At 47.0% G+C, this 114,470-nt stretch carries 107 protein-coding genes, 1 other RNA gene and 3 pseudogenes (1 of these 111 running past the window's edge); 76 read left to right on the forward strand and 35 right to left on the reverse strand.

Translation table 11 applies throughout. The features are described from left to right. Nucleotides 1–199: 199 nt before the first annotated feature. From ACPEPR_RS06270 to hisC, 8 genes are all read left to right on the forward strand, one after another. Nucleotides 200–1,450 carry an esterase-like activity of phytase family protein gene (locus ACPEPR_RS06270; RefSeq protein ID WP_423562128.1) on the forward strand — a complete coding sequence of 417 codons (1,251 nt, stop codon included), beginning with the start codon at nt 200–202 and terminating at the stop codon, nt 1,448–1,450. Between the two features lie 145 nt (nt 1,451–1,595). After that, complete coding sequence (locus tag ACPEPR_RS06275) at nt 1,596–3,047, forward strand: RNA polymerase factor sigma-54 (RefSeq protein ID WP_160241019.1); 1,452 nt, start codon at nt 1,596–1,598, stop codon at nt 3,045–3,047. A 175-nt stretch (nt 3,048–3,222) separates the two neighbouring features. Beyond that, entirely contained in the window at nt 3,223–3,555 is a 333-nt protein-coding gene (hpf, locus tag ACPEPR_RS06280; protein ID WP_005179935.1) for a ribosome hibernation-promoting factor, HPF/YfiA family, read from the forward strand. A gap of 136 nt (nt 3,556–3,691) precedes the next feature. Then, nucleotides 3,692–3,943 (forward strand): BolA family iron metabolism protein IbaG, encoded by a 252-nt coding sequence (gene ibaG, locus ACPEPR_RS06285; RefSeq protein ID WP_005179933.1) that lies wholly within the window; start codon nt 3,692–3,694, stop codon nt 3,941–3,943. Between the two features lie 7 nt (nt 3,944–3,950). Further along, nucleotides 3,951–5,207, forward strand: a complete 1,257-nt coding sequence (gene murA, locus ACPEPR_RS06290) for a UDP-N-acetylglucosamine 1-carboxyvinyltransferase (RefSeq protein ID WP_005179929.1) — start codon at nt 3,951–3,953, stop codon at nt 5,205–5,207. Then, nucleotides 5,207–5,908 carry an ATP phosphoribosyltransferase gene (hisG, locus tag ACPEPR_RS06295; protein WP_005179926.1) on the forward strand — a complete coding sequence of 234 codons (702 nt, stop codon included), beginning with the start codon at nt 5,207–5,209 and terminating at the stop codon, nt 5,906–5,908. The genes murA and hisG overlap by 1 nt, the downstream gene beginning before the upstream one ends. 184 nt (nt 5,909–6,092) lie before the next feature. Continuing rightward, on the forward strand, nt 6,093–7,394 hold the full coding sequence (gene hisD / locus ACPEPR_RS06300; protein ID WP_423562132.1) for a histidinol dehydrogenase: 1,302 nt from the start codon (nt 6,093–6,095) through the stop codon (nt 7,392–7,394). A 99-nt stretch (nt 7,395–7,493) separates the two neighbouring features. After that, complete coding sequence (hisC, locus tag ACPEPR_RS06305; RefSeq protein WP_168398541.1) at nt 7,494–8,582, forward strand: histidinol-phosphate transaminase; 1,089 nt, start codon at nt 7,494–7,496, stop codon at nt 8,580–8,582. Between the two features lie 120 nt (nt 8,583–8,702). Here hisC and ACPEPR_RS06310 read toward each other — a convergent pair whose 3' ends face one another. Beyond that, entirely contained in the window at nt 8,703–10,040 is a 1,338-nt protein-coding gene (locus tag ACPEPR_RS06310) for an anthranilate synthase component I family protein (protein ID WP_423562134.1), read from the reverse strand. Nucleotides 10,041–10,289: 249 nt separating this feature from the next. Between ACPEPR_RS06310 and ACPEPR_RS06315 the strand changes: the two genes are divergently transcribed. The 6 genes from ACPEPR_RS06315 (at nt 10,290) to ACPEPR_RS06340 (ending at nt 18,383) form a co-directional block, all read left to right on the forward strand. Next, nucleotides 10,290–11,270: a DUF6160 family protein gene (locus ACPEPR_RS06315; protein ID WP_423562136.1), complete on the forward strand. Its 981-nt coding sequence runs from the start codon at nt 10,290–10,292 to the stop codon at nt 11,268–11,270. A 195-nt stretch (nt 11,271–11,465) separates the two neighbouring features. Further along, the gene (locus ACPEPR_RS06320) at nt 11,466–12,299 is read left to right on the forward strand and encodes a C39 family peptidase (protein ID WP_045795549.1); all 834 of its coding nucleotides are present in this window, start codon (nt 11,466–11,468) and stop codon (nt 12,297–12,299) included. A 49-nt stretch (nt 12,300–12,348) separates the two neighbouring features. Further along, nucleotides 12,349–13,518: a hypothetical protein gene (locus tag ACPEPR_RS06325; protein WP_423562138.1), complete on the forward strand. Its 1,170-nt coding sequence runs from the start codon at nt 12,349–12,351 to the stop codon at nt 13,516–13,518. A gap of 12 nt (nt 13,519–13,530) precedes the next feature. Beyond that, nucleotides 13,531–15,195, forward strand: coding sequence for an OmpP1/FadL family transporter (locus ACPEPR_RS06330; RefSeq protein ID WP_016659496.1), 1,665 nt, complete (start codon nt 13,531–13,533; stop codon nt 15,193–15,195). Further along, complete coding sequence (filE, locus tag ACPEPR_RS06335) at nt 15,189–16,436, forward strand: putative pilus assembly protein FilE (RefSeq protein ID WP_423562141.1); 1,248 nt, start codon at nt 15,189–15,191, stop codon at nt 16,434–16,436. Before ACPEPR_RS06330 ends, filE begins: the two co-directional genes overlap by 7 nt. Before the next feature lie 18 nt (nt 16,437–16,454). Continuing rightward, nucleotides 16,455–18,383: a flagellar protein FilF gene (locus ACPEPR_RS06340; protein WP_423562143.1), complete on the forward strand. Its 1,929-nt coding sequence runs from the start codon at nt 16,455–16,457 to the stop codon at nt 18,381–18,383. A 70-nt stretch (nt 18,384–18,453) separates the two neighbouring features. Here ACPEPR_RS06340 and ACPEPR_RS06345 read toward each other — a convergent pair whose 3' ends face one another. Further along, nucleotides 18,454–19,002, reverse strand: a complete 549-nt coding sequence (locus ACPEPR_RS06345) for an NUDIX hydrolase (RefSeq protein ID WP_104470910.1) — start codon at nt 19,000–19,002, stop codon at nt 18,454–18,456. Between the two features lie 122 nt (nt 19,003–19,124). Between ACPEPR_RS06345 and ACPEPR_RS06350 the strand changes: the two genes are divergently transcribed. The 9 genes from ACPEPR_RS06350 (at nt 19,125) to ACPEPR_RS06390 (ending at nt 27,365) form a co-directional block, all read left to right on the forward strand. Further along, nucleotides 19,125–19,733, forward strand: coding sequence for a CoA pyrophosphatase (locus tag ACPEPR_RS06350; protein WP_005179902.1), 609 nt, complete (start codon nt 19,125–19,127; stop codon nt 19,731–19,733). Nucleotides 19,734–19,745: 12 nt separating this feature from the next. Then, entirely contained in the window at nt 19,746–20,273 is a 528-nt protein-coding gene (locus ACPEPR_RS06355; RefSeq protein WP_171526503.1) for a gamma carbonic anhydrase family protein, read from the forward strand. 125 nt (nt 20,274–20,398) lie between these two features. Continuing rightward, nucleotides 20,399–21,064, forward strand: coding sequence for a tRNA (adenosine(37)-N6)-threonylcarbamoyltransferase complex dimerization subunit type 1 TsaB (tsaB, locus tag ACPEPR_RS06360; RefSeq protein ID WP_127798812.1), 666 nt, complete (start codon nt 20,399–20,401; stop codon nt 21,062–21,064). A 12-nt stretch (nt 21,065–21,076) separates the two neighbouring features. Further along, nucleotides 21,077–21,901: an undecaprenyl-diphosphate phosphatase gene (locus ACPEPR_RS06365; protein WP_016659491.1), complete on the forward strand. Its 825-nt coding sequence runs from the start codon at nt 21,077–21,079 to the stop codon at nt 21,899–21,901. Next, nucleotides 21,895–22,722 (forward strand): class I SAM-dependent methyltransferase, encoded by an 828-nt coding sequence (locus tag ACPEPR_RS06370; protein ID WP_423562146.1) that lies wholly within the window; start codon nt 21,895–21,897, stop codon nt 22,720–22,722. The genes ACPEPR_RS06365 and ACPEPR_RS06370 overlap by 7 nt, the downstream gene beginning before the upstream one ends. A gap of 113 nt (nt 22,723–22,835) precedes the next feature. Next, a complete protein-coding gene (locus ACPEPR_RS06375; RefSeq protein WP_423562148.1) occupies nt 22,836–24,242 on the forward strand; it encodes a C13 family peptidase in 1,407 nt (468 codons plus the stop codon). 14 nt (nt 24,243–24,256) lie between these two features. Then, a complete protein-coding gene (fghA, locus tag ACPEPR_RS06380) occupies nt 24,257–25,093 on the forward strand; it encodes an S-formylglutathione hydrolase (RefSeq protein ID WP_286415242.1) in 837 nt (278 codons plus the stop codon). 119 nt (nt 25,094–25,212) lie between these two features. Continuing rightward, on the forward strand, nt 25,213–26,316 hold the full coding sequence (locus tag ACPEPR_RS06385) for a YjgN family protein (protein WP_168396036.1): 1,104 nt from the start codon (nt 25,213–25,215) through the stop codon (nt 26,314–26,316). 11 nt (nt 26,317–26,327) lie between these two features. Continuing rightward, entirely contained in the window at nt 26,328–27,365 is a 1,038-nt protein-coding gene (locus ACPEPR_RS06390) for a M48 family metallopeptidase (protein ID WP_104503993.1), read from the forward strand. Between the two features lie 16 nt (nt 27,366–27,381). Here the strand turns inward: ACPEPR_RS06390 and ACPEPR_RS06395 are convergent, their stop codons facing one another. Next, entirely contained in the window at nt 27,382–27,666 is a 285-nt protein-coding gene (locus tag ACPEPR_RS06395; protein ID WP_104472524.1) for a DUF2218 domain-containing protein, read from the reverse strand. A 178-nt stretch (nt 27,667–27,844) separates the two neighbouring features. Between ACPEPR_RS06395 and rpe the strand changes: the two genes are divergently transcribed. The 8 genes from rpe to ACPEPR_RS06435 all read left to right on the forward strand — a co-directional run bounded on the left by rpe (nt 27,845) and on the right by ACPEPR_RS06435 (nt 35,480). Beyond that, the gene (gene rpe, locus ACPEPR_RS06400; protein ID WP_075175405.1) at nt 27,845–28,531 is read left to right on the forward strand and encodes a ribulose-phosphate 3-epimerase; all 687 of its coding nucleotides are present in this window, start codon (nt 27,845–27,847) and stop codon (nt 28,529–28,531) included. Nucleotides 28,532–28,938: 407 nt separating this feature from the next. Next, complete coding sequence (locus tag ACPEPR_RS06405; RefSeq protein WP_180006998.1) at nt 28,939–29,406, forward strand: hypothetical protein; 468 nt, start codon at nt 28,939–28,941, stop codon at nt 29,404–29,406. 41 nt (nt 29,407–29,447) lie between these two features. Continuing rightward, nucleotides 29,448–31,262 carry a copper resistance system multicopper oxidase gene (locus tag ACPEPR_RS06410; protein ID WP_168405806.1) on the forward strand — a complete coding sequence of 605 codons (1,815 nt, stop codon included), beginning with the start codon at nt 29,448–29,450 and terminating at the stop codon, nt 31,260–31,262. Between the two features lie 229 nt (nt 31,263–31,491). Next, the gene (locus ACPEPR_RS06415; RefSeq protein WP_286420608.1) at nt 31,492–32,193 is read left to right on the forward strand and encodes a copper resistance protein B; all 702 of its coding nucleotides are present in this window, start codon (nt 31,492–31,494) and stop codon (nt 32,191–32,193) included. Between the two features lie 311 nt (nt 32,194–32,504). Further along, nucleotides 32,505–32,822, forward strand: coding sequence for a quaternary ammonium compound efflux SMR transporter SugE (sugE, locus tag ACPEPR_RS06420; protein WP_104472520.1), 318 nt, complete (start codon nt 32,505–32,507; stop codon nt 32,820–32,822). 32 nt (nt 32,823–32,854) lie between these two features. Continuing rightward, on the forward strand, nt 32,855–33,340 hold the full coding sequence (locus ACPEPR_RS06425) for a methylated-DNA--[protein]-cysteine S-methyltransferase (RefSeq protein WP_005179878.1): 486 nt from the start codon (nt 32,855–32,857) through the stop codon (nt 33,338–33,340). Nucleotides 33,341–33,575: 235 nt separating this feature from the next. After that, nucleotides 33,576–34,232, forward strand: a complete 657-nt coding sequence (locus tag ACPEPR_RS06430) for a nuclease-related domain-containing protein (protein WP_104510262.1) — start codon at nt 33,576–33,578, stop codon at nt 34,230–34,232. 153 nt (nt 34,233–34,385) lie between these two features. Then, nucleotides 34,386–35,480, forward strand: a complete 1,095-nt coding sequence (locus tag ACPEPR_RS06435; protein ID WP_168400278.1) for a catalase family protein — start codon at nt 34,386–34,388, stop codon at nt 35,478–35,480. Between the two features lie 62 nt (nt 35,481–35,542). Here the strand turns inward: ACPEPR_RS06435 and ACPEPR_RS06440 are convergent, their stop codons facing one another. Beyond that, nucleotides 35,543–36,310 (reverse strand): hydroxymethylpyrimidine/phosphomethylpyrimidine kinase, encoded by a 768-nt coding sequence (locus ACPEPR_RS06440; RefSeq protein WP_016659477.1) that lies wholly within the window; start codon nt 36,308–36,310, stop codon nt 35,543–35,545. Between the two features lie 92 nt (nt 36,311–36,402). Here ACPEPR_RS06440 and ACPEPR_RS06445 point away from each other — a divergent pair, with 92 nt between their 5' ends. Continuing rightward, a complete protein-coding gene (locus ACPEPR_RS06445; protein ID WP_045795528.1) occupies nt 36,403–37,083 on the forward strand; it encodes an HAD-IA family hydrolase in 681 nt (226 codons plus the stop codon). Nucleotides 37,084–37,181: 98 nt separating this feature from the next. Here the strand turns inward: ACPEPR_RS06445 and ACPEPR_RS06450 are convergent, their stop codons facing one another. Beyond that, nucleotides 37,182–37,649 (reverse strand): Lrp/AsnC ligand binding domain-containing protein, encoded by a 468-nt coding sequence (locus ACPEPR_RS06450; protein ID WP_005179867.1) that lies wholly within the window; start codon nt 37,647–37,649, stop codon nt 37,182–37,184. Between the two features lie 139 nt (nt 37,650–37,788). On the opposite strand from ACPEPR_RS06450, the gene ACPEPR_RS06455 reads away from it, so the two are divergent. The 4 genes from ACPEPR_RS06455 to ACPEPR_RS06470 all read left to right on the forward strand — a co-directional run bounded on the left by ACPEPR_RS06455 (nt 37,789) and on the right by ACPEPR_RS06470 (nt 42,176). After that, the gene (locus ACPEPR_RS06455; protein WP_180007005.1) at nt 37,789–39,042 is read left to right on the forward strand and encodes a D-amino acid dehydrogenase; all 1,254 of its coding nucleotides are present in this window, start codon (nt 37,789–37,791) and stop codon (nt 39,040–39,042) included. A 22-nt stretch (nt 39,043–39,064) separates the two neighbouring features. Beyond that, nucleotides 39,065–40,177 (forward strand): alanine racemase, encoded by a 1,113-nt coding sequence (gene alr / locus ACPEPR_RS06460; protein ID WP_423562156.1) that lies wholly within the window; start codon nt 39,065–39,067, stop codon nt 40,175–40,177. 24 nt (nt 40,178–40,201) lie between these two features. Beyond that, nucleotides 40,202–40,564: a RidA family protein gene (locus ACPEPR_RS06465; RefSeq protein WP_005179861.1), complete on the forward strand. Its 363-nt coding sequence runs from the start codon at nt 40,202–40,204 to the stop codon at nt 40,562–40,564. Between the two features lie 148 nt (nt 40,565–40,712). Beyond that, the gene (locus tag ACPEPR_RS06470; protein WP_016659472.1) at nt 40,713–42,176 is read left to right on the forward strand and encodes an amino acid permease; all 1,464 of its coding nucleotides are present in this window, start codon (nt 40,713–40,715) and stop codon (nt 42,174–42,176) included. Between the two features lie 55 nt (nt 42,177–42,231). On the opposite strand, the gene ACPEPR_RS06475 is transcribed toward ACPEPR_RS06470, so the two are convergent. After that, complete coding sequence (locus tag ACPEPR_RS06475; RefSeq protein WP_005179856.1) at nt 42,232–42,684, reverse strand: CopD family protein; 453 nt, start codon at nt 42,682–42,684, stop codon at nt 42,232–42,234. Nucleotides 42,685–42,703: 19 nt separating this feature from the next. Further along, nucleotides 42,704–43,933, reverse strand: a complete 1,230-nt coding sequence (locus ACPEPR_RS06480) for a beta-ketoacyl synthase N-terminal-like domain-containing protein (protein WP_005179853.1) — start codon at nt 43,931–43,933, stop codon at nt 42,704–42,706. A gap of 276 nt (nt 43,934–44,209) precedes the next feature. Between ACPEPR_RS06480 and ACPEPR_RS06485 the strand changes: the two genes are divergently transcribed. The 7 genes from ACPEPR_RS06485 (at nt 44,210) to rimI (ending at nt 52,061) form a co-directional block, all read left to right on the forward strand. Then, entirely contained in the window at nt 44,210–45,658 is a 1,449-nt protein-coding gene (locus ACPEPR_RS06485; RefSeq protein ID WP_180182212.1) for an EcsC family protein, read from the forward strand. Nucleotides 45,659–45,821: 163 nt separating this feature from the next. Continuing rightward, a complete protein-coding gene (gene rpsL / locus ACPEPR_RS06490; RefSeq protein WP_002050319.1) occupies nt 45,822–46,196 on the forward strand; it encodes a 30S ribosomal protein S12 in 375 nt (124 codons plus the stop codon). A 179-nt stretch (nt 46,197–46,375) separates the two neighbouring features. Then, entirely contained in the window at nt 46,376–46,846 is a 471-nt protein-coding gene (rpsG, locus tag ACPEPR_RS06495; protein WP_005179845.1) for a 30S ribosomal protein S7, read from the forward strand. Nucleotides 46,847–46,978: 132 nt separating this feature from the next. Further along, a complete protein-coding gene (fusA, locus tag ACPEPR_RS06500; protein ID WP_160241039.1) occupies nt 46,979–49,114 on the forward strand; it encodes an elongation factor G in 2,136 nt (711 codons plus the stop codon). Nucleotides 49,115–49,208: 94 nt separating this feature from the next. After that, a complete protein-coding gene (gene tuf, locus ACPEPR_RS06505; RefSeq protein ID WP_423562163.1) occupies nt 49,209–50,399 on the forward strand; it encodes an elongation factor Tu in 1,191 nt (396 codons plus the stop codon). 212 nt (nt 50,400–50,611) lie between these two features. Next, complete coding sequence (locus ACPEPR_RS06510) at nt 50,612–51,493, forward strand: metal-dependent hydrolase (protein WP_045796116.1); 882 nt, start codon at nt 50,612–50,614, stop codon at nt 51,491–51,493. 103 nt (nt 51,494–51,596) lie between these two features. Continuing rightward, nucleotides 51,597–52,061 carry a ribosomal protein S18-alanine N-acetyltransferase gene (gene rimI, locus ACPEPR_RS06515; protein WP_168397488.1) on the forward strand — a complete coding sequence of 155 codons (465 nt, stop codon included), beginning with the start codon at nt 51,597–51,599 and terminating at the stop codon, nt 52,059–52,061. A 19-nt stretch (nt 52,062–52,080) separates the two neighbouring features. Here the strand turns inward: rimI and ACPEPR_RS06520 are convergent, their stop codons facing one another. The 3 genes from ACPEPR_RS06520 to trxB form a co-directional block, all read right to left on the reverse strand. Continuing rightward, nucleotides 52,081–52,896: an arginyltransferase gene (locus ACPEPR_RS06520; RefSeq protein WP_075168082.1), complete on the reverse strand. Its 816-nt coding sequence runs from the start codon at nt 52,894–52,896 to the stop codon at nt 52,081–52,083. Nucleotides 52,897–52,912: 16 nt separating this feature from the next. Continuing rightward, complete coding sequence (gene aat / locus ACPEPR_RS06525; protein WP_005179830.1) at nt 52,913–53,644, reverse strand: leucyl/phenylalanyl-tRNA--protein transferase; 732 nt, start codon at nt 53,642–53,644, stop codon at nt 52,913–52,915. Nucleotides 53,645–53,724: 80 nt separating this feature from the next. After that, the gene (gene trxB / locus ACPEPR_RS06530) at nt 53,725–54,681 is read right to left on the reverse strand and encodes a thioredoxin-disulfide reductase (protein ID WP_016659465.1); all 957 of its coding nucleotides are present in this window, start codon (nt 54,679–54,681) and stop codon (nt 53,725–53,727) included. 247 nt (nt 54,682–54,928) lie between these two features. Between trxB and ACPEPR_RS06535 the strand changes: the two genes are divergently transcribed. After that, nucleotides 54,929–57,988, forward strand: a complete 3,060-nt coding sequence (locus tag ACPEPR_RS06535) for a DNA translocase FtsK (protein WP_423562167.1) — start codon at nt 54,929–54,931, stop codon at nt 57,986–57,988. 63 nt (nt 57,989–58,051) lie between these two features. On the opposite strand, the gene ACPEPR_RS06540 is transcribed toward ACPEPR_RS06535, so the two are convergent. The 6 genes from ACPEPR_RS06540 to ACPEPR_RS06565 form a co-directional block, all read right to left on the reverse strand. Next, nucleotides 58,052–58,339 (reverse strand): PA4642 family protein, encoded by a 288-nt coding sequence (locus ACPEPR_RS06540; protein WP_016659463.1) that lies wholly within the window; start codon nt 58,337–58,339, stop codon nt 58,052–58,054. Nucleotides 58,340–58,541: 202 nt separating this feature from the next. Next, entirely contained in the window at nt 58,542–58,814 is a 273-nt protein-coding gene (gene minE, locus ACPEPR_RS06545) for a cell division topological specificity factor MinE (RefSeq protein ID WP_005179812.1), read from the reverse strand. Between the two features lie 2 nt (nt 58,815–58,816). Then, entirely contained in the window at nt 58,817–59,629 is an 813-nt protein-coding gene (gene minD / locus ACPEPR_RS06550) for a septum site-determining protein MinD (protein ID WP_005179808.1), read from the reverse strand. Nucleotides 59,630–59,697: 68 nt separating this feature from the next. Continuing rightward, nucleotides 59,698–60,420, reverse strand: coding sequence for a septum site-determining protein MinC (gene minC / locus ACPEPR_RS06555; RefSeq protein ID WP_005179806.1), 723 nt, complete (start codon nt 60,418–60,420; stop codon nt 59,698–59,700). Between the two features lie 121 nt (nt 60,421–60,541). After that, nucleotides 60,542–61,597, reverse strand: a complete 1,056-nt coding sequence (locus tag ACPEPR_RS06560) for a preprotein translocase subunit SecA (protein ID WP_168381989.1) — start codon at nt 61,595–61,597, stop codon at nt 60,542–60,544. Nucleotides 61,598–61,615: 18 nt separating this feature from the next. Next, nucleotides 61,616–62,536, reverse strand: a complete 921-nt coding sequence (locus tag ACPEPR_RS06565) for an acyltransferase (protein ID WP_005179793.1) — start codon at nt 62,534–62,536, stop codon at nt 61,616–61,618. 242 nt (nt 62,537–62,778) lie between these two features. On the opposite strand from ACPEPR_RS06565, the gene ACPEPR_RS06570 reads away from it, so the two are divergent. The 10 genes from ACPEPR_RS06570 (at nt 62,779) to ACPEPR_RS06615 (ending at nt 72,746) form a co-directional block, all read left to right on the forward strand. Beyond that, nucleotides 62,779–63,429, forward strand: coding sequence for an OmpA family protein (locus ACPEPR_RS06570; protein ID WP_423562171.1), 651 nt, complete (start codon nt 62,779–62,781; stop codon nt 63,427–63,429). Nucleotides 63,430–63,556: 127 nt separating this feature from the next. After that, complete coding sequence (locus ACPEPR_RS06575; protein WP_423562173.1) at nt 63,557–65,596, forward strand: UvrD-helicase domain-containing protein; 2,040 nt, start codon at nt 63,557–63,559, stop codon at nt 65,594–65,596. A 30-nt stretch (nt 65,597–65,626) separates the two neighbouring features. Then, a complete protein-coding gene (dut, locus tag ACPEPR_RS06580; RefSeq protein WP_045796105.1) occupies nt 65,627–66,079 on the forward strand; it encodes a dUTP diphosphatase in 453 nt (150 codons plus the stop codon). Nucleotides 66,080–66,262: 183 nt separating this feature from the next. Further along, the gene (locus ACPEPR_RS06585) at nt 66,263–67,687 is read left to right on the forward strand and encodes a phosphomannomutase/phosphoglucomutase (protein ID WP_423562176.1); all 1,425 of its coding nucleotides are present in this window, start codon (nt 66,263–66,265) and stop codon (nt 67,685–67,687) included. A 10-nt stretch (nt 67,688–67,697) separates the two neighbouring features. Continuing rightward, a complete protein-coding gene (gene argB / locus ACPEPR_RS06590) occupies nt 67,698–68,600 on the forward strand; it encodes an acetylglutamate kinase (RefSeq protein WP_016659457.1) in 903 nt (300 codons plus the stop codon). A gap of 114 nt (nt 68,601–68,714) precedes the next feature. After that, nucleotides 68,715–69,527: a GNAT family N-acetyltransferase gene (locus ACPEPR_RS06595; protein ID WP_045796103.1), complete on the forward strand. Its 813-nt coding sequence runs from the start codon at nt 68,715–68,717 to the stop codon at nt 69,525–69,527. A gap of 86 nt (nt 69,528–69,613) precedes the next feature. Beyond that, nucleotides 69,614–70,462 (forward strand): class II glutamine amidotransferase, encoded by an 849-nt coding sequence (locus ACPEPR_RS06600; protein WP_075168090.1) that lies wholly within the window; start codon nt 69,614–69,616, stop codon nt 70,460–70,462. Nucleotides 70,463–70,718: 256 nt separating this feature from the next. Then, nucleotides 70,719–71,174, forward strand: a complete 456-nt coding sequence (locus tag ACPEPR_RS06605) for a bacteriohemerythrin (protein ID WP_005179777.1) — start codon at nt 70,719–70,721, stop codon at nt 71,172–71,174. 166 nt (nt 71,175–71,340) lie between these two features. Continuing rightward, nucleotides 71,341–72,423, forward strand: coding sequence for a hypothetical protein (locus tag ACPEPR_RS06610; protein ID WP_423562179.1), 1,083 nt, complete (start codon nt 71,341–71,343; stop codon nt 72,421–72,423). Beyond that, nucleotides 72,423–72,746: an RnfH family protein gene (locus tag ACPEPR_RS06615; RefSeq protein ID WP_005179774.1), complete on the forward strand. Its 324-nt coding sequence runs from the start codon at nt 72,423–72,425 to the stop codon at nt 72,744–72,746. The genes ACPEPR_RS06610 and ACPEPR_RS06615 overlap by 1 nt, the downstream gene beginning before the upstream one ends. Nucleotides 72,747–72,788: 42 nt before the next feature. Here ACPEPR_RS06615 and ACPEPR_RS06620 read toward each other — a convergent pair whose 3' ends face one another. Further along, the gene (locus ACPEPR_RS06620; RefSeq protein ID WP_005179773.1) at nt 72,789–73,187 is read right to left on the reverse strand and encodes an outer membrane protein assembly factor BamE; all 399 of its coding nucleotides are present in this window, start codon (nt 73,185–73,187) and stop codon (nt 72,789–72,791) included. Between the two features lie 112 nt (nt 73,188–73,299). Here ACPEPR_RS06620 and fur point away from each other — a divergent pair, with 112 nt between their 5' ends. Beyond that, nucleotides 73,300–73,737, forward strand: coding sequence for a ferric iron uptake transcriptional regulator (gene fur, locus ACPEPR_RS06625; RefSeq protein ID WP_005179771.1), 438 nt, complete (start codon nt 73,300–73,302; stop codon nt 73,735–73,737). 72 nt (nt 73,738–73,809) lie between these two features. Here fur and ACPEPR_RS06630 read toward each other — a convergent pair whose 3' ends face one another. Together ACPEPR_RS06630 and ACPEPR_RS06635 are read right to left on the reverse strand one after the other, a co-directional pair. Further along, nucleotides 73,810–74,928: a PilT/PilU family type 4a pilus ATPase gene (locus tag ACPEPR_RS06630; RefSeq protein ID WP_005179770.1), complete on the reverse strand. Its 1,119-nt coding sequence runs from the start codon at nt 74,926–74,928 to the stop codon at nt 73,810–73,812. A 27-nt stretch (nt 74,929–74,955) separates the two neighbouring features. Further along, nucleotides 74,956–75,993 carry a type IV pilus twitching motility protein PilT gene (locus tag ACPEPR_RS06635; RefSeq protein WP_005179768.1) on the reverse strand — a complete coding sequence of 346 codons (1,038 nt, stop codon included), beginning with the start codon at nt 75,991–75,993 and terminating at the stop codon, nt 74,956–74,958. Between the two features lie 123 nt (nt 75,994–76,116). Here ACPEPR_RS06635 and ACPEPR_RS06640 point away from each other — a divergent pair, with 123 nt between their 5' ends. Beyond that, nucleotides 76,117–76,803 (forward strand): YggS family pyridoxal phosphate-dependent enzyme, encoded by a 687-nt coding sequence (locus ACPEPR_RS06640; protein ID WP_168397492.1) that lies wholly within the window; start codon nt 76,117–76,119, stop codon nt 76,801–76,803. A gap of 45 nt (nt 76,804–76,848) precedes the next feature. Here ACPEPR_RS06640 and ACPEPR_RS06645 read toward each other — a convergent pair whose 3' ends face one another. The 3 genes from ACPEPR_RS06645 to ACPEPR_RS06655 are packed head-to-tail and all read right to left on the reverse strand — an operon-like array spanning nt 76,849 to nt 82,815. Then, nucleotides 76,849–77,946 carry an acyltransferase family protein gene (locus ACPEPR_RS06645; protein ID WP_423562183.1) on the reverse strand — a complete coding sequence of 366 codons (1,098 nt, stop codon included), beginning with the start codon at nt 77,944–77,946 and terminating at the stop codon, nt 76,849–76,851. A 3-nt stretch (nt 77,947–77,949) separates the two neighbouring features. Next, complete coding sequence (locus ACPEPR_RS06650; RefSeq protein ID WP_423562184.1) at nt 77,950–81,555, reverse strand: AAA family ATPase; 3,606 nt, start codon at nt 81,553–81,555, stop codon at nt 77,950–77,952. 9 nt (nt 81,556–81,564) lie between these two features. Beyond that, nucleotides 81,565–82,815, reverse strand: a complete 1,251-nt coding sequence (locus ACPEPR_RS06655) for an exonuclease SbcCD subunit D C-terminal domain-containing protein (RefSeq protein ID WP_180056369.1) — start codon at nt 82,813–82,815, stop codon at nt 81,565–81,567. 407 nt (nt 82,816–83,222) lie between these two features. Between ACPEPR_RS06655 and ACPEPR_RS06660 the strand changes: the two genes are divergently transcribed. Further along, nucleotides 83,223–83,672, forward strand: a complete 450-nt coding sequence (locus tag ACPEPR_RS06660) for an ABZJ_00895 family protein (RefSeq protein WP_168408715.1) — start codon at nt 83,223–83,225, stop codon at nt 83,670–83,672. Between the two features lie 62 nt (nt 83,673–83,734). On the opposite strand, the gene thiO is transcribed toward ACPEPR_RS06660, so the two are convergent. Next, on the reverse strand, nt 83,735–84,859 hold the full coding sequence (thiO, locus tag ACPEPR_RS06665) for a glycine oxidase ThiO (RefSeq protein WP_423562185.1): 1,125 nt from the start codon (nt 84,857–84,859) through the stop codon (nt 83,735–83,737). A gap of 16 nt (nt 84,860–84,875) precedes the next feature. Next, on the reverse strand, nt 84,876–85,889 hold the full coding sequence (hemB, locus tag ACPEPR_RS06670) for a porphobilinogen synthase (protein ID WP_005179750.1): 1,014 nt from the start codon (nt 85,887–85,889) through the stop codon (nt 84,876–84,878). A 108-nt stretch (nt 85,890–85,997) separates the two neighbouring features. Between hemB and ACPEPR_RS06675 the strand changes: the two genes are divergently transcribed. Beyond that, the gene (locus ACPEPR_RS06675; protein ID WP_034597877.1) at nt 85,998–86,495 is read left to right on the forward strand and encodes a thioesterase family protein; all 498 of its coding nucleotides are present in this window, start codon (nt 85,998–86,000) and stop codon (nt 86,493–86,495) included. Between the two features lie 120 nt (nt 86,496–86,615). On the opposite strand, the gene glpK is transcribed toward ACPEPR_RS06675, so the two are convergent. After that, on the reverse strand, nt 86,616–88,100 hold the full coding sequence (gene glpK / locus ACPEPR_RS06680; RefSeq protein WP_016659445.1) for a glycerol kinase GlpK: 1,485 nt from the start codon (nt 88,098–88,100) through the stop codon (nt 86,616–86,618). Nucleotides 88,101–88,232: 132 nt separating this feature from the next. On the opposite strand from glpK, the gene ssrA reads away from it, so the two are divergent. The 3 genes and pseudogenes from ssrA to ACPEPR_RS06695 all read left to right on the forward strand — a co-directional run. Continuing rightward, nucleotides 88,233–88,592: a transfer-messenger RNA gene (ssrA, locus tag ACPEPR_RS06685) on the forward strand. 138 nt (nt 88,593–88,730) lie between these two features. Further along, nucleotides 88,731–88,859, forward strand: a pseudogene (locus ACPEPR_RS06690) (type VI immunity family protein); the annotation flags it as partial. 80 nt (nt 88,860–88,939) lie between these two features. After that, nucleotides 88,940–89,044, forward strand: a pseudogene (locus tag ACPEPR_RS06695) (hypothetical protein); the annotation flags it as partial. 236 nt (nt 89,045–89,280) lie between these two features. Here the strand turns inward: ACPEPR_RS06695 and ACPEPR_RS06700 are convergent. Then, nucleotides 89,281–90,519 (reverse strand): annotated as a pseudogene (locus ACPEPR_RS06700) (IS256 family transposase). 189 nt (nt 90,520–90,708) lie between these two features. On the opposite strand from ACPEPR_RS06700, the gene ACPEPR_RS06705 reads away from it, so the two are divergent. Next, the gene (locus ACPEPR_RS06705) at nt 90,709–90,819 is read left to right on the forward strand and encodes a hypothetical protein (RefSeq protein ID WP_005179737.1); all 111 of its coding nucleotides are present in this window, start codon (nt 90,709–90,711) and stop codon (nt 90,817–90,819) included. Nucleotides 90,820–90,958: 139 nt separating this feature from the next. On the opposite strand, the gene tehB is transcribed toward ACPEPR_RS06705, so the two are convergent. After that, nucleotides 90,959–91,825 (reverse strand): SAM-dependent methyltransferase TehB, encoded by an 867-nt coding sequence (tehB, locus tag ACPEPR_RS06710; RefSeq protein ID WP_423562186.1) that lies wholly within the window; start codon nt 91,823–91,825, stop codon nt 90,959–90,961. Between the two features lie 576 nt (nt 91,826–92,401). On the opposite strand from tehB, the gene pgaB reads away from it, so the two are divergent. From pgaB to pgaD, 3 genes are read left to right on the forward strand one after another with little or no spacing between them, the layout of a single operon-like run. Continuing rightward, on the forward strand, nt 92,402–94,327 hold the full coding sequence (gene pgaB, locus ACPEPR_RS06715; protein WP_423562188.1) for a poly-beta-1,6-N-acetyl-D-glucosamine N-deacetylase PgaB: 1,926 nt from the start codon (nt 92,402–92,404) through the stop codon (nt 94,325–94,327). Between the two features lie 18 nt (nt 94,328–94,345). After that, nucleotides 94,346–95,605, forward strand: coding sequence for a poly-beta-1,6-N-acetyl-D-glucosamine synthase (gene pgaC / locus ACPEPR_RS06720; RefSeq protein ID WP_168384253.1), 1,260 nt, complete (start codon nt 94,346–94,348; stop codon nt 95,603–95,605). Nucleotides 95,606–95,637: 32 nt separating this feature from the next. Beyond that, nucleotides 95,638–96,075 (forward strand): poly-beta-1,6-N-acetyl-D-glucosamine biosynthesis protein PgaD, encoded by a 438-nt coding sequence (pgaD, locus tag ACPEPR_RS06725; protein ID WP_423562190.1) that lies wholly within the window; start codon nt 95,638–95,640, stop codon nt 96,073–96,075. 101 nt (nt 96,076–96,176) lie between these two features. Here the strand turns inward: pgaD and ACPEPR_RS06730 are convergent, their stop codons facing one another. After that, nucleotides 96,177–96,374 (reverse strand): hypothetical protein, encoded by a 198-nt coding sequence (locus tag ACPEPR_RS06730; protein WP_423562191.1) that lies wholly within the window; start codon nt 96,372–96,374, stop codon nt 96,177–96,179. Between the two features lie 375 nt (nt 96,375–96,749). On the opposite strand from ACPEPR_RS06730, the gene sbmA reads away from it, so the two are divergent. The 3 genes from sbmA to ACPEPR_RS06745 all read left to right on the forward strand — a co-directional run bounded on the left by sbmA (nt 96,750) and on the right by ACPEPR_RS06745 (nt 99,779). After that, a complete protein-coding gene (sbmA, locus tag ACPEPR_RS06735) occupies nt 96,750–97,946 on the forward strand; it encodes a peptide antibiotic transporter SbmA (protein WP_423562192.1) in 1,197 nt (398 codons plus the stop codon). A 230-nt stretch (nt 97,947–98,176) separates the two neighbouring features. After that, nucleotides 98,177–99,142: a hypothetical protein gene (locus ACPEPR_RS06740; RefSeq protein ID WP_423562193.1), complete on the forward strand. Its 966-nt coding sequence runs from the start codon at nt 98,177–98,179 to the stop codon at nt 99,140–99,142. Nucleotides 99,143–99,278: 136 nt separating this feature from the next. Continuing rightward, complete coding sequence (locus ACPEPR_RS06745; protein WP_423562194.1) at nt 99,279–99,779, forward strand: hypothetical protein; 501 nt, start codon at nt 99,279–99,281, stop codon at nt 99,777–99,779. Between the two features lie 156 nt (nt 99,780–99,935). Here ACPEPR_RS06745 and ACPEPR_RS06750 read toward each other — a convergent pair whose 3' ends face one another. After that, nucleotides 99,936–100,700 carry a hypothetical protein gene (locus ACPEPR_RS06750; protein ID WP_423562195.1) on the reverse strand — a complete coding sequence of 255 codons (765 nt, stop codon included), beginning with the start codon at nt 100,698–100,700 and terminating at the stop codon, nt 99,936–99,938. A 137-nt stretch (nt 100,701–100,837) separates the two neighbouring features. Between ACPEPR_RS06750 and ACPEPR_RS06755 the strand changes: the two genes are divergently transcribed. Further along, on the forward strand, nt 100,838–101,809 hold the full coding sequence (locus ACPEPR_RS06755; RefSeq protein WP_423562196.1) for a hypothetical protein: 972 nt from the start codon (nt 100,838–100,840) through the stop codon (nt 101,807–101,809). Nucleotides 101,810–101,857: 48 nt separating this feature from the next. Here ACPEPR_RS06755 and gatB read toward each other — a convergent pair whose 3' ends face one another. From gatB to gatC, 3 genes are read right to left on the reverse strand one after another with little or no spacing between them, the layout of a single operon-like run. Beyond that, the gene (gene gatB / locus ACPEPR_RS06760; RefSeq protein WP_423562197.1) at nt 101,858–103,333 is read right to left on the reverse strand and encodes an Asp-tRNA(Asn)/Glu-tRNA(Gln) amidotransferase subunit GatB; all 1,476 of its coding nucleotides are present in this window, start codon (nt 103,331–103,333) and stop codon (nt 101,858–101,860) included. Further along, nucleotides 103,333–104,811: an Asp-tRNA(Asn)/Glu-tRNA(Gln) amidotransferase subunit GatA gene (gene gatA / locus ACPEPR_RS06765; RefSeq protein ID WP_104470939.1), complete on the reverse strand. Its 1,479-nt coding sequence runs from the start codon at nt 104,809–104,811 to the stop codon at nt 103,333–103,335. The genes gatB and gatA overlap by 1 nt, the downstream gene beginning before the upstream one ends. A 49-nt stretch (nt 104,812–104,860) precedes the next feature. Continuing rightward, nucleotides 104,861–105,175: an Asp-tRNA(Asn)/Glu-tRNA(Gln) amidotransferase subunit GatC gene (gene gatC / locus ACPEPR_RS06770; protein WP_005179709.1), complete on the reverse strand. Its 315-nt coding sequence runs from the start codon at nt 105,173–105,175 to the stop codon at nt 104,861–104,863. 132 nt (nt 105,176–105,307) lie between these two features. Between gatC and ACPEPR_RS06775 the strand changes: the two genes are divergently transcribed. The 6 genes from ACPEPR_RS06775 to ACPEPR_RS06800 all read left to right on the forward strand — a co-directional run bounded on the left by ACPEPR_RS06775 (nt 105,308) and on the right by ACPEPR_RS06800 (nt 110,064). Then, nucleotides 105,308–106,354: a rod shape-determining protein gene (locus ACPEPR_RS06775; RefSeq protein ID WP_005179708.1), complete on the forward strand. Its 1,047-nt coding sequence runs from the start codon at nt 105,308–105,310 to the stop codon at nt 106,352–106,354. A gap of 16 nt (nt 106,355–106,370) precedes the next feature. Then, complete coding sequence (gene mreC / locus ACPEPR_RS06780; RefSeq protein WP_005179707.1) at nt 106,371–107,228, forward strand: rod shape-determining protein MreC; 858 nt, start codon at nt 106,371–106,373, stop codon at nt 107,226–107,228. Then, nucleotides 107,215–107,709: a rod shape-determining protein MreD gene (mreD, locus tag ACPEPR_RS06785; RefSeq protein WP_016659382.1), complete on the forward strand. Its 495-nt coding sequence runs from the start codon at nt 107,215–107,217 to the stop codon at nt 107,707–107,709. Before mreC ends, mreD begins: the two co-directional genes overlap by 14 nt. Then, the gene (locus ACPEPR_RS06790; RefSeq protein ID WP_104484656.1) at nt 107,694–108,263 is read left to right on the forward strand and encodes a Maf family nucleotide pyrophosphatase; all 570 of its coding nucleotides are present in this window, start codon (nt 107,694–107,696) and stop codon (nt 108,261–108,263) included. Before mreD ends, ACPEPR_RS06790 begins: the two co-directional genes overlap by 16 nt. Nucleotides 108,264–108,303: 40 nt before the next feature. After that, complete coding sequence (gene rng, locus ACPEPR_RS06795; RefSeq protein ID WP_075168139.1) at nt 108,304–109,758, forward strand: ribonuclease G; 1,455 nt, start codon at nt 108,304–108,306, stop codon at nt 109,756–109,758. A gap of 132 nt (nt 109,759–109,890) precedes the next feature. Beyond that, on the forward strand, nt 109,891–110,064 hold the full coding sequence (locus tag ACPEPR_RS06800; RefSeq protein ID WP_005179698.1) for a PA1571 family protein: 174 nt from the start codon (nt 109,891–109,893) through the stop codon (nt 110,062–110,064). A gap of 109 nt (nt 110,065–110,173) precedes the next feature. On the opposite strand, the gene ACPEPR_RS06805 is transcribed toward ACPEPR_RS06800, so the two are convergent. Together ACPEPR_RS06805 and ACPEPR_RS06810 are read right to left on the reverse strand one after the other, a co-directional pair. Next, nucleotides 110,174–111,565: a WS/DGAT/MGAT family O-acyltransferase gene (locus tag ACPEPR_RS06805; protein ID WP_005179696.1), complete on the reverse strand. Its 1,392-nt coding sequence runs from the start codon at nt 111,563–111,565 to the stop codon at nt 110,174–110,176. 163 nt (nt 111,566–111,728) lie between these two features. Next, the gene (locus ACPEPR_RS06810) at nt 111,729–112,463 is read right to left on the reverse strand and encodes a phosphoadenylyl-sulfate reductase (RefSeq protein ID WP_160241077.1); all 735 of its coding nucleotides are present in this window, start codon (nt 112,461–112,463) and stop codon (nt 111,729–111,731) included. A gap of 202 nt (nt 112,464–112,665) precedes the next feature. On the opposite strand from ACPEPR_RS06810, the gene thrH reads away from it, so the two are divergent. Beyond that, nucleotides 112,666–113,283, forward strand: coding sequence for a bifunctional phosphoserine phosphatase/homoserine phosphotransferase ThrH (gene thrH / locus ACPEPR_RS06815; RefSeq protein ID WP_075168141.1), 618 nt, complete (start codon nt 112,666–112,668; stop codon nt 113,281–113,283). 127 nt (nt 113,284–113,410) lie between these two features. On the opposite strand, the gene ACPEPR_RS06820 is transcribed toward thrH, so the two are convergent. After that, on the reverse strand, nt 113,411–114,470 hold the 3' portion of the coding sequence (locus ACPEPR_RS06820; protein ID WP_423562198.1) for an OmpP1/FadL family transporter. 104 nt of this gene lie beyond the right edge of the window; only the last 1,060 of its 1,164 coding nucleotides appear in the window; the start codon falls outside the window, past its right edge — the gene reads right to left on this strand; its stop codon occupies nt 113,411–113,413.

The following is a 114,470-nucleotide window of genomic DNA, read 5'->3' on the forward strand; positions in this document are numbered from 1 at the left end:
GAAAATTCTGTTGCCTTAGCTTGTATCTTTATTTGGCTACCATTATGAAATGTCAACAGATCCTAAGCATCATGATCAAATAAATAGAAAGACAAGTATTCGGTCGCAAAAAACCGGACTTTAAATTGTCACTGAATCATCCCAACACTGTCATTTTTTCTTGTTTGAATGGTTTCCCCAATTGCTATTTTTAAACTTTATGAAAAAAAGATCTATTGGCCTTTTTATGGCCGTTGTGTTGGGCTTGAACGGATGTAATGATTCTGATGAAAAGACGCAGGTGACGCCTACACCCTTGATCAATGAGCCAACTTTGGTGGCTTTTGCAAAACTGGATGTGGCCACCTATGCAGAAGGACCAGATTCCGGTGCGTATGTGACTGGTGCAAACGGAATTTTGCCGCCATTTCCAGGGCAGCCTGTGCAAGGTTTTTCGGCTGCCTTAAAAAATAATGATGGGACTTATCTGGTGATGTCTGACAATGGTTTTGGCACGCAAGATAACTCGGCTGACTATCTGCTGCGTTTGCATGTGATTCAACCGACCTTTAGAACAAAAATAGCAACTAACACTGAAGTGAAGCATTTAAGTTATGTGCAGCTGCGTGATCCGAATAAACTCATTCCCTTTTCTATTGTCCATCAAGATACTGCCGAACGTTTGTTAACCGGGGCGGATTTTGACCCGGAATCGATGCAGCGTGCACCGAATGGCGAGATCTGGATTGGGGATGAGTTTGGACCCTATTTACTGCATTTTTCTGCCGACGGTATATTGCTGAGTCCACCAATTCCATTACCGAATCCACTGAATCCGGCGCAAGAGCTGCGTTCACCTCAGAATCAGTTCAATAAAGAACAGCTGAATTTTGTTGAACCACTGGTACAGCGTAGCGGTGGTTTTGAAGGCATGGCGATCTCTCAAGATGGAAAATATCTGTATCCGCTGTTGGAAAAGCCATTACTGAACGATATTTCTAATCGTTTAATCGTGTCTGAATTTGATTTGGCAAAAAAAGCCTATACAGGCAAATATTATTATTTTCCATTGCATACTAGCGCCACCGCGATTGGTGATTTTCAGCTGTATAGCCCGACTGAAGGAATTATTATTGAACGGGATGATAGTGAAAACGATCTGCTGGGCTATAAAAAGCTGATTAAAGTCACGCTCAGCACCGCTGGTCAGAATATGCAGAGAGAAGATCTGGTCAATTTGATGGATATTGCCAATCCGGATTTACTTTATGGCACTGCGCGAGCGGGCGATATTGCGACCGGTGAGCATTTTGGTTTTCCGTTTCAGACCATTGAAGATATTGTCATTGAAGGTCCGGACCTGATTACTGTGCTGAATGATAATAACTTTCCTGGTTCAAGCGGGCGAAATGCCAATCTGGCCGATGATAATGAAATTATTCAGATTCGTTTGCCAAAAGCATTGTTCTAAATTTATCCGCAATTACAGAAGGTCACCTCGGGTGGCCTTTCTTTATGAAAATTTTTTTGTATATTTTTTAATAAAAGCATGCTATAAAAATTAAAACAGGCATGAAAATTGCTTATAAAACGCGGTATTAAAAAAGGTGGGTAGTATGAAGTTATCAGTGGGATTAAAAGTTGCCAACTCCCTGTCATTGACACCCCAGTTGCAACAGGCCATTCGTTTACTTCAATTATCAAGTTTAGAACTTGAGCAAGAAATTCAATTACAGCTCGATAGTAATCCATTATTAGAGAAAGTTGAAGAACAGGCCGATGTTGAGAGTCTGTCAGCGGCAGATACAGATCGTGATCAAAAAGATTTAACCAATGAATTAAATGCCGATCATCTGCCAGATGATTTACCGGTCGATACCGACTGGGATGATGTCTATACTCATCAGCCGACTAGTTTAGGTACGCCAGAATATGAAGAGCGTGAAGATAACCGTCAGGGTGTACTGGGTTTAAAAGAGCATATGCTGGAGCAGATTAACCTGCTGCATTTTTCTAAAATTGACCAGCTGATTGCTTACTGCATTATTGATTCTCTGGATGATAAGGGTTTTCTGGAAAGCGATATCAGCGAGATTACTGCTTCAGTCCAGCATCTGCTCGATTCGATGGAGTATGAAGACAGCATCGAAGACGATGAAGTGCTGGTGGTATTGAAACATATTCAACGGCTGGAGCCGGTGGGGGTTGGTTCGCGTCATCTGGCGGAATGTCTGTTGATTCAGCTGGAAAGTCTGCCGACAAATACCCCATGTCGTCAGGATGCTATGCAGCTAATGACGCATTATGAGTTATTAATCAGCAATGAAATTCCAAAACTACTCAAGCAGACCGGTTTAAACACCGATCAGCTGAAATGTGCGGTCGAGTTGCTGAAAACCTTGAAACCGCATCCGGGTATGGAGTTTGAAGATAAAGAGTCGGATTATCAGATTCCAGATGTGGTGGTGATGAAGAAAAATGACAGCTGGCAGGTACAGCTGAATCCGGATGTCATGCCAAAGCTCCGGGTTAACTCGTTTTATGCCAATATGATTCGTCGTGCCGATCAGAGTGATGACAATCAGTATTTGCGTAACCAGATGCTGGAAGCCAAAAACTTTATCAAGAGTATTGATGAGCGGCATAAAACCTTACTCAAAGTGGCAACCTGTATTGTTGAGCATCAGCGTACTTTTCTGGAAATTGGCGCAGAAGGCATGAAACCTTTGGTGCTACGCGATATTGCCGAAGAGGTCGAGCTGCATGAATCTACGGTATCCCGCGTGACCACCAACAAATATATGCTGACCCCGCGTGGCCTGTTTGAGTTGAAATATTTCTTTTCAAGTCATGTTGGCACTACATCGGGCGGTGAAGCATCGTCAACTGCGATTCGTGCCAAGATCAAAAAACTGATTGCTGAAGAGAACCTGCGTAAGCCTTTGTCTGATAACGCAATTGCCAATATTTTAAAAGAAGAGGGAATTGATGTGGCGCGACGTACGGTTGCAAAATATCGCGAATCTTTACATATTCCATCTTCTTCTGAAAGAAAAGTCTTGATCTAGTTTTGAAAATCTGCCTATTCTAGAGATTCATTATGACAACATAATGAATCTTTTTTTCTATGAGGATGAGTCAAAATGATTGCATGAAGGTATCACTGAGCAGCAGTTCTGGTCCTGTACGTGAATCATTTTGATGATGACTCGTCTAATCCTAACGAAGGTGAGGGATAGAATTATGCAAATAACAATTCGTGGCCATCATTTATCAATTACACCTGCAATTGAAGAAAATATAAAAGCAAAGTTCGCGCAAATGACCAAACATCTGGATCAGGTCAATAGTATGCAGGTGAAGCTCAGTAAAGATCATCAGATCGATAAGCATTCTAAAAAAGGCAGTGCCAACCATATCGCAGAAGCGATTATCCGTTTACCTGGAACGGAGCTGTTTGCCCAGGCCTGTGCTGATGATATGTATACATCGATTAAGAAAATGTCAGAAAAATTAAAACGCCAATTAGACAAGCATCGCAAAATGCAGCTGGTTTATCAGCCTGTCGCGATTTAGCTGAAACAATCGGCAAAAAGAGGTTTTTAAAAAACCTCTTTTTTTATATATATAATGTATGTGACTAATGAATTATTTTTTTCATTTATAGTAAAATGACCGGTTTTACACCGTTGGTCCTATAAGAGGTCTTGTGATGAATAATGAACAGCTCGCTGAAATTTTAAAAGCTGCTTTTCCAGAGGCAGATGTAGTCGTTAGTGGGCAGGGTGGTAAATTTGATCTTCGTATTGTCGATGATCAGTTTGAAGGCAAACGTCTTGTTGCACGCCAACAGGCAGTGTATGCGCCGATTAATGCCTTGATCGCCAGCGGTGAAGTTCATGCGGTAACAATTAAAGCAATGACCAAAGAAGAATGGCGTAAAGCAAGCTTATTCGGAGCTTAATAAATTAATGGATAAATTTTTAATTCAGGGCGGTATTAAGCTCGAAGGTGAAGTGCGCATTTCTGGTGCAAAGAATGCAGCATTGCCATTACTGGCTGCCATGATTCTGGCCGACTCACCTATTACCCTGACCAATGTGCCTAATCTGAAAGATGTAAACACACTGGTTAAACTCATTGCGGGCCTCGGTATCACCATGTCTTATGAAGGCGATACTGTGGTGGCCGATACCTCGACCCTGAACAACCAGTTTGCACCGTATGAGCTCGTTAAAACCATGCGTGCGTCTATTTTGGTGCTTGGACCGCTATTGGCGCGCTATGGCAGTGCACAAGTATCACTCCCGGGCGGCTGTGCGATTGGTTCGCGTCCGGTCGATCAGCATTTAAAAGCTTTAGAAGCTTTAGGTGCAGAAATCCAGGTCGAAAATGGCTATGTACATGCCAAAGTCGATGGCCGCTTAAAAGGCGGCGAAGTGGTTTTTGATATGGTAACCGTAGGCGGCACTGAAAATATCTTGATGGCTGCCGTGCTGGCGGATGGTGTCACCACCATCCGGAATGCTGCGCGTGAACCGGAAATCACCGATCTGGCACAAATGCTGATTAAGATGGGTGCAAAAATTGAAGGCCTGGATACCGATACTTTGGTGGTGACTGGTGTTGAAAGCTTGCACGGCTGTGAATATGCGGTAGTGGCAGACCGGATTGAAACCGGTTCTTATCTGGCGGCGGCAGCTATTACCGGTGGCAAGATTAAAACCACGCATACCGATCCGGCCCTGCTGGAATCGGTGCTAGACAAATTTGAAGAGATGGGCGCAGAAGTCACCCGTGGGGATGACTGGATTGAACTGGATATGATGGGTAAACGTCCGAAAGCGGTCAGCTTCCGTACTTTGCCACATCCAGATTTCCCGACCGATATGCAGGCCCAGTTGATGGCAGTGAATGCCGTTGGTCGTGGTTTTGCCACCATCTCTGAAACGATTTTTGAAAACCGTTTTATGCATGTTCCTGAATTGGCACGTATGGGCGCCAATATTCAGGTTGAAGGCAATGATGCTGTGGTAACCGGTGTAGAAAAATTATCTGCAGCACCTGTCATGGCTACAGATTTACGTGCTTCGTTCTCTTTAGTGTTAGCAGCTCTGGCGGCTGAAGGGGAAACACTGATTGACCGTATTTATCATATTGATCGCGGTTATGAAAATGTCGAAGCGAAGTTACAAGGTTTAGGTGCCCAAATTAAGCGAGTAAGTTAATGAGCGATATGAGAAACGATGATCCAAACTTTGACGTAATGGGCAATTTTGATCATGGTTTAACTTTAGCATTAAGTAAGGGACGTATTTTAAAAGAGACACTGCCGCTGCTGGAAACAGCGGGCATTAACTTGCTGGAAGATCCTGAAAAATCCCGTAAGTTAATTTTTCCAACCACCCATAAACAGGTGCGTATTCTGATTTTACGTGCTTCTGATGTGCCGACCTATGTGGAAAATGGCGCAGCAGATTTAGGTGTGGCAGGTAAAGATGTCTTGATGGAACATGGCGCACAAAATGTCTATGAACCATTAGATTTAAAAATTGCCAACTGTAAACTGATGACAGCGGGTAAAGTCGGTATGGTTCGTCCAAAAGGCCGCTTAAAAATTGCGACCAAATATGTGAACCTGACCCGTCAATACTATGCCAGCCTGGGTGAACAGGTTGATGTGATCAAGCTTTACGGTTCGATGGAACTGGCACCGCTGGTCGGTCTGGGTGATTATATTGTCGATGTGGTCGATACCGGAAATACGTTACGTGCCAATGGTTTAGAACCACTGGAAGAAATCTGTAAAGTATCTTCCCGTTTAATCGTCAACAAAGCCAGTTTTAAACGTAAACAGGCGTTGTTAAATCCGATTATTGCCCAGCTAGAACAGGCTGTGGCTGATCGTGAACAGGCCAAACAGGCGTAAGTTGTTCAAATAAAAGACCGCTCTTGAGAGCGGTTTTTTATAGCGGTCTATGAGAACAGTCCTGTTAATAATTTTCTTCAATTTGAGCAAAAGTAATTTTCCATAAAAGTCCGTGGCCCAATGCGCGATTGATACCCACAAAAGCCTTGAAAACAGGTAAACTAATCTTTTCCATATCAACCTTGTGGGTAAATTGATGCGACGTTTATCGACTCAAGATCAGAACTTCAAGCAGGTGTTTGCTGACTTGTTGGCTTTTGAAACAGTGAGTGATCCAGAACTGTTAAAAACCGTAGACCAAATCATTGCTGATGTCCGTCAGCATGGTGATGCTCATGTTCTTAAATTAACTCAGCAGTTCGATCGACATCCCGCGCATCAATTTTCAGATCTAGAACTGACCCAGGAACAGCTTAAAGCCGCTTTTGATGGATTGAATCGTGAGGTGCGTGATGCACTGGAGCTGGCTGCAGCACGTATCCGTGAATTCCACCAGGCGCAAAAGCAGGATGGCTGGACCTATGTCGATGCCTTGGGAAATACCTTGGGTCAGAAAGTCACGCCACTGGACCGCGTGGGCATTTACGTGCCGGGTGGTCTGGCATCTTATCCATCTTCAGTACTCATGAATGCTGTTCCTGCGCATGTGGCGGGTGTGCCTGAAATTATCATGGTGGTTCCGGCGCCGAATGGTGAGTTGAATCCACTGGTGCTGGCGGCGGCCTATTTAGCGGGCGTGACACGTCTGTTTACCATTGGTGGTGCACAAGCGGTCGCGGCGCTGGCCTATGGAACAGAAACCATTCCATCGGTCGACAAAATTACCGGTCCAGGTAACCGTTTTGTCGCAGCAGCAAAACGTGCGGTATTTGGTCAAGTCGGTATTGATATGATTGCCGGCCCATCGGAAATTCTGGTCTATGCCGAAGGTGAGAATAATGCAGAGTGGCTGGCGATGGATTTATTGTCACAAGCCGAGCACGATACCGTCGCACAAGCAGTATTCATTACACCAGATGAAGAATTATTGAATGCTGTTGGTGGCTGGATTGAAAAGCACTTAGAAGCATTGCCAAAAGCAGAGATCGCCCGTACCTCGATTGAAAACCGTGGTGCATTGGTATTGGTGAAGGACCGTCAGGAAGCGATTGAGCTGATCAATCAGGTGGCACCTGAACACCTGGAATTATGCATGGATGATCCGCAAGTGATGGCAGAAGATATTCGTCATGCCGGGGCAATCTTTATGGGACGTTATACCCCTGAAGCGATTGGGGATTACTGTGCTGGTCCAAACCACGTGCTGCCAACCTCAGGTACTGCGCGTTTCTCCTCACCGCTGGGTGTGTATGATTTCCAGAAACGTTCTAGCCTGATCATGTGTTCGCAAGAAGGGGTGAAAACTCTGGCCAAAACTGCGGATGTATTGGCGCAGCAAGAGAACCTGGATGCACATGCGAGATCAGCACGTTATCGTTATCAGTAATTAAAGAAATAGAAAACCTCTCCCTAGCCCTCACTTGCGCTTCATTTTAAAGCTGTGCTTTAAAACTTGCTCAGGAGAGGGAACTTTGAGAATTTAAAAATGAATATCACCACCGAACAAATGCGCTTCTGGAGTCCGGCAGTACGTGAATTAGAACCGTACGTACCGGGCGAACAACCGAAAATCCAGAATTTACTCAAATTGAATACCAATGAAAACCCGTATCCGCCATCGCCAAAAGTGGTGGAAGCGGTGCAGAAGGTACTGGCAAACTCGGCGGATGCGTTACGTTTGTATCCAGACCCGGATGCTTCCGAGTTAAAACAGGCCATTGCCAAACAGCAGCAGGTACCGGTTGAGCAGGTTTTTGTCGGCAATGGTTCTGATGAAGTGCTGGCACATATCTTTAAAGCCTTCTTTGTTCAGGATCTGCCGCTGTTGTATCCGGATATTACCTATAGTTTCTACCCGGTCTATAGCCAGTTTTTTGGGGTTAATACCCAGGTCATCCCTCTAAATGACAATTTTGAAATTGTGGTGGATGATTATAAGCAGCCAAATGGCGGCATTATTATTACCAATCCGAATGCACCAACCAGTATTGATATGGGCCTGGCTGCCATTGAGGAAGTGCTTCAAGCCAATCCAAACTCAGTTGTGGTGATTGATGAGGCCTATGTGGATTTCGGTGCTGAATCTGCGGTCAGCCTGGTGGAAAAATACGAGAATTTAGTGGTATGTCAAACCACATCTAAATCGCGTTCTTTGGCTGGTTTACGGGTCGGTTTTGCCATCGCCCAGCCGCATTTAATTGCTGCGCTGGAAGCGGTAAAAAACAGTTTTAACTCTTATCCAATAGATCGTTTCGCAATCGCCGCAGCGGTGGCGTCCTTTGAAGATCAGGAATACTTTGAAGCGCAGAACCAGAAAGTGATTGCGAGTCGCGAAACACTGGTGGCACAGCTGTCTGAGCTGGGTTTTAAGGTATTGCCATCGAGTGCCAACTTTATTTTTGCTTCACTGCCAAGTAAAGACGCGGGTGAATTGGCAGCTGAATTGCGTGAACGTGGCATCATTGTGCGTTATTTTAACAAGCCACGGATTAACCAATTCCTTCGGATCACCGTCGGTACTGATGAACAAAACCAGCGTTTAGTGGATACTTTGAAAAATGAGATTTTGGCTTAAGTAAATCCACCCTAACCCTTTTGATAAAGGAGGGAACTCTTCCCTCTAGAAAAGGTGAGAAACAATGGTTCTCAAGGGGAGGGATTCATAAAAAAGCGACTCAATTGAGTCGCTTTTTATTTATTCAGGTGTGTACCAGGTATTGAGTAAATCCAGCATCGCCGAAACCTTATCAAAACATTCCTGATATTCTGCATCACAATCAGAAGCAATGGTAATACCACCGCCGGCCCATAACGAAACTTCGTGTTGGTATTTTTGAATCGAGCGAATCAGAATATTCCAGGAACCAGTACCATCAAAATTAAAATAACCCATTGATCCGCAATAGGCCCCGCGTGGTGTGCCTTCCAGCTCTTCAATAATCTGCATGGCGCGAATTTTAGGGGCGCCAGTAATCGAGCCGCCCGGAAGTGCAGATAGCAATACATCCAGTGGATTGATCTCTGCTTTTAACGTCGCGGTGATTTCACTCACCATATGATGTACTTGTTTAAATGATTCAATATTGAATAACTTCGGTGTTTTTACTGAACCGGTTTCGGCATAGACACTCACATCATTACGCAGTAAATCGACGATCATCACATTTTCAGCTTGATCTTTTTCAGAATTTTTTAAGGTCTGTTTAGATTGTTCATCTAATCGTGGATCTGTATAGCGTGGCATGGTGCCTTTAATCGGTTTGGTGAGGAGTTGCCGATGAGGCAGAAAATCAATAAATAATTCAGGTGAACAGCTAAGTAATTCAAAGTCATTTATTTTTAAATAACCGGCATATGGAGCATGGGTTAGCGCCCAGAAATCTGCAGCGGTATCTAATAATAATCCTTCCGCAGAACCTTTAAATTCCTGGGTTAAATTAATCTGATAACAATCACCTGCAACAATATAATCCTGGACTTGATTAAAGGCCTGTTGATATTCAGTTTTATTCCAGCGTGCGGTACAGGCCTGAGTTAATTTAAATGAATTCTCCTGTTTTTGAGCCAACAAATTTTGAATATAAGTCAATAAAAATTCGGCTTGCTGCTCATCGCTGGTGAAATACCAGTGCCCATTTTCCAGAGTTAGAAAACTGTGAAATTGTCCTAGAAATAAACACGGTTGAGCTTTGCTTTGAGTATGAATGTGCTGTTGGGCGGCATAATCGTAGCTGATAAAACCGATCAGTCCACCTTTAAAATAACTGTCGCCAATACAACCAGTTGGCTGCAAAAAGTCATCTAAAGAAGGCGCTGCTGTTTCTTCAAGATAATGATTAAAACTGTGCTGCTTAAAATACTGCCATTTATTTTGTTGAATAAGGTAGTAATGTGTTGCCGATAAGCCAATAATCGGTTGGCCATTATTTTCTAAATAAACAAGATGTGAGAGTGAACCCAGCGCCTTTAAAATTTCTGCTGGGGTATAGGAGGATTCACAAAGTACTTGTTTGTAGAAAGATGAGGTGGCCATAAATTTGGAGAAAATCAACAATAAATATCTATTTTACCTGATTCTGCGCCAAGAAAATGCTTATGACCGTTTATCGGCAAGCAGAAAAATATGATCAATAGCAGTTGAACAAAATTTGACAGGGGGATAACTTTGTTAGTGCTATCCAGCCGCTCAAGGAAATACGTAGCAGGTTGCTAAAAACAAATAATCAGCCCGCTGCACAAGAGTGGTAACAATCAAAAAAATAATACTCTTGGGAGAGTAAATATGAAAACATTTACTAAACTAGCTTTAGTATCTTCAATGGCATTAAGTGCAAATGCATTTGCAATGCAGGCAATGGATGATTCAGCACTTAGCGCAACCACAGGTCAAGATGGTTTATCGATTGGTATCGGTATTTCAAAAATTGAAATTGAAAAGCTCTTTATCCATGATAATGATGGTTTAAATGGTACCATTGATAATGCTGGTGCGATTGTTATTCAAGGGAATGGTACTGGACTTACCGCTACAAAAGGTGTGGTGATTACAGCCCCACTTGATCTTACAAATCCTGAAGACCCAGTGGTTGATGAGTCACGAACTATCGAGGGTCACAATTTAGCAAATTTGAAAATTGACTCAGATGCTGGTACTGGTGGTGGTAATTCTGCATTCATTAATATTGCAGCTGATGTATCTGGCTTAGATATTTATATTGGTGAGATTGGTGTAACGGCTTCAGGCAAACAAGGTGAAGCAAGTACAAGCTCAGAACTTCGCCGTGGGGGTGAAGAAAAGAACTACAATGCGATTCTCTCAGGCTTATCGCTTAAAACTGGCACAATGTCAGCCAATATCCAGTTAGGTGCTGCGCCACAAGGGGCGATGATTCAACTGAATACTACGATGATTGGTGGCCTTGAAATTAATAATTTGGGTATTCTGGATAACTCAACGGCAAATACTGAGCGTGCAGCAGGTGAGATCTTTATTGAAAGTATTAAAATTGCCGATGCAAATGCTAATGACCTAAGTATTAATCAAGATATTAGTGTGTATGGTGCAAGTGACAGCAACCCGAATGACAAAGGTTATATCCAGATGATTAGCCATGGCGGTGCCAAAGACCATTATATTAAAGGTGTTCATTTAGGTAGCCGAGATGCTGCATCTATCGGTGATGTTGAAATTCAAGGAATGCAAACCTATTATGGCCCAACAATGTCGGATCAAGGTGCTGTAATTACCATTCGTGGTCACTAAGTTCTATCTTGAAAAAGCGCGTGTTTTCACGCGCTTTTTTTTACACAAAAACTGTAAAAGTTGGCAAAAAGATAAAAAAATACTGTTTTTTTTCTAAAAAAAAGGTATCTTGCTAAATACATGGAAGTAGAGTTCTTACTCTAAAAATAAAAAATGAACTGGCAGAGCTGCCTGGAACTTGAAAAGTAAAAAATTATGTTAGAGATCGCATTAGGCTCGGCATTGATGTATTACGCTGCCACACAAGCCTTCGACTTAAAGGAACAACATCCGGAAACCGTACGCTATACGGAAACACTGGATTCCCGCAATTCTTCTTTTACCCGTATGCATCGTGAGCCTGTACGTATTCAACCTGCTTTACAAGATCAATTCCGGGGCATTGTACGTCAGGCTTATGACTATAGCTGTGGATCGGCCGCTTTAACCACGCTGTTAAATGGTTATGTCGGAACCCGATTGACAGAGCAGCAGACCATGAGTGGTTTGCTACGTTATGGGGAATATGAGCGCATTATTGAACGGCGTAGTTTCTCTTTGCTGGATATGAAACGTTTTGTTGCTGCATTGGGCATGGAAAGTGGCGGCTATCGTGGGGAATTTTCAGATCTGGTCAAGCAGGGCCAGCCCGCAATTGTGCCGATTTCCTATGCCGGTTTTAAGCATTTTGTGGTGTATAAGGCCTATAAGGATGGCCGGGTCTATGTGGCCGACCCGGCACTGGGGAATATCAGTTTTGATGAGCAGCGTTTTAAAGAGGTGTGGGAAAACAATACCTTGTTCCTGATTAATGTGGCACCTGAATATCGTAAAGACTTCCTGGCTTTACAGGACAGTGATATGCGCCATGTTGAAGATGCCACTGTTAACCATCATGCCTTTGTCAATATTCAATATCCACAATTCTATATGGACAAAATTGCTGATAAAGCCTCGACCATTCGTTTAGAACGAAACATGAATCCTGAGTCAGAGAATTTCGGCGAACATCAGTACAACTTTTTAAGACTCTATTATAAAAGTAAGTAAATATTTACTTTAAAAACGAAAAAAAAATTAAAAATTGGAAGGGAAGAAGATGAAATCTAAATGGATGAATAAAACCGTATTGGCCATTAGTATCCAAATGGTCTGGGGAGCAGCTGCTTATGCTGCAGAAGAGCCACAGTTAGGACAATATGAAGCAGTAGAAGAGCAGCAGCTTGCGTCAGAAGCCACAGCTCCAGCAGAAAACTCAAGCCCTGAAGAAGTTAGCACTGAAGCAGTTGCTGAGGCCAATATTGAAACAGCAACAGCGACTGCACCGAGTGCTGAGCAGGCTGCATCAACTGCGTTACAGCAGCAGGAAGGGGATGCTACCAAAGAAGCCAATCTGGAAGAAGTCTTTACCTCCAATGAACGCCAATATTCCTTAATCAAAAAAGGCAATATCTCATCTTATTACGATATTGATTATACCTATTATCGTGATACGCAAATTGATATGGAAATGGCGCAAGGCCAAATCTATCAGTTGCGTGTTCAGGAAAATGCATCGCATGCATTGACCAACACCTTCACCGTTCAATATGGATTATTGGATAACCTGACCTTAACCGCCTCTTTACCTTTGGTGGCCAAGACCGATCAATTAAAAGATGCGAATACCGCGGGTCTGGGAGATATTTCTTTAGGCGCACGCTGGGAACCTTTCCCTTTAAAAGCCGGCCGTTTGCCACTAATTTTATTCGGAAATCTTTCGACCAAAACCGGTGATAGCCCGTATGAAATTAATAGCACTACCGAACTTGCGACCGGTAAGGGCTATTATTCTGCAGGGATTGGAGCCAGTACCCGTAAATATATCGACCCAGTGGTGTTATTCGCTTCGGTCTCCGCCAATTATGGTTTTAAGGAGTCGGGCTTAAACCAGGTTCGTGGCCCACGTATTATTGAGGAATTTGAGCCGGGCATTAGTGGTGGTTTCGCCTTTGGTTTTGCCTATTCCTTTAACTACGACGTTTCAATGACCATGTCGTATCAGCAGAGTTTTAATACTGGTGCTGAATTTATGTATGATGGAGGAGAGTCTTATTCTCCGGCCGATCAGACCAGTTCTACCCTGGCCATTTCTTTAGGGGTGCGCGTTTCTCCTGAAACGATTGTCAATGGTACTGTTGGTATTGGTTTGACAGAAGATGCACCGGATGTGTCTTTAGGTCTGTCTTTCCCACTCGATATTCTGGGCTTTGGTAAGAAACTTCGCTAAGAGGCTGGTCGTATGAAAATAATTCGACTTCGCCCGTTAGTGTCTGCGCTGATCTTATCGGGCTGTTCGAGTGCTGCTTTTGCACAATTGGGACAAAACCTGTCTGTCGATATCCGTTCCTTGACCATGGGCAACGCGGTCACGGCAGATCCACCGGGCATTAGTGCCATTCATTTTAACCCGGCAGCCTTAACTAAAATTGAAGGCTTGCAAACCGATGTACAAGGGGTGCTGGCGCACTTTGATGTACAGCGTGAGTTTTCTGCGCCAGCCGACTATAACGTATTTGGTTATTCCGATGATCCACTGGTCTGTCATGATGGACCGGAAATTCTGGCTGACTTTTGTACCGACTTTAAAGGTGAAGTATCGGGTGATGTGGAATATGCATCGCTGTATGTGCCGGTACTGAAAAAGTTTGTTGATCTGGGTGAAGGCATGCCACTGGCCGCACCAACAGCAGGGATTGCCTACAATCCGCCGGGGTCTAAAACCACCTTTGCTACTGCGATGTATGCGCCGTTAATTGCCGGTTTTGGTGCTGAAGATGGCAACCCAGGTAACTTCATGGGGCAGCAGGTGGCACTGGAACGGATTACCTATCTGTCACCGTCAATTGCCTATCAGGTCAATGATGAGCTATCGGTCGGGGCATCGGTGGGAATGTCCTACCAGGCCATTGCCATGAATACCGACTTGCGTTTCCCGAATGACCTGATCGGGATGCTGCGGATGATTGATGAAGTCGTCTGTACCCCGTTTAAAGAAAACTCCGATATTATTACCGATATTCTGTTGCTGGGGATTTGTAACGCACAGGAAGGCATGAATCCGTTTGGTCGTTTTGGACAAATGGATCTGGCCGTCGAGCAAAGTCTGAGCCCAAGCTATAACCTCGGGGTGTTATGGGAGCCACGTGAAGATTTCAGCTTTGGTATGGTCTATCAAAGCTCCGCCAAAATGCGGCTCAAAGGTAAATATCATATTGATAATGCCAAGGCGCCGAGTGAGCTGATTAAAGGCTTGATGTCTTCCCCAACCGGGCAAATTTTGGCGGCAATTTTAGGCTTCCCGAACTATATTCCGGCCAGTGAGTCAGGGCTGGTGGCGATGGATTTTGAATATCCAGCGCATTTCCAGGCCGGGATTAAATACAAGGTAATGCCAGATTTACAGGTGAACTTTGATGTCGGCTGGACCGATTATGCTGCTTGGGACAAGTTCAAGTTTGAATTTGACCGCCAGATTTCTGCCCTGAAAATTGCCAAATTATTGTCTGAACATGTCTCTGACAGCTCACTGGCCTTGCCGATGGGCTTCCAGTCACCATGGAGTTGGGGCATCGGGATTGAATATTCTGCTACCGACCGTTTAAAGCTGCGTGCCGGTTATGAACCACGAACCAGTGCGATTCCAGATGACAAGCGTAATACCATGGTACCCATTAATAATGCACGTCTGTTTGGTTTAGGTGTGGGCTATCGTTTTGATGCCGATACTGACCTGGATTTATCGATCGGCTTTCTGCAAAGCCGGGACAAAATTCCAGCCAATACCAGTAGCCTAGCCAACAAAGAAGGGGTGAATAACTTATTACTCAACCCGTATGCGGGACTGAATGTCAAAACCGCTAGCAACATTACAATTTTAGGTCTGAGCTATAGAACACGATGGTAAAAGTGACAAAGCGTTTATCTGGCTTGATTTGCCTGTCTTCACTCTGGGCGCTGTCTTTGGGCTCGGCCAGTGTAAGTTATGCCAATGAGTTTTATACCATTATTGGCCCGGATGGCCGGCCGATGGTGGTACAGCGCAAGGCCGAAACCCGGCCGGCAGCGAAAAAAGAAGCTGTGCCGGTAAACAAAACGCAGGCACAAAGTAGAGCATCCTCTGCTTTGAATCCGGCGCAGCCGCAAGCGCAAATTCCCGTTTCTGAACCTGTCAGAGCTCCTGCTGTTGCAGTCGTACCCACAGTTAGTACTGTACCGACTCAACCAGTCACTACGGTAAAACTCACAGAAAGTATCCCACAAAAAACACCAGATACAGCAGTTGTGGAACAGCCTGTCGTCACACCAGTTGTATCGGCAACCACAAAACCGGTATCAGCTTCATCATCTCCAACGATTACATCTGTCATCCCGCAAACTGAATCTCAGAAAGTATTGAAGACTGTGCAAGCTGATCAACCAGACCGTACTTCATCTTCCGGTTTTACCGAAATGGAAGGGGAGCAGTACGTCAATAATGAATACCTGGAACACAGTGAATTTAACCTGGAGGGGAAAAAGCGTTTTTATATGATGCCGGAAGGCGTAGTTGACAGTAAATTGGGCGGTGGTGCGACCCGGGTGCAGGTGGTAGAACGTGAAAAAGGAGTCGGACAATCGGTGCTGGATCGCCTGTTCAAGAAACGCCAGCCAGAAAGTGTCAAGCCAATGGTGCTGTCATCGACTTATTATCGTATTGCACAGGCCGATGCCATCAGCAGTTTAGGCCAGTCCTGTTTTAAAAATAAAAAAATTAAACATGCCAAGACCCTGGCCGTACAGAAAGACGTCAATCTCTGGCCACGTGCACCATTAACAGATGAATTTGATTATGAGGTGGTGAAGCTGGAGGGAGATTTACGCCATCTTCAGGTGAATTCATACGCTTCTAAAACCCGGCAACCTACATTTTACTGGCCTTTTGCCGTTTTTCTGGATGCGCAAGGCTGTGTGATTGAAGGTGCAGGCGGCTACAAGAGCCAGGATACTCAATCCACCTTATTGCAACATGAGCAGGTGGAAGGGGTGATTCAATTGCCGGCTCAAACCCGTTATCTTCTTTTAACCCCGCTGGCATCGGCAATCGATATGGAAAACCGCCAGTTAAGTAATCAGGGCCAATTGAAAATTATTGCCTTAGATCAATAAAAAACATGAGACATCAGGATGAAGAAATCAAATATTTTAGCCTTGAGTAGTACCGCCTTGATGATGGCACTCAGTGGCTGTGGTGGTGAAAGTGCCAATGTCATTCCAGAGCCGAATATTTTGCCGGAAATTAATGGCAGTTGTGTTAGCGGGCAAAACTGTGTGGAGTTTGCCCTGGATTATCCGGTGGATGGCCTGAATTTCACCTGTAGCAGTGATCCAAGCAAAACCTATATTACCCTGATTGCGCCAACCACCAATGCCGCCACCGGTAAATGTAGTGCCGGTGATAAAGTCCATTTCTTTATTCAGGAAAAAACAGAAAAATCAATTAATCTGGGGACAGTAAGCCTAGCTGATATTGGTCTGGCCAATTCGGTCAGTGCCAGCTTGCCGCGTTTAACCCTGCTGGATATTGCCCGTGGCTTAACCGGACAGGCCGCAACCGAACTGACCCCATCGGATTCAACTGTTCAAGTGGCACAGGCAATTACACGTATTTTACAGGCTTTATCAATTGAAAGTTCCAAGAACCAAGAACGGCCGACCATTGCCGGTGATGTGCAGCCACTTCATATTTCTGCGCTAAAAAAAGAACAGCTGGATGATATTTTGGGTTCGGTGACGCTGGAGGATTACCGTTCCGGTGCCTATGTCAGCAAGTTAAGTCCTTGGGTTGACTTGAGCACCGTCAGTGATGCGCAGGCCTTTGACGCGCTGAAAACCCTGGTTTATATGACCAACTCTGCCTCTTATCAGGCCAACTATCCGGTACTGGCTGTGGAGGGTTCGACCTTACCACAAGGTTTATATGGCTGTAATCAGGATGATTGTAAACAGAACTCGAATACCTTAAGACACCTGATTGGCCAGTTCCAGTTGATGACCGATCGCTCGGGTTATACTTTCGGTTATGGCATGCAGTGGCGTGGAACCATGTCGACCAGTAATGAAAACCCGTTATTGACCATTACGGCCGATTTCTTGAAACGTGTCCGTCCGGAACTGATGACCGCAGCGGCACAAAATAACTGGATTAATCCACTGAATGAAACGATCCAGGGGCCTTATCGTTTTAGCATCAACAGTAACCGGACTGAAGATTTTACCGTGACCCAGGGGAAACTGTATAACGATTATATGATTGCCGGCACCGAAGGCATTTATAAAACCCTGACCAAATTCCCGACAGGAAAGCCGGAAGAATATGGCCGCTGGACCCAGACTATTGGCACGGATCAGTTTAAGGGCTCACTGGATATCTATAAATATTTTCAGGTGAATTTCCTGGATAACCGGATTTTTACTTCGGCGAAAAATGTGGCCTTGGGTGAGCGTTATATTTTCCCGTTATATGCCACTCTGAATTTCAATTTTGCTAATAATGCCGCGCCAGCAATTAAGCTCGGGATTGTGCTGGATGAGCAGGGCAATATCCGTACCGATATTGGCCCAAATCCGACCGCAACCGATCTGTCGGGGACCTGCGCAGTCGCTACAGATAGCAGCACGCCAGAGATTGTGGATAGTAATAATGTCACGCAATATCGTATTGGTGTGCTGGGAGCAACCGATCTGAGCAATCAGGCGATTACCCTGCGGATGATTCTGGCCAATCCGGTCTTTAACCAGCTGAATGGTGCCGTAATTGGTCTGAATACCCGGGTTGACAATACCCAGGGCGAGCAGGCCATGGTGGTAGGTGGTGCGCGGCTCAATATGGGTAATCTGGTCAATCATACCTCGACCCGGATTAGCCTGAGTGACTTCTCCGGCAACAATACCGTGTCATGGAGTAACCTGTATACCTTGCAGCTCAAGACTTTTACCAATCAGGATAGCAACAATGCTACGGATGCCGATAAAGAACTGGCTAAACTCACCGGTGGAACCGTGAGCATCGAAGTGGCGGACTGTTATAACCCGGAACAGGTGCGTATCCAGTAACAGCAATATATTCATTAAAATACAAAAGCCCATCTACGGATGGGCTTTTTCTTGGCGGGGATATTTATTGTTAACCAGTATGATCCAAACGCGTACCCAAGGTTTCCAGATGAGTCGGGAAATGCTGGTTTTTGCGGTCTTCAAAATAATGTCTTAAGGTATGTTCCACGCTTGGGAAGGCTAGTTCTGCCCATGGAATTTCATCTTCGCTAAACAGACGCGATTCAATAGTTTCTTCACCCGCCCCAAATTGACCTTCAATCAGCTGCGCTTTAAACAGCACATAAATCTGGCCAATCCGTGGAATGTTGTACATGCAGTACAGCTGCTCAATCTCGATTTCCGCTTCTGCTTCTTCACGGGTTTCACGTGCCGCGCCTTGTTCCATGGTTTCAAACAGTTCCATATAACCGGCAGGTAGGGTCCAGAGTCCATAACGCGGTTCAATGGCACGGCGGCATAATAACACCTGATCTTCCCACAGCACCAAAGCACCGCAAATCACTTTCGGATTCACATAATGAATACTGCCACAATGGCTGCAAACACGGCGTAACTGATGATCGCCTAAAGGAATTTTTTCCGTTGTTTTATGTCCACACGTTCCGCAAAAGTTCATATTCAGCATCAACGATAAAGTTGCTGATCAGCATAACTGAAAAAATGAACTTTGGCATCATTTCTATCCTTTTGCCCAGAATTTCAGCTATGATGAAAGTCAGGCAATCAGGATAATAAAAGATGGTAGAGCATTCATTGACACAGGAATTGCAACAGCGCTTACGCTTCTCGCGAAGTATGCGTGAGGCGCATGCGGCCGTGTTGATTGCGATTACCGATGAAGCTCAGCCGAAAGTCCTGCTGACCCGCCGCTCGGCCTATTTAAACAGCCATGCCGGTGAGGTGTCTTTCCCGGGCGGCAAGCGCGATCCACAGGATACCAGTAATATTGTGGTGGCACTGCGTGAAGCACAGGAAGAAACCGCGCTGAATCCTTTTGATGTGGAACTGATTGGCGATTTGCCAATGCAAAAATCGCGTAATGGCATGCTGGTCAAACCCATTGTCGGCCTGATTCCACCCGAGGTGCAGCTGTCAGCGCAACCGACCGAAATTGACCGTATTTTTTTCGCCTCTTTAAAAAATCTGATGGAAGCGCCGCCGGTGCCATATGAGGTGCGCTATGCCCATCAGTCCTTATATTTTCCCAGCATGCGCGTTGAAAATGAGATTGTCTGGGGATTAACTGCACGGATGCTGGTGGCTTTATTTCAGTATGGGCTGGATTATCAAAAAGAATGGCCATTTTTACTGAATTCACCGACGTTTCGATTTAAATCATCTAAATAGGGAATTTTAATGTTGTATAAATTTCAGGGCATTGCCCCAAAAGCATTACATCAACCATGGGATGGTTGGGTCGCCGAAACCGCAACGGTCATTGGTCAGGTCGAGCTGGGCCGGCAGGTGAGTATCTGGTTTGGCGCGGTGGTGCGTGGCGATAACAGCCTGATTCATCTTGGAGATTTTAGTAATGTCCAGGAAAATGCGGTGCTGCATACCGATGCGGGTATTGAGATGCAGATTGGTAACTATGTCACTATCGGTCATCAGGCCATGTTGCATGGCTGTACCATCGGCGATAACAGCCTGATTGGTATTAACGCGGTGGTGCTGAATCATGCCGTGATTGGAAAAAACTGTATTATTGGTGCCAATGCGCTGATTCCGGAAGGCAAAGTCATCCCGGATAATTCGGTGGTGATGGGTTCTCCCGGCAAGATTGTAAAAACCCTGGATGAAGCAGGAGCGGCCCGTCTGAAACTGAGCGCCTTACATTATGCCGAGCACTTTCAGCATTTCCAGCAGCTGGAAAAAGTCGAACTTTAAGATACCTAAAAGCCTGTTTGAAACTGGCTTTTTTTTCTGTGTGAAAGCCGGTGAAGTTCTCGCCTAGTGTCTAGGAGTGGAGTATGATAGCGGCCAGTTTTTAAAATTTAATTTTAAGGTTGTGCATGAAGTTACTGGCATTGGAAACTGCCAATGAGCAGTGTTCCGTTTCGATTGTAAATGACACGCAGGAACTGTTTTTTCAGTTGGATGAGCGCACCAAGGCACAAACCCAAACCATTCTCCCGATGATTGAGCAAGGTTTTGCTCAGACCGAAACAGCTACTGCCGATTTAACCGCAGTGGCCTTTAGCCGTGGCCCGGGCTCATTCAGTGGCGTGCGGATTAATGCCGCAGTGGCACAGGCGCTGGCCTGGTCACATGATTTACCGGTCATTCCGGTATCGACTTTGCAGGCGCTGGCGCAAGCGGCTTATCGGCTAGCAGGTTTAAGCGCGGTAACAGCAGTGCTGGATGCGCGGATGAATGAAGTCTATATCGCCAGTTTCCAGTTAGATGCAGAAGGCATTATGCAGCCGGTGAGCGAAGAACAGTTATTGGGCTATAGTGATGCGGCGGCCGTAGCGCAGTCCCCATTAGTAGGCTCAGGTTCAACCTTATTGCAACAAGAACAAACACAATACAAAGACTTAAGTGCAACGGCGCAAGATATTGCTACCATTGCACGCGTATTGGCCCAACGTGAAGCATGGGTCAGTGCGGAATACGCATTACCGGTGTATTTGCGGGATAATGCTTGGAAAAAAATTCCAGAACAAGGCAAATCATAACTAGGATTTTCTATGGATTTTTTACTGCTGCTGAAAGCGGCAATTATGGGAATTGTTGAAGGAATCACAGAATTCTTACCAATTTCCAGTACCGGCCATTTAATTTTGGCTTCAGAACTGATGAACTTCTGGACCAAAGAAAAAAGTGATGTTTTTGTAATTGCCATTCAAATGGGGGCAATTGCAGCAGTGATTTATGAATACTGGACCCGGCTTTGGGGCGCAGCCACCGGCATGTTCACCGGCGAAGAAACCGGACGCCGTCTGGGCTTTGGCCTGATTCTGGCCTCGCTGCCGATTATTCTGATTGGTTTGACTTTCGGGCAAACCGTGAAAGCGATGTTGTTTAATGATATCGCCGTGGCCATTGGTCTGATTATTGGTGGTCTGATCATTATCTGGATTGAGAAGCATCCACCTCAAGTACGGGCACAGGAAGTTGAAGACCTGACCTATAAAGATGCAATCTGGATTGGTCTGATTCAGGTACTGTCTTTAATTCCGGGCACTTCACGTTCGGGTGCGACCATTATTGGGGCGATGTTCCTGGGCGTATCACGTAAAGCGGCGACAGAATTCTCGTTCTTTCTGGGAATTCCGGTGATTATTGGCGCAGGCTTGCTGGATTTATATCAAAGTTATGATGTCTTCCAGACCACGCAGGACTGGACCGTACTGAGCGTCGGGATTATTGTTTCCTTTATCTCCGCATTAATCTTAATTCGCGCGCTGGTGGCGTATGTGGCCAAACGCGACTTTATGATTTTTGCCTGGTATCGTATTGTGTCAGGCCTTCTGATTTTACTCTTTGCATATACAGGCTGGACCTTATGGTAAGCGTACTTCGCTGCTATACCGAACCCGCATTTTTTGAGAAAGCACAGCACTATCAGGCTGTGCTTTCTTCACGTGGGGTTACCCTTCAAATTGATGTCATCGACAAACTGAATGCACGTTTTTTAAGACTGCATCCAGACATGGCGCTGTGCGTTGATGCCGATGGCCTGTGGCTATGTGCGCTGGGCATGAAAATGCAGCCAGACTGGCAGGCTGAAATTCCGCGTTTAAAACGCGCGTCATTAAAGTCAGAAATGCTGGCCCGTGCCTGTAACCTGGCGGAAAAACCGCAGCTGATTGATGCAACTGCAGGTCTGGGCCATGACAGTTTGCTGATGGCGCATTTGGGGGCTGAAGTAACGCTGGTAGAACGGCATCCGATTCTGTTTAGTTTATTGGAAGACAGCTACCAGCGCGCCCTACAGGACCCGTTTTTAAGCAAGGTTGCCGCACGCATCCACTTGGTCTTTTCTGATTCGGCTGATTACTTAAAAGCGCAGGCAGAAGCAGGGCAGGCTGTTGATGTGGTGTATCTGGATCCGATGTTTCCACAGCGTGACCAGAACCAGCAGGCGGTAAAAAAACAGGCACAAGTCAAAAAGCAGATGCAGCTGCTGCATTTGTTATTGCCGGAACATGGTGAAATGGATTTGGGCGATGCCTTGCTACCGCTGGCGCAAAAAATCGCCAAACGTGTGGTGGTTAAGCGACCACGTCTGGCGGTATATCTGGCCGGGCAAACACCGGATCATCAATGGACCGGAGATGCCTGCCGCTTCGATGCTTACTTCCAGCAGGACGCGACCAAAGTAAACGGGTAATCGCTTCAAAACTGGGCAAAGATTTGTTATATAGTTAAAAAAGAGCATTGATAATTATGACATCAGGCATAAACTAAGTCTGCACAAAGCGAGCCACTGCTAACGACAATCTTATGATCGACTTTAAACCCTCCATCAATTTTTGGCATGATTTTAAAAGCAACCAAACAGCGGGGATGTGGTTATTTTTTGGTTCGCGCCGATCTTTACAGATTGTCCGTCCTTCCATTCTGCAACTGATTTTCTGGGGCATTTTAGGCGGTCTGGCCAACACTTTATTTAGCTGGCTCAGCGCCGGTGAAACCGGTGATTTTAACCCGCAAGGTCTGGTCAGTTATGCCTTGTGGCCGTTTATTGCCTTAATTGTCGGGATTTTCCTGTCCCAGCGCGTTAATAATCCACGCCTCATGCTGGTACCGGCTTTACTGTGGCTGGTGTTAGACACCCACATCGCCTTATTGCAAAGCCTGATCCAATATCTGGGCATGATTGATGTGTTGCCTTATGTTTTCTATGACTATCTGCCACTGATTTTTATGGTGCTGTTTGTCTGGCAGAGTCTGGCGGTGGTCTGGGTACTTTCCCGTGAGCTGAAATGGCCGTGGTGGGAACGTGCCCTGATTGTTCTGGCCACGCTGTTTACCCTGGTGGTGTGGCAGATGTCGGTCAAGAGCCAGCCAATCTGGAAAGTGGAAGAGGTCCCGCCGACGTTTAGTGAAGAAGCCTTTTATGCACAAAGCAAGGTACTGAATCAGGCGCTGGAGAAGATTCAGTATGGCGAATTTGCGCAATCACACTGGTATTTTCTGGGGGTGGCCGGAGCCAGTTATCAGGATGTGTTTATGTCCGAAGTCGAGCGGATTCGGGAACAGTTCGATACCCGCTTTGGCACTTTTGGCCGCTCGATGATTCTGGTGAATAACCCGATGACACGCAATGTCACCCCGATTGCCTCACGCACCAGTATGGAACTGGCACTGCGCCGTATAGGCCAGCAGATGAATCCGGAAAGCGATGTGCTGTTTTTATACATGACTTCACATGGCTTGCCGAACCAGTTTGAAATGGAAAATGCGCCGCTGGAACTGCAACAGGTTGATCCAAAATGGCTGCGCGATGCGCTGGATAAATCCGGTATTCGCTGGCGCGTAATTGTGATCTCGGCCTGTTATTCGGGCAGTTTTGTTTCGGCCCTGCAAAATGACAATACTTTGGTAATTACCGCATCGGCCGCAGACCGCGCTTCATTTGGCTGTTCCAACGAAGCCGATTATACCTATTTTGGCCGGGCCTTCTTTGATCAGGCCATGCGTGAAAACAACAGCTTTGCCGAGGCTTTTGCACAGGCCAAGCTGACCGTGGCAAAATGGGAGCAGGCACAAGGTTTTGAACCGTCTGAACCGCAATGGTCGATGGGCAAGAACATGCAGCTGATGTTGCCGCAACTGGAGCAGCGTTTATTCCCGCAAGCCATGGTGGCGCAGCCAAATGAAATGCCTTTAACTTTAGACAGCCCTTAAAACAGGATAAGACGATGGAATTAATACAGAACAATCGATGCTTTGATGGCGAACAGCGAATTTACCGTTTTAATTCCAGCAGCTTAAACGGGGAAAGCTGTTTTGGTATTTTTCTGCCGGCACAAGCCTTGGCGGGTCAGGACTGTCCGGCGCTTTTTTACCTGGCAGGTTTAACCTGTACCGAAGAAACTTTTGCAATTAAAGCGCATGCCCAGCGTCTGGCGGCACAGTTGGGCTTTATTCTGATTAGCCCGGACACTTCACCTCGCGGTGAGCAGGTGGCGCAGGGCGATCACTGGGATATTGGGCAGGGTGCAGGTTTTTATATTAATGCAACCCAGGCACCCTGGGCAGCGCATTACCAGATGGAACAGTTTGTTGCAGAAGAGCTGTATAAGCTGGTGTGTGAACAGTTTGCGGTGCAAACCGACAGTATTGGTATTTTCGGCCACAGTATGGGCGGCCATGGTGCGTTAACGCTAGCTTTTAAATATCCGGAAAAATTTAAATCAGTTTCTGCCTTTGCGCCGATTTGTGCGCCAAGCCAATGCCCGTGGGGAGAGAAAGCTTTTAGTGCCTATTTAGGTGAGGATCGTCAAGGCTGGCAAGCACATGATGCCACCGCACTGGTCCAGCAAAAAGGCAAGCAATTTGCCGATATTTTAATTGATCAGGGCCTACAGGATCAGTTCTATAGCCAGTTGAATCCGGCGCTGTTCCAGGCCGCTTGTGCGCAGGCCGGACAGCCGCTGAGCTTACGTGAACATGCTGGCTATGATCATGGTTATTACTTTATTCAAAGTTTTATTGATGACCATCTGCAATTTCATGCAGTCCAATTACAATCCTAATATAATCCATCGCTCAGAACACCGCTTTTGACCTGTTGCAGGGTGAAGGCGGTCTGTGATTTTTTGTTTTTTAATTTTTAACCGTGTCTTTATTTTAAAAAATAATTATAAGGCCTGATATGCAAAACCAAGATATACATCCGACTTTTACCGCAGAGGAACAGACCCAGCTGCCGCCAGCGCTTGTCGTTGATTCACCTGAACCGCAGCTGCTTGGGCAGCGCCACCCTTTTCATTTTTATGGCACTGCCATGGAATATTTCGGCATCTGGATTGTCAATATTCTGTTGATTATTGTCACGCTGGGACTGTATGCGCCGTGGGCCAAAGTACGCCGCTTGCGCTATTTTTATGGCAATACCGAATTTATCCAGCGCCGTTTTGACTTTACCGGTGTGCCGAGCAAGATCTTAATTGGCCGGCTGATTGCAATTGGCCTGTATCTGGCCATTTCGCTGTTATCCAACTACTCGGTACGCGCCACCCTGATTGGGGTACTAATCCTGTATCTGGCGGTACCCTGGCTGATTCGGGCCACCATCCGCTTTAATGCACGTAACAGTAAATTTGGTAACAGCCGCTTTTTCTTTTCCGGCACTAGCAAGAAAGCCTATATCGAATTTCTAAAAGGGATTCTGGTGTATATCTTGACCCTGGGCGTATTTTTCCCGGTGCTGATCTGGCTGTATAAGCGTTATTGCCTCGATCATCTTTATGCGGGGCAATTGCAGTTTAAATTACAGGCCGACTGGCCGGCCTATATGCGCGCCATGTATGTGCCGCTGTTTCTGTTTATCGGCTTGCTGGGGGCGGCAGCGCTGGTACTGGCCTTGCTGGCCGATTTTTCCAGTCTGAGTGCGGTGCAGTATGTCTGGATTTTTATGGGTATCTATCTGCTGGCGGCTTTATTCATCTGGCCGTTAATGCTGGCGCGGATTTTTATGACCAGCTGGAACAATACCACCCTCAGTCGTAGCCAGTTTCAGACCAGTTGCAACCAGTGGCGCTATGCCTGGATTGTGCTCAGCAACTGGATGGTGAAAATTTTAACCCTCGGCCTTATGACGCCGTGGGCGGCAATCCGTTTATATCGCTATCAGGTGGAGTCTTTAAGCCTGCATTTAAACAATGATCCGGACCTGCTGATGAACCAGTTACAGGGTGATCCAAGCGCGATTGCGGAAGAAATTAGCGATATCTTTGATATTGATGTGTCTTTATAAGGAAAGCCCTGATGCAACAGATGACGGTTGAAGCCGTGTTTTATGATGGTCAGAGTGCCAAGCCTTATACTGCTCAGGTGTTGGCAGCCGATGCGGACAGTATCTGGGTTCAGTATGGTGAAAACTTTGCCTTGCAGCGCCGTTATCGTTATCAGGACATGCTGCTGATAGGCGCATTGGGCCGTATCCAGCCGGTAATTGAACTCCAGGATGATGCACGTCTGGAGTTTCAGCAGCCTTTACCGGACTGGTTTCAGCTGCAGCAAAAGAATATTTATCAGTCGATCTGGAAGCTGGAGCGTACCCCCAGCCTGATTCTGTTTAGCACCATTTTTATTGTGGCGCTGGCCTTTGCCACGGTGAAGTGGGGCATTCCGTGGGCCTCGCATGTGGTGGCCAATCAGTTACCGGAAACCACCCTGAACAGTGTCGGCAATGAAGCAGAACACTATGTGCTGGAGATGACGGGTCCAAGCCGTTTAAGTGCGGCGCGCCAGCAGGCAATTTTACAGCAGTATCAGGCATTGGTGGCAGAAGACCGGCCGGCGAAACTGCTGTTTCGAGAAGGGAATCGGTTGGGTGCCAATGCGGTGGCGATTCCCAACAATACTATTATTCTGACCGATGAACTGGTTGAGCTGGCACAGGATGACCGGGAAATTCTGGGGGTGCTGGCACATGAGCAGGGTCATCTGGTCGAGCGGCATAGTCTGCAACAGGCGCTGGCCAGTTTAGGTTTTGGGGTCATCCTGATTGCGATTACCGGTGATGGCTCCGATTTAATGACCAGCCTGCCTCTGGCTTTGGTGGGTGCCAGTTATTCGCGTAATTTTGAAGCCGAAGCCGATCATTATGCCTTAACCACCATGCAGCACAAGCAGGTGCCAACCATCCATTATGCCAACCTGTTACAACGGCTGGCAGATGAAAGCGGCGAAAGCGAGCAGGGTAAGTCGGTCTGGGATTTTCTGCAAAGCCATCCGGCCACGCAGGAGCGTATTGAAGCAGTCAAGGCCTTTGAAGCCAAGCAATCTGCCGAAGTAAAATGAGCAGATCTAAGTAGGTTTAATCGGCCTGCTGCCAGTCAGCACTTAACTGTTCCTGTCCCATGCGTTGCAGATGATCCAGCACCACCTGTTCCAGCCGGTTCAGGTCGGTGTGTTCATCTAAAGCAATAATTTCGGTATAGAGTGCATCAGATTGTGGCTGTAACACAATGGTCGCGCTTGGCATCAAAATACGCAGTTCCTGTGCTGTTTCCTGTACTTCAAATTTGTGTTTCCAGTGGTTACCCAGGCGTTTGGCCAGACGGGCCGCTTGTGTGGTGGCAATATGACTATAACGTTTCATGAAAAATCCTGTTCAGTAAGCCTTAAGCCTAAGAGAAAAGAGCGCCCAGACAAAGCCGCGTGTTGCAACACAGCGTTGTAGATTTGCAATCTTGCCGCAGGTGGCCATCTGCCGCCCCAGAGCCGGGGACAATTTGTTATAATGGCGCAGTCACTCAAATACTTAGCCAGGGTCTCCCATGTCCAAGCCATATTTAATTGCGCCTTCTATTCTTTCTGCAGACTTTGCCCGTTTAGGGGAAGAGGTAGAAAAAGTGCTTGAAGCCGGTGCTGATGTTGTCCACTTTGATGTCATGGACAATCACTATGTACCCAACCTCACCTTTGGTGCAGGCGTATGTAAGGCCCTGAAAAATTATGGGATTCAGGCGCCAATTGATGTGCATTTAATGGTCTCTCCGGTGGATCGCATGATTGGCGACTTCTTGGAAGCCGGTGCCGATATTATTACCTTCCACCCGGAAGCTTCGGACCATATTGACCGTTCGCTGCAACTGATCAAATCGGGCGGTGCCAAGGCGGGTCTGGTTTTTAACCCGGCAACGCCGCTGCATTATCTGGATTATGTGCTGGATAAAGTCGACCAGATTTTATTGATGAGTGTGAACCCGGGCTTTGGTGGCCAGAAATTTATTCCTATGACCCTGGAAAAATTACGTCAGGCGCGTCAGATCATTGATGCCTCAGGCCGTGATATTCGCCTTGAGGTTGATGGTGGTGTTGGCCCGGCCAATATCCGTGAAATTGCCGAAGCCGGTGCCGATATGTTTGTGGCTGGTTCAGCGATTTTTGGCAAACCGGATTATAAAGCTGTGATTGATGAGATGCGTGCCGAACTGGCCAAAGTCGGTGCCGTGAATACCTAATAAAACTGGATAAGTTATCGGCACCCTGTGGATAACTTTGTGATTAACTCTATGGATATCTATGTTGATAACAGTATGGATAACCGGATTAATTTATAAACAGTTGTGCATCAATCGTTTGCCAATTAGACATAAAATGTATAAAAAGGACTCAAATGAGTCCTTTTTATTTGAGCAAAAGCCCTAAAATTCCTGCCTTTTTATTCAGCTCTGCTTAATAGTTATACTGCACAATAAATAACTTTATTATTTTATTGATATGCAAAACAATCTTCCCGGCAGCAGCGATTTAAAATTTAAAGCATTGTGTATAACTGTGAATTTCTCTATGCTGGTTTGCACAGGCGTTTAGCTGTTTTAAGCAGCTTCAACGCTGGGGTTTGGTCTTATGGGGTGAGGAAATCCTGTTGTATACACAGCGCAGACAACCGGTGTGGTTCAGCTATCTGATGGCATTTGTCATGGGATGGAGCAGTCTTGTGCTGGCGGTTGTACAACCAGCGCATGCGGCCATGCAACTGTCTAACTCTGCCGCGATCACCAGTGCGAAATCATCCGTTTCATCACCTACACCTTGTCATGCTGAAAAGGCAGATTCTCCTGTAGAACAACATCACCCAAGCCATCATAGCACCAGTCCATCTGCACAGTTACCCGACTGCGAGCAGGTACATCATCCAGAGCAGCATTTAAACTGTCAGGATTGTCCACCCCTACATTGCCAGCCGGGTCTGAGCTATCTCAAGATTGCGCTCCCTGTGCTGGAACAGGCAAGCCCGACCTTTGAGTCTGAGCCGCACTTTCATCTCTATCATGCCCAGCATTTACCCGGCTACTGGCAGGAAATCCTGCGTCCACCGAAAACCTTATCCTGACTTTAAAAACTTTTCTTTTTTTATTGTTTTAAGGATAAATCATGTCAATTCAATTGCGTCAGGCCATCGTGCTTGGCTTATGTCTGTGCGCATCGTCCTGGGCGATGGCCGCAGTCCGGGAATATCATCTGTATATTGATGAGCAGCCGGTCAAGCTGACCGGAAAAACTGTCAAAAAAATAAGTGTGAATGGCCAATTCACAGCCCCCTTGCTTGAATTTGAGGAAGGTGATGAAGCGGTGATTCATGTGCATAACCAGCTTCAAAATCGCGATTCTTCCATTCACTGGCATGGTCTGTTATTGCCGGGTGTAATGGATGGCGTGCCGGGCTTTAACGGCTTTCAGGGCATTGCGCCGAAGGGACATTTTACTTATCGCTTTCAGCTACGGCAGCAGGGCACCTACTGGTATCACGCCCATTCCAAAGGTCAGGAGCAGGATGGGCTATATGGCCCGCTAGTCATTTATCCCAAAGGCAAACAGCCTGTGGCTGCGCATGAGCAGGCCGAGCGGGATTATGTGGTGATGCTGTCCGATTTTCACGCATCTTCCAGCGACACGATTTTAAATAATCTGAAAAAGTCGGCCGAGTATTATCAGAACCAGCGTGAAACCCTGGCCGATGTGTTGCAGCAGGTGAAACAGCAGGGCCTGAAACAGACCTGGCAGCAACGTTCCATGTGGAACCAGATGCGTATGCTTAGAACCGATTTGTCGGATGTCACCGGTTATCAGTTTTTAATCAATGGCAAAACACCGGAACAGGCCTGGACCGGGCTGTTCCGACCGAATGAAAAAGTGCGTTTACGTTTTATTAATGCCTCGGCCATGTCGTTTTTTGATGTACGCATTCCGCAGCTCAAAATGACCGTCATCAGCGCTGATGGCCAGCCGGTCCAGCCGGTGCCTGTAGATGAGTTCCGAATCGGGACGGCTGAAACCTATGATGTACTGGTGGAACCAAAAGCCGGCCATTACCAGATTGAAGCAGAATCAATTGACCGTTCAGGCTTTGCCATTGGTAGTTTATTGCAACAGGGCATGCAACCACCGCCACTGCACATGCCAACCGCACGACCACGTGCGGTATTGACCATGGAAGATATGGGACATGCTGCTCATGGTGCAGAAAGTACTGCGCCACATGCGGTACATAGTGCGTCATCCACATCTTCGACCCTGCAGCATCCATCGATGACGCATGCTGCCATTAAAGAGACTGAATCTTTAACGGTAGCCGAAGATCATCCTGCAGTGCATTCATCGCATGCAACGCAGGCGCAGTCAAAATCTTCGGCCAGTTCGGTCCCTCAAGGTTGGGCCAATGCCTCAACACCCGCCGGACATAAAGCACTTCGCTATGCGGACTTAAAAGCCTTAAAGCCGCAGCCGGATACGCGCGCGCCGGTGCAAGAGCTGGTGATTCGTTTGGGCGGCACGATGGAACGTTATATCTGGACCATCAATGGCAAGAAATTTAGCGAGGCTGAACCGTTGCAGGTGGCCTATGGCGAACGGATTCGGCTGAAATTTATCAATGACAGCATGATGGCGCATCCGATGCATTTGCATGGCATGTTTATGCAGCTGGAAAATGGCCAGGCCGCTGCCGACCTGCCAAATAAACATACCCTGATTGTACCGCCTGGAAAAACCGTGAGCGCGTTATTGACCGCCGATGAGCTGGGGGAATGGGCAATCCATTGTCATCTGCTGTATCACATGAGTTCGGGCATGATGAATAAGTTAGTGGTGGCACAGGTGATGCCAGAGCAGACGGCTTCATTACCCGCAGCTCCATCTGCGCTGCCAGCTGCTGTTCAGTCTTCGGGAGATGCACATGCACATCACTAATTTTGCCCGTTTCAATTTGTTGGGAGCCATGCTGTTTGCGACACCGATGTTATCGGCGCAGACACAGCACCCATCTTCTCACGCTGCAGAACATGAAGTTGTACCGCAGACGTCAGTAAAATCTGTCGATAAACATGCACAACACAAGCAGATGATGCAGGCTGAACATCAGCAACATCAGCAACATCAGCAACATCAGCAACATCAGCAACATCAGCAACATCAGCTCATGAGCATGCCTCATCTGGTGGAGAAGGCTGCAACGGCAACAACGCATGATCACCGACAGGAGCATGGCGGGCAGTGGTATCAGTCCAGTATGCTGGAATCAAAATGGATGCAGCATGCGGGTGGACGCGGAGTGTGGCAGTCCGAGCTGGAAAGCCGGGTCGGAACGGATGAACACAAGCTGTTTTTCAAACTGCATACCCAGCAGGCCGAGTCGCAACAAGCTGAATATGAGGCACAGGTTTTATATAGCCGGATGATTTCTGATTTTTGGGATATCCAGGCTGGTGTGGCCTATCAGGAGGATCAGACTTCGGCACAGCAATGGCGTGGTGTGGTTGGCCTGCATGGGCTGGCGCCGTATTTCTTTGAATCTGAGGCCTATTTGTCGCTTGCCGAAGATCAGCAGGTGCTGCTGAGTCTGGACACTGAGCGAGATCTTTTGCTGACCCAGAAACTGATTCTGGCACCTTATTTGCAGGCCAAGCTGGTACTTTCAGATGAATCGGTGCAAGCGCAGAAAACTGGTTTAAACCAGCTGCAGACCGGGCTACAGATGCGTTATGAAATCAGCAAAAAAGTCATGCCGTTTGTAGATGTGGCCTATGGCTATCATAAAGGGCTGGCCCAGACAGCTGAGCAGGATGCGACAGAATCGGAACAGGGCTGGCAATATGGCGCCGGGTTACGGTTGAAGTTTTAATCCGATCCAGCGTTTATCTATACACCGGATGGGCTTTGGTTCATCCTTTTGTTTGCTGGAGAAACGACCTATGCTCCAGCAAGCAATTTATTCACTTAAGTGAAAAAGTTTGAATCGCCTTATCTGGGTTGTGATTTTTAGTCCCTCTTGAGCTGAAGGTCATTCCCCTCCAACGGTGTTTTACTGGCAGGCGGCGGATTTTTGCTATACTGATACCGTAATTCTGGAGGAACGACCTCCCTTAAAGGTGCTGTCTTTAAGAAAAATCGTCAGGACGGCCTGACTCTATCTGAATAATGGAGGAGGGCGTGATGGCCTGGATCGTATTAATTTTTGCCGGTATTTTTGAAATTGTCTGGGCTTATTTTATGAAGCTTTCAGACGGTTTTACCAAGCTTACCCCAAGCATTCTGACCATTTTCTTTATGGTGCTCAGTTTTGGCCTGCTGGCCTATGCCATGCGCAGTCTGCCACTGGGCACGGCCTATACCATCTGGACCGGGATTGGCGCGGTCGGTTCTTTTCTGGTGGGTATTTTGGTACTGGGCGAGCCGGCATCGGCCATGCGTATGCTGGCGGCAGTGTTAATTATTTCCGGTCTTGTGCTGATGAAACTTTCATCGGCATAATCAAGCTAGACTAAACTGAACAGGAGAAGGAGATGAAACTTGCATTTATGTATATGCCTTCTCCGGTCGGGCGTTTAAAACTGGTGGCCACAGACAGCGCGCTGGTCGCCGTGATCTGGGACAATGAAAATCCCAAACGGGTCCGGCAGGCCGAGCTGGTAGAGCAGCTGGATCATCCGATTTTGCTGGATGCGCAACAACAGCTGAATGAATATTTTCAGGGCCAGCGTCAGACTTTTGAACTGCCTTTAGATTTTGAAGGCACAGAATTTCAGAAAAAAGTTTGGCAGGCACTGCTGAATATTCCTTTTGGCGAAACCCGCAGTTATCGGCAAATTGCTGAGCAGGTCGGCAGTCCCAAAGCGGTACGGGCTGTCGGTGCGGCCAATGGCCAAAATCCAATTTCAATTATTGCACCCTGTCATCGGGTGATTGGCAGCGGCGGTAAACTGGTTGGCTTTGCCGGCGGATTAGACAATAAAGAGATTCTGTTAAAACTGGAACAACAACAAAAATAAATATAGATATTTTATGGTGTTGCATCGCTTAGTGCAGGCCAATAAACAGCTTAAATCAGTAAGCATCCGTTGATTAAAAAAAATAGATCACTATCCAGATTGAGTGCCCTCAAGCAGATGGAATCTTTCAGTATCTGCCTGATAATGAAGATTAAACCAGCATTATCATTCCTGAATGAAACACCGTTTTATGTTAGCGTCAGGTCAAGATCATCACCATTAAAATAAAACCGCAATGCATGATGTAAATATTTTGCGTATGTTGATTTCACAGCTGTGGTGGCTGTTGCTGATTCTGCTGGGCTTGAGCCTGCTGCGGGTGTTTCTGCCGGACTTAAAAGGCAAAATTGGGGAGTGGGCTGTTCAGCGACAGGCCAAGCAACATCTGGATGAGCGTTATATTTTACTTAATGATTTGACCTTGCCCGATCAGGATGGCGGCACCACACAAATTGATCATGTGCTATTAAGTCCTTTTAGCATCTTTGTGATAGAAAGCAAAAACTATAAGGGCTGGATTTTTGGCAGTGCGCGGCAAAAAATGTGGACCCAGAAAATTTATAAAAAGAGTTATAAATTCCAGAATCCCTTGCATCAGAATTACAAACATACTCAGGTGTTGAGTCATTTGCTGGCTGATCTGCTGGAGCCGGAACATTTACATTCAATAGTGGTATTTATGCCGGGCTGCGAATTTAAAACAGAGATGCCAAAGCAGGTATTTCAAGGGACAGGCTGGGTAAATTACGTACAGGAGTTCCAGACCGAAGTCATCTCCGCCATGCGCTTAAAACGTTTGCAATTACGACTGGAAAAAGAAGTACTGGACCCGTCCTGGCAAACCCGGCGCGCGCATGTGGCGCAGCTTAAATCCAGACATCATCAAGACTGAACCCAAGTATCGTGTTGAGCTGAGTCGTCTACGCTTACCAAACTCTCCTGAACTGTTGAATAAGCACTATATTTTTCTGGCTCTCAGCTTGCTAGATTGGTGGATATTAGCCAATTTTTGCCAGATGTTCAGGCCGGAACAGGAGCGTTCACGATGTCAGAGCCGTATCTACCGTATACCCCGCAGGTTGAACAGGAACAGCCGAATGAAAGTCGCTTGATTGAAGATATTATCGAGCATATGGCCCAAGCCCGACAACAGGTGTTTGACAAGCATCGCCATGCAGTCCGCGATGCGCATGCCAAATCACATGCATTTCTGAAAGGTATTTTGACCGTGCCGGTGTTGCCGCCGCATTTGGCGCAGGGAATTTTTGCCGAGCCAGGACATTATGATGTGATGGTGCGTTTATCGGCTGCGCCGGGAGATTTACGCAGTGACCAGGTGCCAGTACCGCATGGCTTTGCCTTAAAAATCCTGAATGTGCCGGGCGCACGCTTACTGGCCGATGATCCGAGTGATGGTAAAAACCAGGATATTCTGATGGTGAATATTCCGGTGCTGGCCTTTGGCACGCTGCGTAAATACCAGCAGATGCTGCCTCTGGTGACACGCGCGGAACAGGCGCCCGATCCGATGTTAAAAGGCATGCGCAGTATGGCGCGCAGTTTAAATACACTGGTGGATAAAGCCGGTTTAGAAGTACCGGTAACTTTAAAAGGCTGGGCGCGCAGTCAGAACCATATTCTCGGTGAAACCTATCACACCATGGCTGCACTGCGTTATGGCGACTATATGGCAAAAATCAGTGTGGCGCCGGAATCGACCTCGGTACGTCAGCTGACCAATATTCCAATGCAGATTAGCCATGACTCCAGCATCCGCGATCTGGTTCGGGATTTCTTTAAGCACCATAGCGCCGATTATGTATTGCGTGCGCAATTATGTACCAGTCTGGAACGGATGCCCATTGAAGATGCCTCGGTATTATGGCCGGAAGAAGAATCTGCGCATCAGACCATTGGCACTTTGCATTTTCCCAAACAGGACAGCTATAGTCCGGAGCGGCGGGTTTATGCCGATGATGTGTTGTCGTTTAACCCGTGGCATGGCGTGCAGGCGCATCAACCTTTGGGTTCAATTATGCGGGTACGTAAACAGGCTTATGAACGTTCCGCCTCGTTCCGGCACCGGATGAATACCCAGCCGCGAGCCGAACCGCAGCAGCTGGATGATATGCCGGATTAAAGGGCTTCAGATTCAGGTCGAAAAAATACCTGCCATGGGGCAGGTATTTTTTATATTAAGGGTTAAAAGCGTTTTGGAATCTTCTGACCATTCGGTACCGGACTTTCTGCCTGTTTTAGTACCCCAAACAGCCAGGTTTCAGCATAATTCACAGCGGCTTGCAGTTCATCACCTAGTGCTAAACGGCCGGCAATAAAGCTGGCCAGCGAGCAGCCCGAACCGTGGTATTCGCCTTCTAAACGCGGGCAACGGGTTTCTGAAATCAGTTCACCATCTATATATAAAGCATTGCGGATGTGATCCGGGGTATCTTCATGGCCGCCTTTAACCAAAACCGCCTTGGCACCCATCGCAAACAGTTTCTGGGTGGCCAGTTCCAGATCATCTTCACCGGTCAGGGCACGCAGTTCTACCGTATTCGGGGTCAGTAAGGTTGCCAGTGGAATCAGCTCGACAAAGGCCTTGACCAAAGTCGCCTGATCACCCAGAGAGCCACCGCTGTTGGCGACCAGAACCGGGTCCAGCACATAGTAATAGTCCGGATGTTCTCTCAAGAAATCTGCCAGCGCTGCAATATTGTCGGTGGTGCCGAGCATTCCCGATTTAACACAGCGAATTGGCAGATCGTTCACCACGGCATTGGCCTGGGCCAGTAGTAATGCTTTGGAAGTGGCTTCAAAGCCAAACACCTGCTGCGAGTTTTGCACCGTGAGGGCGGTACAGGCAATGGCCGCATGTGCGCCACTTTGACCAATCGCTTCAATATCAGCCTGTAAGCCCGCGCCCCCAGAGGGATCTAAACCAGAAAAGCAAAGTACCGTTGGACGCACATCCATATCCTTCAATCATGAATTTACGTTAGTATAGGCAACTTTGAATCAAGTCTCGAGTGTATTTCACGGTCGAAGGGGGAGAAAAATTCATGATTAAACATCTGCTGATTGATTTGGATGGCACCCTGACCGATCCAAAAGTGGGTATTACCACCTCGGCGCGTTATGGACTGGCAAAAATTGGTCATCCACTACCAGAATCTGAAAATATTGACTGGATTATTGGTCCGCCACTGAAAGCTTCACTGGCAAAAATTTTACAGGTTGAACCGAATGATGTGCTGGCGGAACAGGCACTGATGGGTTATCGCGAGCGTTTTGCCGTGACCGGTTTATATGAAAATAAGGTTTATCCGACTGTGGCGGAAACCTTGCAAACCTTGAAACTCCAGGGCTATCAGCTGTTTTTAGCCACGGCCAAGCCGACCATTTATGCACGGCAGATTCTGGAGCATTTTGAGCTGGAACAGTATTTTACCGGCATTTATGGCAGCGAGCTGAATGGTGATCGGACCCATAAAGATGAATTAATTGCCTATATTCTGGAGCAGGAACAGCTGCAGGCCAGCCAATGTCTTATGGTCGGCGACCGGGAATATGATGTGCTGGGGGCGCGACATAACGGGATTGAAGCGGTCGCGGTCGAATATGGTTATGGCACGATGCAAGAGCTGGATCATGCTGCACCAAAAGCCCGTATTCAGCAGTTTTCCCAGTTGCCGAATGTGGTGGCTGACTTAAATAGTGCATTGGCATCCTGTCAGGCTTAATATAAAAAATCCATTCGGCTGATGCTGTATTCATCAGCCGGTGGCTGGATTTTCCATGCGCCTAATCACATCGACGGATCTATCGACTCTCTGAAACATCAGCCTTCAATATTTAAATACAGACTTTCTTTAACTTCTTCCATTACCACATAACTGTGTGAAGAGGCTGAGGCCGGCAATTTTTTCAGTAAATCGCCAAGTAAACGCCGGTAGGCGCTCATTTCTTTGAGCCGTGCTTTAACCAGATAATCAAACTCGCCGGAAATCAGATGACACTCGAGCACTTCCGGAATATCCACCAGATCTCGCGCCACCTGATCAAACACATCGCCCGATTTGGCCGACAGTTTAATCTCCAGAAATACCAGCAGTTTCTTGTCCACCAGTTCAGGATTCAGGCGGGCATAATAGCCCATAATAATGCCATCGCGTTCCAGCCGTTTAACCCGTTCCGAGCAGGGCGTGGTGGATAAATTGACCTTGGCCGCCAGCTCACTAATCGCAATCCGGCCATTGTTTTGCAGGATGTCCAAAATCATGCGATCAATCCGGTCTAATTTACGCATCTAAAAATTCCTTTATTCCAAAAAATATCCTGAAAAAATGGTCGGATTATCTGAAAATACCCACTAAAAATAGCAAAATTCACTATTGATCCGAAAATATACTAGTTAAATAAACTGGAATGTATTTGAGGTCAAGTCTATGCGTGTAATTGTGTTGGGAAGCGGTGTCATTGGGGTGACCAGCGCATATTATCTGGCGCAGCAGGGTGCAAGTGTGACGGTGCTTGATCGTCAAACCGGGCCGGCGGAAGAAACCAGCTTCGGGAATGCCGGACAGGTTTCACCGGGCTATTCAACGCCGTGGGCAGCGCCGGGGATTCCATTTAAAGCCGTGAAGTGGATGTTCCAGCATCATGCACCTTTGGCCGTGAATTTGGATGGCAGTATGTGGCAGTTACAGTGGATGGCGCAAATGCTGAAAAACTGTAATGCGCAGCACTATGCTATTAATAAAGAGCGGATGGTGCGGGTAGCCGAATATAGCCGCGATTGCCTGAGACAGTTACGCCAAGACACCGGAATCAGCTATGAAAACCGCTCTAAAGGCACGCTGCAGCTGTTCCGTAAAGATGCCCAGCTCGATGCCGTACAGCGTGACCTTGAAGTATTAAAAGAAAGCGGTGTGGAATATGAGCTGTTAGACCGTGATGGTCTGGCACGGGTTGAACCGGCTTTGGCTGCGGCCAAGGACAAAGTGGTTGGTGGTTTGCACTTGCCTAATGATGAAACCGGCGACTGCTATCTGTTTACCAATGCGCTGGCCAAACTGGCACAGGAGATGGGTGTTGATTTCCAGTTTAACCAGAATGTAGAAAAACTGCTGGTTGAAGGCGACGAGATTAAAGGCGTGCTGGTCAATGGCAAAGTGCTGACCGCAGACCGTTATGTATTAGCCTTTGGCAGTTATTCACGTGAATTCCTGAAACCGCTGCATCTGGACCTGCCGGTCTATCCGGTGAAAGGTTACTCGCTGACTGTGCCAATTGTCGATCCAGCCATGGCGCCACAATCAACAGTTCTGGATGAAACTTACAAGATTGCCATTACCCGTTTTGACCAGCGGATTCGTGTCGGTGGTATGGCTGAATTAAGCGGCTTTAACCTCGGTCTGAATCAGGATCGTCGTGCCACGCTGGAAATGGTCACCAAAGATTTATTCCCGGGTGGTGATTTACCGCAGGCCAGCTTCTGGACCGGTTTACGTCCAATGACGCCAGACAGCACCCCGATTATTGGCGGCACCCGCTATAAAAACCTGTTCCTGAATACCGGCCACGGGACTTTAGGCTGGACCATGGCCTGTGGCTCGGGCAAGTTAATCAGTGATCTGGTGATGCAGCAGCAACCGGAAATTAGCACTGAAGGCTTGTCGTTACAGCGTTACGCCGCTTAAGGTATTGATTCAAGGAAGAACGATGTCTAGACCAATTCAGGCAGTGGTGCATCTCGATGCACTGCGCCATAACCTGCAGATTGCTCGGCAGTATGCCGGGGATAGCCAAGTTTATGCCGTGGTCAAGGCCAATGCCTATGGTCATGGCATCGAGCGGGTCTATCCGCCTTTTCAGTCCGCCGATGGTTTTGCTTTGCTAGATCTGGCCGAGGCATTGAGATTACGCCAGCTGGGCTGGCAGGGTGATATTCTGTTGCTGGAAGGCATTTTCTGTCTGGAAGATTTATCAGTCTGTCAGCAACATCACTTAAGTTTTAGCATTCACAGTGCCCATCAAATTGACTGGTTACAGCAGTTCCAGCGCCAGCATCCGGAAGCACGTTTTCATGTCTATCTGAAAATGAACAGTGGCATGAACCGTCTGGGTTTTGCACCCGCCGCTTACCGGGGCGCCTTTGCCCAGTTACAGGCACTGGAAATTGTAAGCTCTATTACCCACATGATGCATTTCTCCGATGCCGATGGCGAACGTTTTGGTGCGCCGGGCATCGACTATCAGCAGCAGTGTTTTGAACAGACCATTGCCGGCCTGCCTGGCCAGCGTTCACTCTGTAATAGCGCGGCATTGCTGCGTCATGCGCCGGCCCTGCATAGTGATGTGATGCGTAGCGGCATCATGTTGTATGGCAGTTCGCCCGATTTTCCACAGCATACGATTCAGGACTGGAACCTGAAACCGAGCATGAGCCTGCGCAGTGAAATTATTGCTGTCCAGCAGCTGAAGGCTGGAGAAAGTATTGGCTATGGCTCCAGCTTTGTTGCTGAACAAGCCATGCGGATTGGCGTAGTGGCCTGTGGCTATGCCGATGGCTATCAGCGAATTTCTCCAAGCGGTACACCGGTACTGGTCAATTCGCAGCGCAGCCAGACGCTGGGTCGGGTCAGTATGGATATGCTGGCGGTCGATCTCAGCCATCTTCCTGACGCCGATATTGGCGCTGAAGTGGTGCTGTGGGGCTATTCCAGCAGTGGTGCCATCTTGCCGGTCGATGAGGTCAGTCAGGCAGCCGGTACCGTTGGCTATGAGCTGATGTGCGCCATCACCGCCCGGGTGCCGTTTGTGGTGCAGGCATAAAATTTTATTCAACAGGATCACAACATGAGTTCTCAAGATATTCAACGTATTCACAGCACTGAAGTGATGAGTGCGGCAACGGTATTTAATCAGGTGGTCTATCTGTCGGGTCAGATTCCGAAAACCACTGCCGGGCAGGACATCACTGCGCAAACGCAAGAAGTGCTGCAGACCATTGATACGCTGCTGGCCGAAACCAATAGCGATAAAAGCCGGATTTTATCTGCGCAACTCTTTTTAAAGAATCTGTCCGATTTCCAGACCGTGAATGCGCTCTGGATTGAATGGTTGCAGGGCCATGCCACACCGGCACGCGCCACCATTCAGGCGGAACTGGTCAACCCGGACTGGCTGATTGAAATTGCAGTGACCGCTGCACAGAAATAAGCCGTCTGGTTTGGTTTTCTCTCCCAGCCACTGACGCTGCGTACAGCCCAAGATAGGATTTGTTGGGATGTACAGGACCATCATTGCAGGATGACGTATGCACAGCCTGCGCTGATGGCAGGGTCAGGGCACAATAAGGATATTGAACATGACTTCCTCTCGTCACGATGACGTTCATTCGTCGCCACATGAATTACAACGCAAACTCTCCAACCGGCATCTGCAGTTAATTGCCATTGGCGGCGCTATTGGCACCGGACTGTTTATGGGCTCCGGCAAAACCATTGCCTTGGCTGGCCCGTCCATCCTGTTTATTTATATGATTATTGGCCTGATGTTTTTCTTCCTGATGCGCGCATTGGGTGAAATCCTGCTGTCCAATCTGCACTATAAATCCTTTATTGATATGGCGCATGAGCTGATCGGGCCGGGTGCGGGCTACTATATTGGCTGGTCCTACTGGCTGGGCTGGATTCTGGTTGGAATTGCCGATCTGGCAGCCATCATCAATTATCTCGGTTTCTGGCTGCCACCAGATACCACGTTTACTCCCATGGGGCAGGCGCTGATCAGTGTTGGTTGTGTGCTGTTTGTACTGGGACTGAATTTACTGACGGTCAAGCTGTTTGGTGAAATCGAGTTCTGGTTTGCCCTGATCAAGATTCTGGCCATCTTAGGCCTGATTGGTATTGGTGGCTATATGGTCTTTAACCAGTTTGCCGCGCCAGATGGCACCACTGCCAGTTTTCAGCATGTCTGGTCACATGGTGGTATGTTTCCACAAGGCGGTAACGGTTTTCTGGCCGGTTTCCAGATTGCGCTGTTTGCCTTTGTCGGGGTGGAGCTGCTGGGCACCATGGCGGCTGAAACCAAAGATCCGGAAAAGAATTTACCCAAAGCAGTCAATGCAATTCCGACCCGGATTATCCTGTTTTATGTGCTGTCTTTATTTGTGGTGATGTCGGTGACGCCGTGGAACCAGATTCCGGCAGACCGTAGTCCGTTTGTGTCGTTGTTTTTACATGCCGGTATTCCCACCTCTGCGATTATTATGAATCTGGTGGTGTTATCTTCGGTGATGTCTTCCATGAACAGCGGTGTATTTTCGACCAGCCGCATGCTGTTTGGCCTGGCGCGTGGCCGGCAGGCGCCACAGGCGTTGGCGACCTTGTCAAAACGGGCAGTACCGGCCAAAGGTCTGCTGTTCTCCTGTCTGTTTATTATGGCCGGTGCAGCCTTGCAGTATTTTGTGCCGAATACCGTTGAAGCCTTTACCTTGGCCAGCTCGCTGTGCGTGATTCTGTTTATTAGCATCTGGGGCATTATTATGGTGTGTTACCTGCGCTATCGTAAACTGCAGCCGCAGTTACACGCTGCTTCACGCTTTAAAATGCCGGGCGGGGTGCTGATGAGCTATGTGGTGTTGGCCTTCCTGCTGTTTGCACTGGTGATTCTCAGTCTGGAGCCGGATACGCTGAAAGCACTGCTGGTCAGTCCGTTGTGGCTGGTGATTTTAACCGTGACTTACTATGGTCTATATAAACCGCGGCTGCGTAAATACCAGCAATATGCCCAGACCGAGCAATATGCCAAGTCAGAAACCCTTCGCTAGCCCACAAAAAAGCCTCGTATCAAACGAGGCTTTTTTTATCTGTTCTTCGATGGAGCTAGAACACAGGTTTCACCACCACCAGAATCACAATTGCAAATAACAGCACTGTCGGCATTTCATTGAAAAAGCGCCAGAACTTGTGTGACTTGTAATGGGCATTGCCAATCAGTTTCAGACGGTAATAACCGCAAACCAGATGGTAAATCACCAATAATCCGACCAGTGCCACTTTCAGGTAAAACCACAAGGCATCGTGGTAGTTCCGGGTGGCATCACCCCAATCTACCAGAAAGTGGGCGGTAATTAGGGTGGCAATCATGGAAGGCCACATAATTCCGCGGTACAACTTGCGTTCCATGACTTCAAAACGCTGATGACTGACCGCATCTTCACTCATGGCATGGTAAACATATAACCGTGGCAGATAGAACAGTGCAGCGAACCAGCACACCACGGCAATAATATGTAATGCTTTTACCCATAAAAAAGCATCAGAAGGTGCATCCATCGAAAATCCTATTTAGGGATTATGCATCCCATTTCTTGAAAATCAGACAAGCGTTTACGCCGCCAAAACCAAAACTGTTACTCATCACAGTATTCAATTTTGCGTCACGTTTTTCAAGTACGATATCAAAGCCTTTCGCGCCTTCATCCAGCTCGGTCACGTTGATGTTTGGCGCAATAAAGTCGTTTTGCATCATCAGGACAGAGTAGATCGCTTCCTGTACACCGGCAGCACCCAGGCTGTGACCGGTCATAGATTTGGTCGAGCTCAGGGCTGGTACCTGGCCTTCACCAAAGGCACGTTCCATGGCTTTCAGTTCAGTCACGTCACCTGCAGGGGTAGATGTACCGTGTGTGTTCACATAGTCAATCGATTCAACACCATGCTGTTTGGCTTCATCCAGCGCCATCAGGATACAGCGTGTTGCACCTTCACCGCTTGGCGCAACCATGTCAGCACCATCCGAGTTGGCTGCATACGCGACCACTTCTGCCAGAATGTTGGCACCACGTGCTTGTGCATGTTCCAGCGATTCCAGTACCAGGAAGCCACCGCCGCCGGCAATCACGAAACCATCACGGTCTGCTGAATATGGACGAGAAGCAGTTTCTGGGGTGTCATTGTATTTGGCACACAGCGCACCCATCGCATCAAACAGCAGGCTTTGTGACCAGTGATCTTCTTCACCACCGCCAGCCAGCATAAGATCCTGTTTACCCAGTTGAATCAGGTTGTAGGCATAACCAATCGCATCGGCAGAAGTTGCACATGCGCTGGTAATCGAGTGCGCAACGCCTTGCAGTTTAAAGGCAACGCCCAGGTTGGCCGTAATGGTGTTTGACATGTTACGTGGTACAAAGAATGGGCCAATTTTACGCGCGCCTTTTTCTTCCAGTAATTCCACCATTTCAACCACAGATGCAGTCGAGTTGCCGCCTGAACCACCGGCAATACCGTAACGCGGGTTACCAGCTAAATCTTCAACTTTCAGGCCGGCATGTTCAATGGCTGCTGCCGCTGCGTTATAGGCATACATTGCACACACGCCCATGAAGCGTTTTAAACGACGGTCGATATTGTCAAAATTCTGTTCTGCAGCTGCACTGACATGGCTCTTAAAATTCAGTTCAGCATAAGTCTGGTTAAAACGTGTGCCTGAAATACCATTTTGCAAAGAGTGGGTTACATCTTCTAATGTATTACCAATGCACGAATTAATGCCCATGCCAGTGATTACAACACGTTTCATCTACAGTTCCCTTATGGTGATATTATCGGGTCCAACCCTGGAGACTGTCGGCGCAAATGCCGGTGTCCAGTGCATTTCCCAAGTTTTTCAATTGGATTCATAATAACAGAAAGAATTTTGAATTCTTATGGCAAATCCTATGCCTCTTTGGGAATGACCAGATTTGGGGAGCAGACTACGTGAACATAACCAAAAGAAACACAATAAGGTTGAGATAAACGCAGACTATACCTAGTATTTAGCAATAAATCTTAAGAAAGAAAATGAGGAGCAAGAATGACAGATTCTAATAATAAGCAATCAGGCGGATTCCTCTCGAGTGCGTTTGGAGTGGCTAAAAAGCTCAGTCATACCGGCATTGACCTGGTTCAGCATGTGGCGCCCGGTTCGACCAGTAAAGAAGAGGCGGGTAGCAGTCAGGGGCGGGTGGTGGAAGGCAGTGCCAGCCCGGTATTCGGCCGCCATTCATCGCGTTATGACAATCCGCAGCAGGTACTGAAGGCACATTTGCCGCAGGTCTCACGTCAATTGCTAGGTCGTCATTATAATAAGGTCAATAATCTTGCCCATTTTGTGGCGCCTCAGTTTTCTGACAAGGTGTCGGATTACTTCTTTCACCAGCTAAATACCTTTACCTCCAATATCAGTTCGGTCGATGCAGTTCTAGATGAAGCCGGGGTACGTGATCTAGAAGAACTGACCCAGGATGTGAACCGTTCCAAACGCATCAGCCAGGCGCTAGCAGAGCAGAATAAATGGCTGGCCTCGATTCAGGGCGCGATCACCGGGGCTACCGGCGTGATTGGAACCGCGGTAGATGTGCCGGTTTCGATGATCATGTCGTTACGTACCATCTATCAGGTTGGGCGTTCGTATGGCTTTGAGCTGAATAAAGAAGAAGGCCAGGCCATTGTGCAATATATTTTCAAACAGGTTGATCTGGGCCTGATTGCCGAAAAGCAGGCGGTCTTGCTGGGTATTAAAAGCGTGCTGAACATGCTGCAAACCCATGATGTGCATCAGCTGCAGCAGCTGGTTGGTTCCAGCAATGACATGGAAGCGCTACGCAAATATCTGGTCAATGAGCAGGGCGAAATGAAATGGCAATGGATGAACTCAATGCCGAAGTTCTCGCTGTTAAGCAAATTAACCCCGGTAGCGACAGCCTCGGTCAGTGCCGCCTACAGCTGGAAGCTGGTCGAGCATGTGCACCAGAAAGCGCAGGAAGTGTTCTCGCATGCCCGTGAATATCTCATCCAGCATAAGGGCAGTCAGCTGTCCCCGGTCGATGCCTATGAAAAAGCCGCAGCCTTACTGGCACAGGCCGCACCAAAATTACTGGAACAGCCAGCTGCGGCTACACCAGCCGTCGAGGAGCTAAAGCTGGATCAGGATATTGAGCTGCAGCAAAACAGCACCATCTCCAAGGTGAAAATCCAGAAAAAATCGGCAGAGGAAAAGCCGGAGCCGGAACAGGTCGATCAGGATATCCAGCAGGGCTTAGAGCAGCTGGCCGATAAAATGGTTGAACCGAATGCTGCGGTAGAGCCGCAAAAACCGGCAATTCCACCGGAATCGATTGAGCCGGAACCTGAAGAGGATGACGAGTTTGACGACACGCCACCGGCAGTGGAAGAGCCACCTGAAACGGAGGCTGAACCGCAAAAAGCAGACGCTGAGAAACCGGTAGCGAAGAAGGTTACAAAAAAGCAAAAAGCGCAATAAGGTGCTAATACCTTAAAAAGCAGTAAAATCAGCCTTTAATGCGGGAATGGTCAATATTTGCCGGTCTGTCGAATATTGACCATTTTAGTATCTTGACTTACAATTGCATGCCCTCAAAAAGTAGTATGTTTTTGGGGCTTTTTATTAACGGGAGAATTGCCACATGGCAACAACAAATCAGTTGATCCGTAAGGGTCGTACGACTTTAGTTGAAAAATCTAAAGTTCCTGCGTTGAAGGCTTGTCCACAACGTCGTGGTGTTTGTACACGTGTTTACACAACTACACCTAAAAAACCTAACTCAGCAATGCGTAAAGTTTGCCGTGTTCGCTTAACTTCAGGTTTCGAAGTTTCTAGCTATATCGGTGGTGAAGGCCATAACCTGCAAGAGCACAGTGTTGTTCTGATCCGTGGTGGTCGTGTTAAAGACTTACCAGGTGTACGTTACCATACCGTTCGTGGTTCTTTAGACTGTGCTGGCGTGAAAGATCGTAACCAGTCACGTTCTAAATACGGTACTAAACGTCCTAAGAAATAATCTTTCGAGATTAAGCTCTTAGTTCGTTAGAACTGCAATCCTTTATCGTCTCGCTTGTCTGATTTCTGCATTTATTTTGTGAATATTCAAGCGACGTATAGTAAGGCCAGCGAATGCATACGACACTTTATGCTACTGCTGGATTAACCTGAAGTGTCATATTTATAGGTAGTTTTAAAATGCCAAGACGTCGCGTAGTCGCTGCTCGTGAAATCCTTCCGGATCCTAAGTTCAGCAGCCAAACAATCGCTAAATTCATGAACCACGTAATGCAAGATGGTAAAAAATCTATTGCTGAAAGTATCGTTTACGGTGCTTTAGACCGCGTTCAAGAAAAAAACAAAGTAGACCCAGTTGAATTTTTTGAAGCTACGCTTGAAAAAGTTCGTCCTATGGTTGAAGTAAAAGCACGCCGTGTTGGTGGTGCTACTTATCAAGTTCCTATGGAAGTACGCCCATCCCGTCGTACTGCTCTAGCGATGCGTTGGTTAGTAGATGCTGCTGCTAAGCGTTCTGAAAAAACTATGGCTTTACGTCTTGCTGGTGAGTTGCTTGATGCAGCTGAAGGTAAAGGCGCAGCGGTTAAAAAACGTGAAGATGTGCACCGTATGGCTGAAGCCAACAAAGCCTTCTCTCACTACCGTTTCTAAGCGGATAAAACAGGACCTAATCAGGAGGGTGATGAATTTAGTTGTCACTAGTTTGTCATCAAAGCGCTTTAAGTTGCTATGCAGCTTAAAGCGTCCTGTTTTAAACAACAAAATTTAGGAATGCTAGAAATCATGGCACGTCAAACCCCAATTTCTCGTTACCGTAACATTGGTATCTCTGCGCACATTGACGCAGGTAAAACAACCACTTCTGAACGTATTTTGTTCTACACAGGTGAGAGCCACAAACTAGGTGAAACTCACGAAGGTTCAGCAACAACTGACTGGATGGAACAAGAGCAGGAACGTGGTATTACCATTACTTCAGCAGCTGTAACATGCTTCTGGAAAGGTATGGCTAACCAGTTCGACCAACACCGTATTAACGTAATTGACACCCCGGGACACGTTGACTTCACAATCGAAGTTGAGCGTTCTATGCGTGTTCTTGACGGTGCGTGTATGGTTTACTGTGCTGTAGGTGGTGTACAGCCTCAGTCTGAAACTGTATGGCGTCAGGCGAACAAATATAAAGTGCCTCGTATTGCGTTCGTAAACAAAATGGACCGTACTGGTGCGAACTTCTTCCGCGTTGTTGAGCAAATGAAAACACGTCTTGGTGCGAACCCAGTGCCAATCGTTGTTCCAGTGGGCGCAGAAGACACATTCACAGGTGTTGTTGACTTAATCGAAATGAAGTCAATCATCTGGGACGAAGCTTCTCAAGGTATGAAGTTTGAATACGGCGACATTCCTGCTGATCTGCAAGATACAGCTGAAGAATGGCGTACAAACATGGTTGAAGCTGCTGCTGAAGCATCAGAAGAACTCATGGACAAATACCTGGAAGAAGGCGACCTTTCTAAAGAAGAAATCGTAGCTGGTCTTCGTCAACGTACTTTGGCTGGTGAAATCCAACCAATGATGTGTGGTTCGGCGTTCAAAAACAAAGGTGTTCAACGTATGTTGGACGCAGTGATTGAATTCCTTCCAGCGCCTACAGACGTAGAAGCGATCAAAGGTATCCTAGACGACAAAGACGAAACTGAAGGTTCTCGTGAAGCGTCTGACGATGCTCCGTTCTCTGCGCTTGCGTTCAAAATCATGAACGACAAATTCGTAGGTAACTTAACGTTCGTACGTGTTTACTCAGGTGTTCTGAAAGCAGGTAGCCCTGTTTACAACCCAGTGAAAATGAAACGTGAACGTATCGGCCGTATCGTACAGATGCACGCAAACGACCGTCAAGACATCGAAGAAATTCGTGCGGGCGACATCGCAGCGTGTGTAGGTCTTAAAGACACAACTACGGGTGATACACTGTGTGACGAAAACAACGTAATCACACTTGAGCGTATGGAATTCCCAGAGCCAGTAATTCAATTGGCTGTTGAACCTAAGACCAAAGCTGACCAAGAAAAAATGTCAGTTGCGCTTGGCCGTTTAGCGAAAGAAGATCCATCGTTCCGCGTATTCACAGACGAAGAATCTGGTCAGACTATCATTGCTGGTATGGGTGAGCTTCACCTTGACATCATCGTTGACCGTATGAAGCGTGAATTCAACGTTGAAGCGAACATTGGTAAACCAATGGTTGCTTACCGTGAAACGATCAAGAAATCAATCGAACAAGAAGGTAAATTCGTTCGTCAAACTGGTGGTAAAGGTAAATTCGGTCACGTATACGTACGTTTAGAACCGCTTGATCCTGAAACTGGTAAAGACTACGAGTTCGCTGAAGAAGTTGTTGGTGGTGTAGTACCTAAAGAATTCTTCGGTGCGGTTGACAAAGGTATCCAAGAACGTATGAAGAATGGTGTCCTTGCTGGTTATCCAGTCGTTGGCATCAAAGCGACATTGTTCGACGGTTCTTACCACGATGTCGACTCTGACGAATTATCGTTCAAAATGGCGGGTTCTTACGCATTCCGTGACGGTTTCATGAAAGCAGATCCTGTTCTTCTTGAACCAATCATGAAAGTTGAAGTAGAAACTCCAGAAGACTACATGGGCGATATCATGGGTGACTTAAACCGTCGTCGTGGTATGGTTCAAGGTATGGACGATTTACCTGGCGGTACTAAAGCAATCCGTGCTGAAGTTCCACTGGCTGAGATGTTCGGTTACGCGACTCAAATGCGTTCTATGTCTCAAGGTCGTGCGACTTACTCTATGGAATTTGCTAAATACGCTGAAACTCCACGTAACGTGGCGGAAGGCATCATCGCTAAGTTCCAAGCTGGCGGTAAAAAAGGTGACGACGAGTAATCTTTCGATTACTATATTGCCTAACTAATTTTATAGTTAAAATCTAATGCTCATGCAGTGATCCTGCATGAGTAATCTACAAAGGAAGATGAACATGGCTAAGGCTAAGTTTGAACGTAATAAGCCACACGTTAACGTGGGCACAATCGGTCACGTTGACCATGGTAAAACAACTTTAACAGCTGCGATTGCTACAGTATGTGCACGTAAGTTTGGTGGTGAAGCGAAAGATTACGCTGCTATCGACTCTGCACCAGAAGAAAAAGCACGTGGTATTACAATTAACACTTCTCACGTAGAATACGATTCTCCAACTCGTCACTACGCTCACGTTGACTGCCCAGGCCACGCCGACTATGTTAAAAACATGATCACTGGTGCTGCTCAGATGGATGGTGCGATTCTTGTTTGTTCAGCGACTGATGGTCCAATGCCACAAACTCGTGAACACATCCTTCTTTCTCGTCAGGTAGGTGTACCTTATATCGTTGTATTCTTAAACAAATGCGATATCGTAGATGACGAAGAGTTAATCGAATTAGTTGAAATGGAAGTTCGTGAACTTCTTTCTACTTACGACTTCCCAGGCGACGACACTCCAGTAATCCGTGGTTCTGCTCTTGCAGCACTTAACGGTGAATCAGGTCAATATGGCGAAGACGCTGTTGTAGCTCTTGTTGAAGCGCTTGACACTTACATTCCAGAGCCAGTACGTGCAATCGACCAAGCATTCTTAATGCCAATCGAAGACGTATTCTCTATTTCTGGTCGTGGTACAGTTGTAACTGGCCGTGTTGAAACTGGTATCGTTAAAGTTGGTGAAGAAGTTGAAATCGTTGGTATCAAAGATACAGCGAAAACAACTGTTACTGGCGTTGAAATGTTCCGTAAGCTTCTTGACGAAGGTCGAGCTGGCGAGAACTGTGGTGTTCTTCTACGTGGTACTAAGCGTGAAGAAGTTCAACGTGGTCAAGTACTTGCTAAACCAGGTTCAATCAAGCCGCACACTAAATTCGACGCAGAAGTATACGTACTTTCTAAAGACGAAGGTGGCCGTCACACTCCATTCTTAAATGGTTACCGTCCACAGTTCTACTTCCGTACTACGGACGTAACTGGTGCGATCCAGCTGAAAGAAGGCGTTGAAATGGTTATGCCAGGCGACAACGTTGAAATGTCAGTAGAATTAATCCACCCAATCGCAATGGACGCTGGTTTACGCTTCGCGATCCGTGAAGGTGGTCGTACTGTAGGTGCTGGTGTAGTTTCTAAAGTAACTGCATAATCACTTCTATAGTGTGAAAAAAGCGTCCCAAAGGGACGCTTTTTTTATCTCTGCAGATTAAATTGTCAGACAATTTAACTGCAAGCTGTCCTAAACTGATATTCGCCTGACCTTAACTGCACTTATCCCAATATCAGAACCACGTAAGATAAGGCTGAAGAAAATAAATAAAAGTTTCAGGTGAGACGCTTCACTTGAAAGGAGTTGAGGTCATGAATGCTAAAGTAAATATTACCAACCGCGCAGGTGCCAGTTTCCCTGTGCGTCGTATGGCGTTTGAGTTTGATCAGGTTCCAGAATACTGGATGCAAGGTTCGGCTGGCCTGACGCATTTTATGACCGCTTTATCTGCCTTGTTTCCAGCCGGTGAAAAATTCTTTATTGATAGTGTACGTGCAGTGCGTTACCACCCGGCAATTAAAGATAATCAGGAGCTGCAAAAAGAAATTTCAGCCTTTATTGGCCAGGAAGCCATGCATACCCAGGAGCATGTTGGCTTTAATGCCTCGGCACAAAAATATGGCCATGATGTAGAGCGTTTAGATCGTTATACCGATAAAGTGATTCAAGGTGCGCGTAAGGTATTTGCCGGTGTCGGTAAACCCTTTGGCATTACCCAAGAAATGGTTGATTTGACTGCAACCACCGCACTGGAACATTTTACCGCGACCATTGCCACCCAGTTGCTGCGTAATTCGCATATTCAGGAACTGATGAGCGATGACACCATGAAAACCATGTGGCTGTGGCATGCGATTGAAGAAAACGAGCATAAAGCGGTAGCTTATGATGTGTTTGAGGGTGTATTCGGCCAAGGCACCAAAGCCTATTTACTGCGCACCAGCTCACTGGTTGCCGCCATGCTGACCTTATTTGTGGTGCAAAACTATTTCCTGTTCCGTCTGTTAAAAGAAGACAAACAGCTAAATCTGGAGGCGTTCAAGGCCATTTATACCTATGCTTATAGTCCCTCTAAGGGCATTATTACCGGTATGGGCCGTGAGATGCTGGCATATTTCCGCCCGGGCTTTCATCCGAACGATTTAGATACCGTCAGTCTGCTGGACACATGGAAAGCCAAATTGGGCTTCTAACGGTGTTGACTCTTGGGGCAATGAAAATTGCCCTTTTTTTTGCTCGATTTTTTATCCAGAGCTCTTATAATGCGAACTTTGTTTTGACCGATGATGAACGAAGATGATTCGTTTAATGCAACACGCTGATATCCATAGTGTATTTAACATTGAGCAACAGGTACAAAGCCATCCCTGGAGTTTGAAACAGTTTGCTGAAGCGGTAGACAGCTATCAATGTACCGTAATCGAGCAGCAAGGACAGCTGGTCGGGTTCTGTATTTTGCAACCGGTGCTGGATGAAGCTAACCTGTTGCTGATGGCGGTTGCGCCTGACCAGCAAGGGAAGGGGTTGGGTTATCAGCTGCTGGAGCATTCGATTGAGCAGTTGCCGAATCAGCCGGTACAGATTTTTCTGGAAGTGCGTGAAAGCAATACCGCGGCCATCCGTCTATATGAAAAAGCTGGCTTTCATCAGATTGATGTACGCAAAAATTATTATCCAAATCCGGATGGCACACGTGAACATGCCATTATTATGGTTAAAGCCTGTAGTGATGATTTTGCCGCGCTCTTTTCATCACCTTAATTTTTAAAATTATTGGGTTTTATTTGATAATCGAATTATTCCAACCACTGGGCAGGGTGGTCATGAGAGAGTTTCCCAATTGCCGGATTTCTTCGCTGCTTAAGCTGCGGTTAAGCCGGCGCCATTGGCCATCAATCAGCAATTCCAGCGGTACATACTGCGATTTATAATTCATTTTATTGGAATGCGGCACCCAATAGCCTAAGTAAACATAAGGCAGTCCGAGTTTCTGGGTGTGTTCAATCTGCTTTAAGATTGCAAATACGCCCAAGGAGCGGCGGTTTTCATCTGGATCAAAGAAGGTATACACCGCAGACAGGCCATCATCGAGCAGGTCGCAGGTCGAGACCGCAATTAGCCGGTCTTCGTGCCAGAGCTCTAAAAAGAAACTGTCGGTGCAGCTGTGTACCAGAAATTTTTCAAACTGATCCTGACTTGGCGGATACATATCGCCATCGGCATGGCGTTCATTAATATAACGCTCATACAGCGCATAATGTTGTTCATTGGCTTCTTGGGTAGAGCGGATGGTGACGTGCAGGTCCTGATTGCGTTTCCAGGCTTTTTTCTGGGTGCTGTTCATTTGAAATTCGTGTACCGGCACGCGCGAAGACAGACATTGACGGCATAAATGGCATTCCGGTCGATAGACAAAGTCACCGCTACGACGAAAGCCCATGCGTGACAGTTCAGACAGGGTCACCACATCAATCCGGTGCGCCGGATCTAAAAATACCATGCGAGCAGATTTATCATCCAGATAACTGCAGTTATGCGGCGGCGTAATATAATATTGTAATTCGTTGAGCAGGGATTTCGGTTGATATGAATTCATGGCAATCCCTCTTTATTTATTCATCCAGTGAGTCGTTTTGCGCTATTGTTTTACTTGAAAATACACCCTCCTGGTATTTTTTCCAATCTATCGCCGGCTGTTTTACAACATCTTGTAACGATTTTAAGTATGCTTGGCGAGTTATTGTACAGGCGCCCAGACTTAATAGATGGTCATTGACCAGCTGGCAGTCAATCCAGGGCAGGGCGTTGTCGCGGCCAATCAGCATTAAGGTATAAAACGCCATTTTAGAGACATCTGTGCGCTGGCTAAACATTGACTCGCCAAAGCAGCCGCGGCCAATGGTGACGCCATACAAACCACCGACCAGCGCATCCTGCTCCCAGACTTCGACACTATAGCCATAACCGGCCTCAAACAGGTCAATATAGCCCTGAATGATGTCTTCGGAAATCCAGGTGTCATTGGCATAGGCCCGTGGCAGCGAACAACAGCGAATCACCCGTTCAAAGGCCTGATTGATGCTAATCCGGTAATCACCTTTTTTCATGTTACGCAGCAGTGACTTGCTTGGATGGTAATCCTGAGGGCGGATAATGCAGCGCGGCTCGGGACTCCACCAGCAAATCGGATCACCGTCGGAAAACCACGGAAACAGGCCGTGGGTATAAGCTTCAAACAGGGTCGAGGGGGACAGGTCTGCACCAATACAAATCAGTCCTTCACCCTGTGGATCAGCTTCATCAGGATGGGGGAAAATAAATTGTGAGGGTGCAAGTGCGGTCATACAGCTACTCTGAATCGAAACAGATCTCTATCATACATAAAAAAGCCGCCCGGATTGGGCGGCTCGTGCTTTAGGCAAAATTATTCACCTAGGGCATCCAGATATTTTTCAGCATCTAGGGCTGCCATACAGCCTGAACCAGCTGATGTAATCGCTTGACGATAGACGCTGTCTGCCACGTCACCGGCTGCGAATACGCCCGGTACAGAGGTTTGGGTTGCGTTACCGGCAGTACCACTTTGAACCTGAATATAACCATCACGCAGGTTTAACTGGCCTTCGAACATGCCCGTATTTGGCTTGTGACCAATCGCCACGAACATACCAGATACATCTACATTCTGGGTTGAACCATCGACAGTAGATTTCAAACGTACGGCAGTCACACCAGATTGTGCATCACCCAGGACTTCATCGACCTGGTTGTTCCAGAGAATGCTGATTTTGCCTTCTTTTTCTTTGGCAAAAATATGATCTTGCAGAATTTTCTCTGAACGCAGGCTGTCACGGCGGTGTACCAGGGTCACGTGAGAGGCGATATTGGAAAGATACAGCGCTTCTTCAACTGCGGTATTACCACCACCGACTACCATCACGTTCTGGTTTTTGTAGAAGAAACCATCACAGGTGGCACAGGCACTAACACCTTGGCCCATGAATTTGGCTTCAGACTCCAGACCGAGGTATTGAGCCGTAGCACCGGTGGCAATAATTAAGGCATCACAGGTGAACTCTTCCATATCGCCTTTGAGCACGAATGGACGCACACTTAAATCGACTTCATTGATATGATCATAGACAATTTCGGTCCCGAAACGTTCTGCATGGGCCTGCATACGTTCCATGAGCGCTGGTCCTGTCAGACCTTCCGGATCGCCCGGCCAGTTATCTACTTCTGTTGTCGTCGTAAGTTGACCACCGAGTTGTAAACCTGCAATTAAGGTTGGTTTTAAATTGGCACGTGCAGCATAAACGGCAGCACTATAACCTGCAGGTCCTGAACCTAAAATAATCAAACGTGAATGACGAGCACCCATCTGTAGCATCCTTTTATTATTGAGCAATTTATGGAATTATACGTGAAACTGTATAACAGTTGTGTGAGATTCAGTGGATATTATTGATCATAGAAATCGATTTAAGCTATATAGAAAAAGTTAACAACTGACTTCAATAATCTTGCATCTTTTTTGCTGCAACAGGTGCATAATATCTATTTTATGGCCATGCCAAACTGGCGGGTTGCACAAGAACATTTATGAAAAATTGGTTACAGGACAGTATATGACTGCGGTGTCGGGTGCTTATGCACAGCGCTTAATAATGACATTATTTTTGGTTTCATTCGGGATTTATCTGTTCCTTGCGACAGTCACCTATACCCCTTTTGATCCGGGCTGGATGCATTTGTCTAGTGATACCCAGCAGGTGTCCAATGCCAGCGGGGTCGCCGGCGCATGGATTGCCGACCTGTTGTTCGGCTTTTTGGGCTGGGCCTGTCTGCTGATTCCGCTGTACCTGTTTATTGAAGCCATTCAGGTGTGGTGGCCGCGTAGTTTCCTGAACCGTCCTTTCCGTTATGCGGCGCAGTTCTTTATTTTGCTGGCCACTGCCAGTCTATTGTATTTGTTCTGGCAAGTGCCGGCCGATACACTGGAAAATGCTTCTGGCGGGATTATTGGGTATGAACTGGGGCAGAGCCTGTCGCAGCTGCTCACTATTTATGGTGCAGCTTTTTTCCTGCTGGTGTTCTGGGGTGTCCTGTTTACACTGGCCTTTGGGATTAAATGGAACCGGACCTGGGTGACTTTAAAAGCCACGCCAGCTTATTTACAAGACCTGTTTTACCGTGATGTGCCTAAAGCTGATCAACCGGCACCGGTCGTTAAAAAAACAGTGGTGGCCGCTGCACCGGCTGCAGCCGAAGTGGTTACGCCGGCACCAGAACATCGTGAAGTCGAAGAAGCTCCGGTGGTACCAGCGGTGTCCCGTCATGAACAAGTGGCCGAGCGTCTGTTTGATGATATGGTCGAGCGTGAACAGCAGCGTTCTGCAGAGCAGGATCTGCTAGATGAAGAAGAGCAGGTCTTTGAGCAGACGGTCGAAAAAGCCCATCGCCTGACCCAGGACAGTCAGCGTGTGGTGGCAACCGGTGAAGTCTGGCGTGCGCTGAATGATGATGCTGACCAGAAGCACAGTCAGGATATTCATGAGCTGTTACGTGCTTCTCAGGACCAGATTCCGCACGCACCGAAAGATCATTTTAATGCAGTGGTCCAACCCGTGCATGATGCACCGCCTGCATCGAATACGCCGCAGTCTAATATTGACTGGGATGATGATGAAATCTTTGATGAATTGCTGGCTGCTGTACCGAATGGGAAAGCTGCTCAGGATCTGCACAGTCCATTTAATAGTCAGTCGCAGCCTGAACCTGCACCGCACATCCAGCCGGTGCCAGACGTACAAGCGGTTGAAATGCCATCGGCTGCCACAGCGCAGTATGCAAGCCCGAAAAACCGTCTGAGTGATGAAGAATTTGAAGGGCTGGATGATCTGCTGGTTGATGATCTGAAGCCAGAAGCACCTGCCCCAAGAACTACCAGCAGTTATGCGCAGTCTTCGGCTTTTGTACAGGCGCCTATTCAGCATCAGGCTGCGGTAAGTGCCACAGCGGCTGCACCAGTGGTCAATGACGCGGTGAAAGAAGCCCTATCGAAAGAAGAATTCATTGAGGCGTGGCATGAAACTGCCGGCAAACCGCAAGAAGAAGATGAATTTGACTTTGATGCGCCATTAACCGATGCCATGGGCCGTCCAATGTCGCGTGCCATGCAGGTCGCAGAGAAACGTCGTGATTTATCACCATTGCCGGGTCTGGAGCTACTGGATAAGGTCGATCCAAATAAAAAGGTCAACTTCACCGCAGAGCAGCTGGAGCGTTTATCTGAACTGCTGGAAATCAAGCTGCAGGAATTTAATGTCAAAGCCAAAGTGGTGGAAGCGCAGCCGGGACCGGTAGTTACACGTTTTGAGCTGGATCTGGCGCCGGGGGTAAAAGCCTCGAAAGTCACCAATATTTCCCGTGACCTGGCCCGTTCCATGTCGATGGCTTCGGTGCGTGTGGTCGAGGTGATTCCGGGCAAACCGTATATCGGTATTGAGGTGCCAAACAGTACCCGCGAAATGGTGCGTCTGATTGAGCTGGTGCAAACCCCGAAATTTGAAGATCAGGATGGCATCCTGTCGATGGCGATGGGTAAAGATATTTCTGGTAATCCGGTGATTACCGAACTGGGCAAAGCGCCGCATATGCTGGTTGCGGGGACCACCGGTTCGGGTAAATCGGTGGCGGTGAACTCGATGATTCTGTCGATGTTGCTTAAATACAAGCCGGATCAACTGCGTTTAATTCTGATTGACCCGAAACAGCTGGAACTGGCCAACTATAACGATATTCCACATTTGTTAACGCCGGTGGTAACTGACATGAAAGATGCGGTCAGCGCCCTGAACTGGTGTGTCAATGAAATGGAACGCCGTTATAAGCTGATGTCATTCCTGAAAATCCGTAAACTCAGCGACTATAATCGCAAGGTTGAAGAAGCACTGGCTAATGGCGAGGACCTGATTGATCCGACCTGGAAACCGGGCGATTCAGCAACCCAGGAACGTGCACCGCGCTTGACGCCGTTACCATCAATTGTGATTGTGGCGGATGAGTTTGCCGACATGATTATGCAGGTCGGTAAAAAAGCCGAAGAAATGATTACCCGTCTGGCGCAGAAATCACGTGCAGCTGGGATTCACTTATTGCTGGCTACCCAGCGTCCATCGGTGGATGTCATTACCGGTCTGATCAAGGCCAACATCCCGACTCGCGTGGCCTTGCGCGTGAACTCAAAAATTGACTCACGGACTATTCTGGATGCTGGCGGGGCAGAAGACCTGCTCGGTCATGGTGACATGCTGTTCCTTGGACCAGGTAAAATTGAACCGGAACGTGTGCATGGTGCCTTTATTTCCGATGATGAAGTCAACCGGATTTGTGATGCCTGGCGTGAACGGGGTTCACCGGATTATGTCGATGAAATTCTGACTCCATTTGATGAAGAACCAGCGTCACGTGGTTTTGAAGATGGTGGTGATGGCGGCTCCGACCGTGATGCGCTGTATGACCAGTGTGTGGCCTTTGTGCTGGAAACCCGTAAAGTGTCGGTATCGTCTTTACAGCGTAAGTTTAGCCTCGGTTATAACCGAGCGGCGCGTATTGTCGATCAGATGCAGGAGCAGGGCATTGTTAGTGAACAGGGTCCGAACGGCAAGCGTGAAATTCTGGTTTAAGCTGTTCTCGATCTTTATAAACAAAGCCCACCAATAGGTGGGCTCTTTTATGGACAGTGCGGCTTAAGCAAATTTTGCCAGTACTGCCAGGAATTCTGCACTTTGACGCGGGAATTCAGCAATCACGTCATGAATGCGCTGCCCTTCCGGATTGGTGGCATTTACATCACGGCCATCGGCAACAAACTGGGTCAGTAAGCGCTCATAGTCTGCTGGGCGCATATGTTTAAATGCATGGTAAAGCACATGGAAATCAGCATTCACGCCATTCGGAGGAAGCTGATTCAGGTAGGCAAATACACGCTCATCTGACCATTCTTCATTGAATGTTGCTGGTTGAGACAATGCCATCGCAATCTCCTGGAATAGTTTTTCGAAATGAAAAAAAGGCAAAATATGAGTTCGCAAGAGGCAAAGTGTCTTTGTGCACTTTATCTTGAAGCACAGCTTCTCGTCTTGCGGCTGGGCAAATCCTTAAAGCAATGCTTTAAGTTTGCTACTCCAGCCTCATATTCTGCCTTGATTCAATTTGCTTGACTAATCAAAAATCAGATTATCGCTCTTCAGGCAAATTGATATTCATTTCAAGCATTTCAATGTTGGCTTCAGAACGTACCGACATTTGAATGTGCTGTTCATCGACACCGCGGACATAGCGGTTCACGACCTGCATGATTTCTTTTTTCATCTGGTCAATTTTGTCCTGGCTCAGGCGGCGGCCTAAACCATTTTCAGAAGCAACAATGACTTTTAAACGATCCTTGGCGGTTTGAGCACTTGATGCTTTTTCTTCGCTGCTAAATAATTTACTCCAGAATCCTGCCATAATTACGCTCCAAATAATCGTGCTAACCAGCCTTTAGGTTTAGCAGTAATGTGACGGTATGGACGCTCTTCACCCAAGAAACGTGCCACCAGGTCATCATACGCCTGACCCGCTTCAGTTTCGCTATACAGAATGACTGGCTTACCTTCGTTAGATGCTTGCAGAACGCTTTTACATTCTGGAATTACACCTAAAGTTGGTACACGTAAAATATCTTTTGAAATATCGTCAATGGTGAGCATTTCCTGTTTATCGGCACGTTCCGGATTGAAACGTGTGATACATAAATGCTTACGGATACGTCCTTCGTTTTGTTCTACTTTTTTGGTTTTGCTGTCGAGCATGCCAATAATACGATCCGAGTCACGTACTGAAGAAATTTCAGGGTTGGTCACAATAATCGCTTCATCGGCATGGTACATGGCTAAAATGGCGCCACGCTCAATCCCTGCTGGTGAGTCACAGATAATGTAATCAAACTCTTGAGCAAGCTCATCCATGACACGTGCCACACCTTCATCGGTCAGGGCATCTTTATCACGAGTTTGAGAAGCAGGTAAAATATAAAGGTTTTCAATATCTTTATCGCGAATTAATGCTTGTTGTAAACGCGCTTCATTATTTAAAACATTCACAAAATCATAAACAACGCGACGTTCACAACCCATGATCAAGTCCAGGTTACGCAAACCCACGTCAAAATCGATAACAACAGTTTTGTGGCCACGTAGGGCTAAACCTGTTGCAAAAGATGCACTCGTTGTAGTTTTACCTACGCCACCTTTGCCTGATGTTACGACAACAATTTTCGCCACCGAATCCACTCCTGTTATGGTTTAAATCCCCTTTTTGTGTATGGGGTTTTTTGGTGTTTATTTATACATTAAAATTCTAGAGCTTCAAATACAAGCTCTTGGTTGTCATTTAGGTAAATATGTACCGGTTTTTTCGTTACGTGCGGGGGAATATCGTCCGCCACACAGTAAGTGCCTGCAATAGATACCAATTCTGCTTCTAGGGAATGACAGAAAATTCGTGCTGAACTGTTCCCACCTGCGCCGGCAATGACTCTACCACGAACGCTACCATAAATATGTATATTTCCTGAAGCAATCACTTCCGAACCGCTGTTAATACCAGCTTTCAAGATAATATCGCCCTGGTTCTGGACCAGACATTGACCGGTACGCAGAATTTCATCGTGATAAGAGGTCACATGCGAAATTCGTGCCGCTGCAGCTTCTACCACCGCGGCTTCTGCGGCAGGCGCTTCAGGTTCTGCCGGAGTTTCAATGACCTGTTCCTGGGTGGCTTTGATCTGTTGTAACTGACGATCTTGCGGAATTACCGGGAACTGGATGGCACGCGCCTGTTCCGACAGAATGCCTTCTACCACGGCCAGTGGCTGTACATTCAGATCAATCAGCAGTTGAATCAGGGCAATTAATTCCTGATCTACCGAACTTTCAATCACCGCCGGAATTTGGGGTGGAAACCCTTTTTGTAACATTGGGCTCAATTGCTGGCGGATCGCATCATGATCATCTGTATCTAAGCTAATGCGAATCGCATTGACCATTCTGCCTTTTATCCGTATGTCAGCCATAATGATTCCTTAAGACTTCTGACCTGTTCATTGTTGTCGAAGTAAATGTTGTAAATAGAGCAAATCCTAGAACAATTCGGCCGAATACTCTAGCCGAAGGTTTAAATATTTTTATTGCTGGCTATTCTTTGTCAGTTTCCTGCTCATTCAGGATCTGTTGCCACTTTTTCACTTTCACCTGTTTGCGAATGGCTTCCAGGGTTTCAAACACTGCAGATTCTACCAACGCATCAATATGCGGATTATGTTCAATCTCGATCTGGCTGACTTTATCCGCAATATGCGCATAGGCCACATTATCTGGCAAGCTGTCATGATGGGCAAAAGGCTGAATCAGCCCTTGGGTAATATTTTCGCCCAAACGTTGGCCAATGCTTTGAATCTGCCGTTCCATACGTCCGCCGACAATTGGCAGCAGGCGCAGTAACTGGGTCAGCTCCGGGGTATCTTCAATGGCCTGACTCACCACCTGACCGACATTTTCGGCAATGCTCTGACGCTGGCTCTGCAATTCTTTACCCAAAGATTGCTGCAAGATGTCGGCCAGTGCTGCGGCCAGCAGTTTGCGGTGCTGCTCGACCAGATCATCAATAAACTGGCGATGACCAGTGCTGCTGCTCAGTTCACGTTGCAGGTTATTGACAATGGTCAGCACAATCCGGCTCGACAGTTCTTCCATCACCAGGTTGTAATAAAAGTTGGCACGTCGGAAGATGCTGTCCGGGATGACCTTGTAGCCATGACTATATAGGTTGTAGCCAATTGCCACGGCACGTAATAAACGCAGAAAACGCAGCTGTGGCAGAATCGACAGCACTTCATACCAGTGTACGAAGGGGAAGAACCACCAGCGGGCATGATGCCGGAAAATAATCGCCAGGCCCCAACGTACCAGCAATTCGATAATCAGGAAGGTGGTAAACCAGCCTTCGGTAATAATGACCCAGGGACGCAGTTCTGTGCGATAAAATTGCAGTACCTCCGGCAACTGAATAAAGTTGAAAAGCCAGTCACCAAAATCACTCATCAAAATGGCATTGGCACTCAGGCAGAACAGGTTGATGAGAATTAACGCCATCATAAAGATGTCGTATACCAGCACTACTTTCCAGCTCCATGAGTCCTTTCTGACAAAGTGAAAGGAAGATTTGATCACCGGCTCTTCGCGTTTCTTCATAATGCTTTTGGTACTCGCTTACTGCTCAGCAAATTTCTGTTTCATTTCATGAATGAGCTGATCTTTCTCTGTCCAGAGTTGATGCACCCAGTCCTGAAAACGTTCCCGATATGCGGCATCTTCTTCATAGTCACCACCCAAGACCCAGTCTGGAATGTCAATTTTCCGCAGATTGACCGCAATACGCGGCACTTCACCCAGCCAGAATTCACCATAACCCGGTGCGCCGTCCGGATACACAATGGTCATATCTACCAGCGCATCAATTTCATTGCCGAGAATATTCAGCGCCAGCGCCAGACCGCCAGCTTTGGGTTTCAGCAGATGCTGATACGGTGATTGTTGCTGATCATGCTTTTCCTGGGTAAAGCGCGTGCCTTCCAGATAGTTGAGCAGGGTAAATGGCTGGCTGAGCAGTTGCTCGCAAGATTTACGCGCTTCCAGCATATCGCGGTCTTTTAGCGCCGGATTTTTGGCAATCTGTTCTTTGGTGTGCCGTTTCATCATTGGAAAACCCAGAATTTTAAAGGCCTGTCCGACAAAAGGAATGAAGATCAGTTCCCATTTGGTAAAGAAACGGGTCAGCGGCATGCGGGTTAAACCGAAATACTGGTTGACGGTGGTATCGACCCAGCTCTGGTGGTTACAGGTCATTAAATAACGGCCCTGCATGCTCAGTTCCAGACCATCTTCAATACTGATGTCCCAGTGGGTATTGGGTAATACATGGTCAATCAGCCAGTTGTTGACACTCAGCCAGCTGTTGGTAATCTGGATATTGGTCTGGTCGACCTTGGCCGATTTCTTGAACAATTTGGTCAGGCCCAAAGCCAGTACCGGCGGTCCATGTAAAAAAGTGCTGCCGGTGATCACTGAGCTGACCGTAAGCCCTTTTGTGATTTTTTTTAAGAGCGGTTGCTTATTGGTTTTAGATGACATAAACAGTCCTGAATATAAAAACAACTTATACGAAGTTCTGCCCAATATAATTGTTGTTTTTAAAATAAAAAAGTGTTGAAGTGAAACTGTGTAGGAATTATGGTGAACTTATGCGTAGAACAACATGAGATTATTGCAAATTGTAAATAAAAGTTTATTTATTAACAAAAAATCAATGGTCTAAGCACTTTATTTCATCCAAACTTTCCCATATACGAAAAACACAAGTAAGGAGGCATGCGATGCGTGCACTAGCAATTTCAGCAGTAGTCGGGGCAATGGTATTAACAGGTTGTCAAACCACTGGTAATAACCTGGGCGGCGTAGAATATGACAAAACCGCATTAGGAACCATTATTGGTGCGGCAGCAGGTTATGGTGTTTCTAAAGGGAATGCCAATACCAGCGCACAAAACAACCGTGCAGCAGCAATTGGTGCGGTACTCGGTGGGGCTGCAGGTATCTACTTGGACAATAAAGAGAAAAAATTACGTCAACAAATGGCTGGTACCGGTGTAGATGTTAACCGTAACCCAGATGGTTCTGTTGGCCTGATCATGCCAGGTAACATTACTTTTGATACCAACAAGTCAAACATCAAGCCAAACTTCTATGCAACTCTAGATAAAGTGGCGCAAGTCCTGACAGAAGATAACAAGAGCGGTATCTTGGTGACAGGTTATACTGACAGCACCGGTAATGACTCTATCAACATCCCGTTATCTGAGGAGCGTGCGAAATCTGTAGCGAGCTACCTGGCATCTCGTGGTGTATCAACTGCACGTATTAATGACCAAGGTCACGGTTCATCGAACCCGATCGCGTCTAACGCAACTGCAGAAGGCCGTGAACAAAACCGTCGTGTTGAGATCAGCATTTACGCGATCCAGTAATTCGGTCCAGAATTCAAAAAACCACCTTCGGGTGGTTTTTTTTATGACCAGAAAAGCAGCATTTTAGATTAGGCAACTGTGGTGGAGATGACTATAATCGAGCTCGAACCGAAATAGAGGAAACACTATGTCACTGGCAAGTCAACTCAATGACAAGCAACTTGAAGCCATGAAATATACTCAAGGACCCTTGTTAGTGCTTGCAGGTGCAGGTTCAGGTAAAACCTCGGTGATTACCCGGAAAATTGCCTATCTGGTGCAGCAATGCCGTATTCCGGCGCACCGGATTACCGCCATGACCTTTACCAACAAGGCTGCGCGTGAAATGAAAGAGCGGGTTGGTAAGTTGCTGTCGCGTGAAGAAGCCAAAGGTCTTTCGGTCTCGACCTTCCATACGTTCGGTTTAAATTTACTGCGTTTAGAGCTGAAACATACCCCGCTTAAAGCCAACTTTTCGATTCTGGATGCCGACGACTGCAAACGCATTCTGATGGATCTGATGCATCGCGACAATTTATCGGGTGCAGAAAGCAAAGAGCTGATTGCGCGGGCCATGAAAATGATTTCGGACTGGAAAAATGACCTGATTCCACCGGAGCAGGCACATACCACCTGTGAAACGCCAGAAGATATTCAGATGGCGCATTTATATCAGCTGTATGAGCGTAATTTACGTGCCTATAACGCAGTCGATTTTGATGACCTGATTGTGATGCCAACCCGGTTATTGCAGGAAAATGCTGAAGTCCGCGATAAATGGCAAAACCGGGTGCGTTATTTGCTCGTCGATGAGTATCAGGACACCAACACCGCGCAGTATATTCTGGTCAAACTTCTGGTCGGGGTAATGGGACAGTTCACCGCCGTAGGGGATGATGACCAGTCCATTTACGCCTGGCGCGGCGCCAAACCGGAAAATATGGCGCTCTTAAAAGAAGATTTCCCAAATTTAAAAGTGATCAAGCTGGAGCAGAACTACCGCTCCACCAGCCGGATTCTAAAAGCGGCCAATACTGTAATTGGCAATAACCCGCATATTTTTGACAAAAAACTCTGGTCGGACAAAGGCCATGGTGAAGTCATCCGGGTGATTACCTGCCGCAATGATGATGATGAAGCAGAGCGCGTGGTCAAAGACCTGATCACGCATAAACTGATGAACGGTAAAAACTGGAAAGATTATGCGATTTTGTATCGCGGTAACTTCCAGGCGCGTATTCTGGAAACCCAGCTGCGCCAGATGCAGATTCCGTACAAGCTGTCAGGAGGTCAGTCTTTCTTCGCCCGGGCAGAAATTAAAGATGTGATGAGCTATTTACGGCTGATTATTAACCCGGAAGATGACAGTGCTTTCCTGCGCATTATCAACACGCCAAAACGTGCCATCGGCCCGGTGACCTTGGAAAAACTGGGCTTATTTGCACAGGAAAACCATCTGTCCTTGCTGGCGGCAGCAGGTGATCAGCGTTTGACCATGGCCATTCCGAAAAAAGCCACGACTCAGCTGGCCGAGTTTGCCGACTTTATCCAGAACTTTACCCGTGAATTGCTGGAAGATGATGAACCGGTGCCAATCATCCGCCAGATGATGAACGAAGCTGGTTATATCGACTACGTCAAAGAAAGCGCCGCCACGCCTGCGCAGGAAAAAACCAAGCTGGACAATATTGAAGTGCTGTACAGCAGTATTCAAAGCCTGATTAACCGCGCTGAAAATGTGGACGAAAAAAATATTGAAAGCGTGATCCGTAAAATGGTGCTGCTGGATATGCTGGAGCAGCAACAGGAGGAAGAAGACACTGACAAGGTCAACTTATTAACCTTGCATGCCTCCAAAGGTCTGGAATTTCCGTATGTCTATTTAATTGGACTGGAAGAGGAAATTCTGCCGCATAAAAACTCGATTGTGGCTGAGACGGTCGAAGAAGAACGCCGTTTGATGTACGTGGGCATTACCCGTGCGCGTCAAGGCCTCACCATTACCCTGGCCGAGCAGCGTAAGGCTGGCGGGCAGATGAAACAGATGACCCCAAGCCGCTTCCTAGATGAAATGCCACAAGATGAGCTGGAATGGCTGGGTCGCAAGAAAAAGCTGGCTGGCGATATCGATCCGAAACTGCAGGCCCAGCATTATCTGGAAAATTTACGTGCGTTAATTAAACGTTAAACCATTCATTGATATAAACAGGAATTACTGATGAAAGTTCAGGTAAAAGTGCTTGATGCACGTTTGGGCCAAGAATGGCCAATGCCAACCTATGCTACCTCTGGTTCGGCCGGTCTGGATTTACGTGCCTGCGTAAATGAGACCACCGTCATTGAGCCGGGTCAAACCGTATTGGTCAAAACTGGTCTGGCGATTTATATTGAAGATCCGCATTTTGCCGGTTTAATCCTGCCACGTTCGGGTCTGGGCCATAAACATGGTATTGTGCTCGGCAACCTGGTTGGCCTGATTGATTCTGACTATCAGGGCGAACTGATGGTGTCGGTCTGGAACCGTGGTCAAACTGCATTTAGCCTGGAACCAGGTGAGCGTCTGGCGCAATATGTGCTGGTGCCGGTGGTACAAGCCCAGTTTGATCTGGTCGATGAATTTGAAGCCACCGAACGTGGTGCTGGCGGTTTTGGCCATACCGGTAAAGCTTAAAATCTGCTTGAATGATAAAGCCTAAACATTAGGCTTTATCACAACACGCTAGAAAGTAACGCAACAAACACTTAAAATTACATTTTGTAGCGTGAATTCTGTTTTCGGCCGCATAGAATCAGTTCTTATATTAAAAAGCCTAAAACAATCATTCTCCCTATTCATATATAAAGTAGTTCTGCCATGGATATTCAACAGTCCAGTTTCCCTTTTCAGGTTTTCCGTGCTTACGACATTCGTGGCAAGGTGACTTTGCTGACGCCTGAACTGGTGCAAGCGGTGGCGTTGGGTTTGGCCGTACAAATTAAAAACACGGGCAGCACACGTGTGGTGATTGGTTATGATGCCCGACTCAGCAGTCCGGCCTATGCCGATCTGATCATGCAGGTGCTCCAGCAGCAGGGTTTAAGCCCGACCTTAATGGGCTGTTGTTCCAGTCCGATGCTGTATTACATTGCCCGCCAGTTTGATGGCAATGGTATTATGGTCACGGCCAGTCACAATGCCAAATCTGACAATGGCATTAAATGGATTCTGGGCGGTGAACCCCCGACGCCAGACAAGATCCAGCAGGTGGCGGCCCATGCCAGCAACTATTTTCTGGCGCATCGGCAGCAGCCTGTGGCTGAACAGCTGCATCAGATTTATCCGGAATTTTGCCTGCAGTATCAGCAGGCGCTACTCGATGATATTCAATTACAGCGCCGTTTTAAGGTGGTACTTGATGGTCTGCATGGTTCAGCCGGCCGCTGTGCCGCGCTGGTCTTGCAAAAACTGGGCTGTGAGCTGATCACGATTCGTTGTGAAGCCAATGGTCATTTCCCCGATCATGCCCCAGACCCATCTCAGGAAAAGCATTTAAGCAAGCTGAAACAGGCGGTACAGCAGCATCAGGCAGATTTAGGCATTGCACTGGATGGCGATGGCGACCGTCTGGTTCTGGTCGATGAACAGGCCAAGGTGATTGGTGCAGACCGTTTGCTGGCGCTGTTTGCCGAAATGTGTTTACAGCAGCATCCACAGCATGAAGTGGTGTTTGATGTGAAGTGTTCGACCATGGTGCGTAACACGGTACGCGCGCTGGGTGGCCATCCGGTAATGATTCGTACCGGCAGCACCTTCCTGCGTCAGTATCTGGCGCAATCAAAGGGACACGCAGTGTTTGGTGGTGAATATGCAGGGCATTATGTCTTTAATGACGGGCGCGGCTTTGGCTATGATGATGGCCTGTATGCCGCGCTGCGGGTGATGGAATATTTAAGCCAGAGCCCGGAGCGAAGCCTGTCTGAACTGCTGGCCAAATATCCTGAACGCTGTTGTACTGAAGATACTTATATCAGCACTCACAACATTGCTTCAGCGCATGTTTTACATGAGCTTGAAACCTTAAGTCAGCCATTGGCCGCACAATTAAGTAAAATTGATGGCATTCGACTTGATTTTGAAGATGGTTTTGGCATTATTCGAGCATCGAATACGGGCGAATATTTTACAGTACGTTTTGATGCCGATAATCCGGCACGATTAGCGGATATTCGTCATACCTTTGTTTCCATGCTGAGCAACCGTTATCCGCAGATTGCTCAAGACATTTTAGATGCTCAATAAGGAGAGGCGCATGCCACAGCAACAGACTGGCATCGACAAAGCACAGATTCTGACAGAAGCTTTGCCGTATATTCAACGTTTTATGGGTAAAACGCTGGTCGTGAAATATGGTGGCAATGCCATGACCGATCCTGAGCTGGAAAGTTCATTTGCACGTGACATTGTGCTGCTTAAAACGGTCGGTTTAAACCCGATTGTGGTGCATGGCGGTGGTCCACAGGTCGATTCCTTCCTGAAACAGCTGGGCCGCGAATCTGACCGTATTGATGGCATGCGCGTGACTGATCCGGCGACCATGGAAGTGGTAGAAATGGTGCTTGGCGGTAGCGTGAATAAATCTATCGTCAATTTAATTAACCAGCATGGCGGCCGTGCCATTGGTTTGACCGGTAAAGATGGCAACCTGATTCGGGCCAAAAAACTGCTGATGGAAAAAACCGCAGAAGATGGTTCAGTACAGAAAATTGACTTAGGCTTGGTCGGCGAAGTGGTCGGCGTGAAAACCGACGTACTGGAAATGTTTACCCAAAGCGATTTTATTCCGGTGATTGCGCCGTTAGGCGTCGACGAAGACGGTAATACCTATAATATTAATGCCGATCTGGTCGCTGGTAAGGTGGCTGAAGCTTTGGGCGCAGAAAAACTGATTCTGTTGACCAACATTACGGGTGTACTGGATGCCAACAAGAATCTGCTGACCGGTTTAACCACTCAGGAAGTCGATCAGTTAATTGAAACCGGCGTAATTTATGGCGGTATGATTCCGAAAGTAGGCTGTGCGCTGGATGCCGTCAAAAATGGCGTGGTCAGTGCGCATATTGTCGATGGCCGTGTGCCACATGCCTCTTTGCTGGAAGTCTTTACTGACCATGGAGTGGGCACTTTAATTACCAACCGTGCCGCCAAACACTAAGAGTTAAAACAACTCAAGGTCTCTAAGGAGGCCTTTTTTTATGGCTGATTTTTGGTCATTGAATTGTCATCTGCATCGCCTAGTGTATAGGCAGAACATTAGGAGTGCTGATCGATGTTAGCCAAACTCAATCAATATCGACAAAATTTGAGTTTTCCTTTAAGCAAAAAAAATCATGCCAAATATGATTTTAAAACCACAACAAAAACAGAATACAGCTTTGAATGGGTTGAAAATTTAAAACAGTTAAAAGAAGTACAGCAATTTCGTGCCGAGCAGTTTGCCAACCAGTTCGGTTTGCAGTTTGAGCATGGACTGGATCAGGATGTTTACGATTTTGGCTGCGAACATGCCGTATTAAGGGATAAGGCCAGTGGGGAAATTGTGGCCTATACCCGATTAAAACTGTTTCAAGGGCATGAGCTGGCGCAAAGTTATAGTGCCAGCGAATTTGCCATTGAAGAGCAATTAAAGCATCTCAACAATATTGTGGAAATTGGCCGTACCTGCGTGCATCCACGGCATCGGGCCGGTAAAGCCTTATCCATTTTATGGCTGAATCTGGTGCCCAAAGTACTGTGGAGCATGAAAGCCCGCTATTTGATTGGCTGTGTTAGTGTGCGTTTAGAAGGCAATGAAGCGCGTGCCTATCATACCCATCAGTATATCCAGCAGTTAAGCGAACAGCAGCGCTGTAGCATTGCCTCGAAACAGGCGTATATTCCGCAGGCCTCTGAAATGACTTCGCTGAAACAGGGCCGGATTCCCAAGCTGTTTGATATTTACCTGAAAATGCAGGGCAAGCTGTCCACCGAAGCCTATTATGATCAGGAGTTTAACTGTCTGGATTATTTTGTCTTTGTCGAAATGAACCAGGTGCTAAAAAAGATGGTACTCAAGAAAAATACCCGCCACATTGTGGAATAAATAAAACTTTGCAGCGATTGTGATTTGCATGGCCTGACAGAGTCATGCACAATAAATGCAGTTTTAATCAGATGTTGAAGTCTTGTATGTGCCAGTTACTCGGAATGAATTGTGCAACACCTACTGATATTACCTTTTCATTTCGTGGTTTTTCACAACGTGCTGGCATAACTTCCGACCATAGTGATGGCTTTGGCATCGCCTTTTTTGAAGACAAGGCCTGCCGCTTATTTGTCGATAACCAGTCGGCAGTGGAATCACCGATTGCCGAGCTGGTACGCAACTATCCAATTAAATCACGCAATGTGATTGCGCATATTCGCAAAGCCACGCAAGGCAAAATTACCCTGGAAAATTCCCATCCCTTTATTCGGGAGCTGTGGGGACGCCACTGGATTTTTGCCCATAATGGCGATTTACACCATTTTGATCCAGCCTTAAGCGGTCATTTTACCCCGGTGGGCAATACCGATAGCGAGCGGGCATTCTGTTATTTGCTCGATCAGATGGTACTGAAATTCGGTTTTGTGGAACCGTCTTTAGAGCAGCTCTTTGAACTGCTGACCGAAATTTCCCCGAAAATTGCCGAGCATGGCACCTTTAACTTCTGTCTGTCTAATGGTCAGGCGCTGTTTAGCTATGCCACCACCAAACTGCACTGGCTGGTGCGTGAATACCCGTTTAAACCGGCACAATTAATTGATATTGATGTCGAGGTCGATTTTAGCCAGGTTACCACACCGGAAGATCGGGTGGCGGTGATTACCACTGAACCGTTGACTCAAAATGAAACCTGGCAGGCTTTTAGCCCCGGCGAAATGATTTTATTCCAGCAGGGACAGCCGATCAGAAAACAGCTGACTTATATTGAACGTTTGGAAAAAGAACGTCTGAATCCGGAATTAAAACGGATTACCCGCGCCGATCAATATTAATCTACTGTTGTATATTTTATTTTAAATAGTGCCGTATTTTATTTAAGTCTAAAAATACGGCAGAAAATAATAAAACGGTTAAATAATAACTGACTCTTTTGCTCAGGTTAAAATAATATAAACATTATAAAACAAGGGTTTGTGTGAATTTGTTGGCAGAAACAGGAATCCCAAGTAAATCACTTCATTTTTATTTTAAATTAAATATGGCTACTATGCTCAAAGCTTATAAATCATTTGATTCAGGGGTGGTCGTATGAAAATGAAGTGGATTCCAGAATATAATACTGGCATCGATGTGATTGATGACCAACATAAACGTATTCTTGATTATATTAACGAAATTGTCGAGATTGGTGAAAATACCGATCGTGCCCGTATTAAACAGATTCTCGATAATATTATTGACTATACCCAGTCTCATTTTACCTTTGAAGAATCTTTACAAGAAGAAGCCGGTTATAAATACCGCGTACCACATAAACGCGTACATGACTTATTTATTAAAAAAATCGAGTCGTATCGTGAACGCTTTGAAATGGGGCATTCCATTGAAGGAGAACTGCACGAAGTGTTGTCAAAATGGTTAATTAACCATATTCAGCATGATGATGCAGATTATGTTGGCGCTGTAAAAGAAAATATGATGGGTATTATTCAGGAAAAAGAAAAGAAAAAAGGTAAAAACTGGTTTGCCCGTTTCTTCTCATAAACAGAATAAATTACTGCACAATTAATAAAACCAGAGAACAACAATATTGGACTAAAAACTAGCGCAGCAAACCATTGATGGCAATGGTTTGCTTTTTCTTTTTTAGTTTTTGATTTTCCCGGGTGACAAGGGCAAAATAGCGATAGATTTTTATTAGGAAAGCATCATGCAGGACAATGCTATGTCACGATGGTTATCGCCGCTGATGGCATTTTGTTTATCATTTATTCTGATTGCCACACTGGCACCGGTCACTGGCATTCAGCTGGAACGTCAACTGGACTTCTGGCTGCTGTGGTTGGGTACCATGCTGGTGCTGGCCTTGCCATTGACCTATATGGAAATTGCGCTGGCCAAGCGCTCAAAAACTACAGCCTTGCAGGCTCTATCCAGTTTGACCCGTGATGCCGATGCCTCTGCACAGTGGCGTCTGGTGGGCTGGCTGGCCGCGGTGTTTATTCCATTTTTAGCAGGCGCGATGCTGTTTAATGTCAGCCAAATGCTGACCCAGCTAGCACTGCCAACGATTCTACCGTTGTGGATTTTTATTGGCTTGGCACTGGTTGCCCTGGCATTGTCTTTTATTTCGCGTCTGCTGCTGCTTGGCCTGACTGCGGTCGGTGTGATTGCTGCCTTTATTCTGGCGCAAGTGATGGGTGCTCCGGTTGCTGAATGGCAAATGACCGCGCTTGAGTTTGGCGAGTGGGGCAATGCCACAGTACTGGCGTTGGTGGCCAGTGGCCTAGGTCTGGGTCTGTACTGGCAAACCAGTTTGCCGGCGGTACAACAGCAACAGGTGGCGACCAAAACCGTGTTCCCGATCTGGCTGGCGCAATTACTGGCCGTGATTGCCTTTGCTTTCTTTGCCGCGACTGCTCAGCTACCCGCTTTTGCGCTGGCTTTTGCTGTGGTGATGGCTGCTGCGCTCATCCTGCAACTGGCACGTGAACAGTTGGCACAGCGTCAGATTGCAGTGGCAATTCAATGGATCATTCTGCTGGCAGTCACGTTGATCTGGGCCATTCCAGGTCTGGCCAGTGTGTTAAATCCGCTGCTGATGATCTGGGGCCTGGTGATTTGTCTGATTTATGCGATTTTCGCCGGTTGGATCATGAAAATCAGTCATTTGCGTAAATCCATGAACTTCAGCAGTGAAGCCTTTTATAACCTGTGGCGTATTGCCATCCGTATTGTCTTGCCACTGGCAATTATTGCTGCGCTGCTGGCCGTGATTGGACAAATGTTCTGATGACTGCGCAGTATGTCTGGGTGGCTTTTGCCTCAGCCGAACAGCAGTTTCATCTGGCAGTGCCGTATCAAAATGGCATGACTGCGCTGGATGCGATTCAGCAGAGCGGGATTAGCGAACAGGTCAGTTTGCCTGAACCGCTGCAACTGGGAATTTTTGGTAGCCGTTTAACCGATGCGCAGCAGCCACTGCAACCGGGTGACCGGGTCGAGATTTACCGGCCGCTGACCATTAATCCGAAAGATATCCGCCGCAAACGAGCAGCGAAAAACCCGGTGGGCCGCTATGCCAAAGGCAATCGCTTTAAGCAATTGAGTTCATAAGAAAAACCCCTCACTGAGGGGTTTCTTTTTATCTGAAAGGGGCTATAGTGGGGGCGCGGTTAAAATTGCTTCTTTTGAACCCGGTAAGCCTGGTTGCTGTTCAGGAATGGTTTCTAAACCTTCAATTTTCTGCACAATACCGGTTTGATCGAAGTAGATTTTTAAGTGTTGACCTTGTGCAGCGGGAATCTTGGCTTTTTTAGCATAGGTTCCTGGGATATAATGGTAAATATAGTCCCAACGTAAAGGATTCATTGGATCTGAAATGGTTGGGCTACCCAGCAAAAAGCGGACCTGTTGGTGGCTCATGCCGACCTGAATTTTTGCAGCTTGTGCTTGGGTTAAGGGGGTGCCTTGAGGAATATCTACTTTATAAACGCCCAAGGTCGAACAACCCATGAGCAATGAAGTGACGAATAACGTCAACATGACTTTTTGCATTTTGCTACACTATCCCAATTAATTATTGATGCATTCGATCCAAGCATAGATCATACTGCATCTTAACTTTGTTGCATATTCCAACTTTAATTTTGTTGAGAGACCTTTTTTCATGCCTATTTCAAATCAAGATCTACGCAAAGCTGGCCTTAAAGTTACACTTCCACGAATTAAAATATTGGAATTATTAGAAAATTCAAGACAACATCACTTAAGCGCGGAAGATATTTACAAGACTTTACTCGAACAGGGTGAAGATGTGGGTTTAGCAACTGTGTATCGCGTGTTAACACAGTTTGAAGCCGCGGGGATTATCGAGCGTCATAATTTTGAAAATAATCATTCGGTTTTTGAAATTATGCAGGAAGATCACCACGACCACCTGGTATGCCAGAACTGTAATAAAGTGGTGGAATTTACCAACGACGTGATTGAACACGAACAGCATGAAGTGGCGAAAAAGTTTGGTTTTGAACTGACCGGTCACTCACTGAATTTATATGGCTACTGCGATGCGCCGGAATGCCGCGAAGCGTTCCGTAAAAAATAAGCGCAAAACTGCCCATCAATAAATCAACCCATAAAAACAGGCTGAAGATCAGCCTGTTTTTTTTGCCTAAAATTATTGCCCGTCGAAGGTAATATTCGAAGTGGCATGCATTAAACGCTCGCCGCCTTCTTCCGACAGCTTGATTTGCAGACGCAAATCGTTTGGTGAGTCAGCATGTTTCAGGGCATCTTTGTAGCTGATCTGCTTGGCTTTATACAGGTCATACAGGGCCTGGTCAAAGGTTTGCATACCCAACTCACGTGAACGCTTCATCAGGTCTTTAATTTCGTGCACATCGCCTTTACGGATTAAATCGGACACCAGTGGCGAGTTAATCAGCAGTTCAATCGCGGCACGACGTGAGTTGCCATCAATGGTGGGAATCAGCTGCTGTGCCACAATGGCTTTCAGGTTCAGTGATAAATCCATAAACAGCTGGCCATGACGGTCAGCCTCAAAGAAGTGGATAATCCGGTCAATGGCTTGGTTGGCGTTGTTGGCGTGCAGGGTGGCAAATACCAGGTGACCGGTTTCGGCAAAGGCAATTGCATAATCCATGGTTTCACGTGAACGGATCTCACCAATCAGGATCACATCTGGGGCCTGACGCAAGGTGTTTTTCAGTGCCACTTCAAACGAATCGGTATCAATGCCTACTTCACGCTGGGTAATAATACAGCCGGCGTGTTCGTGCACAAATTCAATCGGGTCTTCAATGGTGATGATATGACCTTTGGAATTCTGGTTACGATAACCAATAATTGACGCCAAAGAGGTCGATTTACCGGTACCGGTTGCCCCGACAAAGATGATGATGCCACGTTTGGTCATGGCCAGATCTTTTAAAATAGGTGGCAGTTTCAGTTCTTCCATGGTCGGAATTTTGGTTTCAATCCGACGCAGCACCATGCCCGGTTCATCACGCTGCTGAAAAGCGCTGACACGGAAACGTGCGCTTTTATCACGGTTGGTGATGGCAAAGTTACATTCACGGGTATCGGCAAATTCCTTGCGCTGCTTGTCGGTCATAATCGAGTTGAGCAGCTGGCCGACAATTTCCCCGGTCAGTTTGGATTTGGCCACTGGCACAATCTGGCCGTTAATTTTCATGGAAGGCTCAACATCGGCCGTAATAAACAGGTCCGATGCTTTTTGCTGAATCATTAAATTCAATAAATCATTAAAGTCCATAGCGCTGTCCTGGCTTCCTGCACACGATTAGAGGAACGATTCTGGCTGTTTCGCCACAGTACGCGCGGTCTGTGGACTGATCACGCCACGGCTGACCAGGGCTTTCAGGCTCTGGTCCAGCGTACTCATGCCGTAGTTGGCACCGGTTTGAATGGCCGAGTACATCTGTGCAACCTTGTTTTCACGAATCAGGTTACGGATGGCCGGAATCCCGATCATGATTTCATGCGCCGCCACACGGCCACCGCCATTTTTCTTGAGCAGGGTTTGTGAAATGACCGCCTGTAAAGATTCAGACAGCATGGCACGCACCATATCTTTTTCTTCGGCCGGAAAGACGTCAATCACACGGTCAATGGTTTTTGCCGCCGAGGTGGTATGCAGGGTACCAAAGACCAGGTGACCGGTTTCTGCCGCGGTAAGTGCCAAACGGATGGTTTCCAGGTCACGCATCTCACCGACCAGAATAATATCCGGGTCTTCACGCAGCGCCGAACGTAGTGCTTCATTAAAGCCGTGGGTATCACGATGCACTTCACGCTGGTTGACCAGACATTTTTTAGACTGATGCACAAATTCAATCGGGTCTTCCACGGTCAGGATGTGGTCATAGCGATTGTCATTGATATAGTCAATCATCGCCGCCAGGGTGGTGGATTTACCCGAACCCGTCGGCCCCGTGACCAGCACTAGACCACGTGGATAGTCACAGATATCTCTAAAGATTTGACCCATTCCCAAATCTTCAATGGTCAGCACTTTAGAGGGAATGGTACGAAACACCGCGCCTGCACCGCGGTTCTGGTTAAATGCGTTAACACGGAAACGCGCCACGCCCGGGACTTCAAACGAGAAGTCAGTTTCCAGGTTATCTTCATAATCACGGCGCTGTTTGTCGTTCATGATGTCATAGACCAGCTTGTGGACTTCTTTATGTTCCAAGGCGGGCAAATTGATGCGGCGTACTTCACCATCCACACGAATCAGTGGCGGCATGCCTGCCGACAGGTGTAAATCCGATGCCCCATTTTTTGCCGAAAAGGCCAATAGTTCTGTAATATCCATAAGTTCCCCGAGATCATATAAATCTTAATTATTTTGTTAGAATAATACGGCTTTCCCTCAGCTTAACCAACACCTAGCACGAGGGCAAAGTAAAAAAGATGAATGAAAATGAGAACCGCATCAATGAATAGCCTGCAAAAATCGCGTCAACATGTGTTAGAACAAATTCAGCATGCCTGTCAGCAGGCGCAGCGTGACCCGGCAGAGGTCCAGCTGCTGGCGGTTTCCAAAACCCATCCGAGTGCTGTGTTGCAGGAAATGTACCAGACCGGACAGCGAGCCTTTGGCGAAAACTATTTACAGGAAGCGCTGGAAAAAATTGAGGCACTGCAGGATTTAGACATTGAGTGGCATTTTATTGGCCATGTGCAGCGCAACAAAACCAAGCATCTGGCTGAAAAATTTGCCTGGGTGCATGGGGTAGACCGGCTGATTATTGCTGAGCGCTTGTCCAATCAGCGCAGCGATCAGCAGGCGCCACTGAATATCTGCCTGCAGGTCAATATTGATGGACAGGATAGCAAAGATGGCTGTAGCCCTGCCGAAGTACCGGCGCTGGTCGAGCAGATCAGTCGGTTGCCGAATTTACGTTTACGTGGCCTGATGGTGATTCCGGCACCAGATAACACCGCAGCATTTCAGGATGCCAAACAACTGTTTGATACGGTCAAGGCGCAACATGCACAGCCTGCAGATTGGGATACGTTAAGTATGGGCATGTCCGGTGATTTAAATGCAGCAATTGCCGCAGGTTCGACCATGCTGCGGATTGGCACAGCTTTATTTGGTGCGCGCGATTATTCGAAATAACGCTGCATCACAATATTCAGCTTGTTCTTTGGTACCACAGCCCGCTTAGGACAAGTGCCGTTCAATCCGGCGCGGTGGTTCCAGTTTTTGCGCCACCAGCCAGGCAAAACCAATCAGCACCGCCATTGTGATAATCAGGCTGAGCAGAGCTACTCCTAAACCGTGCTGCAGCGTAAACGGAAAACAGCCCAGGATAAAAATCAGCAACGGGAAATGGGTGATATACAGGGTATAGGAAAACTGCGCGGAAGCCGGCCAGATCACCTGAATCTGCCGTTCACCACGCGCCAGTTGTAGCAGCCAGCAGGCCGCTGCAATCCCGATACACAGGTTAAACAGCCTGAAATTTTCGCCAGTATAGTACTGCGCCAGATAAATGGAGTGAAACTGGTTGGCATCAAACAGGGCAATCAGCAGCGCCAAGAGCAGAAAACCGGATTTAAAATAGTGCAGTTGGGCGGCTGGAATCTGTTTGCTCCATGCCGGACTGGCAAAAGCAAAAGCCAACAACCAGACCAGAAAATAAATCAGGAACTGGATATTGAGCAGGCTTAAGCCAAGCAGCAGGGTTAAAAACAGCAGGATGCTCCCAGGTCTGAATGTCACCAGACAACCGGCCAGAACATAAAACCAGACCTCATAGCTCAGGCTCCAGAGGGCAGCATTGGCCGATACCGTCGGCGTTACAAAACCATTAACGAAAAACAGCGAACCGAGAAAATCGGCTGCGCTAATGTCATAGCTGTGCCGGATCATAAAGCTGTGACCCGCCTCAATGCCACGGGAGCCGGACGCAAAAAAGTAGGGCGCCAGTGCATACAATAACAAGGTCAGCAACATGGCAAATAAAAATGGTCCCAGAATACGCTGGCAGCGTTGCCGGCTATAGGCCAAGCCTGAAAACTGTCGATGGCGATGGATATTGTGACGGATGGAATGTCCAATCAGATAGCCGCTTAGAACAAAGAACATCATCACTGCGGCTTGTCCGAGCAGACGCACACCCGAATACAAGGTCTGATCCAGCGGACCAATAAAGGCCTGAAAACAGTGGCTGAACAGCACCAGAATGGCACTCCATCCGCGCAGGCTTTCCAGCTGCAGGCTGAGCTGCGGCGAGAGCGGACGATAGTGCCAGAACATGGTCTAGCCTACGATCTGCAGGGTACTGGCCCCAGCACCAATTGGTTTGACCTGAATTTGGACCGGAATCCGTTCGTGAATTTCCTGAATATGGGAAATCAGCACCACTTTACGGCCCTGGCTTTGCAGCCGGTCGAGTGCGTTCATCACCATATGTAGCGAGGCCGGATCGAGCGTCCCAAAGCCTTCATCAATAAACAGCGATTCCAGTTTCATGGAGCCGGAGGCCATATTGGCAATGGCCAGTGCCAGCGCCAGTGATACCAGGAAGGTTTCACCCCCCGATAAAGACAGTACCGGCCGGATTTCGCCATTCATGTCATGATCCAGAATCGCGAGGCCCAGACTGTTGGGAATACGTTGTAGCTGATAACGCGGTGCCAGTGGCTGCAGTTGCTGGTTGGCATGTTCCACCAGAATATCCAGATGATGTTCCTGGGCAATTTTCTGGAATTTGGTGCCTTCCTTGCTGCCAATTAAATCGGCAATCCGGCCCCAGCGATATTCTTCAGCCTGAATTTTTTCAATCTGGCTCTGGAATTTGGACAGTTGTGCCTGCGCCTGTTGCTGCATGCGTAACTGGGTTTCCAGCTGGTTAAACTGCTCCTGCAAGCTGTTTTTTTCTTGTTCCAGCTGTTCCAGTTGGGTGGTCACCTCATCATAGCTGGCAGTTGGTTGCTGGGCCTGATGCTGCTGGAATTGCTCCTGCAATACATCCAGCGCACTTTGTGCACTGAGCATGACTTGCTGCTGTTGCTGGATGGCCTGACGCATGGCCTGCCAGCTGGCCAGATCAATACCCAGACACTGCTCAATCTTCTCGGCAGTGAACTGTGGATGCTGGCTTTGCCACTGCTGAATGTTGTGCTGTAGCTGCTGTACACTTTCCAGAAGCTGCTGCTGGCGTGTATGCAGGTCTTGCTGTTTCAGCTGCGCCTGCTGGAATTGCTGTTCCAGCTGACGGCAGTGCAGGTGTTGCTGTTCTACCTGCTGCTGGAGTTGTTGCTGCTGCTCTCGTAACAGCTGCTGCCAGGCTTTGCCGGTATCCAGCACCTGTCCAGCATGTTGCTGGCTGAGATCACGTACCTGCTGGCGCAACTGGCTGCCTTGAGTTTGTGCATGGGTAAGGTCATTGCTCAGCTGTTGCTGTTGCTGCTGATAGAACTGTAGTTGCTGTTCGCCGTCTTTGATCTGGCGCTGTAATTCCTGCTGCTGTTGCAGGCATTGCTCGCGCTGTTGCAGGTATTGAGTCCGGCTGCTCAGCAGGGCAATAAGAGTCTGACACATCTCGGCCTGGTTTGCCCATTGCGCTTGCTGGGCCGGTTCCAGTGCCTGGGTAACCGGTTCAATCAGTTGTTCCAGCTGCTGGAATTGCTGACAGAGTAACTGCAGGGACTGAATCTGTTGCTGCAAATGTTGCAGCTGCTGGGTCTGGCTTTTCAGCTGTTGCTGGCGAGTTTTTAGCTGCTGTAACTGCTGTTGCTGCTGATTTAGCTTGTGTTGCAGTGTGGTCTGCAAGGCGGTCAGATCGTGTGCTGTATCATCCAGCTGTGTGCTTGGGCTGAGCTTTTGAACCTGCTGCAGTTTCTGTTGCACACTGTCTTGAAGCTGGCTAGAGCGTAGCTGTTTCTGTTCCAGCAGGGTTTGCTGTTTGGAATGTTGCAATTGTAATTGCTGGAGCTGCTGCTGGCACTGCTGTTCCTGCTGCTGGGCCTGTTGTAACTGGGTGTCCTGCACCGACTGCAGTGCAGATTCCAGCAAATCCTGATGACTGACAAATGGATGCTCAGTGCTACCGCAGACCATACACGGCTGTTCTGCTTGCAGCTGCTGACGCAACTCCTGCACACTTTGTGCCTGCAATAAACGCTGCTGGGCAAAAATCTGTTCCAGCTGTTCACGTGCCGTCTGGGCATTCTGGTAGTGCTGCTGTGCTTCAGTTTGCGCCTGTTGCAAGCTGCTTAGCTCGGCCTGAAGCTGGGTCATGTGCTGCTGTAATTGCTGCTGTTCCTGCTGCTCGTTCAGCATGTGTTGTAACAGGAACAGGGCTTGTTCCAGCTGCTGGCTGTGTTGCTGGTGCTGTACCTGCTGCTGTTCCAGTTCTGTGGCTTGCTGTTCCAGTTCAGCCATTGAGCCGGCCTGCTGGAGCGCATCGGCCTGTTGCTGTTTTACATCATCTAGCTGCTGTTGCAACTGGGCCAGTGAACTGTGCGCATGTGCCGGTGCCTGCTGCTGTAGCTGTTGCTGCAGTTTCTGAAATTGCTGCAAGCGTTGCAAAATACTGTGCGGCTCACGGTCAAATACTGCCAGAAAGGCATGCTGGACCGATTGCTGTTCCAGATGTTCTAAATGCGTATGCAACTGCTGTAAGTGCTGTTGCTGGCCGTGCTGCTGGGTGGTTAGTGGCGTAATTTTTTCATGTTGAATCTGTTTCAGCTGGGCATCGGCTTCTTTATAGCGCTGAATCAGATGCTCAATCTGGCCATCCAGCTGTAGTGCCTGTTCTAACACGGGTTGTAACTGTAGCTGTTCTTTCTGCTGTTGTTGCGCGCTGTGCTGCAATTGTTCCAGCTGCTGCTGTGCCTGCTGATGCTGCTGTTCACAGTGTTGAAATTCCGGCTGGAATTGCTCAAGTTGCTGCGCCAGCTGTTGCTGTTGCAACTGTTGCTGGCGCTGCTGCAGATACTGTTCACGGATTTCCTGAAACTGGTCCAGCTGCGCCAGCAGGTCACGCTGCGGCTGCATTTTCTGGTTGGCATCGACCTGCACCAGATAAAATTCTTTTTTGGCCTGAATTTCACTGTGCAGACGATGTTGCTGCTTGTACCAGCTTAAATCATTCAACAGCAGTTTTTCGCTTTGCAGTTTTTCATGCAGACTCAGTTTGCTCTGGGCATGCTGCTGTTGCAGGGCTTGTAGCTGCTCATCACTAAGCAACTCAATATGCCCCATCAGTTGTTGTAACTGTTCTTTTTCGCTGCGAATCTGGCGGATTTTTTCAAAGGCTTTCTGACTGACCAGACTGAAAATATGGGAATTGGTCAGATATTCCAGCAAGTCGGCGCGGTCCTGATCTTTGGCCTTTAAAAACGCACCCACTTCAGACTGGGCCAGCAAGACGGCGCGGGTAAACTGCTCAAAACTCAGCCCAATCAGCTTTTCAACAGTCGGGGTGCATTCCGAAATTTTCTGGGTCAGCACGCGCTGATCTTCCACAGCGGTAATCGCGCGTTCGACTTTTAAATTGCCATCGACCTTGTTACGGGCGCGGCGCACTTCCCAGCGTGCCAGATAACGCTTTTGATCCAGCGCAATAAATTCCAGTTCGGCAAAGCCTTGGGTACAGCCGCGGCGCAGAATATTTTTAGAATCTTTAATCGAGATGCCCTGACCGCTGGCATCTTTAAGCGCCCCGGCAGCGCCGTTTAAGCGCGGAATCTGGTCATACAGCGCCAGACACATGGCATCGAGCAGGGTCGATTTACCGGCCCCAGTTTTTCCGGTAATCGCAATCAGGCCGGCATGAGCCAGCGGTGCGCTTTCAAAGTTGATGTCCTGGGTGCCGGCAATAGAAGCCAGATTATTCAGACTTAAACGTAAAATTTTCATGTCTGATCCTTATGGCTGTTCTTGTTCAAGGCTATGCTGCGCTTCAATCAGCAGCTGCATAAAATCTCGCTCGACCGAGGCATCCGGCTGATAGCCCATTTTGCTCCACAACTGTTTGAATAAGCTGTCCGGTGTGGGCGGGGCCAGATCAATTTTGGACTGATCTGCGGCCTGATCTTCCTGTGGGGTGTAGACCCGGCAAATGCGTAACAGGCGATAGCGCTGTTCCGGTAAGGTCTGTTCAATCTGCTGGCGTAAATCGACCGGTGGTGGTACATCGGTGCTGTATTCAATTTCCAGATAATCACGCTGGCAGATGCGTTCCACCGTACCTTGCGGGAGGGCTTTCAGTTGCTGAAACACTTCATCCAGACTGCCGCGAATACGGTGCAGCTGTACACTGCGCGGAATCAGCAGTGAGCCCAGTTGCAGGCGCTGTTCGGGCGCAGCCTGCGGGTCAATCTTGACCTCGAGCACCTGATGCTTGTACTGGATTTCACTAAAAGACAGCGGAATTGGAGAGCCGCTATAGCGGATATGTGGATGCTGGACTTTTTGCGGTTTATGCAGATGCCCCAGCGCGACATAGTCAATCACATCATCAAATAGGGCAGTGGAAAGTGCTTCTTCATGACCAATAATGATCGGCCGTTCTGAATCTGAGGTTTCGCCACCTTGCATATGCGCATGTGACATCAGGATTAGTGCCTGATCTTCCGTTTTACGGCGTTTGGCTTCGGCAATCAACTGCTGATGTAAATAGGCAATCGCATTCTGGGCGTTCTGGGTCTGCTCATTCAGTCCGGTAATTTCCGCAGTGCGCAAAAACGGCAGGGTCAGACACCAGGCAATAATCGTATTTTCGGCATCATAAATTGGTACCAGTAAACGGTCGAGATCCAGCTGGTTGTCGGCATTGCGCTGAATCACCCCAACCGCCTTGGCCTTAAACTTGGCCAGCAACGGTTCCACCTGTTCAATGCGGTAGCCGGAGTCATGGTTGCCGGCAATCATCAGGGTTTGCATGTGCGGTGCAATGGCATGAGCATCGGCCAGAAACTGGTACAGCTGGCGCTGCGCGCTGGAGGCCGGGTTAATCACATCAAAAATATCCCCGGCAATAAACAGGGCATTCGGCTGTTTTTCCTGGATTTGTTCTAATAACCAGTCTAAAAACTGTGCATGTTCATATTCACGATCGTGGTTATGGAAAAATTGCCCCAAATGCCAATCTGACGTATGAAAAAAATGCACTGCCATGTCATCAACCTGTTTTGCTTTAGGCAAGCATACTATAGCTGAGGGCGAAATTTAAAATTCTGTACCGATAGAAAACGCTGACGTTTAATCTTTATTGTCCTGAAGATGAGTGCTGCTCACCAGCAAAGGCCAGACAAATAAAAGCCGACGATTCGAGTGATGATAAATCGTCGGCCAAATAAAAAGTGCGATGAACAAAGCATTTGGCTGCTATACAAAAACTTGATTCACATTCGCTTATTGCTTTAGCAAAGCTTCCCGAAAAATTTGTGGATGCCGTTACAAATTCGCCGGAGATGAAGCTTGTGCCCTATATAACGCCTGTTCGGGCACAACGGTTGACAGGATCATGCAAAAAAAATCAATTTTTTTTATACTAGTTGCTTATGGCTCAGGTAGACAGTTTAATGATTTCTCTAACACGTTATTTTCTCTGGTTTTTATTTTTCTGTCTGATCTTTACCTGTATCTGCGGGGTACTGGCTGCATTGTTACCGGCAGGTGTGGGCGGCATTTTAACCGCAGTGCCTTACTTGGTTGCCATGATCTGGGTGCTGTTTAAATTTTTAAAACAGCAGCAGCGCGCACCGTCTCAGGCCGAGCGTAAAAAGCTGACCTTGGGTTTTAGCCTGATTTTCTGGGGCTATAATCTGGCCTTTTTATTACTCGGCATCTGGATTTTTTCCCGTCAGAGCCCAACCATCTGGCAGGATTTTCTGCTGTATTTACAGCAGCCGCAATTTTTAAGCGTGGTGGTGATTATGTGGTTATTAATTGCCATTCCGCTGTATCTGCTGACGTACTGGTTTTATGGCAAACAGGCGCAGCGGATGGCGGCGAAAATGTTTGGTTCATAGCATCAGGGCTAAATCATCTGACGTATTTTCCCTTCGTCTCGGGTAGGGGAATTGTTCCAATCTTAACTGGCCAGTGCAGCATGCTGTAAACGGGCGGGACTATAAGCCTCCGGAGATACATCTGGGGGCTGGCCCAATAGCAGTTGACGCAGCAAACGCGCAGAGGCTGGTGCCATACATAAGCCATTGCGGAAATGGCCAAAATTGGCCCACAGATTGTCAAACTCCGGCATCAAGCCAATATAGGGAATACCGCCGTCTGGTGAGCCAGGGCGTAAACCGGCCCATTGCTTGATGATGGGCAGGTCTTTTAAGGCTGGCACCATGGCATAGCTGGCCTCCAGAATATTGGCCGTGGTATCGGCATTCAAACGGGTATCAAAGCCCTGTTCTGCCATACTGGAACCACAGACAATATGGCCGTCCTGACGCGGAATCAGATACATGACTTGATTCATGCACATGGTGGGCAGCCAGTTTTCAGGAGTTTTAAACAGTACCATCTGTCCATGTACCGGACGTACCGGAATCTGTACATCAAGCTGCTCGGCCCAGCGCGCTGACCAGGCGCCGGTGGTCAAGACATAGTCATCGGCCTGATAACGCTGTCCGGTCTGATCAACAATGGCACGTACTTGCTGACCGTGCAGTTCTAGGCGTTCAATCGGGCAGTGTTCAAACAGCTGCACCCGTGGATGCTGCTTTAAATAGCACAGAATTGACTGTAATAAACGCGGATTACGCACATTGGCCAGCTGCGGGAAATAGATGGCCTGCTGGAACTGGGCGGAAATATGTGGATTCAGTTGATGCAGTTTGGTGCTGTGCAGATGCTCTGCCTGCTGCATCGGTTGCTGAAACTGCTCGGCGAAATTCAGACCGATGTCAAAATCGCTTTCATCAAAAATCAGCATACCGGTTTCATGGATCTGAAAATCAATGCCGGTGTCAGGCTGAAGTTTAGCATTCCAGCGCAGATATTCAGTCTTGGCCGATTGCGCCAGCACATTTACCGCTGCCGGATAACGCCACGGATACATTGGAGAGAGAATACCACCACCGGCCCAGGAAGCGGCCTGACCGGATTGCTGCTGATCAAAAATACTGACCGAGCAGCCCTGTTCCAATAGCTCCAGCGCCGACATCAGTCCACTAATGCCGGCGCCAATCATGGCAATGTGCTTCATTGCAGTGGCAATATCCTTATTTCATGTCTTTGAGTTTGAGTGCGGCTTCTTCTGCAAAGTAGGTCCAGATCCCATCGGCACCGGCACGGCGGCAGCTCATCAGCGATTCAATGATCACGCTGTCGGATAACCAGCCATTTTGAATGGCAGCAGCCAGCATCGCGTATTCGCCACTGACCTGATAAACAAAGGTTGGCACAGCAAAGGTATCTTTGACTTCACGGACAATATCTAGATATGGCATACCTGGTTTGACAATGACCATGTCGGCGCCTTCCTGAATATCCAGCGCGATTTCATGCAGCGCTTCTGCACGGTTGCCAATATCCATCTGGTAATTGTATTTATTGCCGCCTTTTAAATTGCTGGCCGAGCCGACGGCGTCACGGAACGGGCCATAAAAGCTGGAAGCATATTTGGCCGAGTAAGCCATGATGTTGGTATAGATATGACCTTGTGCTTCCAGTGCCTGACGGATAGCACCAATACGGCCATCCATCATGTCACTTGGTGCCACCACATCGGCACCGGCTTCGGCATGGCTTAAGCATTGCTTGATTAAGGCTGCTACGGTTTCATCATTCAGCACATAACCGCTGTCATCAATAATGCCGTCCTGACCATGAGTGGTGTACGGATCGAGGGCGCCGTCGGTAATCAGCACCATCTCCGGGAGTTCTTTTTTCAGTAAACGGACCGTGCTTTGTACCAGGCCATCTTCGCGCCAGGCGGCTTCGGCGGTCAGGCTTTTATCTTCTTGTGGGGTGACCGGAAACAGCGCCAGTTTAGACACGCCCAGTTCCAGCAGGCGTTCGGCTTTTTTCAGCAGCAGATCGGCCGACAGGCGCTGAATGTTGGGCATGCTTGGAATATCTTGGGTCTGGTTCTGACCGGGTAAAACAAATACTGGATAAATGAGATGATCAACCGTGAGCTGGGTTTCTCGCACCATGGCACGTAGCTGGTCATTTTTACGGATACGACGCATACGAGTGGCAGGAAATGCGGGACGATTGAACGTATAAGTCATAACAATCTCACTGATCAGTATTAAACTAGGCAATATTGTAGACCCATAAACAGGATTGTGGGGCAAAATACATGCGTTTTTTCTCAATTTAAGGTAATTGGCCAATTTATGAGCGATATGGCAAAAAAGTGGACCGGAGGCATTCATTTGGGTTCGAAAGTAGATATTGATGTCGTCTTACAGCAATTGTGTCAGGCCTTTAACAGTTCACCATTTTTCAAGCATAACGGCATGCAGATGCGCGTGGTGGATCAGCAGATTGAAGCCTATATCGAGATGCAGCCGCAGCTGATTGGCAATGTGGCTTTCCAGATTTTACATGGCGGGGTTGCTGCGACAATTCTGGACAGTGTGGGCGGGATTGTGGCGATGGGCGAGCTGTATAAGCGCACCGAGCCGGAGCAGTTACCTGATACCATCAAGAAAGTGACCCGATTGGCCACGGTGGATATGCGGGTGGATTATCTGGCGCCGGGGCGAGGCAAATATTTTACGGCCCGTGCTGAAACCCTGCGTTTGGGCCGTAAAGGCTGTACCATGCGCATGACTTTGGTCAATGATGAACATAAAGCCATTGCCACTGCAATTGCGTCTTATGCTTATTAATCCAAATGGATTGATTGGCAGATAAAAAAACAGGCTCAATCGGGCCTGTTTTTTATTTGGATCAGTCGCGGTGAATAGCGTAAAAATCAAGCTTGAGCGATTTCGCGGGGCGTGTGCCGTTTAAAGATCGGAACGGGCACGTTTTAGCGCCTGTTGCCATTTTTGCAAATGTGCCTGACGCTGATCTTCTCCCATGCCGGGTTCAAACGCGCGTTCCAGCTGCCAGTTATCAGCAATATCATTCAGGCTGTTAAACACCCCGGATTTAAGCCCGGCCATTGCCGCTGCGCCCCAGGCGGTGGATTCTCGCATTTGCGGCCTTAACACTGGCACATTGAGCAGATCGGCCTGAAACTGCATTAGCATATCATTACAGCTGGCGCCGCCATCGACCCGTAATTCTTTGAGCGGTTGCTGAATATCTGACTGCATCGCGCTGAGAACATCGGCCACCTGAAAGGCAATTGCTTCAAGCGCTGCCCGGGCGATATGGGCTTTGTGAGTGCCACGCGACATACCGCAGAGCAGGGCACGTGCATCACTGTCCCAATGCGGCGCACCTAGACCGGTAAAAGCCGGCACCAGCACCACGCCATCGGTATCGCGGACCTGACTGGCCAGCTGTTCGACCTCGGCACTCTGTTGAATGATGCCCAAACCATCGCGTAGCCATTGCACAATCGCACCGGCCATAAACACACTGCCTTCAAGCGCATAATGGGTCTGGTTCTGGCATTGCCAGGCCAAGGTGCTGAGCAGTTTATTCTGGCTGTATTGCAGTGTCGAACCGGTATTAAACAGCATAAAGCAGCCGGTGCCATAGGTGTTTTTGGCCATGCCCGGCTCAAAGCAGGACTGGCCGAACAGGGCCGATTGCTGATCACCCAGAATGCCGCTGATTGGAAGTCGGGCGCCGAGTAAGCCGGCAGCGGTATCGGCCACATAATGGTCGGAACTGATGATTTTTGGTAAGACCGAAGCGGGAATCTGAAAAAGTTGCAGCAGCTCTTCATCCCAGCTTTGGGTCTGTAAATTCATGAGCATGGTGCGTGAGGCATTGCTGACTTCAATTACATGCTCGGCGCCTTGGGTCAGGTTCCAGATTAGCCAGCTATCGACGGTACCAAAGGCAACATGACCTTGCGCTGCCAGTTCGGCCAGACCGGGAATATGCTTAAGCAACCAGACCAGCTTGCCGGCACTAAAATAAGGGTCAATTAATAATCCGGTGGTCTGCTGTATTTTTTGTTGCAGTCCCTGTTGCAGCAGCTGATTACACCAGTCGGCTGCGCGCCGGTCTTGCCAGATGATGGCCGGCGCCAAGGGCTGGCCATTGCGTTTGTCCCAGACGATGGTGGTTTCCCGCTGGTTGGTGAGGCCAATGGCCTGAATATCTTTGGCCAGAATCCGTGCAGATGCTAGCGCCTGTTGCACCACAGCCATCTGGCTGCTCCAGATTTCCTGGGCATCCTGTTCCACCCAGCCGGATTGCGGGGTGTTGATTTGGGTTTCGCGTTGCGCGCTGGCCTGAACCTGCCCATGTTCATTAAAAATAATCGCGCGACTTGAGGTCGTGCCCTGATCCAGGGCGAGTAAATAAGTCATAATTTATACTGTTATCTGACTTGAAATTTAAAATATTAGCGCAATTATGTTATTAAGCGCAGATCTTGCGGTGAATAGTTGTGAAATGATCTCGTAATTTTCAACTTTTATGCTATGATGGCGCTGTAGTCTGGGGGTGTTATTGGCTTCGACGCTGATGATGAAACTCATAGATGCATGCCGAGAGCGCATTTTCTCTCGTAAATCAAATTTGCATTTAAATAGTCGCAAACGACGAAACTTACGCTCTAGCTGCCTAAGGGCCGCTTGTCCGCTTCACTGAATACTTGTGGTCAGTGAACCCGACCGAAGCGAACGCACACAAGTCCGTATAGAGCCAAGCCTCGGGGCTTTATACCAAACTTAGAGGATCGCACTTTGAACCCTGTTCGTCGGGTCTTAAAGTGTTAAAACAATAGACGATATCTAAGCATGTAGTATTCTCGAGCGTAGTGTTGGCGGACGCGGGTTCAACTCCCGCCACCTCCACCAGAATTTATTTTATAAATCAGCCACTTATGTAAGTAGCTTTTTTATTTGCCACATTTTTATTTCAACAAGTAGAAATATCAGTGGCCTTATGCTGTGTGTGCCACGCTTAATTTTGCAATTTCTTGCTTGTTCTTATCCCCATGCAGCGGCTACTGGTATACATTTGCCAAAGAAAATTCACGTCAATATTTTAAACAGGGAGATATCTTTCCTGATTTTAAAAGTGATTGGGGGATTGTATTCTGGCAGTTTGATGGTGAAGAATAATAGAATGTACGACCGCTCTTTTAAGAGGAGATTTTTATTTCTTATTAATTTGATTTAAAAAAAACAATAAATTAGACCGTCATGAAAAATGTAAAGGACTAGATAAACCAAAGTGTACACGGACAGTGACTGCATACGATATTAAGTTAGAGTTTGTTTTACCTAATGAGGTGTTGGAGCGATAAGATAATGTTCATATCGGTGAATGATCAATAAATAGATTGGCAAAAATGATTGAGCTTGGACATAAAAGATACAAGTTTGTTTAGAGATAAAAAGCATAATAGAAGATTACAATCGACATATAAGCCCTATAAATTGAATCCGCGTACCATGCTTTTATAAAGCAGAATAAAAATTGCAACTCTATTTTAGAGTGATGGAGCCTGTAAATAATTTTGTGTAATTGCTTTTCATCAATTTAAAGGTGATTGCTTAAGCGGTCACCGAATTCAATAATAAAGCGGCTCATGGCTAAACGCCAGTCGCGAATCGCGCATATTCTACTTTTTAGATGCTGCATCAATTGCCAGGTAAATCACTTTACGTACAGAATCATCCGTTGGAAAGACTTTACGTTTTTTGATCGCTTGGCGTTTTACGCTGTTTAATGACTCGATTGCGTTGGTAGTGTAGATGGCTTTGCGTATCTCGGCTGGATAAGCAAAGAAGGTATTCAGATTCTCCCAGTGCGTACGCCAGCTTTTGCTGATCTGTGGGTACTTGTCATCCCATGTTTGGGCAAATTGATCCAGGGCCATCAAGGCTGCCTCTTCAGTGGGTGATTGATAAACGGCTTTTAAATCCTGAGTGACCGCCTTGTAATCTTTCCATGACACGTATTTCAAGCTGTTGCGCAGCATGTGGATAATGCACAGCTGGATATGGGTTTGCGGGTATACGCTGTTAATGGCATCAGGAAAGCCTTTTAGTCCTGAGAAGCACTGCTTCGCAAGGCAGGCGATCAGAATATCCTGCAACCCTCGGTTTTTAAGCTCAGTCAGGACATTCAGCCAGAACTTGGCACCTTCATTCTCAGCCATCCACATGCCGAGCAGTTCTTTGTGTCCATCAAGATTAATGCCTAAGGCAAGGAATACAGCCTTGTTGATGACACTGCCATTATGACGGACTTTAACCACAATACAGTCCATATAAACGATGGGATAGATCACATCCAGCGGACGGTTTTGCCATTCAGCAACCTGCTCATTGACGGCATCCTCACAGCAGTGCTGTTCGCCTTGGAAATGAGCGTTGGAGATACATCGGCATCGTACATTTCCTTGAAGGTAACAACGATTTCACGGGTGGTCATGCCTTTGGCATAAAGGGATAGAATCTGGCTATCCATTTGCGTGATACGGGTCTGATTTGTCTTAATCAACTGAGGTTCGAAAGTGCCATCACGATCACGTGGTGTGGTGATCTCAATCTCCCCATCATCGCTAAGTACAGTCTTACTAGAATAACCATTGCGTGAATTTGAGCCAGATTTACGGGCATTTTTTTCATGTCCCAGATGTTCGGTAAGTTCGGCATTAAGAGCCGTTTCAACAGTGAGTTTGGTCAACAATCGGGTGAATTGGTTGAGATCGTCTTCTGTTTTGATTCCTTTAGCAAATTCTGCTGCAAGGTCTTTTAGTTTTTGTTCGTTCATCATATTGCCTGACTCCGTTGTGAATATGAACATAGCAAATTCAGGCAATTACACAATTTAATTTACAGTCTCGAGTGATGAGTAATTGCACTTCTGGATTTTTTAGTCAGCACGATAAGGTCCAGTTTCTCTTTAAAAATCCTCAAATTGGGGTAAGATGTGACAACAGATTCTACCGTTGAGATCACAATGAGCTTTTTAAAAAAGAAAAATAGCGCGAGTTTTGTCTTCTTTATTATTACGCTGTACTCATTGATTGGTTTTGGTCTAGGCTATGTGATCTGGGAATATCTGCTGTAACGTTTTCTTAGTCGCTTTATCCAATAATTATTGAATCATCAGCAAGTTATTAAACTTGCTGACTATCACTGTTTTGTATTCTTCCTCTAAAGCCGACCCTCATCCAGACGATCAGCTTTTATATGTAAGGATAAATTTTTTACGCTGTTTTCTGTGCCAATAATGTCGCAAAGCGCTGCTGAATACGCTTACCCTGTTCATCGACACGGTGCAGTTCACCGATATTTTCATTGTATTTCAGCAAATTCCAGCCCTCATAATAAGCCTTTAACTCTTCGGCTTTAAAGCTAAAAGGGAAGTCCGGTTGAACCGGATAATCTTCACTATCCATTGCACAAACAATCAGGTTGAGGCCGCCAGCTTTGGTGGCCTGCTGCATCTGCCGAATTAGAGTCGGGATGGTGTCGGGTTGTAAAAACATCATCACCACCGTGCAATACACAAAATCGTATTGACCCTGAATCTGTGGATTAATATTTAAATCCCGTAGCGTGGTATGAATGTTCTGAATCTGTTCCTGCTGAATAATCTCGTTCAGGCGCTCCAGACTTTGAGTATTAACATCCCAGGCATCGACCTGAAAACCGTGCTGACTTAAAAACAGCGCATTACGACCACTGCCACAGCCAACATCCAGCGCCGTGTTGCCCTGTAAAGATGGCTGTGCGGCCAGAATTTCTGAATGGGTCGGGGTCAGTTTATATTTTTTGGCAAAGTAGTCATCGGCTGTGCAGTAGAAGCTGAGCTGACATTCAATATCGGCACTGGCTGAAACAATCTTGTGCCACACCTGCGGTTCAAGCATGGGCGGTTGCTGCTTCGGGCTAAACAGATGTTCAGACAACAGCGTGCCTGCTTCATCGAGCAAGGCAAAACGCAATTCACCTTTTAAAACCTTCAGTTGGGCCCAAGTGCCGGCTTTGGTATTGTGCTGGCGTAAAAAGCCGGGCGGGATAGTGTCTTGTGTCCAGATCGGCAGCTGTTTATAGCATACGAGCGTTTGCATCTTTTCTCCATGTGCACTTGGGGCAAATGTCATTAAACCCTAAGCCTGCACAATATGCCAGAGAGGGGAGGGTAAAGGGCATGATTTCATCGGCCCACTTCCAATCATCTAGATGGCTCAATCCATACTATTTCAGCCATGAAGATTCAGCTCAAAATGATCTCCACATTTCCATTTTTGCAGATGTATTAGCTTTTTGAAAAATGCTTCAGTATCAAATAGTGAGAATTTAAAAGTGAAAACCAGGTCACATTTTGGGCTTGGAAAAGCCTATACACTTTAGAAAATTATCAACTGACCCGTTGGCGGGTGGCTAAAAAATAAGTAAAACTAAGTGAATGATATAAAATCATAAATATTTTATTGCTTTATTTTGAAAGCAAGGGCAAAAAGCAAAAAAACGGGATTAATTAACAAATGTATACACAAATAATAATAAAATAATGGTTGAATCTGCGCAATTGCTCGAATGTAGCATCGTATCTTCTTGTCTGTACCATGAATTCCGCGCGCCTTATGTCTCCTCTATTTCAGTTTATTAAAGTGGTCCAGATTTTTGTTTTCTTTCTTTGTAGTATGCTCATGGGTTGGGCACAGGCGGGAAATGAAATGAAAAACTTGACGATCCTTGCCTACCACGAAGTCACTTCTGAACCACAGCCGTTAATGCCTGAATATGCAATTGATCCTGAACAATTGCAGCAGCATCTGGACTGGCTGGTGCAAAATGGCTTTCAGTTTATTGGCAGTCAGCAACTGTTAGAGGCGCAGCAACAGAATAAAGCGCTACCGGGAAAATCAGTCTTGCTGAGTTTTGATGATGGCTATCAAAGTTTTTATCAGCATGTCTATCCTGTTTTAAAACAGCGGAATATTCCGGCCGTGTTGTCGGTGGTTGGGCGCTGGTTAGAACCAGCAAAACAGCAACAGGTTAATTTTGGCGGGCAACTGGTGTCACGCCAGCATTTTTTAAGCTGGGCACAGTTAAAAGAATTACAGGCCAGCGGTCTGGTGGAAATTGCCAGCCACAGTTATGACCTGCATAAAGGCATTGTGGCCAATCCGCAGGGCAATGAATTGCCGGCCACCGTAGCACGTGCCTATTTTCCGCAGCAGCAGCGTTATGAAGATGACAACGCTTATCAGAAACGCATTCAGCAGGACTTAAAAGCCAATCAGCGCCTGTTGCAAAAACATGGCCTGAAAGCACCAAAAATTATGGTCTGGCCCTATGGTCGCTATAACTTGCATACGGTAAAAATTGCCGAAAAACTGAAGATGCCAATCAGCCTGACGCTAGATGATGCCGAGAATCAACCTGTAAACAGTTTTTCCAGATTGCCGCGAATTCTGATTCAAAAACACATGGATGCAGCGCTACTGGCCAAAGAAATCCAGAAACATCAGCAGCATCGCACGGACAATGATCGTCCGCAAAAGATCATGCATGTCGATATTGACTATATTTATGATCCGGACCCGCAGCAGCAGGAACGTAATTTAGGCTTATTGCTGGACCGGATTCAGCAGATTGGCGTCAATACCGTATATTTGCAGGCATTTTCTGATCCGGATGGCAATGGCTCGGCCGATCTGGTCTATTTCCCGAACCGTTATATTCCAATGCGTGCCGACCTGTTTAACCGTGTGGCCTGGCAAATCCAGACCCGGACTCAGGTACGTCGTGTCTATGCCTGGATGCCGGTATTTGCCTGGGAATTACCCGCCTCGAATCCGGTGGCCCAAGATCTGGTGCAAACCGAGCAGCCGCATAGCGGTAAGCATCTGAACATGGGCTATCACCGTTTAAGCCCATTTTCGCCGCGCGCCCGCAACACCATTAAAGGCATTTATGAAGATCTAGCCAAATCGGCACAGTTCAACGGCATTATTTTCCATGATGATGCCACCTTGTCCGATTATGAAGATGCCAGCAGCTGGGCCAAAAAGGCCTATCAGCAGCAGGGCTTAGCGACTGATCTGGCACAACTGCGTGCTGATGATACTGCCTTGCAGAAATGGACAGCTTATAAAGTCAAAGTGATTGATGATTTTGCCATGGAGCTGGCCGATACCGTGCGGCAGTATCAGCCTTATTTGCAGACCTCGCGTAACCTGTATGCGCAGGTGGCACTATCGGCCTATTCAGAAAACTGGTATGCCCAGTCGCTGGAACAGTCGCTAAACCGTTATGACTTCACCGCGATTATGGCCATGCCATATATGGAACAGGTCGATGATCCGGCGCAGTTTTATCAGCAGTTATTGAGTCGGGTGCAGCAGTATCCGCAAGGGCTGCGTAAAACGGTGTTTGAATTGCAGGCCGTCGACTGGCGTAATGGCAATAAAATTCCATCTGCGGAAATTGCGGAAACAATTCAGAAACTCTATCAGGCCGGTGTGAAGCACATTGCCTACTATCCGGATGATCCGATCCAGAATCATCCTGATCCGGCTGTGCTGCGTCAGGCCTTCCAGTCTCAGCCCGCATCCGCACCGTAACAGGCTAGAGGAACAACCATGTTGCAAGAACTCTGGCAATCGGTGCTGAACTTTGTGTTTTATTATCCGCTATTCATGTCCTATTTATGGATGATGGGCGCGCTGATTTTCTATGTCAAAGAACGCAAAGATCCGGCCTTTACCCAGCCACCGGTTTTACAGGAATATCCTTTGGTGGCGGTGCTCATTCCGTGTTTTAACGAAGGTGATAATGCCGAGGAAACCATCACCCAGGCACTGGCATTAAAGTACCCCAACTTTGAAGTCATCGCGATTAATGATGGCAGCTCGGACAATACTGGCGAGGTACTGAACCGTCTGGCGGCCCAGCATCCACGGTTAAGGGTGGTGCATCTGGCGGAAAATCAGGGCAAGGCCATGGGCCTGCAAGCCGGCAGTCTGGTCACCGATGCTGAATATCTGCTTGGAATTGATGGCGATGCCTTGCTCGATCCGCATGCCGCCAGCTGGATGTTACGCCATTTTCAGCGTGATCCGGCGGTGGCCGCCGTTACGGGCAATCCGCGAATTCGCAATCGCTCGACCTTATTGGGCCGGGTCCAGGTCGGAGAATTCTCCTCGATTATTGGCATGATTAAACGTGCCCAGCGCACCTATGGCCGTATTTTTACTGTTTCCGGCGCGATTACCGCCTTTCGTAAAAGTGCGGTACATCAGGTCGGTTACTGGTCGCACGATATGCTGACCGAAGATATTGATATTTCCTGGAAACTGCAGCGTGCCGGCTGGAAAATTGAATTTGAACCGAATGCGCTGGTCTGGGTACTGATGCCGGAAACCCTGCAAGGCTTATGGAAACAGCGTTTGCGCTGGGCCATGGGTGGGGCGCAGGTGTTAAATAAAAATATTGATGTAATTTTTAAGCCCAAGCTGAATTATTTGTGGCCGCTGATTCTGGAAATGATGCTGACTCTGGTCTGGTCATATCTGCTGCTGTTGCTGTGTCTGCTCTGGATGTTAAGTTTCTGCCTGCCTATTTTACCGTTGCCGGAACTGCAATCGCCGTTTTTACCGCAAGGGGTGGGTATTGTGCTGGGCGCGACCTGTTTGTTCCAGTTTATGGTCAGCAAATGGATGGACAGCCGCTATGAAAAAAATCTGGCCAAAAACTATTTCTGGATGATCTGGTATCCGTTCATGTTCTGGCTGATTACTGTATCGGCCAGTATTGTGGCGTTTCCGAAAATGCTGCTGCGTGGGGAAGGGAAACGTGCACGCTGGATCAGTCCCGATCGTGGAATTAAACGTGACAGCTAACTGTCGCGATGTGATGTGTTGAGAGTAAAGTTGTGAAAGCCAATACTTTAATTATTGATTATCGTTATGAATTGCCGTGGCAAAAGCGTTATGCCTCGAACGTGTGTACCACCGGCTTATGGCTGACCTGGGGCCTGTTGTGGCAGCCAGTTTTAAGCAGTCTGGGTTTACTGGATTTGGAACGGGATGCACTGATTCAGCAAGTGGCCCAGTTGATGCTGAGTATTCTGCAAAATGGCTTTAGCGCGCTGGTGGCTTGTGGCTTGAGTTTATGGCTGTGGACCAACTATATTCCGGCATATTCCATCCAGACCATGCAACCGGCACCGCTAAACCAGTTTGCCGAGCATTTTCAGCTGGAACCGGTGATGTTAACGCAATCCCGTCAGGCCAAAATTGTCACGGTCTATCATGATCAGGAGGGTAAGATTGTCGATTTACAGGCACATTCCCAGCACCCTGTATCTTAAAGGTTGGCTGGAATTCGGCTGCTCTGGTTTTATATCTGCAAAAAAACAGGCAGCCTGAAAAGCTGCCTGAATGGAGATAAGAATCGCGCTTGGAATGAGGATTAAAGCTTGCGCCAGACCTTGTGTTCATCTTGAAATGAAATGGTGAAATTAAATTCAGTGTCGGCGGTGACCAGATACGCTGTTGGCGTGGTCATCAGAATTTTTAAAATAGTGCCTGTCTCAAAATGGATAGGTGGGCAGTTCTCTTTCTCAAGTACCAGAGGCTGAATAAGTTCAACAGCTTTCACTTCCATCATGATTTCCCTCAAAAATGTATTATGTATCACATATTTATCTTAGCATTGTCTGGTCGGGAATATGGGTTTTATTTGTCAGATTATAAATAAGTAATTGATATTTTAAAAAATAAAGTTAAATTTTTAGTCTAAAAATTGGTATTTTAAGCTCTTGATTTTTTATTGTTTTACTAAAAATAGTCAGGGGGAGTATTGGGGTTTTATATTGCTTTAAATACTGGTCAGCGGAAAAATCGGTACTGAAAAGTACATGCGCTGTCGGGGAAATCTTGTATATTGCTCATGTTGAAGTCATCGCGTGGCGCATTGCACGCTGCAATGTTGTAAACGCTGCTTTTCAACATCTTGAAAAGAATAAAGGAAATAGAACACTGCATGTTTAAGTCATTTTTTCCACATCCGAAATGGTTTTTTAGTTCGCTGTTACTCTGGTTCATTCTTAATCTGGTGCTGTGGTATTCCGGTGGACAAGGCTGGGGCACCCTCATCGGTTTGCCTGAAGGCTATCATGAAGCAGAACTCCCGATTGGGGTTAGCCGTTTCTGGTCACCGGCATTTCTCTGGTTCTATCTCTGGTATTTTCTGGCCACAGCCATTTTTGCAGTTTTCTGGCGGATTCAATCGGATAATCCCTGGCAGCGCTGGTCGGTATGGGGCTCATCTTTCATTCTGTTTAATATCTGGTTCTGGGTGCAGGTGAGCGTAGTCATTAACGCCTGGTACAGCCCGTTTTATGACCTGATCCAGCAAATGCTGAGCAATGGCGGCGGTGATGTGAATAATCTCTATGCCGAGATCATGACCTTTTTGTATGTGGCAATTGTGGCGGTGACGGTTTCGGTATTTAACCTGTTCTTTGTCAGCCACTATGTGTTCCGCTGGCGGACGGCAATGAACAATTATTACACCGCCTACTGGGACCGGTTACGTCATATTGAAGGGGCATCGCAGCGTATTCAGGAAGATACCATGCGCTTTGCCCGTACCACCGAAGGTCTGGGCGTCAGTCTGATTGAAGCGCTCATTACCCTGATTGCCTTTTTACCGGTTTTGGTAACGCTATCGAGCCATGTGAAAACCCTGCCAATTCTGGGGGAAATTCCTTATGCGCTGGTGTGGGCGGCAATTGGTTGGGCGGTGTTTGGTACCGTACTGCTGATGGTGGTCGGTTATAAACTGCCAGGACTGGAGTTTAACAACCAGAAGGTGGAAGCGGCTTATCGTAAAGAACTGGTCTATGGGGAAGATCATGCCGAGCGTGCCGATCCGCTGACTTTGAAAGAGCTGTTTAGCAAGGTTCGTCTGAATTATTTCCGCCTGTATTTCCATTATGCCTATTTCAACCTGGTACGAATCTGGTACATGCAGCTGGACAATATTTACGGTCTGTTTGTGCTGTTCCCGAGTATTGCTGCGGGAGCGATTACCCTTGGCCTGATGATGCAGATTGGTAACGTGTTCGGTAAGGTACGTGAATCGTTCCAGTATTTAATTGCCTCCTGGCCCACCATTATTGAACTGCTGTCGATTTATAAACGTTTAAAAGCCTTTGAATCGACCCTGGATGATTAAGTCATTCCCAACTGACCCGCTGTTAAGGCGGGTTTTTTAATGATCGGATGAAAGTGTTAAGGCGTTCAGGTTTCGTTGTTAAAACTCTGGATATTTTGCATTTACCAGATGATAGTGCGGGGCAGTAGTAATAAATAAACGAGAAATATCAAGTAAAATCAATTGGCTAGATTTGTTATTTGCGCCTATTTGAGCTATGTTTTGAGTGGGGAAAAATAGAGAATAAAGACGTGAATGTCAAAACCTTCATGATGTTGGCTGGGGTCGGTGTCGTCTTTTCGGGCTGTGTCAGTGTAGAAAGTTTTAGTCCAGATGCCTTGAAGCACTTTGCTTCGCCACAAGAGCTGATTGCGAAAAAAAATCTGAATCAGACCAATGGTTCAGCCAAAGCCTATGTGTATGACTGGGGACCGCAGCGTAAAGAGCTGGCGGCAGAATCGCTGATTCCGCGCAAATATATGGGCAGCTATTGTCAGTCGCAGCAAGGGCATTTAAAACTGGTCTATAAAAGCACGATGTCGATGCTGAAAAATAGCTGGTCCAAAAAACTGTTGGCGACTTATCGTGATGTTAATCAGGGCATTGGTGCCTATCGCTGTGTCAGAAAAAATGGCCCGGACTGGATTGTTTCAATCGAGCCGGTCAGCGAGCGTAAACGCGATGGCCAGGGTGAAGTCCGCATTGTGCATTTACTTACTCAAGTCATGACGGAAGATGAAGCACGGCGTTTTTATCGTTCGGCATCTTCCAGCAGCAAGAAGGCTAATACGAATACCAATCGGAATAATAAAAACACTAAAGCTGTTGCCAAAGAGCCGGAACCCAAAGAAACACCGGAACTTCCAGCCGAGAAAACCCCAGCACCCGTAAAAGCAGCACCTGTGGTGGCTGCAACCCCACAACAGCAGCAGATGAAATATTATGTCGCTGCCCGCCGTGATTTAAACAGCGGCCGCAATGAGTTAAATGCCTGTAACAGCGCACAGCGGGCCTATAATTATGGTCGGTTGCAGGGCACCAATGCGCGGAATGTCTATGCTGAATCGGGGATTTTACTGGCGCGTTGCTTAAGCGCTGTGCCGAGTTTTAGTAACCGTTTTTCCCAGCCCAAAGCCCGAGCCAAACGGATTTTGCAGGAGCTGGCCAACCAGCATAATCATGCCGGTGCCAAGCGTATGCTCAGGCAAATGAAATAGTCAGTATAAGTAACAAGGAGAAGCACATTACTTCTCCTTTTTTTATGCGCGTTACACAGTCATAACAGGTGAGATTGCTGCTTGCATGCTACAAATAGGCTATTTCTGGTATGAGCCGATATTAGTGAGGTATAGCATGATGCAGTTGAGTCTAAAGCAGCTACGAGGATGGGGCCTAGCGATTGCGCTCTTGGGTTGCTCACAAGTGAGTACGGCTGGTCCGGCCGTTGATCAGTTGAGTGACTGTCTGGTGAAGTCGACCACGGCAACCGATAAAACCGCGGTCTTGCAGTGGACCTTTGTGGCGCTATCTGCACATCCGGATTTGAAACACTTGAGTCAGGTAACGCCAGAACAAAAACAGGCTTTAGATCAAAAGCTGGCAACCGTTTTGCAACGGATACTGGTAGAGCAATGTTCCGCGCAGGCCAAAGCAGTGATTCAGTCTGAAGGCATCCAAGCGGTCGGTAGTAGTTTTCAGGAACTGGGACAAATTACCGGGGAAGAACTTTTAAAGACGCCTGAAATTAAAAGTCAGTTGAATGGTGTACTGCGTTATCTGGATTTAAACAAGTTGATGATGACCTTTTTGACGCCAGATGTGTGGAATAAGTTGGGGGTGATTCGAGGGGAATAATTTTACCTCTCCCTAGCCATCATCCTTTCTTGCGCTTCGTTTTAAAAGCAGTGCTTTAAAATTTGCTCAGGAGAGGGAACTACGCGGTTCTAATGGATTACGTGACAAAGTCTCCCTTTTTAAAAGGTGAGAAGCGAAGCTTCGCAAGGAGGACTATTAAATAAGATCGGGATAAAACTTATCAAACTCATTATTCACTGCTTCACCACGTAATAAATAGCCTTTGGGTTGAATATAACTATAAATGTCGCGTGCAGGCTGTTCATGCCAACCAATGTTAAATGCACATAGTTTTGGAAAAAATTGTAGATGGCTATAGTTCAGATGGTTATGAATCCAATACGCCAGTTGTTGCCAATTGCTTTGGTCTTTTTCATACAGTTCTAAAAATGATGGAATCACAATACATGCCGTTGCACCATAGCCTTTTGCATCGGGATAGTCCCAAATATGGCTCGCAAAATTTTTCTCATTGCTTGCACAGTTATGTCCTTTTTCGTTACCAAGTTGGTTGACACTTGGTGAGCGATAAGCAGAACGAATCACGATACGACCAAATTTTTCTTGTAATGGTTCGAGCAGTTGTTGACAAAGTTCTGTACCTGTACGTATCGCAATTTCAGGATAGTCAGGGAAGTTTGGTACACCGTACCAATTGGCAATTTCACTATAGAGAAAATCACGCATAAAGAATGACTTTGAAAGTTGAATGCGTCCTAAGTCTTCGAGTTTAGTGATTGAGGATACTTTTTTGATGGTCATGTTGTTTTTGGTTTGAGGCATTTGATAGAGTTTATGATTAAATTTATGAAAATTAAAGAATAATCCTCTCCTGAGAGGAGAGGGCACTATGCGTATCAAATTAAGTACGTGACAAAGTCTCCCTTTCTTGAAGAGAGATTTAGAGGGATTAGCGAACATTGGTAAATCCTAAGGCTTCAGGCAATATGGGCTATATAGCCTGATTCGCTTACGAGAATTAATAATATCTGTTTCTGAAATTTAGATTCTTCTTATATTGTATGTTTATAAATTATTTAATAACACAGAGGGGAATGATGAGCAGAAAACTTTTAATTTTTGGTAATGGTTTAGGTATGGCAATTGATGCAAATCATTACTCGTTAACAAATGCCTTAAATACTGTTTGGAGTGATGACGCATTATGGAATAACACAGTACATCGTGATCTTATCCAAAATTGTATTCCTTCTGGTCAGTGCCCGATATCTGAGGAGGAGTTAGATAAACTGTACCTAGTTTCAACATCGTGTGATTATCTGAATGATTATCCTAACACTGTAAATGGTGAACATTGGTTATCGAGTTATGGGCAGGATTTTACAGAGGCAACTCAGGAATATATTCATACTGTAGCATCTCATCTATTTGATTCTAAAAATACACTACCAATTGCTTTCAAAACAGCATTAATTGACTTTGTACGTACAACAAAGTCACATGTTGCGACACTAAATTACGATAAGTTGCTTTATCAAGAATTTATTAACTCAGGTATTTGTAATGGATTTTCTGGACAATTAGTTGATGGCTTTCCTAATTCCGGTTTTAGTAGTTCAAATTTAGTGCGTCGCTTTGGCAAGGATTTTGGATACTACATGCATCTTCATGGTTGTCCATTATTTAAAGATATAAATGGTACAACTTATAAATTACCCACGTCACAGATATCGACTACAAATACTTTCCCAAGTAAACATGTTGTTTTAACCCATATTCCTCATAAGCCAAGTGTAATCACGGCTTCAGAGGTTTTATCAACATATTGGAGCTATTTGATTTTAGCTTTAAGTGAAGTAAATGAGATAATTCTATTTGGTTATTCAGGTTGTGATACTCATTTGAATAAAATTTTGAAAGTTCATGCAAGTTCAAAAAATAAAATAATTGTTGAATGGAATGGTGATGGTCAAACAGATCAGCAGCGGCAACAATTTTGGGATGGTGACCTAGGTGCTAATGTAATTTTACAGAGAATGCCTGATATTACTCAATTTACAGCATGGTAATAAAAAACCCGCTCTAAAGCGGGTTTTTTATTCCAAAATTAATCAGTCTTAACCAATCAATTTCTTCATCAATTCATTGACTTGAGCAGGGTTTGCTTTACCTTTAGACGCTTTCATGACTTGACCAACTAGACCGTTGAAAGCTTTCTCTTTACCAGATTTATACTCTTCAACCATCTTCTCATTGGCAGCAAGCACTTCCTTAATAATCGCTTCAATCGCGCCTGTATCAGTTTCCTGTTTCAAGCCTTTTTCAGCAATAATTTCATCCGCAGATTTGCCTTCGTCCCACATAAAGCCGAATACTTGCTTCGCGATCTTACCGCTGATGGTATTGTCCACAATACGCGCGATCATACCGCCAAGTTTCTCAGCAGATACAGGAGAATTCGCTAATTCTAAGCCTGCTTTGTTTAAAGCACCAGAGAATTCGCCCATCACCCAGTTCGCCGCAATTTTACCTTGTGCAGCGCCACCAGCAGCCTTAACGACTTCTTCATAAAATTCAGACATTTCACGCGTCAGTGTAAGCACGTGAGCATCGTACTCAGTCATACCAAAGTCCGCCACGAAACGCGCACGACGTGCAGCAGGCAGCTCAGGCATGGTCGCCTTAATCGCTTCGATCTGTTCGTCAGCAATGATCACAGGCAACAGGTCTGGGTCAGGGAAGTAGCGGTAATCGTTCGCTTCTTCTTTCGAACGCATCGAACGTGTTTCCATTTTCACCGGGTCGAACAAACGTGTTTCTTGGTCGATGGTGCCATCCCATTCCAGGATTTCCATTTGACGTTCAATTTCAACATTAATCGCCTGTTCAATGAAACGGAATGAGTTCAGGTTTTTCAATTCACAACGTGTACCGAACGGTTGACCCGGACGACGTAAAGACACGTTACAGTCAGCACGGAAAGAACCTTCTGCCATGTTACCGTCAGAGATCCCTAACCAACGCACCAGCGTGTGAATCGCTTTAATGTAGGCAACCGCTTCTTCTACAGAGCGCATATCCGGTTCAGATACGATTTCAAGTAGTGGTGTACCAGCACGGTTTAAGTCGATGCCTGACATACCCTCAAATTGGTCATGGATGGATTTACCTGCATCTTCCTCAAGGTGCGCACGGGTTACGCCAATGCGTTTGGTGGTGCCATCTTCAAGTTGAATGTCGATATGACCGAGGCCCACAATCGGGTTGTCCATCTGGCTAATCTGGTAGCCTTTAGGCGAATCCGGGTAAAAATAGTTTTTACGCGCAAATACTGACGCTTGGTCGATGTAGGCATCAATCCCCAAACCAAAGCGAATTGCCAGATCAACCACTTCTTTGTTCAGTACAGGCAGTACACCTGGCATGGCTAAATCTACAAGGCTGGCCTGAGTATTTGGATCATTACCAAACTCGGTTGATGAACCGGAGAAGATTTTAGAGTTGGTCGCAAGCTGGGTGTGAATCTCGATCCCAATGACAACTTCCCAGCCATCAATCAGGTTAGATTTTGGTTTCGCGTTATTCTTTGCCATTATGCGTTCTCCTCAGCAATTGCCGCACGTTGTGTATGCCAATTGGTGGCTTGTTGGTACTGGTGCACCACAGACAACAATTGAGATTCTGACCAGTAATTACCAATCAGCTGTAAGCCAACTGGCAGGTTGTTCTGGTCAAAACCAACAGGGGCATTAATGGCAGGCAGACCGGCCAGGTTCACCGCAAGGGTGTAAATATCACCCAGATACATTTCTACCGGAGTCAGGTCAGCACCCACTTTATAGGCGGTAGTCGGTGCAGATGGCGCAGCAATCACATCCACCTGTTCAAAGGCTTTCAGGAAGTCTTGCTGAATTAAACGACGGACTTTCTGCGCTTTTACATAGTAGGCATCGTAATAACCGGCAGACAGGGCATAGGTACCAATCAGGATACGGCGCTGAACTTCAGCACCGAAACCTTCTGAACGAGAACGTTTGTACAGGTCCAGAATATCTTTTGGATCTTCACAGCGATAGCCATAACGTACGCCGTCATAACGTGACAGGTTTGAAGATGCTTCTGCTGGTGCAATCAGGTAATAGGTTGGTACATAGGCTTCAGTCATGTTGAGATCAACCTCAACCAGAATGGCACCCATCTCTGCTAATTTTTTCAGCGATTCTTCAACGCGTGCTTTTACATCTGCGGCCAGACCGGCAACGTTAAAGTACTGTTTTGGAATACCAATACGTAAACCTTTTAACGATGTACCATTCAGGTTCGCCACGTAATCATCGACATCTTTCTCGACCGACGTTGAATCTTTGGCATCATGACCCGCCATCACGTTCATCAGATACGCACAGTCTTCCGCAGAACGCGCCATAGGACCGCCTTGGTCTAAAGATGATGCGTATGCGATCATACCGAAACGTGAAACACGGCCATAGGTTGGTTTCAGACCGGTCAAGCCACAGAAAGAAGCTGGCTGACGAATCGAACCACCGGTATCGGTACCGGTTGCAAATGGCGCCAGATCAGCCGCGACCACCGCAGCCGAACCACCTGAAGAACCACCCGGTACACGATCCAGTGCCCACGGGTTTTTGGTTGCGCCAAAGTATGAGCTTTCCGAGGTCGAACCCATTGCGAATTCGTCCATGTTCACTTTACCTAAAGTGACTAAGCCAGCAGTTTTACCTTTGGCAACCACCGTAGCATCGTAAGGTGAAATAAAATTATCCAGCATTTTAGAACCAGCGGTGGTTTTAATGCCTTGGGTACAGAAAATATCTTTATGCGCAATAGGCACACCGGTCAGCACACCAGCGCCGCCAGCTTGACGCAACGCATCGGCAGCATCGGCTTGGGCCAGCGCCTGTTCCGCAGTTACGGTGACATAGGCATTGACCTGGGCATCAATTTTTTCGATGCGTTTTAAATAATGTTCGGTCAATTCGCGAGCAGAGAATTTTGCATTGGCTAAACCCTCAGTCAGTTCACGAATGGATAAGCGATGTAAATCTGTCATGAGAAATATTCTTTACCTGAATTCAACAAAAAGATGAGCGCTGAAAAAATTATTCAATTACGCGTGGTACCAGATACAAACCGTCCTGCACGGCAGGTGCAACGGCCTGATATTCCTCACGATGGTTATCTTCAGACACCACATCTTCACGTAGCGGTTGAGGGTGGTCAAATGGGCTTTTGAGTGGCTCAACGCCATCGGTATCGATGCCTTTTAAGGTTTCCATCATGCCTAAAATTTTATTTAGACTTTGAGCATATTCAGCAGATTGCGTATCATTGAGCGACAACCGAGCAAGATTGGCGATTGCTGAAACTGTTTGTGCATTTAAATCTGCAGAATGCTGTGCATCCGATGTAGACATAACATCACCTAATCAGTATTAAAAATTTTCAAAATATCGTGCGTTATAATAAGCGATTGACTTGTCCAAAGCATCACATTTAGTTAAAGTTGCCAACTTGCGTCCACATAAAGTTTAATCGAGAACGACTCCGTGATTCTAAAACGACTAATTGGCTTGTTTTCACCAGATCTAGCCATTGATTTAGGTACAGCAAATACACTTATTTATGCGCCAGGACGAGGCATTATATTAAATGAACCGACGGTTGTGGCAATTCGTCACAGCGGTTCACAGAAAATCGTTGCCGCAGTCGGTCTGGATGCTAAACAGATGCTGGGTCGTACACCTGCCAATATTTCTGCCATTCGTCCAATGAAAGACGGCGTCATTGCCGACTTTGAAGTGACTGAAACCATGCTGAACCAGTTCATCAGTAAAGTGCATGAAAAGCGCCTGTTTCCGCCTGCACCGCGCGTGGTGGTGTGTGTGCCATGCAAATCGACGCTGGTTGAACGTCGCGCCATTCGTGAGGCAGTGTTTAATGCCGGTGCGCGTGATGTCCGTTTAATTGAAGAGCCGATGGCTGCAGCAATTGGTGCCGGTATGCCGGTTGAGCAGGCGTGTGGTTCGATGGTGGTCGATGTGGGCGGTGGTACAACTGAAATTGCGATTATTTCGCTACAAGGTTGTGTCTATGCAGATTCACTGCGTATTGGTGGTGATGTGTTTGATGAGCAGATCATCAACTATGTCCGTAAAGCGCATGGCTGTGTGATTGGTGAAACCACAGCAGAAACTATCAAGAAAGAAGTGGGCATGGCAGTTCCTGAAGAGGGTGCGAAACCACTGGAAATTGAAGTGCGTGGCCGTAACCTGGCCGAAGGGGTGCCACGTGCCATTACCGTGACTTCTGATGAAATTACCCAGGCGATTTCTGATCCGCTACAAAATATTGTGTCGGCAGTAAAATCGGCGCTGGAACAAACACCACCAGAATTATCTTCAGATATCGCCGAGCGCGGTATTGTCCTGACCGGTGGTGGTGCCTTGCTGCGTAATCTGGACAAGCTGTTGGCCAAAGAAACCGGCTTGCCAGTGGTCGTGGCTGAAGAGCCTTTAACCTGTGTCACCCGTGGTGGTGGCAAGGTGCTGGAATTCTTTGATAATCCAAACCATGACATGTTATTTGTAGGCTAATCAAAAGGACCCGGCGGTGCAATCACATCTGTTTTCCAGACAACCGCCATCTTTTCGCTCCTTTATTATTGCGGTCATTACATGCCTGGTGGTGCTGTTTTTTAACTGGCGCATGCCGCATGTAATTCAACCGGCAAGGGATCTCTTGTACGCGGCATATAATCCGATTTATGCGCTGGCAAGTTATCCGGTGTTGTCGCGAGAATGGCTAAGTCAACAAAGTAAATCTGAAGCCCAGCTGCGTCGTGAAAATACCGCGATGCAGGCCGAGCTGCTTCAGGCACAGGTACGCCTGCAAAAACTCTCCGAACTGTCTGCCGAAAATACCCGTTTACGTGGCCTGCTCGATACGCCACTGATCATTGACGGACGCATGGAAATTGCCGAAGTGATTGGGACCGATGCCGATCCGCTACGACATATTATTGTGATTAACCGCGGCGCCAACCGTCAGCTCAAAGTCGGGCAAACCGTGCTGGATGATCGTGGTATTATGGGCCAGATTGTTGATGTCTATCCGCACAGTAGCCGGGTGATGCTGCTGTCCGATAAAGAACATTCGCTGTCGGTACGTCTGGAACATACCGGTATGCGCGCGATTGTTTCGGGTACGGGTGACTTAGGTCGTTTAAAAATGGAATATGTGCCGACCAGCGCCAATATCAAAGTCGGTGAAAAAGTCTATAGCTCCGGACTCGGTGAACATTTCCCGGCAGGTTATCTGGTCGGAACTATTTCCAAGGTCAGCCGGCATAACTCAGGCGAGTTTGCGCAAATTGATGTGATTCCTGCTGCACAGCTGGCCGGTGGACATCATGTGGTGGTGTTATTCTCTGAATCCTTATCGCGGGAGCAGCCACATGCCAATCGCTAAAATGGGCCAGCGCAAACCCAAAGATCCTTTATTCCCGATTATTTTTTCGGTCATTATTGCCTCGGTGCTGCTGGTTTATCCTTTGTCTTATGGCTTATCGGGCTGGCGTCCGGTATTTATGATGATGGTGATGCTGTTCTGGGTCATGAGCCAGCCGACCTGGTGCGGCGTCTGGTTTGCCTTTGGCACCGGCCTGTTTGCAGATTTGCTGCTGGATGCACCGCTGGGCATGAATGCCTTAAGTTTTGTATTAATTACTTTTGTGGCGCGATTCTTGACCCGTGAACGCCGGGTGATGACTTTTGCCAATTTATGGGTGATTGCCAGTATTGCCATTGTGGTCCATCTGGCGCTGATCTGGCTGTTACAGGTTATGGCTGGTATTGAATTTCCATTTGCCCGTCACTGGCAACCGGTGCTGTCCAGCATTCTGGTCTGGCCGGTGCTGTATTATCTGCTACGAAAATGGCGCAGCGTATAATTCTGGCCTCCAGCTCACCTCGACGCCGTGAGCTGCTTGAACAGTTGGGGCTGCAATTTGAGATTTACAGCCCGGACATCGACGAGTCTATTTTGCCAGATGAGCCAGTTGAGCAGTATGTTGAGCGGCTGGCCTGTGCCAAAGCTGATGCTGTGTTGGCACGTTTTCCAGAGGCGATTGTGATTGCCGCTGATACCAGTTTGGGCGTTGATGGGCAGATTTTAGGAAAACCAGAATCCAAGGCGCATGCCTTTGCCATGTGGCAGCAGATTTCTGGTCGAAAACATGATGTATTTTCAGGTGTTTGCGTACGCACAAAAGCAGAAAAATACAGTATAGTGGTACGTACCCAGGTTGAATTTCAAGCGCTGAGCCTGAGTGACATGGAGTGTTATTGGGCCAGTGGAGAGCCGGTGGGCAAGGCGGGAGCCTATGCCATACAGGGCATTGCAGCACGTTATATCCCGCGTATTGAAGGCAGTTATAGCAACGTGGTGGGATTACCGCTGCATGAAACCGTACAGTTATTACAGACAGTTAAGGCACTAAATTAACTGCTGCTACAAGAATTTTTATAAGGCTTTGAGTTGTATTATGTCTGACGAGTTGTTGATTAACGTCACGCCTATGGAATGTCGTGTCGCGTTAATTCAAAACGGCACGGTCAATGAATTATTTGTTGAACGTACCGCCAAACGTGGTTTAGTAGGAAATATTTATAAAGGCAAAGTGGTACGGGTGCTGCCAGGCATGCAGGCCGCTTTCGTCGATATTGGGCTGTCACGTACCGCTTTTTTACATATCAATGACATGGTCTGGCCGCGTAGCCAGCCAACGCCAAATGTCTTCGAGCTGTTACAGCCGGGGCAAATCCTTACCGTGCAGGTCATGAAAGACATGCTCGGTACCAAAGGTGCGCGCCTGTCGACCGATCTGTCAATTCCTTCGCGTTATCTGGTATTGATGCCATTTGGCAGTCATATTGGCGTATCACAGCGGATTGAGTCGGATGAAGAGCGTGACCGTTTACGCTCGATGATTGAACGGATTCAGAAACAGCATAAACTGCCGGGCTCGGTGATTGTTCGTACCGCCGCAGAAGGGGTGGAAGAAGCCGCCATTGCCCAGGATATGGCCTATTTGGCCAAGCTGTGGGAGCATATTCAGCGTAAACAGAAAATTATTGCGGTGCCGTCTTTAATTTTTGAAGAGCTACCTTTACCGCAGCGTGTGATTCGCGATCTGGCCAATGAAGAAACCGCCAAAATTTATGTCGATTCACGTGAAATCTATGCCAAGCTAAAAGACTTTGTCGATGAGTTTGTGCCGAATATGCAAAACCGCTTGTTGCATTATCCGGGTGAGCGACCGCTGTTTGATTTATACAATGTCGAAGAAGATATTCAGAAGGCGCTTCAAACCCGCGTCGCGCTGAAATCGGGTGGCTATCTGATGATTGATCAGACCGAAGCCATGACCACCATTGATATCAATACCGGTTCTTATGTCGGCGGGCGTAGTCTGGAAGACACGGTCTTTAAAACTAATATGGAAGCCACACAGGTGATTGCACGTCAGTTGCGACTGCGTAATCTGGGCGGGATTATCATCATTGATTTTATTGACATGCAGGAAGCACAGCATCGTGAAGAAGTGATGGGCCAGTTCGAGAAAATGCTGGAACGCGATCATGCTAAAACCAAAATTACCCAGGTGTCTGAACTGGGTCTGGTGGAAATGACCCGTAAGCGTACCCGTGAATCTCTGGAACATTTGCTGTGTGAGTCTTGTCCAACCTGTCAGGGCCGCGGTTATGTGAAAACAGCCGAGTCAGTGTGTTACGAGATTTTTCGAGAAATTATGCGCTATGCACGTGCCTTTGAATCTCAGCGTGGCTTTACTGTCGTTGCCCATCCATCGGTGATTGACCGGCTGTTAACCGCAGAAGCACCAGCCGTCGCGGATCTGGAGCATTTCGTGAATCGTGTCATAAAATTCCAGGTTGAAAATTTATACACGCAAGAGCAATACGATATCATTTTAAGCTGAAATTGTAACAGGATATCGTTAAACAGTTGTTACATCTGAAATTTTACTTTTTTAGGTAGATTCACAATACTAAGCATACACCAGAGCCAAAGCCGTAATCTCCCTTACGGTTTCAGCAAAATGAGGTCTATCATGGGTATGAGCGAAGTCGTGATTAATAAAAGTCTTAAAGTTTTAGAACCAAAAACTGTACACAGTGCGGCGTATATCGTAGATGAGCAAGGTAAAGAAGTACAAATTACTACCGCCATGATTCGCACCGTCTGTCAGCAATTATTAAAACAATGTCGAACCATTAAAAGTTAAGGGGCCTTTTGAAAGCCCCTTAATTTTTTCTCTTATCATTACAATTTTAAAAAAGAGATTCATACTTTTCGTCTGAATCTCGATATTCTTCCGGCCTGGGCCGAGTCTTTCAACTGACTTTTTGTTCCACCTCGTCCAAGGTCACATCTACCGTTTCAATAATCCGTTCAAAACGCTGAATTTCATCTTCCAGATGCTGTAACAGGTTCTGCATTTTTGGCAGGGCATTGCGACAGGCCGTTAAACCGACTTCCAGCTTGTCCTGATAACTAGTCATGGTGATATTCAGCGCTTGACCATCCAGCACAATTGAAGCCGGATACAGTGCTTCGAGTTTGGCACCATTCCAGTACAGCGCTTCACGCGGTCCCGGTACATTGGAAATGACCAGGTTAAAGGCCTGACGTTTTGGCATTAAACCAGACACAATGTTTAGGCCGGCGGCGCTATAAACAAAGGCGCTATAGTTGAGAATCTGGTTGGCATTCATGCGTTTAAAGCGTTCTTTGGCATTTAGTACGCTGCGGCGAATAATGCTGAGACGTTCCAGTGGATTGTCCTTGTGCGTCGCCAGATTGGCCAGAATCATGGTAATCCGGTTGGATACATCAGAATCATCGCTCCGGACTGACGCGGGTACCATGGCAATTAGTGGTTTTCTTGGCAGGGCATTCTGGCTGAGTAAATATTCACGTAAGGCACCTGAACAGATGGCCAGCACAATGTCATTAATCGTCACGCCCAGGGCCTTGGCAATTTTATGCAGACGGGCAAACTCATAGGACTGTGCAGCAAAGCGGCGTGAAGAACTGACGCGCTGATTCAGAATTGAACTTGGCGCCTGGAAGCTGGAGACATAATCCGGATTACGGCCCATATCTTTCATTACGGTTTGTGATAACTCGTACATGACTCGCGGTGTGGCTTCCAGCTGGCTTTTCAGGCCTGCTGCAATATTTTTAAAGCGGCTGGCTTTTGGCTCTTTCAGGCGTTTGGCGCGGCGGCCTTCTACACACCAAGGCGGTACAATACTTTTGGCATCCGGATCGTGTGAGAGCGATTTTTCCAGTAAGCGCATGCCGGCAATGCCATCGACCATGGCATGATGGATTTTGAAGTACATGGCAAAGCGGTTGCCTTCAATGCCTTCAATAATATGACAGGTCCACAGCGGTTTGGCGCGGTCAATCAGCGCGCTGTGTTCTTGAGAAATATAGGTCAGTAATTCACGGATTCGTCCCGGATGAGGCAGGGCGATATGACGGAAATGGTGGTCCAGATCAAATTCAGGATCTTCATCCCAGAATAGTCCATTTAATTTATTGTTAAATGGTGGAATCGGCATCGATTGAGAATTACGGATGTCTTCGACCAGATCTTGAATAAAGGTTTCAGGTGCGTTCTCTGGAATCTGAAATAGGAATAACCCCCCAACATGCATTGGTTGCTGGCGTTTTTCTAAAGACAGAAAGATAAAATCAATCGGATGTAATGGACGCATAGCGTTAATTGCCTCACTGCAATATGACCGACCCTCATTGGAACGGCTTTTTAGAATTATAGGTGAACTGACTTAGTATATAGTGTTTATCATATAAACGCGGAACTTTGTTTATTCTGTTGCGTAAAAAAATAAACCACTGCTGGGCAGTGGTCTAGCGCATTTATTTTTTCAGATTTCCGGCGTGAAGTCCACATTCTTTATGGGTTGCATCTTCCCACCACCAGCGGCCTTCGCGTTCATGCTGGTTTGGTAACACTGCACGGGTACACGGTTCGCAGCCAATCGAAATAAAACCTTTTTCATGTAATGGATTATATGGAATTTCCATTAAACGGATGTAATTCCAGACATCGCTACTGGACCAGTTGGCCAAAGGATTGTACTTGATGAGCTGTTTGCCAGGACCAGAAAAACCTGGGTCAGCCTGAACCACCGGAATTTCATTACGGGTGCCTGGACTCTGGTCTTTACGCTGACCGGTAATCCAGCCATCTAGCGTGGCCAGCTTTTTACGCAGCGGCTGAACTTTACGGATGCCGCAGCATTCCTGATGACCATTGGCGTAGAAACTGAACAGGCCTTTTTCATTGACCAGTTGCTGAATCGCTTCAGTTTCGGGGAAACAGATTTCAATTGGAATATTATAGTGCTTGCGAACGGTTTCAATAAATTGATAGGTTTCGCCATGCAAACGGCCGGTATCCAGGCTAAAGACACGAAAAGGCAGACCCAGATTGGCCGCCATATCAATCAGCACCACATCTTCAGCGCCTGAAAAGGAAATCGCAATTTCACCTGGCTGGCTGAGTGCCAGTTTTAGAATTTCACTTGGAGATTTATCTGCATATTCGGCGGCAAGCGCGTCAACGAGATCAATAGTGGGAATGGTAGTCATAATATTCCTGGCTATAGGCTTGGAGATGACAAAACCTATATTAATTTATTTCGGCTGTATTTTAATAGAAATGCCAAAACCGACTTATCACTAAAAAATCAATGCTTATGAAAAAAATAGATTTAAAAAAGAACAAGTCAAAAGCGCGATCTTGGTCTATGATAGAGCAAATTTTTTTCAATGACAGATATGGGGAGCATTCATGGAAGTTGTATGTCTTGATCTTGAAGGTGTGTTGGTTCCAGAAATTTGGATTAACTTTGCAAAAAAAACTGGGATTAAAGAGCTAGAAGCGACAACCCGTGATATTCCTGACTATGATGTATTAATGACACAGCGTTTGAATATCTTAAAACAGCATGGTTTGGGTTTAAATGATATTCAGGAAGTGATTGCCGATATGGGCCCATTTCCGGGTGCCAAAGAATTTGTGGAATGGCTACGTACCCATTTCCAGCTAATTATTCTATCTGATACATTCTATGAATTTGCTCATCCGTTAATGAAGCAACTGGGCTGGCCAACTATTTTCTGCCATAAACTGGAAACTGATGAAAATGGCATGATCACCGCGTACAAGCTGCGTCAACCTGACCAGAAGCGTCAGGCCGTAAAAGCATTACATGGTTTGAATTTCCGTGTGATTGCCGCAGGCGATTCTTATAATGACACCACCATGCTTGGCGAAGCCGATGCCGGTTTCCTGTTTGATGCACCTGAAAATGTGATTGCAGAATTTCCACAGTTCCCGGCCATTCATGGCTATGAAGCGCTAAAAGAAGCGATCCGTAAAGCTTCTGTGCGTGATATTCCAGCTTAATGGATACCCGCTGAACTAAGGAAAGCCGCAAATTATGCGGCTTTTTTATTGAGATTTTCATTCATTAAAACAATAAAAAAGGGCGCCCGCAGGCGCCCCCAAACAAGCTTTGCATCAAGAGAGTGTTTTAGAAGCGATAACCGATTTTCATACCATATGCTAAAGCATAATTATTCTCGAATTGGCCTACAGGTTTGCCACCGGTTTGCGCAATTGCATCACCTAACCAGAGGTATTTAACACCGCCGGCAATAAAGTAGTTGGCAGCAGGGCTGTATTGAGCCCCTAGACCTAGGCTCCAATACCCTTCAGTCGGGCCAAGCGTGGTCACAGGGTTGCCCGCACCAGAGTCGTAACCCACTGCTGCTGTACCTGACCATTGCTCAGAGAGTTTATGACCGACCCCAATATTTGCAGACCATTGATCGTCAGAATAATCAATGAGGTTATTACCTGATGCAGTTTTAAGGAAGGTCGGTGTAACGGCAAATTGATCCCAATGTACCCAGCGGATATTGGCAAAAGCTAAAGTATTTTTGGCAATACCACTCTGTAAATCAATATTTACTGATTGCGGAGTTACAACTTCAGTGAGTGCATTTGGTCGTTGAATTGCACCAAACCCAAAAGTTTCAGTAGTATCAAGCTCATGTTTGATTTCTGAACGATAGGTAACCGCAGTTTTTAACGCGATTTCAGGAATTTGATAAGCAAAACCAGCAAGCCAACCGTATGCTTCATCTTCTTTTAAATTAATGTCGTAGCTGCCAAGTTTAGAAGCACCCCCGTACGCAAGTCCACGTAAAGATACTGTACCTTGTACGGTTTGATAAACAGGACCTGCGTAGAAATTCCAGTTTTCTGTAGGTTGGTAACCAAATAAAGCAGTGAGATTGTGTGTTTTCACTTCAACTTTGGTGCTTTCTCCATTAAACCCAAATGAGTCTGTGTTTGGAGCATAAATTGCATCTGCGCCAAATGGTTGATCGTATAAAAGACCGAGAGAGATTTTATCAGTGGCTTGTACTTTAATTGCTGCAGAAGGGAAGTAGTAATCTTCTGCCATATCGTTGATTTTTTCATCTGTGAGGTCAATATTTAATGCCTCATTTTTTATTGTAGATTGTCCTTTAACCGTTGGATCTAAAATAGAAATACCTGCTTCTGCATAATTACCCGGTTGTAAA

It is taken from the genome of Acinetobacter sp. AND/436 (genome assembly GCF_049546925.1).
GTDB lineage: Bacteria > Pseudomonadota > Gammaproteobacteria > Pseudomonadales > Moraxellaceae > Acinetobacter > Acinetobacter indicus.

What these genes read in the sequence shown, in the direction of transcription:
- ACPEPR_RS06270 (WP_423562128.1), top strand. Translation starts at nt 200, where the DNA reads ATGAAAAAAAGATCTATTGGCCTTTTTATGGCCGTTGTGTTGGGCTTG.
- ACPEPR_RS06275 (WP_160241019.1), top strand. Translation starts at nt 1,596, where the DNA reads ATGAAGTTATCAGTGGGATTAAAAGTTGCCAACTCCCTGTCATTGACA.
- hpf (WP_005179935.1), top strand. Translation starts at nt 3,223, where the DNA reads ATGCAAATAACAATTCGTGGCCATCATTTATCAATTACACCTGCAATT.
- ibaG (WP_005179933.1), top strand. Translation starts at nt 3,692, where the DNA reads ATGAATAATGAACAGCTCGCTGAAATTTTAAAAGCTGCTTTTCCAGAG.
- murA (WP_005179929.1), top strand. Translation starts at nt 3,951, where the DNA reads ATGGATAAATTTTTAATTCAGGGCGGTATTAAGCTCGAAGGTGAAGTG.
- hisG (WP_005179926.1), top strand. Translation starts at nt 5,207, where the DNA reads ATGAGCGATATGAGAAACGATGATCCAAACTTTGACGTAATGGGCAAT.
- hisC (WP_168398541.1), top strand. Translation starts at nt 7,494, where the DNA reads ATGAATATCACCACCGAACAAATGCGCTTCTGGAGTCCGGCAGTACGT.
- ACPEPR_RS06310 (WP_423562134.1), bottom strand. Translation starts at nt 10,040, where the DNA reads ATGGCCACCTCATCTTTCTACAAACAAGTACTTTGTGAATCCTCCTAT.
- ACPEPR_RS06315 (WP_423562136.1), top strand. Translation starts at nt 10,290, where the DNA reads ATGAAAACATTTACTAAACTAGCTTTAGTATCTTCAATGGCATTAAGT.
- ACPEPR_RS06320 (WP_045795549.1), top strand. Translation starts at nt 11,466, where the DNA reads ATGTTAGAGATCGCATTAGGCTCGGCATTGATGTATTACGCTGCCACA.
- ACPEPR_RS06325 (WP_423562138.1), top strand. Translation starts at nt 12,349, where the DNA reads ATGAAATCTAAATGGATGAATAAAACCGTATTGGCCATTAGTATCCAA.
- ACPEPR_RS06330 (WP_016659496.1), top strand. Translation starts at nt 13,531, where the DNA reads ATGAAAATAATTCGACTTCGCCCGTTAGTGTCTGCGCTGATCTTATCG.
- filE (WP_423562141.1), top strand. Translation starts at nt 15,189, where the DNA reads ATGGTAAAAGTGACAAAGCGTTTATCTGGCTTGATTTGCCTGTCTTCA.
- ACPEPR_RS06340 (WP_423562143.1), top strand. Translation starts at nt 16,455, where the DNA reads ATGAAGAAATCAAATATTTTAGCCTTGAGTAGTACCGCCTTGATGATG.
- ACPEPR_RS06345 (WP_104470910.1), bottom strand. Translation starts at nt 19,002, where the DNA reads ATGAACTTTTGCGGAACGTGTGGACATAAAACAACGGAAAAAATTCCT.
- ACPEPR_RS06350 (WP_005179902.1), top strand. Translation starts at nt 19,125, where the DNA reads ATGGTAGAGCATTCATTGACACAGGAATTGCAACAGCGCTTACGCTTC.
- tsaB (WP_127798812.1), top strand. Translation starts at nt 20,399, where the DNA reads ATGAAGTTACTGGCATTGGAAACTGCCAATGAGCAGTGTTCCGTTTCG.
- ACPEPR_RS06365 (WP_016659491.1), top strand. Translation starts at nt 21,077, where the DNA reads ATGGATTTTTTACTGCTGCTGAAAGCGGCAATTATGGGAATTGTTGAA.
- ACPEPR_RS06370 (WP_423562146.1), top strand. Translation starts at nt 21,895, where the DNA reads ATGGTAAGCGTACTTCGCTGCTATACCGAACCCGCATTTTTTGAGAAA.
- ACPEPR_RS06375 (WP_423562148.1), top strand. Translation starts at nt 22,836, where the DNA reads ATGATCGACTTTAAACCCTCCATCAATTTTTGGCATGATTTTAAAAGC.
- fghA (WP_286415242.1), top strand. Translation starts at nt 24,257, where the DNA reads ATGGAATTAATACAGAACAATCGATGCTTTGATGGCGAACAGCGAATT.
- ACPEPR_RS06385 (WP_168396036.1), top strand. Translation starts at nt 25,213, where the DNA reads ATGCAAAACCAAGATATACATCCGACTTTTACCGCAGAGGAACAGACC.
- ACPEPR_RS06390 (WP_104503993.1), top strand. Translation starts at nt 26,328, where the DNA reads ATGCAACAGATGACGGTTGAAGCCGTGTTTTATGATGGTCAGAGTGCC.
- ACPEPR_RS06395 (WP_104472524.1), bottom strand. Translation starts at nt 27,666, where the DNA reads ATGAAACGTTATAGTCATATTGCCACCACACAAGCGGCCCGTCTGGCC.
- rpe (WP_075175405.1), top strand. Translation starts at nt 27,845, where the DNA reads ATGTCCAAGCCATATTTAATTGCGCCTTCTATTCTTTCTGCAGACTTT.
- ACPEPR_RS06410 (WP_168405806.1), top strand. Translation starts at nt 29,448, where the DNA reads ATGTCAATTCAATTGCGTCAGGCCATCGTGCTTGGCTTATGTCTGTGC.
- ACPEPR_RS06415 (WP_286420608.1), top strand. Translation starts at nt 31,492, where the DNA reads ATGAGCATGCCTCATCTGGTGGAGAAGGCTGCAACGGCAACAACGCAT.
- sugE (WP_104472520.1), top strand. Translation starts at nt 32,505, where the DNA reads ATGGCCTGGATCGTATTAATTTTTGCCGGTATTTTTGAAATTGTCTGG.
- ACPEPR_RS06425 (WP_005179878.1), top strand. Translation starts at nt 32,855, where the DNA reads ATGAAACTTGCATTTATGTATATGCCTTCTCCGGTCGGGCGTTTAAAA.
- ACPEPR_RS06430 (WP_104510262.1), top strand. Translation starts at nt 33,576, where the DNA reads ATGCATGATGTAAATATTTTGCGTATGTTGATTTCACAGCTGTGGTGG.
- ACPEPR_RS06435 (WP_168400278.1), top strand. Translation starts at nt 34,386, where the DNA reads ATGTCAGAGCCGTATCTACCGTATACCCCGCAGGTTGAACAGGAACAG.
- ACPEPR_RS06445 (WP_045795528.1), top strand. Translation starts at nt 36,403, where the DNA reads ATGATTAAACATCTGCTGATTGATTTGGATGGCACCCTGACCGATCCA.
- ACPEPR_RS06450 (WP_005179867.1), bottom strand. Translation starts at nt 37,649, where the DNA reads ATGCGTAAATTAGACCGGATTGATCGCATGATTTTGGACATCCTGCAA.
- ACPEPR_RS06455 (WP_180007005.1), top strand. Translation starts at nt 37,789, where the DNA reads ATGCGTGTAATTGTGTTGGGAAGCGGTGTCATTGGGGTGACCAGCGCA.
- alr (WP_423562156.1), top strand. Translation starts at nt 39,065, where the DNA reads ATGTCTAGACCAATTCAGGCAGTGGTGCATCTCGATGCACTGCGCCAT.
- ACPEPR_RS06465 (WP_005179861.1), top strand. Translation starts at nt 40,202, where the DNA reads ATGAGTTCTCAAGATATTCAACGTATTCACAGCACTGAAGTGATGAGT.
- ACPEPR_RS06470 (WP_016659472.1), top strand. Translation starts at nt 40,713, where the DNA reads ATGACTTCCTCTCGTCACGATGACGTTCATTCGTCGCCACATGAATTA.
- ACPEPR_RS06475 (WP_005179856.1), bottom strand. Translation starts at nt 42,684, where the DNA reads ATGGATGCACCTTCTGATGCTTTTTTATGGGTAAAAGCATTACATATT.
- ACPEPR_RS06480 (WP_005179853.1), bottom strand. Translation starts at nt 43,933, where the DNA reads ATGAAACGTGTTGTAATCACTGGCATGGGCATTAATTCGTGCATTGGT.
- ACPEPR_RS06485 (WP_180182212.1), top strand. Translation starts at nt 44,210, where the DNA reads ATGACAGATTCTAATAATAAGCAATCAGGCGGATTCCTCTCGAGTGCG.
- rpsL (WP_002050319.1), top strand. Translation starts at nt 45,822, where the DNA reads ATGGCAACAACAAATCAGTTGATCCGTAAGGGTCGTACGACTTTAGTT.
- rpsG (WP_005179845.1), top strand. Translation starts at nt 46,376, where the DNA reads ATGCCAAGACGTCGCGTAGTCGCTGCTCGTGAAATCCTTCCGGATCCT.
- fusA (WP_160241039.1), top strand. Translation starts at nt 46,979, where the DNA reads ATGGCACGTCAAACCCCAATTTCTCGTTACCGTAACATTGGTATCTCT.
- tuf (WP_423562163.1), top strand. Translation starts at nt 49,209, where the DNA reads ATGGCTAAGGCTAAGTTTGAACGTAATAAGCCACACGTTAACGTGGGC.
- ACPEPR_RS06510 (WP_045796116.1), top strand. Translation starts at nt 50,612, where the DNA reads ATGAATGCTAAAGTAAATATTACCAACCGCGCAGGTGCCAGTTTCCCT.
- rimI (WP_168397488.1), top strand. Translation starts at nt 51,597, where the DNA reads ATGATTCGTTTAATGCAACACGCTGATATCCATAGTGTATTTAACATT.
- ACPEPR_RS06520 (WP_075168082.1), bottom strand. Translation starts at nt 52,896, where the DNA reads ATGAATTCATATCAACCGAAATCCCTGCTCAACGAATTACAATATTAT.
- aat (WP_005179830.1), bottom strand. Translation starts at nt 53,644, where the DNA reads ATGACCGCACTTGCACCCTCACAATTTATTTTCCCCCATCCTGATGAA.
- trxB (WP_016659465.1), bottom strand. Translation starts at nt 54,681, where the DNA reads ATGGGTGCTCGTCATTCACGTTTGATTATTTTAGGTTCAGGACCTGCA.
- ACPEPR_RS06535 (WP_423562167.1), top strand. Translation starts at nt 54,929, where the DNA reads ATGACTGCGGTGTCGGGTGCTTATGCACAGCGCTTAATAATGACATTA.
- ACPEPR_RS06540 (WP_016659463.1), bottom strand. Translation starts at nt 58,339, where the DNA reads ATGGCATTGTCTCAACCAGCAACATTCAATGAAGAATGGTCAGATGAG.
- minE (WP_005179812.1), bottom strand. Translation starts at nt 58,814, where the DNA reads ATGGCAGGATTCTGGAGTAAATTATTTAGCAGCGAAGAAAAAGCATCA.
- minC (WP_005179806.1), bottom strand. Translation starts at nt 60,420, where the DNA reads ATGGCTGACATACGGATAAAAGGCAGAATGGTCAATGCGATTCGCATT.
- ACPEPR_RS06560 (WP_168381989.1), bottom strand. Translation starts at nt 61,597, where the DNA reads ATGAAGAAACGCGAAGAGCCGGTGATCAAATCTTCCTTTCACTTTGTC.
- ACPEPR_RS06565 (WP_005179793.1), bottom strand. Translation starts at nt 62,536, where the DNA reads ATGTCATCTAAAACCAATAAGCAACCGCTCTTAAAAAAAATCACAAAA.
- ACPEPR_RS06570 (WP_423562171.1), top strand. Translation starts at nt 62,779, where the DNA reads ATGCGTGCACTAGCAATTTCAGCAGTAGTCGGGGCAATGGTATTAACA.
- ACPEPR_RS06575 (WP_423562173.1), top strand. Translation starts at nt 63,557, where the DNA reads ATGTCACTGGCAAGTCAACTCAATGACAAGCAACTTGAAGCCATGAAA.
- dut (WP_045796105.1), top strand. Translation starts at nt 65,627, where the DNA reads ATGAAAGTTCAGGTAAAAGTGCTTGATGCACGTTTGGGCCAAGAATGG.
- ACPEPR_RS06585 (WP_423562176.1), top strand. Translation starts at nt 66,263, where the DNA reads ATGGATATTCAACAGTCCAGTTTCCCTTTTCAGGTTTTCCGTGCTTAC.
- argB (WP_016659457.1), top strand. Translation starts at nt 67,698, where the DNA reads ATGCCACAGCAACAGACTGGCATCGACAAAGCACAGATTCTGACAGAA.
- ACPEPR_RS06595 (WP_045796103.1), top strand. Translation starts at nt 68,715, where the DNA reads ATGTTAGCCAAACTCAATCAATATCGACAAAATTTGAGTTTTCCTTTA.
- ACPEPR_RS06600 (WP_075168090.1), top strand. Translation starts at nt 69,614, where the DNA reads ATGTGCCAGTTACTCGGAATGAATTGTGCAACACCTACTGATATTACC.
- ACPEPR_RS06605 (WP_005179777.1), top strand. Translation starts at nt 70,719, where the DNA reads ATGAAAATGAAGTGGATTCCAGAATATAATACTGGCATCGATGTGATT.
- ACPEPR_RS06610 (WP_423562179.1), top strand. Translation starts at nt 71,341, where the DNA reads ATGCAGGACAATGCTATGTCACGATGGTTATCGCCGCTGATGGCATTT.
- ACPEPR_RS06615 (WP_005179774.1), top strand. Translation starts at nt 72,423, where the DNA reads ATGACTGCGCAGTATGTCTGGGTGGCTTTTGCCTCAGCCGAACAGCAG.
- ACPEPR_RS06620 (WP_005179773.1), bottom strand. Translation starts at nt 73,187, where the DNA reads ATGCAAAAAGTCATGTTGACGTTATTCGTCACTTCATTGCTCATGGGT.
- fur (WP_005179771.1), top strand. Translation starts at nt 73,300, where the DNA reads ATGCCTATTTCAAATCAAGATCTACGCAAAGCTGGCCTTAAAGTTACA.
- ACPEPR_RS06630 (WP_005179770.1), bottom strand. Translation starts at nt 74,928, where the DNA reads ATGGACTTTAATGATTTATTGAATTTAATGATTCAGCAAAAAGCATCG.
- ACPEPR_RS06635 (WP_005179768.1), bottom strand. Translation starts at nt 75,993, where the DNA reads ATGGATATTACAGAACTATTGGCCTTTTCGGCAAAAAATGGGGCATCG.
- ACPEPR_RS06640 (WP_168397492.1), top strand. Translation starts at nt 76,117, where the DNA reads ATGAATAGCCTGCAAAAATCGCGTCAACATGTGTTAGAACAAATTCAG.
- ACPEPR_RS06645 (WP_423562183.1), bottom strand. Translation starts at nt 77,946, where the DNA reads ATGTTCTGGCACTATCGTCCGCTCTCGCCGCAGCTCAGCCTGCAGCTG.
- ACPEPR_RS06650 (WP_423562184.1), bottom strand. Translation starts at nt 81,555, where the DNA reads ATGAAAATTTTACGTTTAAGTCTGAATAATCTGGCTTCTATTGCCGGC.
- ACPEPR_RS06655 (WP_180056369.1), bottom strand. Translation starts at nt 82,815, where the DNA reads ATGGCAGTGCATTTTTTTCATACGTCAGATTGGCATTTGGGGCAATTT.
- ACPEPR_RS06660 (WP_168408715.1), top strand. Translation starts at nt 83,223, where the DNA reads ATGATTTCTCTAACACGTTATTTTCTCTGGTTTTTATTTTTCTGTCTG.
- thiO (WP_423562185.1), bottom strand. Translation starts at nt 84,859, where the DNA reads ATGAAGCACATTGCCATGATTGGCGCCGGCATTAGTGGACTGATGTCG.
- hemB (WP_005179750.1), bottom strand. Translation starts at nt 85,889, where the DNA reads ATGACTTATACGTTCAATCGTCCCGCATTTCCTGCCACTCGTATGCGT.
- ACPEPR_RS06675 (WP_034597877.1), top strand. Translation starts at nt 85,998, where the DNA reads ATGAGCGATATGGCAAAAAAGTGGACCGGAGGCATTCATTTGGGTTCG.
- glpK (WP_016659445.1), bottom strand. Translation starts at nt 88,100, where the DNA reads ATGACTTATTTACTCGCCCTGGATCAGGGCACGACCTCAAGTCGCGCG.
- ACPEPR_RS06705 (WP_005179737.1), top strand. Translation starts at nt 90,709, where the DNA reads ATGAGCTTTTTAAAAAAGAAAAATAGCGCGAGTTTTGTCTTCTTTATT.
- tehB (WP_423562186.1), bottom strand. Translation starts at nt 91,825, where the DNA reads ATGCAAACGCTCGTATGCTATAAACAGCTGCCGATCTGGACACAAGAC.
- pgaB (WP_423562188.1), top strand. Translation starts at nt 92,402, where the DNA reads ATGCTCATGGGTTGGGCACAGGCGGGAAATGAAATGAAAAACTTGACG.
- pgaC (WP_168384253.1), top strand. Translation starts at nt 94,346, where the DNA reads ATGTTGCAAGAACTCTGGCAATCGGTGCTGAACTTTGTGTTTTATTAT.
- ACPEPR_RS06730 (WP_423562191.1), bottom strand. Translation starts at nt 96,374, where the DNA reads ATGATGGAAGTGAAAGCTGTTGAACTTATTCAGCCTCTGGTACTTGAG.
- sbmA (WP_423562192.1), top strand. Translation starts at nt 96,750, where the DNA reads ATGTTTAAGTCATTTTTTCCACATCCGAAATGGTTTTTTAGTTCGCTG.
- ACPEPR_RS06745 (WP_423562194.1), top strand. Translation starts at nt 99,279, where the DNA reads ATGATGCAGTTGAGTCTAAAGCAGCTACGAGGATGGGGCCTAGCGATT.
- ACPEPR_RS06750 (WP_423562195.1), bottom strand. Translation starts at nt 100,700, where the DNA reads ATGTTCGCTAATCCCTCTAAATCTCTCTTCAAGAAAGGGAGACTTTGT.
- ACPEPR_RS06755 (WP_423562196.1), top strand. Translation starts at nt 100,838, where the DNA reads ATGAGCAGAAAACTTTTAATTTTTGGTAATGGTTTAGGTATGGCAATT.
- gatB (WP_423562197.1), bottom strand. Translation starts at nt 103,333, where the DNA reads ATGGCAAAGAATAACGCGAAACCAAAATCTAACCTGATTGATGGCTGG.
- gatA (WP_104470939.1), bottom strand. Translation starts at nt 104,811, where the DNA reads ATGACAGATTTACATCGCTTATCCATTCGTGAACTGACTGAGGGTTTA.
- gatC (WP_005179709.1), bottom strand. Translation starts at nt 105,175, where the DNA reads ATGTCTACATCGGATGCACAGCATTCTGCAGATTTAAATGCACAAACA.
- mreD (WP_016659382.1), top strand. Translation starts at nt 107,215, where the DNA reads ATGCCAATCGCTAAAATGGGCCAGCGCAAACCCAAAGATCCTTTATTC.
- ACPEPR_RS06790 (WP_104484656.1), top strand. Translation starts at nt 107,694, where the DNA reads ATGGCGCAGCGTATAATTCTGGCCTCCAGCTCACCTCGACGCCGTGAG.
- rng (WP_075168139.1), top strand. Translation starts at nt 108,304, where the DNA reads ATGTCTGACGAGTTGTTGATTAACGTCACGCCTATGGAATGTCGTGTC.
- ACPEPR_RS06800 (WP_005179698.1), top strand. Translation starts at nt 109,891, where the DNA reads ATGGGTATGAGCGAAGTCGTGATTAATAAAAGTCTTAAAGTTTTAGAA.
- ACPEPR_RS06805 (WP_005179696.1), bottom strand. Translation starts at nt 111,565, where the DNA reads ATGCGTCCATTACATCCGATTGATTTTATCTTTCTGTCTTTAGAAAAA.
- ACPEPR_RS06810 (WP_160241077.1), bottom strand. Translation starts at nt 112,463, where the DNA reads ATGACTACCATTCCCACTATTGATCTCGTTGACGCGCTTGCCGCCGAA.
- thrH (WP_075168141.1), top strand. Translation starts at nt 112,666, where the DNA reads ATGGAAGTTGTATGTCTTGATCTTGAAGGTGTGTTGGTTCCAGAAATT.